This window comes from Micrococcus sp. Mcc28 (assembly GCF_024519775.1).
Taxonomy (GTDB): Bacteria; Actinomycetota; Actinomycetes; order Actinomycetales; family Micrococcaceae; genus Micrococcus; species Micrococcus luteus.
The window spans coordinates 1-111,926 of sequence record NZ_JALJRH010000005.1; the positions used below are offsets into that span (position 1 = coordinate 1).

Consider the following 111,926-nt stretch of genomic DNA (forward strand, 5'->3'; position numbering starts at 1 on the left):
GGACATGTCCCCAGGGTCTCAGCTGACTCGTGCATCTATTCTCAGACACGCCCTAAGGGCTTATCCCAGGAGTCCCTGTTGTTCGGCCCAGCACTTGAATCCTCCTGGGCCGAAGGGAAGCCGGTAATCGCCCATGATGAGATCGTCAGCGAGGCTCTCAACCATGGGAACGGTGAGTTGCTCCTTGCGGATCGCCTCACAGAGCAACCCGAGGGTGCCGGTGCACTCGAGCTTCTCGCGCTTGGCCAGGACGCGGGGCACGTTGTCGTCGATCACGATGCGATACCCGTGCGTCCGACCGAGGGCTAGAACGCCGCATTCGCCCCGGTTCCGACCGCCCGCCACAAGGTGCTCCTCGTATCGGGCGAAGGCCGCGAGGAACTCGAGGTCCTCGCTGCGGTCCACGACGATCCATTCGGCGTCCAAGATCTGCCGGAGATCTGGGTGCTGGTACTGCTGGTCCCTGATCTCCTGCTCCACACTCTCCGGAATCACGGCATGGCCGGCTGTCAGGAACTTGAGCACACCGAGCCATCCTTTCAGGGTGAAATGGCGCAGTGGTCCCGTATCGAAGACGTAGGTCTCCGGAACGGCGGTCACGAGACGTACTCCCAGATCTCCTGTTCCTGACGTGGGGGAAGGTCCGGAAGGTCGTCGTCGTCGAAAGTCCCATCCAAGAGGTCGAGTGTGCGTTCACGCGAGAGCTTCTCGGCCTCGAACAGCGCGATGACGTGCTTCTGGTACACCCGGGGCTGGGTAGTGCCTGCCATCTCGTCAGACGGGTACAGATCGTGGGTGATGATGTCCGTCTGCGTGGTCTGCACAGCGCGGATGTCGTTTGCCGTGGAAGCGTCCACCAATTCCAGGTCGTGGAGTCGGCGGGCCAGGGTCGACATGTCCACCAGGTAGGTGCCGGCGATCTTCACAGCGGCAGTGCGGACATCGCCTGAGTGAGCTGCGGCGGGCCATTCCTGTAAAAGGACAGCTGCTGGCAGGAGAAATGCTCGAGCGAACCGATCGAGGCGACCCTCGATGTCCGGGCCGGTGTGGGCGGTGCGCCAGTCCACCGTGTATTCATCGGCAAGTAGGTAGTGCCCAAGCTCGTGCACGGCGGAGAGGCGGCGTCGCCCGACCTTGGGGGTGGAATTCACCAGGGAGATGCCGCCCTCGGCGAGGAGCACCGTTCCCGCGTCAGCGGCGTCCACGCCGAAGTTGCGGGAGAACAGGAGCAGGCCAGCAGTGGCCAGGTGCGCCTGGAGGTCCTTTACGGGTTCCGTTGCTGTATACCCGACGTGCTCGCGTGCCCGGGCGGCCATGTCGTCGGCCTCGTGAACGGACTTGGGCTGCTCCCAGGGGTCCCGCACGCCGAACCCCTCGATGGGATGCAGGCCGTGCAGGAACTCGACGTCTGCGAGGAGTTCGGCCAGCAGGTGGTCCACGGCCGACTCGGTGGTATCCAACCCCTGGGCGGAACGGTGCGAGACGAGCGCTGGCGCAGGCTCGGTGAAGAACGACTGCATTCGGGTTCCCAGGGCATCGGCGATGGAGGCCAGCTCCAGGGCAGTGACCTTCCGTTGTCCGCCTTCGATCCGGTTGACCATGGTGCGCTCGAGGCCAACGGCGGTAGCTAGGTCCTGCTGGGACATCCCGCGACGCTCCCGCGCGGCACGTACACGGGCACCCAGCGAATGAGGAGTGGTCGGCGACATGTGTGCGATTCTCGCACACATGGCACTGGCGGTGAACCCTCGTCGCATACGCTGATGCGTTCGAGAACAAGCGCCGCGCCGCTCTGCTGGTGATGGCCACCGGCACCGGGAAGACGCGCACTGCCGTCGCCCTGGTGGACCAGATGGCCCGCGCCGGATGGGTCAAGCGCGTGCTCTTCCTCGCGGACCGGCAGGCCCTCGTGAAGCAGGCCGCGGACGCCTTCGTGGAGCACGGCTTCGTCGGCACCACCGTGAACCTGCTGAAGAACCGGCACGGGGAGGGACGCGTCTACGCCTCCACCTACCCCACCATGCTCGGCCTCATCCAGGAGTCCACCGGTCAGGGTGCCCGCTTCGACCCCGGATACTTCGACCTGGTGATCGTGGACGAGGCCCACCGGTCCGTATACGCCAAGTACGGTGAGATCTTCCGCCACTTCGATGCCCTCCTCGTGGGCCTCACCGCCACCCCCAAGGACGAGATCGACCGGAACACCTACGGCCTCTTCGGCCTCGAGCCCGGCGTGCCGACCGATGCCTACACCCTCGACGAGGCCGTGGCGGACGGGTTCTTGGTGCCGCCGCGGGGCGTCTCCGTGGGCACCACCTTCCTGCGTCGCGGCATCCGGTACGACCAGCTTCCCGCCGAGGAGCAGGAGGCCTGGGACGCGCTGGACTGGGGCGAGGACGAGGCGCCCGAGGAGGTTTCGAGCGAGGAAATCAACCGGTTCCTCTTCAATGCGGACACCGTGGACCGCGTGCTCTCCACCCTCATGGAGCACGGCCACAAGGTGGCCGACGGCGAACGGCTCGGCAAGACCATCGTCTTCGCCAAGAACCAACCGCACGCCGAGTTCATCCTGCAGCGGTTCGACGCCCAGTGGCCGGAGCTCGGCGGCCGGTACGCCCAGATCATCACCCACGCCAGCCGCTACCCGGACGCCCTGCTGGACGACTTCAAGACCCCCGGCAAGGCCCCGCACATCGCCATCAGCGTGGACATGCTGGACACGGGGGTGGACGTGCCCGACGTCGTCAACCTCGTGTTCTTCAAGCTCGTCCGCTCCAAGACCAAGTTCTGGCAGATGATCGGCCGCGGCACCCGCCTGCGCCCGGACCTCTACGGGCCGGGGAGGGACAAGGAGGACTTCCTCGTCTTCGACTGGTGCCAGAACCTCGAGTTCTTCAACCAGGACCTCCCGGAGTCCGACGGCTCCACCCAGAAGTCCCTCACCCAGCGGTTGTTCGAGGACCGGCTCGCGCTCGTCGTCGCCCTCGACGCCCTGGACGACGACGCCGGGGCGCCCGCCACCGTCGGGCCGGAGGAACGCGCGGTGCGCGAGCTGCGCCGCACCGCCGCCGAGGAGCTGCAGGCGGCCATCGCCCGCCTGACCCTCGAGAACGTCCTGGCCCGCCCCCTCCGCCGGGAGGTCGAGGAGTTCCAGCGGCCTGAGGCGTGGACGTCCCTGAGCGCCCAGGCCGCCGAACGGGCACGCGCGCTGGCCGGGGTGGTCACCGGGTTGCCGGGGGAGGACGTCGACGCCAAGCGCTTCGACCTGCTCATCGTGCGCCGGCAGCTGGCAGACCTCACCGGGGAGGCCGGCATGTCCGAGCGCATCCGGGCCACGGTGCAGTCCCTCGCGGAGAACCTGCTCTCCAAGGACGCCATCCCCGCCGTCAAGGAACAGATCATCCTCCTCGAGGCCGTGGCCGGGGAGGAATGGTGGGAGGGCGTCACTCTCGGCATGCTCGAGCACGCCCGGAAGAAGCTGCGCGGGCTCGTCCAGTTCATCGAGAAGGTCCGCCGCTCCCGCGTATACACGGACTTCGCGGACACGCTCACGCAGCTTGAGGAGGTCGACGTCGTGCGGCCGACGCCCGGTGTGGACATCGAACGGTTCTGGGCCAAGGTCAGCGAGCCGCTGCGCCGCAACGAGTCCTCGCTGGCGCTGCAGAAGCTGCGCCACGGCAAGCAGCTCACCGAGCAGGACCTGGAGTCGCTCGAACAGCTGCTCCGGAGCATCGGGGCCGAAGACGTGCACCTTGCCGCGGCGAAGTCCGAGGGCGAGGGACAGCTGGGCCTGTTCGTGCGCATGCTAGTGGGGATGGATCGTGCCGCCGCGCAGGGTGTGGTCGCGGACTTCGTCCAGGACCGGACGCTCACCCAGGCGCAGATCCGCTTCCTGGGTCACATGGTGGAGGAGCTGACCGCCAACGGCGTCCTGGACGCCGGCCGGCTGTTCGAGTCCCCCTACACGGACGACGCCCCCGAGGGGCCGTTCGGCCTGTTCGAGGAGGCGCAGGTGTACTCCCTGCGCGAGCGGCTGGACTTCGTCCGGACGTCTGCGATGGTGCCGGGACCAGAAGCGAACGCGGGCGGGGACGAGGCGCGCGGCGTCGTCGCATGACCTGACCGGACGGTGAGCCGAGTCGTGATATCCGCCCTTCTGCGAGCCTCCAGTTTCTACGACTGCTCACATAGTGTTCAGACATGACTCCCGTCACCTGCCCCAGGGCCCCCAAGCGAGGCCATAGGAAAGAGACTGCTCGTGCACGTTGTCCGCACTGTGGCTCTTCCCCAGGTCCGGGCGTTACCCCACCAACAGAGACATTGATCGCTCTGCCCCCAGGGCCGGAGGGTGTCGATAGGCGGACTTCCTCAATGGAATGTGAGCGACGTCGTCGAATCGATGAAGTGCTTCAGTTGGCTGGTGACCTTCTGGTCGCGGAAAGCATTCGGGAAGTCCGTACGCACCTTCTTGATTTTGCCGTAGCCGACGACGAACAGGGGCGTGGACGAGCGCGGAGCCATGCTATCTGCCAGGTACTTGCCGAGGTGGCGAATGCGGTAGATCCAGGCGAATACATCGATGAAGCAGCCGATCGCACCAGGACAGCCCTCACCACGGCAGGTCTTCCTCGACCGGTCGTCGCCTTGGCAATCGCAGCGACAAAGAAGATTGCAGCGGGAGCCGTGGAGGGGATCAATCCGACTGGGCAGATTCGTTTGGCGATCTGGATGCTCATCTCTGTGCTCTGCCCGAGGCCGGAGGTGTGCCCGGCTCAGCCAAAATCAGGCGTGGAGGTTCTTAAAGAAGCTCTGGAAGATGCAGAGTCTGCTTTCTGATCATCACAGAGGCTGAGTGACCCTCAACGCACCTCGCTACCTCAGCGGCGGTGGCGGCCGACGATCGTGTGGATCAGCCGCACCGCGGCCCTCGCGGTGCGGCCCCCGCGCCTGAACGGACCCCCGGCCCGCCTCAGGCCAGCAGCGACGCGTCCGTCCGGTGGCGGCTGACGATCGTGTGGATCAGCCGGGCCGCGGCCTTCGCCGTGCGGCCGTCCACGTCCAGGGCGGGGTTGAGCTCCACGACGTCGGCCAGGGCCAGCTTCCCGGACTGGGTGGCCTCCAGCGCGCACGCGTGGATCACCTCGTACGGCACGCCGAAGCCGGCCGGTGCGCTCACCCCCGGGGCGACGGCGGCCGGCAGCACATCCAGGTCGATCGTCAGGTAGAGCACGTCCACGGCGTTGATGAACGAGCGCACCCAGCGGCGCACGCCGGTGACGTCGGCGGTCTGGGCCTGCTCGTCGGTCACCCACGTGACCCCGCGTTCGCGCGCGGTGTCGAACAGGGCCCGGGTGTTGTTGGCCTCGCTGATGCCCACCACCGCGTAGGAGAGCTGATGCTCCGCCCCCTCGGCGTCGCGCAGCGCCTGCAGGAACGGGGTGCCGGAGCTGGGCCGCGGCGCCTCGCGCAGGTCGAAGTGCGCGTCCAGGTTGAGGATGCCCACGCGGGTGCCCGCACCCACGCGCGTGGAGCCGGTCAGGCCCGTGATCGAGGCGTAGGCGGTCTCGTGTCCGCCGCCGAGCACCACGGCCAGGTCGTGCGCGTTCAGCAGCCCGCTGACCACCGTGCCCAGCTCGGCCTGGCCCGCCTCGAGCTCGCCCGGGGCGTCGTCGTCGCCGCGGTCCACGGACACGTCGCCCGCGTCCACGAGCGCGCCCGTGCCCTCGAGGTACGCGAGCGAGGCGAGCGCGCCGCGCAGCGCCTCCGGGCCGTCCTCGGCTCCCACGCGGCCGTGGTTCCGGCGCACGCCCTCGTCCGAGGCGAAGCCGATGAGCGCCGTGGACCGCGCGCCCGACGTCGGAGCGCCGGCGCCGGGGTCGCGCTGCGGCGTCGTGGGCTCGCCGCGGCCGTCGGCGGGGCGGACGACCTGGTGCCAGCGCAGGTGCTCGGGGGTGTCACCGTCGGTGCGGCCGGTCCAGGCGGGGGAGAGGGACGAGGAGGGGAGCTCGGAGGTCATGGGACCATCCCACGCCATCGACGGGCGGGTGCGCAACGACGGCCGGACGACGCCCGACACGGGGCGTCGCCCGCCTAGCGGTCCAGTTCCTGGCGCCGCGAGCTGATCACGCCGGTGACGAAGCCGGCGAGGTTGAGCCCGCCGTGGAAGCGGGCGTGCTCGATCTTCACGCAGCGGTCCATCACGATCTCCAGGCCCGCGGCCTCGGCCTGACGCGCGGCGTCCTCGTTCCAGATGCCCAGCTGCAGCCACACGGTCCGGGCACCCACGCGGGCGGCGTCCGCCACGACCTCGGGGGCGTCGGAGGACTTGCGGAACACCTCCACGAGGTCCGGGGTGACGGGCAGGTCGTCCAGCGAGGCGTACACGCGGTGGCCGAGGATCTCCTTGCCGGCCGCGGCGAGCACGGGATTCACGAAGTAGACGTCGTACGTGGTCGAGCTCAGCAGGTACGTGGCCACGAAGTACGACGCACGGGCCGGCTTGTCCGAGGCGCCGACGATCGCGATCGAGCGGGTGCGGCGCAGGATCGCCAGGCGCTCGGGGGCGCCGGGGCCGGTCCAGGTGCGCTCGGGGTGGGTGGTGCTCATGGCTCAGGCCTCCTGCTCTGCGGGGACGACGGCGCCGTCGCGGGTGCGGCCGGTGGCCGCGGTCAGGGCCTGGTCCAGGTCCCAGAGGATGTCCTCGACGTCCTCGATGCCCACCGAGATGCGGATCAGGTCCGCCGGGATGCCCGCGGCCACGAGCTGCTCGGCGGTGAGCTGCTGATGGGTCGTCGTGGCGGGGTGCAGCACCAGCGTCTTCGCGTCGCCGATGTTGGCCAGGTGGGAGGCCAGCTGCAGCGCCGAGATGAAGCGCGCCGCCGTCGCGCGCCCGGCCTCCGGACCGGAGGCGCCGTCGTCGGTGTCCGTGGCTGCCGGGGCCACGCCGAAGCTGAACACCGAGCCGACGCCCCGGGGCAGCAGCTGCTGCGCGCGGGCGTGGTGCGGGTGGTCGGGCAGGCCGGCGTAGCGGACCCAGGAGACGCGCGGGTCCTCGTCCAGCCAGGTGGCGACGGCGCGGGCGTTGGCGAGGTGGGCGTCCATGCGCGGGGCCAGCGTCTCGACGCCGAGCAGGAGCTGGAAGGCCGACTGCGGGGCCAGCGACGGGCCGAAGTCGCGCAGCTGCTCCGAGCGGAGCTTGGTGAGGAAGCCGTACTCGCCGAAGTTGCCCCACCAGGAGACGCCGCCGTACGACGGCACGGGCTCGGTCATCGACGGGAACTTGCCGTTGTCCCACGGGAAGCGGCCGGACTCCACCACGACGCCGCCCAGCGTGGTGCCGTGGCCGCCGAGGAACTTCGTGGCCGAGTGGATCACGATGTCCGCGCCGTGCTCGATCGGCCGGATCAGGTAGGGCGGGGTGAGCGTGGCGTCCACCACGAGCGGGATGCCGTGCCGGTGGGCGACGTCGGCCAGACCCGGCAGGTCCACGACGTCACCGGAGGGGTTGGCGACGATCTCCGTGTACACGGCCTTCGTGTTGGGCTGGAGGGCGGCCTCGAAGTCCGCGGCCTCGGCGGAGTCCACGAACGTGGTCTCCACGCCGAACCGGCGCAGGGAGACGTCCAGCTGGGTGATCGTGCCGCCGTAGAGCTTCGAGGACGCCACGATGTGGTCGCCGGCCCCGGCGAGGGCCGCGAAGGTGATGAACTCGGCGGCCATGCCGGACGCCGTCGCGACGGCGCCGATGCCGCCCTCGAGCGTGGCGATGCGCTCCTCGAACGCCGCGACCGTGGGGTTGCCCAGGCGGCTGTAGATGTTGCCGTACTTCTGCAGCGCGAAGAGGTTGGCGGCGTCCTCGGCGGACTCGAACACGAAGGAGCTGGTCTGGTGGATCGGCACCGCGCGGGAGCCGTGGACGGCGTCCGGAACGGCGCCCGCGTGCAGCGCCTGGGTGCGGAAGCCGAACTCGTGGTCAGCCACGGGGGTCCTTTCGATGGAGGCTTCGGGACAGTCCGACCCATTGTCCCGGGCGAGGTGTGCCGGGGGCAGGGTGGGCACGTCGCAGAGCGTCACGCGGCGCCGGCCGGTGGCATGCAACGCGGGTTGAGTTATCACCGGTTACGCGGGCCTGGACCCGTGACAACTCAACCCGCGTTGGTCTGGACCCGTGACAACTCAACCCGCGTCGGGACGGGCGGGGGCGGGTCAGCGCGTGTGGGCGAGCCGACGCCGGACCAGCTCCACGATCCGCCCGAACCCAGCGCGCTGGTCCTCCCAGGTGCAGCGCAGGGTCGTCCATTCCCGCTCGAGGCAGTACGCGTCCCGACGGGCGTCCCTCGCCTGCTGCTGAGCCGTGCGGTGGCCGGCGCCGTCGTACTGGAGGGCCAGGCGCGCCCCCCGGTACCCGAGGTCCACGACGGGCGAGGCCGGGTCGGCCGGGTCGACGGCGACCTGCAGCTCCGGCTCCGGCAGCCCGGCCCGGATCAGCGCGAGCCGGAGGAAGGTCTCGGGCGGGGAGTCGGCCCCGACGCGCACCTCCGCCAGCGCGGCACGTGCGAGACGGACACCCGGCCGGCCACGGCAGCGGGCGAGCACCTCCGACAGCTCGGACACGGTGGCCACGGGGTCCGCCCGGCCCGTCGGCGTCCACGGCGGACGCACCAGGTGGTCGCCGTCCGCGATGAGCCAGTCCACCTCGTGGGGGCGGAGCATCCCGGCGAGGTCGAACCAGGTGCGCGCCGCCGTCGTGACGCGCTGGCCGTCGGGAAGCTCGAGCACGTGGTCGGAGGGCAGTCGCACCCGGTGGCTGACGACGCCGTCCAGGTCGGTCCGGTGCGTGCGCGCGGAGCGGTCGAAGGTCAGGTGCAGTCCGGCGGGCCGCGCGAGGCGGGGCGGCAGCGGCAGTCCGTGCCAGAGGGCGGCAGAGACGTGGGAGACCACCCCGCCCGTGAGGCGGACCAGCGCGGCCGCGCCGTCCGGGGCGCACGGGTCGGGGATGCCCGCGGTGTGCACGCCGCGGCAGATCCGGGCGAGGTCTGCCGCGAGGGTGCGGCGCCACGGCAGGCCGGCGGCGTGCAGCTCGGCCGTCGTGAAGGCGCCCGCGGCGAGGGTGGACGGCAGGGGCGTGCGCGCGGTCATGGGGTGAGCCTGCCGCCCCCGGGCCCTGCGACGGACCGGACCGACGCGCCCTGGGGAGGGCCGCCGTCGTCGTGGTGGCTGTGCAGGAGCGGCCGACCCGCCGGTCATGGTGGCACCGGCGCGACGCGGGTTGAGTTATCACGGGTGCAAGCCGCCTGGACCCGTGATAACTCAACCAGCGTTGCAGGGGGGAGCGGCCGGCCCGTCGGTCACGGCGTGCGGTCCACGGACACCAGCTCCACGTCCTCGAGCCGCCCGCCCCGCACCACCGCGCGCATCAGCGTGCACACCGGCTGCCGTCGCCGGTCCGTGCAGGAGCCGGGGTTGAGCAGCCGCAGGCCCGGGTTCGCGGTCTCCGGGCCGGCCACGGTGTCCCACGGGATGTGGCTGTGCCCGAACACCAGCACGTCCGCGTCCGGGAACGCCGCGGCCATGCGGCGCTCGCGGCCGGCCGCCGGGCCCGTCTCGTGGACCATCGCGATCCGCACCCCGCCGATCTCCACGCGCGCCACCTCGGGCAGCCGCGCCCGCAGCCCCGGCCCGTCGTTGTTGCCCCACACGCCCACCAGCCGGGCGGCCCGCGCGTCGAGGTCGTCGAGCACGTCCTCGGCCACCCAGTCACCGGCGTGGAGCGCGACGTCGGCCCGCGCCACCTCGGCCCACACCTGCGCGGGCAGGGCACGGGCACGCCGCGGGATGTGGGTGTCGGCGATCAGGAGCAGGCGGACGGCGACGTCGTCGGGCACGGTCCGCCTCACCGCGCGGCGAACGCGCCGAGCCAGAGCGCCAGCGGCAGGCCGACGATGAACACGGCCACGAATCCGCGCACCAGCCACCGGCCCGCCGGGGTGGCGAGGTTGACCGTCACACCCACGCCGTAGCCGGGGCGTTTGGCGGGGAATGCAGCCGGGTCCTCGGGGTCGCGCTTGAGCCCCAGGGGCGTCCACACCTCGTCCTCGGCGAGCTCCGCGGCCGTGGGCCGGTACCCGAGCTCCGCCGCGACGCGGTCCGACCAGCGCGTCCACCGCTGCGTTCCGGCCCGCATCGCCGGGAAGATGCCCACCATGAGCACGGTCAGTGTGAGGGGCAGGAGCCACCACGGCATCGTCCACGCCCCGGCGGCGAGCACCTCTACCGTCGACGGGGCCAGCGCCAGGACCATGAGCACGCACAGCCAGCCGATGCCCTCCCGGACCCCGCGGTGCACCCCCGTCTGGCGCACGCGCCGCCACGGGGACAGCCCCGGATCCGTGGGGGTGAGGGCGGTGACCATCGCGGAGACCAGCGCCAGGAAACCCGTCATGCCGAGGCCGATCAGCGGCCCCGCCGCCACCGTGCCGAACGAGGTGTCCTCCCACGCATCCGGCCGCCCGTCGACGCCCCAGTGCGTGGGCACGCGCTCCGGCAGGCCCGGCAGGGCGACGAGGGCCCACCCCAGCAGTGCCAGGCACAGCACGGCCGCGAGCAGGAACGGCAGCCACGGACGCAGCCGGCCACGGCGCAGGGCGGCGCGCTCGGCGGCGGGAACGTCGTCGGGGGTGGGACGGGACGGGTGGGGCATCCACCCAGGCTAGCCTCGGCCCCCGCCCGCCACACCCGGTGACCGGCCCGTCCAGACGGCGGCCGCGCACGCCGCGATCACCAGCAGCATCCCCGCCAGGTCCAGCGGGGTGAGCTCCTGCCCGCGCACGGCCCACGCCGTCAGCGCCGCCGCGATCGGCGACAGGCACGTCAGCAGGGAGAACAGCGCGGTCGGCATGCGGCGCAGCACCTGCAGGTCGATCCCGTACGGCACCGCCGTGGACAGCAGCGCCACGGCCAGCCCCACGCCCAGCACCACGGGAGAGAGCAGGGCCGCCCCCGCCGTCGCGACGCCGACCGGCAGCGCCACGAGGGACCCGGCCGCCGTCGCCAGGGCCAGCCCCTGCACCCCCGGCAGATGGGTCCCCGCGCGCCGCGAGAGCATGATGTACCCCGCCCAGCACGCCGCCGCGGCCAGCGCGAGCGCCACCCCCACCGGGTCCAGCCCCGCCCCGCCGATCCCGCCGCCCGCGCTGAACCCCTCCCGGCCGAGCACCCCGATCCCGGCGAGCGCGAGGGCCGCCCACGCCACCGACCGCCACGACGGCCGCGCCGCCACGGACAGCGCCAGCGGCCCGAGCACCTCGAACGTCACGGCCACGCCCTGCGGGATTCGCGCGAACGCCTCGTAGATGGCCAGGTTCATGCCGGTCATGGCCGCGCCCAGCCCGACGACGGCGGCCCACCCCCGGGGGCCCAGGCCGGCGAGGGCGGCGCGGCTCGGCCGGGTGACGAGCAGCAGCACGGCCGCGGAGAACACCACGCGCAGGGCGACCATGGCGGACGCGCCGACGTCGTCGAACAGCAGGCCCGCCACGGACGCGCCGAGCTGCTGGCTCAGCAGCGAGAGCAGGACGAGCAGGACGAGACGCACGGGCCCAGCCTAGGGGCGCGCCGCGTCACCCCGGCCCCGGCCGGAGCGGGACCGCTGCTGCCGGAGGAGCACCGGGGGGCCCGGTTCCGCTGACCCCGAGGCCGCGGAAAACATCACGCTGACGTGCGCTAATCCGCCTCGTCATGGGAGAGTGGGGGACGCGCGCCCGCGCAGACCCCGCCCCGACCCCAGGAGGCCCGCATGGCCCGGCCCCAGACCGTCCTCACCGTGGTGGCCGCCCGCCGGCTCACCCCGCACCTCGTGCGCCTGACCCTCGGCGGCGAGCAGTTCGACGCCGTCCACGCCCGCTGGGCGGAGAAGGGCGCCACGGACCAGTACGTGAAGCTGCTCTTCGCCGACCCCGCGCTCGGCCTCGAACCCCCGTACGACCTGGACGCCCTCCGCGAGCGTCTCGCCCCGGAGCAGCTGCCGGTCCGCCGCACCTACACGGTGCGCCGCATGGACCCGGCCGCCCGCACCATGGACGTCGACTTCGTGGTCCACGGCGCGGACGACGGCGCCGCCCCCGGGCACGACGGCGGCCTGGCCGGGGCGTGGGCGGCCTCCGAGCCCGTGGGGCAGCAGGTCGCGTTCCTGGGCCCCGGCGGCGCCTACCGACCCGACCCCACCGCTGACTGGCACCTGCTCGCCGGCGACGAGGCCGCGCTGCCGGCGATCGCCGCCGCCCTCGAGGACCTCGCCGCCACGGACGCCGCGGCGGCCGGTGTCGCGCTGATCGAGGTGACCGACGCCCGGGACGAGGTGCCCCTGACCGCGCCGGCCGGCGTCGAGGTGCGCTGGCTGCACCGCGGCGGCCCCTTCACCCCGGAGACGACGCGGTTCGCCGCCGCCGTCGAGGACGCGGCGTGGCGGGAGGGGCGGGTGCACGCGTTCGTGCACGGCGAGCGGGAGCAGGTCAAGCGCGTCCGGGCGTACCTCACGGACGTGCGCGGCGTGGACCGGCGACAGCTGTCGGTGAGCGCGTACTGGGCCTACGGCCGTGCCGAGGATGTGTTCCAGGCGGAGAAGCAGACCCCGGTGGGGCAGATCTTCGAGGACGGCGCCACCGGCGGCTGACCCGCACAGGTTCTGCACAGCCGAAGTTCCGTCGCCCCTCGGGGCATGACGGGCCAGGGGTGACGTGAGACGGTCGAGGGGTCATCGTCCGGCGGTGCCCGGCCGCCGGCACGTCCGCACCTCTGTGAAGGAGTCCCCATGAAGACGCCCGCACGCCTCGCCGTCGGCATGCTCGCCGCCTCCGGTCTGCTGCTCACCGGCTGCGCCTCCGACCCGACGCTGGACGAGAGCTGGCCCGAGATCCGCCAGAAGGTCGTGGACGCCGAGAGCCTGCGCCTGAGGATGGAGGGCACCGCCGCCGACAAGGAGGAGGAGAAGGACGACGCGTCGGCCTCGGCGTCGCCCTCCGTCTCCCTGGGCACGGACGCCATCCAGTCCGCGAACGTGGACCTCGCCGGCGCCACCGACGACTCCCACCTCAAGGGCACCATGAACATGGACATGGGGGCGACCACCATGGACATCGAGGTCCTGCGCCGGGACGCCGACGTGTTCTTCAAGCTCAAGGCCGACGGTGACGACCTGCCCCGGGAGATGGGCATGTTCTCCACCCTCGTGGGCGACCGCTGGATCAAGACGAGCGCCGATCAGGCCGCGCAGATGGACATCTCACTCGAGGAGATCATGTCCGACCTCGAGGAGGACATGCCCGCCGCGGACGCCTTCGACGGCAAGGACCTGAAGGCCGAGGAGGTGGAGCTCGAGGGCAGGAAGTACCTCAAGTACGCGCTGCCCGAGGAGCACCACGCGTTCGGCCGGACGATGCTGGTCGACCCGGAGAGCACGACCCTCTACCGTCTCGAGGACGTGAACTCGGAGGACGAGGACGTGGACGCGAACGCCACCTTCACCGAGTGGAACGCGGTCGAGGCGCCCGAGGCCCCCGCCTCGGAGGACGTCTTCGACCTGGCCGAGCTGCAGGAGCTGGCCGGCTGACCCGCTGCGCGATCCGGGTGGGCCGGCGGGCCGCCACGGCATGATGTCCTGATGGACCGCACCGCCCCCACCCCGCCCGCGAACGCCCTCGCCCCGGACCTGCCGGAGGACATCGCCCGGGAGGCGATCGCCTTCCGCCGCCTCCTCCACGGACATCCGGAGCTGGACCTGCACCTGCCCCGCACCCAGGCCGCCGTCCTCGAGCGGCTCGAGGCCCTGCGCGCTGAGGCGGGGGAGGATGCCGCCACCGGCCGCCCCGCGCTGGAGACGAGCGTGGGCCGGGCGCTGAGCTCCGTCGTCGTGGTGTTGCGCGGCGGGGCCCCGCTGCCGGAGGGGGCCCGGCGGCCGGTCGTGCTGCTGCGGGGGGACATGGACGCCCTGCCCGTCACGGAGGAGACCGGGCTGGAGTACGCCCCCTCCGTGCCGGGCACCATGCACGCCTGCGGCCACGACCTGCACACCGCCGGCCTCTACGGCGCGCTGGCGTGGCTGGTGCGCCGTCGCGGGGAGCTCACCGCCGACGTGGTGGCCATGTTCCAGCCCGGGGAGGAGACCGGCGGCGGCGCCCTGCACATGATCCAGGAGGGGCTGCTGGAGGCGGCCGGGCGACCGGTGAACGCCGCCTACGCGATCCATGTCTCCTCGGGCACGTACCCGCGCGGCGTCCTGCTCAGCCGCCCGGGGGCGATCCAGGCCGGCTGCGACGACCTGGTGGTGACGGTGCACGGTCGAGGCGGGCACGGCTCGGTGCCGCACCTGGCCCAGGATCCGGTGCCCGTGGCCGCCGAGATGGTGCTGGCGCTGCAGTCCGTGGTCACCCGGCAGTTCGACGCCTTCGACCCGGTGGTCGCGACCGTCGGGCACCTGAGCGCGGGCACGGCGGCCAACATCATCCCGGACAGCGCCACCCTCGCCCTCACCCTGCGGACCTTCTCCGCGGACGCCCGCGCCCGGCTGCGCGCGGCCGTGGAGTGCCTGGTGCACGGGATCGCCGCGGCGCACGGCATGAGCGCGCAGGTCCGGACGGACTGCGCGTTCCCGGTGACGGCCAACGATCCGGACGCGGTGGCCTTCGTCCGCGGGGTCGTGGAGGACCTGTACGGGGCCGACGCCTACCGGGAGCTGCCCGAGCCCGAGCCCAGCAGCGAGGACTTCTCCGAGGTCCTCCAGCGGGTGCCCGGGGCCTACGTCCTGCTCGGGGCGGTCCCGGAGGGCGTGGCCCCGGACGAGGCCCCGGTCAACCACTCCCCGCAGGCCGTGTTCGACGACGCCGTGGTGCCGCGGGCCGCTCAGGTGCTGGCCGAGCTGGCGCTGCGGACGGCGCCGGTGCCGGCGTCCTGAGCGCGGCGGCCGGCCTGGAGCACCTCGGCGATCTGCCCGACGCACGGCTCGTTCTGCAGGCTCGTGGTGTCCCCGAGCGCGGTGCCCTGGTGCAGCTGCGTCAGCACCCGCCGCATGATCTTGCCCGAACGGGTCTTGGGCACGTCGGGGACGAAGACCACCTCGGCGGGCTTGGCCACCGGCCCGATCACCCGCCCCACGTGCCGCCGCAGCTCCTCGGCGCGGTCGGCGGCGGAGGCGCCGGGGCCGTCATCGCCGGCCAGCCAGCTCTCGTGCGCCACCACGAAGGCGACGGCGGCGTGCCCGGTGGTCTCGTGCGGCACGGGGCACACCCCCGCCTCGATCACCTCCGGGTGCGCCACGAGGGCGGACTCGATCTCGATGGTGCTCAGCCGGTGCCCGGAGATGTTGATGACGTCGTCCACGCGCCCGAGGATCCAGACGTCGCCGTCCTCGTCCCGCTTGGCGCCGTCGCCGGCGAGGAACCAGCCCGCCTCGCCCTGGTCCGCGTAGTCCTCCCAGTACGAGTGGAAGTAGCGGGCCGGGTTCCGCCACACGGTCCGGGCCATCGCCGGCGAAGTGCGGGTGACCACGATCCGGCCCTGCAGGCCCTCGGGCGTGGGGGCGCCGTCGTCGTCGACCACGGCCACGTCCACCCCCGGCAGGGGCCGGGAGCCGCAGCCCGGCTTGAAGGCCGTGTCCGTGGGGCGGGGGGAGAGCACGGTGGCGCCCGTCTCGGACTGCCACCACGTGTCCACCATCGGCAGGTCCGGGGTGTCCCGGCCGATCTGGGTGCGGGCCCACGTCCAGGCCTCCGGGTTCACGGACTCGCCCACGGTCCCGATCAGACGGATCGAGGACAGGTCCGGACCGCCGTCCGCGTGCGCCGGGATCCCGTCCGGATGCCAGCCCTTGAGCGAGCGGATCAGGGTGGGCGCCGTGTAGTAGCTCGTCACCCGGTAGCGCTCGATCACCTCGAAGTGCCGGCCCGGGTGCGGGGCGTTCGGCACGCCCTCGTAGATCACCTGCGTGACCCCGTTCGAGAGCGGACCGTAGATCTCGTAGGTGTGCGCGGTGACCCAGGCCAGGTCCGCGGTGCACCAGTGGACGTCGTCGTCGCGCCGTGCCGGGTCCGGGTGGGAGAACAGGAAGTCGTGTGTCCACGAGGCCGCGGCGAGGTACCCGCCGGAGGTGTGCACGAGCCCCTTGGGCTGTCCCGTGGTGCCGGAGGTGTACATGATGAACAGCGGGTGCTCCGCGTCGAAGGCGCGCGGGGTGTGGGTGTCCGGCTGGCGGTCCACGACGTCGTGCCACCACAGGTCCCGGCCCTCGGTCCACGGGATGTCCCGGTGGCCCGTGCGGTCCAGGACGAGGACGTGCTCGATCGCGTTGTCCCCGGACACGGCCTCGTCCGCGTTGGCCTTCACGGGGACGGCGGCGCCGCGGCGGAACTGGCCGTCGGTGGTGACGAGCAGCTTGGCGCCCGTGTCCTCGACGCGGAACCGCAGCGCCTCCGCCGAGAACCCACCGAACACGAGCGAGTGCACGGCGCCGATCCGCGCGCACGCCAGCGTGATGACGATCGTCTCGACGAGCACGGGCAGGTACACGACGACGCGGTCGCCCGCCTCGATGCCCAGCTCCTCGAGGGCGTTCGCGGCCTGGGCGACCTCGCGCTGCAGCTGTGCGTAGGTGACGGCGCGGCGGTCGCCGGGCTCGCCCTCGAAGTACAGGGCGACCTTCTCCCCGCGCCCCGCCGCCACGTGCCGGTCCACGCAGTTCACGGCCACGTTCAGGGTGCCGTCCTCGTACCAGCGGATCTCCGGGCCGCGCTCGGCGGCCGGGTCCGGGGCGGTGAGGGAGCGCGTCCGGGTGAAGGGCCGCTCCCAGCTCAGACGTCGGCCGGCCGCCTCCCAGAACGCGAGCCGGTCCGCCTCGGCCACCGGACGGCCGTCGCCGCGCCCGCCGTGCAGCCGGTCCGCCGGGCGGCCGGGGTGGACGTCCGGGTCGGCGGCGCCGACGAGCGCCTGCGGGAGGGGGCCGGGCAGCGTCGCGAGGGCCGCGGCGGGCACGCCGTCGTTCGGTCCGCGGACGGCCCCGGAGGCGCCCTCCTCGGCCGGGTCGGTGCGGGCGGGGTCCTCGGTGGGCGTCATGGGCGGCGGTTCCTCCTGGTCGGCGGGTCCGACCAGGCTAGGGACGCCGACGACGGCGCCGCGCCCGCCGTCGTCATCGGTGGTCATGCTCGGCCCGCCGGGCCCCCGCGGGCGTCCGGCGCGGGCCAGGGCGACGGCGGCCGGTGTGGATCCCGTCCCACGGCCGGGGCGCCCCGGCCGCCGGGCCGCCCGCGCGTGTCAGAGTAGGTCCATGACCACCTACGCCACCCTCGCCGCCCGGTACGCCGACGCCTTCGACTCCGTCGCCCACGGCGAGCGGGCCCGCGAGGCGGGCCGGCACCTGCCGTTCGCCGCCCTCGGGGAGCTGCAGGCCGCCGGGTTCGGCAAGGTCGGCGTCCCCGTGGACGCGGGCGGCGAGGGCGGCGGCAGCGAGACCGTGCTGCGCCTGCTCATGGACCTGGCCGCCCGGGATGTGAACACCGCGCACGTCTGGCGCTCCCACCTCGTGTTCATCGCCACGGCCATGGACCAGGCGCCCGCCCGCCGGGACCGGTGGCTGCGGCACATCGTTGCGGGGGACTGGGCCGGCTCCGCCCTGGCCGAACGCGCCGGCGGGGCCGCGCCGGGCCGCGCCGCCACCCTGGCCAGCCGGGACGAGGGCGGCACCTGGGTCGTGCGGGGGCAGAAGTACTACGCAACCGGCTCGGCCTTCGCGACGTGGACCGCCGCGACCGTGGGCATCGAGGGGGCGGACCTCGTCTCCCGCCGGAATTCCAAGCGGGCCGGGGGCGCGGTCCGCGAGCCGGACCGGGCCGTCGCCATCGTGCGCGTGCGTCAGCCGCGCGTGGGCATCAAGGACGACTGGGACGGCTTCGGTCAGCGCCTGACCGCCACCGGGTCCGTGGTGCTCGATGACGCCGCGGCCGAGGAGCTGCTCGAGGTGCCGCGGCAGGACGGGCCCGTGCCCGTGCTCATGGAGGCGACCCTGCTGGCGCTGCAGGCCGGGATCGGCCGTGCGGCGCTCACGGAGGGCACGCAGCTGCTGCGGAAGCGGCGCCGCACCTTCAACACCGGCACGGCCGCGCTGCCCAAGGACGACCCCCAGCTCCTCGAGATCATGGGGCAGCTGGCCGGGCGGCAGGCCGCGGCCGAGCTGATGGTGCGCGAGATCGGGCGGCTGCTCGACGAGGGGCAGGACGGCGCCGACGGGGCCGACCCGGTGGAGGCCGACGTCGCGGCGGCGTCCGCCGAGGCGATGGCGGCCGCGTACCGGGCCCAGGCCGTGGTGCCGGAGGCCGTCCTCGAGGTGTGCACCCGCATCTTCGACACGCTCGGCGCGTCGGCGACGTCGGCCGCGCTGCGGCTCGACCGGCACTGGCGCAACGCCCGCACCCTCGCCACCCACGACCCGGCGGCGTTCAAGGTGCGCATGGCCGGCGACTGGCTCGTGAACGGCACCCCGCCGACCGCCTACACGTCGGCCGGCGAGGTCCCCGAGGGGGACTGACCGGGCAGCGGGGCGGCCGGACGTGCGGGGCTCAGGCCCAGCGGCGCAGGGCCCGGCGCTCCAGCAGGCCGAGCAGCCAGTCGGTGAGCTTGCCGAGCACGGCGAGCAGGATGATCGCCAGGATCAGGCGGTCCGTGCGTCCGTTGTTCTGCGAGTCGGTGAGCAGGAAGCCCAGGCCCATCGAGGAGGCGATCAGCTCCGCGGCCACGAGGAACAGCCAGGCCTGGGCCAGGGCCAGCCGCAGGCCGGAGAACACGGCCGGCACCACGGCGGGCAGCTGCACCGTCCGCAGCAGGGACAGCCCGTGGTAGCCGAAGGCCCGTCCGGCCTCCACCAGGTGCGGGTCCACGTGGCGCAGGGCCGCGTAGACGGTGGTGAACACCGGGAAGAACGCGCCGATCGCGATGAGGGTGACCTTGGACTCCTCGCCGATCTGCATCCAGAGGATCAGCAGCGGCACCCAGGCCAGCGAGGGCACCGCGCGCAGCGCCCCGATCAGCGGGGCGAACAGCGCGTCCGCCCACCGGGACAGCCCGAGCGCGGACCCCACGGCCAGCCCGAGCGCGGCGCCGAGCAGGAAGCCCAGCAGCACGCGCTGGGTGGAGATCCCCACGTGCAGCCACAGGTCGCCCCGCTCCAGCAGGTTGACGCCGGCGCTCAGCACCGCCCCGGGCGAGGGCAGCTGCACCGCGGAGAGCAGCCCGGCGGCCGTCACCGCCCACCACAGCACCAGGAGGACGGCGGGCACGGCCAGCCCCACCACCGCCCGGGCGCCGGGCCGCTCCAGCAGCCGAGACCGGTGCCGCCGGCGCGCCCCCGTGTCGCCGTCGTCGTGACCCGACCGCTCGCGTGCCTCGGGGTCCGTCGTCGCGGCGGGGGTGGTCGGGGCGGTGCTCATCGGATGGCCTCCTCGGCGAAACGGGTGTCCAGGATGCTCGCCAGGGCGGCGTCCACCTGGTGCTGGTAGTCGACGGACCCGGTGTCGACCAGGATCCGTCCGACCCCCGTCAGGGCGTCGAGCAGCTCCTGGCCCGGCACGGGGCTGACGTCCGCGTTGGTGCGTTCGAGGATCACGGTGCGGGCGACGTCGGGAGAGATCTTCGCGGCCTCGGCCAGGATCCCGACGGTCTCGTCCGGGTGCTCGAGCGCCCAGGCGCGGGCGCGTTCGTACGTGTCCAGGACGGTCTGGGCGGTCTCCGGGTCCTCCTCGAGGAAGGACTCCGTGGCGTTGAGGACGGAGAACGTGTTCAGGGCGAGGTCCCGGTACAGGAAGCGGGCGCCCTCGGCCTCGGCCTTGGCCATGATCGGGTCGAGCCCGGACCACGCGGCCACCGATCCGCCGGCGAGGGCGGCGCGGCCGTCGGCGTGCTGCAGGTTCTGGATCTCGACGTCGGCCGGGTCCACCCCGGCGGCCTCGAGCGCCTGCACGGCGAAGAAGTACGGGTCCGTCCCGCGCGTGGCGGCCACCGTGCGGCCCGCGAGCTGGGCGACGTCCGTGATGTCCGAGCCGGGCGGGACCATGAGCGCGGACCACTCCGGTCGCGAGGCGACGCCCACGATGCGCGTGGGGGCTCCGTTGGCCCGGTTCAGCAGCGCGGCCGAGCCGGCCGTCGACCCGATGTCCACGGAGTTCGAGCGCAGGAGTTCGTTGGCCTTGTTGGAGCCGGCGGAGAACACCCAGTTCACCCGGACGCCGCGGGGCGCGAGCGTCTCCTCCAGCCATCTCTGGTGGCGGATCACGAGGGAGAGCGGGTTGTAGGTGGCGTAGTCGATGCTCAGCGTGTCCGGACCGTTCACCGGCCCGGCCGTCGCCTCACCCTGCAGGACGCATCCGCTCAGGCCCAGGGGCAGGGACGCGGCCAGCAGGCCGAGCGCCGTGCGGCGGGTCAGGCGGGCGGAGCCGGCGCCGCTCATCGGGCGTGGCTCTCGACGCCGAGGCCCTCGAGGAGCTCGGAGCGCAACTGGGCCAGGCGGGCGTCCGCGCGGTCGCGGGGACGGGCCCCCGGCACGTCCACGATCCGCCTCACGGTCGCTCCGGGGCGGGCCGCGCCGTCGGGCGCGGGGACGTCACGGGCGAGCAGCAGCACGCGGTCGGCGAGCTGCAGGGCCTCCTCCACGTCATGGGTGATGAGCAGGACGGTGGTGCCGGTGGCGGCGTGCACGTCCAGCAGCAGGTCCTGCATCTTCAGGCGGGTCAGGGCGTCGAGGGCGCCGAAGGGCTCGTCGAGCAGCAGCACGCCGGGGCGGCGGGCCAGGGCGCGGGCGAGCGAGGCCCGCTGGGCCATGCCGCCGGAGACCTCCCGGGGGCGGTGCTCCGCGAAGGGCGCGAGGCCCACGAGCTCGAGCAGCTCCTGCACGCGGGCCCGGCCCGCGGCGCGGTCCAGCCCCCGGGGCAGGCCGAGTTCCACGTTGCGGCGCAGGGTGCGCCAGGGCAGCAGGCGCGGCTCCTGGAAGCCGACGGCGGTGCGCTCGTCGTAGGGGCGCACGGGCGAGCCGTCGATCAGCAGCTCTCCGTCGAAGTCCGGGTCCAGGCCGGCCACGGCGCGCAGCAGCGTGGACTTGCCGCAGCCGGAGGCGCCGATCACGGCGAGCACCTCGCCGGGCGCCACGGTCAGGTCCACGTCGCGCAGGACGACGCGTGGTCCGTCCGCGGTGGGGAACGTGCGCCCGACGCCGCGGAAGACGACGTCGAGGCTGTGGCGGTCCTCGTCCCGGACCGGGGTGGAGGCGGTGGCACGGGAAGGCGCGTGCACGCTCATGGAGGGCTCCCATCGTCGCTTCGTCGTCGGTGTCGGACGGATACGGATGCCAGTAGACCACCGCGGGCCCGGTCGGCCGCGCGGTCGCCCGGCCGCCGGCGCCGGAGGGTCACACGGGCGTCACACCGGGGGCGCCGCCGGGCCCGGGCTGGGCCAGCGCCGAGCCAGACGTTTCGGTCGTCTCCGCAGGGTGGAGGCAGCAGATTCCTCTGGCTCAGCGCTGGGGCGCCGTTGAGTCGCCGCAGGGCCGCCGCCCGCGGACGTGTCCTCCGTCACGGTCGGGGCATGTCACGAACCGGGCGCCGGACGCGTGGCCGGGCCCGGCGGGGCCGTCATGAACCCCTGGGCCGGACCGGCTTCCACCGCCGGCCGCGTCAGCGTTGCATGGTGCGGAACCGTCGCCCGCCCGGCCGCGCCCCTGCGACCGGGCGGCCCTGGAAAGGAGACCCATGAGCACCGTCGAGAACGCCGGGGCCGGAGCACCCACCCGCCCGGATGAGCACCGCGAGATCCTCTTCAACGCATTCGACATGAACTGCGTCGCCCACCAGTCCCCGGGGCTCTGGCGTCACCCCGACGACCACGCCCGCGACTACAACACCCTGGGCTACTGGACGCACCTGGCGCAGACGCTGGAGAAGGGCCTGTTCGACGGCCTGTTCATCGCCGACGTCCTCGGCCCGTACTCCGTGTACGGCGGCACCTCCGAGGCCGCCATCAAGACCGGCGCGCAGACCCCCGTGAACGACCCGTTCCTGCTCGTCTCCGCGATGGCCGCGGTCACCGAGCACCTCGGCTTCGGCGTCACCGCCGGCACCGCCTACGAGCACCCCTACCCGTTCGCCCGCCGCCTCGCCACGCTCGACCACCTCACGGGCGGCCGCGTGGGCTGGAACGTGGTCACCGGCTACCTGCCCTCCGCCGCCCAGAACATGGGCCAGGACGACCAGATGGAGCACGACGAGCGCTACGAGCACGCCGACGAGTACCTCGACGTCGTCTACAAGCTCCTCGAGGGCTCGTGGGAGGACGACGCCGTCGTCTACGACAAGGAGTCCGGCGTGTTCGCGGACCCGGCCAAGGTCCACGACATCGCCCACGAGGGCCGGTACTTCACCGTGCCCGGCCACGCCGTCACCGAGCCGTCCGTGCAGCGCACCCCCGTGATCTACCAGGCCGGCGCCTCGACGCGCGGCCGCGCCTTCGCCGGCAAGCACGCCGAGGCCGTGTTCATCAACTCCCCCACGAAGGAGCTGGCGGCCGCCACCGTGAAGAAGATCCGCCAGGCCCTGGTGGACGCCGGCCGTGACCCGTACGACGTGAAGATCTTCGCGATGCAGACGATCGTCACCGGGGCCACCGACGAGGACGCGCGGGCCAAGTACGACGACCTGGCGCAGTACGTGGACCCGCTGGGCGGCCTCGTGCTCATGTCCGGCTGGATGGGCATCGACCTGTCCCAGTACGACCTGGACGAGCCGATCGGGGACGTGAAGTCGAACGCCATCCAGTCCGCCGTGGAGACCTTCCAGAAGGCCTCCGGCACGGATGAGGAGTGGACCGTGCGCAAGCTCGCCGAATGGGTGGGCATCGGCGGCTTCGGCCCCGTGATCGTGGGCGGCGGCGAGTCCGCGGCCCGTCAGCTCGTCGAGTGGGCCGACGAGACCGACGTGGACGGCTTCAACCTCGCCTACCACATCACCCCGGGCGCCTTCGAGGACGTCGTGGAGTTCGTGGTGCCGGCGCTGCAGAAGCTCGGCCGCTACAAGACCGCGTACACGGACGGCACGCTGCGCCACAAGCTCTTCGGCCGCGGCGACCACCTGCCGCAGAACCACCACGGCGCATCCTTCGCCCTGCGCCGCCGGTAGGGTGACGCCAATGGCCGCGGCGCCCTGCCTCGGCCGGCAGCAGCCCCAGGAGGAGAACATGCAGCGCAGACGTGCCGTCCGCGCGGCCGGGCTCGGCGTCGTGGGCGCCCTGGCCTTGGCCGGGTGCGCATCCGAGCCGCAGTCGGCGGGGGAGGCCTGGCATCAGGCCCGCACCCAGTTGGACGAGGCCGAGACCGTCCGACTCGAGACCGCCTACACCACCGGCCGTCAGGGCCCGCAGTCGGTCCGCTGGGACATCGCCGGCCGGCTCGACGGCGGCGACGCCGAGTCGAAGGGCGTCATGCAGGTCGGCCGGGACTCACACATCACCATGGAGTCCCGCCAGGTCGGCGAGGATGTGTTCGTCCGGGTCGACGTGGACGGCTCCGACGTCCCGGACGACGTCCAGGTGATGTACTCCGACCCGCAGTGGCGCCGTGTCCCGGCCGGTGAGGGGCAGGAGCCGCCCCTGAAGTCCCTCCTCGACCAGGTGGGCTTCCCCGCGGCGGACGCCCTCGACGGCGCCCAGGTGCGCGCCGAGGAGGTCGACTGGGACGGCGGCACGGCCTACCGCTATGCCGTGCCCGAGGAGGTCGCCGACGCGGCGATGGCCGAGGGCGACGCCACCCGGGTGCACTCCTTCACGGTGGACGACGACGGCGAGCTGGTCGCGCTCACCGTCGACGACGGCCGGGCCACCCAGCAGTACGCCCTGAGCGACTGGAACCAGATCGAGCCGGCCGAGGCGCCGGAGGAGGTGGCCGAGTGAGGCAGCGCCAGACCCAGACCCGCCGCACCCGACGCGGCCTGTCCCTCGCCGCCCTCGGGGCGGCCGCCCTGCTGCTGACCGGCTGCGCCTCGGGCGACGACGCCCCCGGCGCCTGGGACCGTGCCCGCACCCAGCTCGAGGAGGCCGACTCCGTCCGCATGGTCACCGAGCTGCGGTCCGAGGCCCCGAGCAACGGGCGCGCGGTCCCGGACTCGGTGGACATCTCCGGTCCCGTGGACGGCTCGTCCATGCGGTACGTGTCCGTGTACCAGGACGACGGCCTGATCACCCGAGACGAGTCCCGGATCGTGGACGGCACCGCGTACTCCCGGTTCACGGTGGAGCGCGCCGGCACGAGCGGTGAGGACCGCCCCGCCTATGTGGAGCGCTGGACCGCCACCCCGTACGAGAGCGATCCCAGCGCCACCGGCATGGGCGCGATGGTGAGCTCGCTGCTGGGCTCCCTGCCGGAGTCGGGCGGCCTGGACGACGTCGAGGCGGACGCGGACGGCATCCGCCGCAGCGGTCAGGATGCGATCCGCTACGTGCTGGACGAGCCCGTCTCGGGCCCGCAGGAGGGCGTGGAGCTGACCGCGTTCACGGTGTCCAAGGAGGACGGCCGCCTGCTCACCGTGGAGACCGAGTCCGCCGGCACGAAGGCGGTGGTGACCCTCTCCGAGATGGGCGGGGTGGATCCGGTGCAGGCCCCGCCGGCCGACGAGGTCCTGAAGCAGGACGGCTGACCCGGCCCACGGCGACGGCGGCCCGCCTCCCCTCGGGGAGGCGGGCCGCCGTGTCTGCGCGGGTCAGCGCGTCAGCGGACCCTCGTCACCCAGCGGGGTGGACGGGTCCGAGATGGTGTCCGGCTCGGCACCGTGGCGGGCCGCCGAGGTGATGTTGTCGTTGTTGGACTCGGTCACGCGATCTTCGCGGACGTCGTTCTTCTTGTCGTTGCCCTGCATGGCATCCTCCACCTTCGTCGTGGCCTTCTGCACCGGATCGGACTTCTTCACCTCAGCGAACTTCTGCTGGGCGGTCTCCTGGACCTGGCCGACCTTCTCCTGGGTCTTGGGGTCGTTCCAGAGCTTCTGGGCGTTCTGGGTCATCTTCTCGAGGTTCTTGCGGCCCTCGGCGGAGCCGAGCAGGTAGCCGAGTGCGGCGCCGAGGCCCAGGGTGATGAGGCGCATGGGTGGTCTCCTTCATGTGTCGGGACCGCGCCGACCCTCTTGGACGGGCCGGGCGGCGCGCTGGCGCGCTGTCCTGGGATCACTCTGGTCATCGGAGCCCGCCGCGTCAACGACTGAGGCGCACGGCCACGACGATGGCGAGCACCACTCCCGTGCCCGCGACGACGGCCGAGCCCGAGAGCACGGCGTCTCCCGCGTGCGTCGGGACGGGGTCGTTCTCGCCGGTGAGGAGGGCCTCTTCCCGGTCGAGCCCCTCGACGGCGCCCAGGCCGCGGGGCGGGGAGGCTCGCGGGAGGGGTGTGTACACGATGAATCCACGGGGCGGGCCTGGGAGGCACATCCGCCCCAGGGGCGGACCTTCTTCAATTCTGACGAGCCCCCGAAACACGACGAGCCCCACTGCGCAGGGCTCGTGATCGGAGGGGGAGGAAAATCCTCTGCAACGGATCGGTCGCGGCGTCGGTAGTCCTGGTGTGAGCGCATTCGGCGCCTCGCCCCGCAGGACCCTCGACGAACAGGAACGACACCATGCGCAAGTCCCTCCCGGCCGCCGTCACCACCGCCCTCGGCATCGCCGTCCTCGCCCCCCTGTCCGCCGCCGCCATGGACGCCCCGTCCGGCGCCGAGCTCTCCGTGCTGCACGCCGTGCCCGCGACCCCCGTGGACGTCTACGTCAACGGTGCCCTCACCCTGGACGACTTCGAGCCCGGCGACCTCGCCGGTCCCCTGGAGCTCGCCGCCGGCGACTACGAGGTCGCCATCACCGCCGCGGACGCCATGGATGACTCCGCCCCGATCCTCGGTCCCGTCACCCTCACCCTCGCCGACGGCGGCGACTACACCGCCGCCGCCCACCTCGACGCCGCCGGCACGCCCACGGTGACCGCGTTCGAGAACGACACGAGCGCCGTCGCCGCCGGCGAGGGCCGCCTCACCGTGCGTCACATCGCCGCCGCCCCGGCCGTGGACGTCTGGGCCGGCGAGGACGTCGTCGTGCCCGGCCTGGAGAACCCGGACGAGGCCTCCCTCGAGGTGCCCGCCGGCACCGTCTCCGCCGCCGTGTCCGTGGCCGGCACCACCGACCCCGTGATCGGCCCCGCCGACGTCGAGGTCAAGGACGGCGTCACCACGATCGCCTACGCCTGGGGCTCCGCCGCCGACGGCACCCTCGCGCTGGCCACCCAGGAGGTCGCCGCCGACCACAGCGCGCCGGGCTCCGTCCCCGCGGGCATCGACGTCGCCCCCGCCCAGGACTCCACCGGGATGCTGGCCGCCGTCGGCGCCGGTGCGGCCGCCCTGGTCGCCGGCGCCGTCCTCATGGCCCGCCGCCGGGCGGCCCGTGCGTGATGAGTCCTGCGGGCGGGGTCCCTCCCGCCCGGAGATGGGGACCGTCGGCCGTGTGCCGGCGGTCCTCGCCCTCGCCGCCGTCGTCCTCACCGGCTGCGCGCCGTCGGCGGCGGTCTCCTCCCTCCCGTCCGAGCAGGGGCGAGGCTCCGTCGTCGCGATGACGCCGGGTCCCGCGGAGGGAACGGGAACTCCACCGGCCGCAACCCCCTCCGCGGCTCCGGTCGTCCCCGGGCGGACGCCGTCGTCGGGGATCGCCGTCCGGCGCGCCACCCAGAGCCCATCGGACGACGCCAGGATCCCCGTGCGCGTGGACTATCCGGCCATCGGGGCCACGCTGAGCGTGGTCTCGGTCGGGGTCACGGAGGACGGGGCAATGGAGTTGCCCGACGACAGCTCCGTCGGCGGCTGGTACCGCCACGGCTCGGCCCCCGGGGATCCTGAGGGGACGGCGGTGATCGCCTCCCATTCGGGTTCACCGCGCAATCCCGTGGGGGCCCTCTACGGGCTGCGGCAGGCCGCGGTCGGCGACGAGGTCACCGTCACGGATGCGGCGGGGACCGCCCGGCGCTATCGGGTGGCCTCCACCCAGAGTCTGGGGAAGGGTGAGCTGGACCTGTCCCCGTACTTCCGCCGGGACGGCGCCGCCGAGCTCGTCCTCATCACCTGCGGCGGCCGCCGGGCTCGTCATCGGCGGCGGGGCCGTGGGTGTCGCCCTGGGCGGCGGCCCCTGGCAGGGCGGGGTCCCGGAGGCCGGGAAGCCCGCGACGACGTCGCCCGCGCCGCCGACGCGCGGGACGGACGCTCCCGGCCAGGGGGGTGAGCCGGGCGGCGGCGACGACCTCATCGGCACCGCCGTCATGGCGTCCGTGACCACCGACGGATCGCCGGCCCGCGCGGAGATGACGCGTGCCGCCGACGGGGAGATGCACCTGGCCGTGCATGTGCCCCAGGTGCCCGCCCCCGAGGACGGCTACCTGGAGGTCTGGATCCGCGACGAGGCCGCCAGCCGCATGATCTCGCTGGGCACGGTGACCCGCCAGGACACGACACTGACCGTCCCGGAGGGCGTCGACCTGGCGTCCTACCCCGTGCTGGACGTCTCGCATGAGCACTTCGACGGCGACCCGTCCCACTCGACGCTCTCCCTGTGGGTCGGTGAGATGCACCGGACCACCTGACGAGCCCTGAAATACGACGAGCCCTGCGCAGTGGGGCCTATCGGTACTGGATAGGCACCACTGCGCAGGGCTCGTCGCTTCTGTCCCAGGCTCAGCCGAAGTGCTTCGGCAGGGTGGCCTCCCAGGCCTCGCGCAGCTCCGCGATCGGCAGGGTGAAGGCGTCCTGGACCTCGAGGGCCGCGGAGTCGGCGTCCACCACGCCGATGCGCACGGCCGCGTAGCCGCGGGCCGTGGTCATGTCCGTGAACCGGACCTCCTCGGTGCGGGGCACGGCCACGACGGCGCGCGCCTGCGTCTCGGAGAACAGTGCGGTGAACAGGTCCACGCCGTCGCGGCGCAGCACCTCGTCCAGCACCACGCGGGCGCCCACGCCGAAGCGCAGCACCATCTCGGACAGGGTGGCCGCGAGGCCGCCGCCGGAGAGGTCGTGGGCGGCGTCGATCATGCCGTCCCGGGACATGTTGACCAGCAGCTCGCCGAGCAGGCGCTCCTTCTTCAGGTCGACCTTCGGGGGCAGGCCGCCGAGGTGGCCGCGCAGGCGCGCGAACTCGGAGCCGTCCAGCTCGTCCGCGGTCTCGCCGAGCAGGTAGATCGCCTGGCCGTCGGCGTCCGGGGCGAAGCCAGACGGGGTGCGGCGCAGGACGTCGTCGAGCTGGCCGAGCACCGCCACCGTGGGGGTGGGGTGGATCGGGGTGCTGCCCGTCTGGTTGTACAGGGACACGTTGCCGCCGGTCACCGGGATGCCGAGGGTCTGGCAGCCGTCCGCCAGGCCGCGCACGGCCTCCGCGAACTGCCACATCACGTCCGGGTCCTCGGGGGAGCCGAAGTTCAGGCAGTCGGAGACGGCCAGGGGCACGGCCCCGGCGGTGGTGACGTTGCGGTACGCCTCGGCCAGGGAGGCCTGCGCGCCCGTGTACGGGTCCAGGTAGGTGAACCGGTCGTTGCAGTCCGTGGCCAGGGCCACGCCCATGCCGGTCTCCTCGTCCACGCGCACCACGCCCGCGTCGTCCGGGGCAGCCAGGGCGGTGTTGCCGCGGACGTAGCGGTCGTACTGACGGGTGATCCAGGAGGTGTCCGCCAGGTTCGGGGAGCTCATCAGCTCCACGACGGCGGCGCGCAGCTCCTCGCCCGTGGCGGGCAGGTGCTGACCGGCCTCGGAGGAGCGGAACGTGTCCGCCTGGAGCTCGTCCTGCCAGGCCGGACGCGCGTACGGGCGCTCGTAGACCGGGCCGTCGTGGGCCACGGTGCGCGGGTCCACGTCGACGATGACCTCGCCGTCCCAGGTGATGATCAGGCGGCCGTCACCGGTGACCTCGCCCAGCCACGAGTACTCGACGTCCCACGTGGCCATGACGGCCTCGAACGCGGCGACGTTCTCCGGCGTCACCACGGCCATCATGCGCTCCTGCGACTCGGACATGAGGATCTCGCCCGGGGTCAGCGTGGAGTCGCGCAGCAGCACGTCCGTCAGCTCCACGCGCATGCCGCCCTCGCCGTTGGAGGCGAGCTCGGAGGTGGCGCAGGAGATGCCGGCGGCGCCGAGGTCCTGGATGCCCTCGACGAGGGAGTCGCGGAACAGCTCGAGACAGCACTCGATGAGCACCTTCTCGGAGAAGGGGTCGCCGACCTGCACCGAGGGGCGCTTGGCGGGCTTGCCGTCGCCGTCGAAGGACTCTGAGGCCAGCACGGAGGCGCCGCCGATGCCGTCACCGCCGGTGCGGGCACCGAACAGGACCACCTTGTTGCCCACGCCGGAGGCGTTGGCCAGGCGCAGGTCCTCGTGCTTGAGCACGCCCACGGCGAGGGCGTTGACGAGCGGGTTGCCCTGGTAGATCGGGTCGAAGCGGGTCTCGCCGCCGATGTTCGGCAGGCCCAGGGAGTTGCCGTAGCCGCCGATGCCGGCCACCACGCCGTGGAACACGCGGGCGGTGTCCGGGTGGTCGATCGCGCCGAAGCGCAGCGGGTCCATCACGGCCACCGGGCGGGCGCCCATGGAGATGATGTCGCGCACGATGCCGCCGATGCCCGTGGCCGCGCCCTGGTAGGGCTCCACGTAGGAGGGCGAGTTGTGGGACTCGACCTTGAACGTCACGGCCCAGCCGTCACCGAGGTCGGTCACGCCGGCGTTCTCGCCGATGCCCACCATCATGTGCTGCTTCATCTCGTCGGTGAGCTTGTCGCCGAACTGGCGCAGGTGCACCTTAGAGGACTTGTACGAGCAGTGCTCGGACCACATGACCGAGTACATGGCCAGCTCGGCCGCGGTGGGGCGGCGGCCGAGGATCTTCTTGATCTCGGCGTACTCGTTCTCCTTCAGGCCCAGCTCGGCCCAGGGCTGCTCGACGTCCGGCGTCGCCTGGGCGTCCGCGACCGTCTCGATGTTGAACTGCTGGCTCATGCATGGCCTCCACGGCTGGCGAGGGTGGTCAGGACGGAGGTGAAGAAGCCGAGGCCGTCCACGCCGGAGCGGGGGCCGGCGGCGGTGTCCGGGCCGAAGCCCGTCTCCACGGCGTGCTCCGGGTGCGGCATCAGACCGACGACGTTGCCGGCCGGGTTCGCGATGCCCGCGATGTCCCGGCGCGAGCCGTTCGGGTTCCAGCCCTGATAGCGGAACACCACGCGGCCCTCGGCCTCGAGGGCGTCGAGGGTCGTCTCGTCCGCCACGTACTGGCCGTCCTGGTTCTTCAGGGGCACGGTGATGGTCTGGCCCTGCTCGAAGTCGCGGGTCCACACGGTGTCCGTGCTCTCCACGACCAGCTCCTGGTCGCGGCAGATGAAGTGCAGGTGGTCGTTCTTGACCATCGAGCCCGGCAGCAGGTGCGACTCGGTGAGGATCTGGAAGCCGTTGCAGATGCCGAGCACCGGCAGGCCGTCCGCGTCGCCCTCGGGGCCGCCGGCCGCCGTCGCCACCGCGTCCATCATGGGGGCGAAGCGGGCGATCGCGCCGGCGCGCAGGTAGTCGCCGTAGGAGAAGCCGCCCGGGATCACGACGGCGTCCACGCCGGCGAGCGTCCGCTGCGGGTCCGCGTCGGCGTGCCACAGGGAGACGGGCTCGGCGCCGGCGAGGCGGACGGCGCGCAGCGCGTCCACGTCGTCCAGGGTGCCGGGGAAGGTGATGACGCCGATGCGCGCGCCGCTGAGCGGCGTCGTCGGCGTCGAGTAGTCGCCGATGAGGGGGAGCTCGGTCATCGGGCGCCCTCGGCCTCGTCCAGGACGGCCACGTTCACGACGTCCTCGATGACGGGGTTGGACAGCATCTCCTCGGCGGCCGTGCGGGCCTGAGCGAGGATCTCGTCGGTGACCTTGCCCTCCACGGTGAGCTCGAAGCGCTTGCCCTGGCGGACCTGGCTGAACTCGGTGAAGCCGAGGCGGGGCAGGGCCCCGTTGATCGCCTTGCCCTGCGGATCGAGGATCTCGGGCTTGGGCATGACGTCGACGACGATGATGGGCATGAACACGCTCCTGGGTGCGGGACGATGCCGCGGAGCAGGACGGTGTAGATGCCGTCTCACGCCCGGCCCTGGGCGCTCCGCGTGCTTGCCCGCCCAGTCTACTCGGCCGCCCGGACGCGGGATCGTGGGTGTGATGGGGGCGGCACGCGGCAGCCGGCCCGGCGTAGCCTGGCGGCATGAGACCTCAGCAGACCCGTGTGTCCCCGCTCGGCCGACGCCGGCCGATCAGCCCGCTCGGCCCCGCGCTGCTCGCCGCGGCGGCCGGCGTCGTGCTGACGGGAGTGCGCCGCATCACGGCCCGGTCCGCCCGGCGTCGCGCGACCGGGCGCCCGCGCCGGTGAGCCGTCCCGAGCCCTGCCCCTGCGGGTCCGGAGCCGGGCTCGCGGCGTGCTGCGGTCGCCTGCACGCGCGTTTCGCCCAGGACGGCGCCCTGACCGCGCCCACCGCCGAGGCGCTCATGCGCTCCCGGTACACGGCGTTCGCGCGGCTGGGCGAGGCCGGGACGGCAGAGGCGCGGGCGATGGCCGACTATCTCGCCGCGACCTGGGTTCCCGAGCACCGGCCCACCGCGGCCGAGCTGCTGCCGACCGAGGGGGAACAGGCGCCGCGGTTCACCCGCCTGGCGGTGCTGGACGTGCGGGACGGCGGGCCGTTCCAGGACGCCGGGACCGTGGAGTTCGTGGCCGTCGGCACGGGGGCCGAGGGGCGGTTCCGACTCCATGAGGTCAGCCGGTTCCGCCGTGAGGACGGGATCTGGCGCTACGTTAACGGCGACGTGCGCTGAGGCCGGGGCGGCGCGTCGGCCGGCGGTGACGCGTCAGAAGGCGGAGAAGATCCCGGCGCCCACGCTGAGGACCAGGCCCAGGATGGCGATCCACGCCACCAGGGTGACGATCGGGCGGGGGCGACGCGGGGCGTCGTCGTGCCAGTCCACGCCCTCCAGCTCCGGAGGGGTGCGCAGCTCTCGATCCATGGCCCCAGCCTCTCACGCCCCACGCCGCCCCGGGCTCAACGCGGGTTGACTTGTCACGGGTGCTGGGCGCCCGGACCCGCGACAACTCAACCCGCGTTGCCGTCCGGGGTGAACAGGTCCTCGATCCGCCGCCCGAACACGGCCGCGAGGCGGAAGGCGAGGGGGAGCGAGGGGTCGTAGCGGCCCTTCTCGAGGGAGATGACGGTCTGCCGGGAGACGCCGAGCTCGTCGGCGAGCCGCTGCTGCGACCAGCCGAGGCGGGCACGCTCGTCGGGGATGGTGTTCTCCACGGCTCAGCCCCGGCGCTTCTGGAGCGCGTAGCGGACGGCCACCGAGGCGCCCGCGAAGAGGAGCAGCCCGGCGCCCACGAGCGGCAGGTCGGCCTGCCATCCGGTCATGGCAATGACGAACGTGCCCAGGCCCAGCACCACGAGCAGGTCGCCGAACGCGGCGGACTGCGCCTTCTCGAGCCACCGGCCCTCGATGGTCTCCTCGGTGTCTCGGATGGCCCCGCGGACGGTGGTGCGGTCCACGAGGAACAGCCAGGCGAGGGTGATGCCGACCGGGAGCGCCGACGCCGCCATGACCGTCCCCATGACCGCCGGGAAGCGGGGATCGGCGTCGCCCTGGCTCGAGGCCAGAGCGAAGGCCACAGTCCCGATCAGCAGGGCGACGACGACGCCGGCCACGAGGCTGACGACGATCAGTCGCCCGGATCCGCCGCCCAGACGGGAGGAGCGGCCCCAGCGGGAGCGGGTGTCCCGGCGCGGGTCGGTGGTGGCGGTGCCGGCGTGCTCCGCCGCGGCGCCCTGCCTGTCCGCTGCGGCGGCGGTGTGGCGGGGGTGGTTCGCGGTCATGGGGCCCTCCTGTGGTCGATGCCCTGGGCCGGTGGCCCGGCCCGCCTCGGAGGCCCTGGGGGCGTCCGACCGGACGTTGTGAAGCAAGCTTGACAGTCAAGTGACCTTGTCGTCAAGGGAACTTGACGCCGGGGCCTGCACGAACTCCTCCCACGTCATGGGCGGGGTCAGCCCGAGCCAGGCCGGTTCGAGACGGAACCCGAGGGCCGTGTTCATCCGCAGGGACGCCGCGGTTCTCGTGCTCGGCCGCCGCGACGTGGCCACGGTAGGGCGCCAGGTCGGCGTCGTCGTCGAGGTGGAGACAGTTGACGTCGTCGATCGAGGCCCCGGCGTCGACGCCACCCCTCCGGCTGCCCATCGCGGGTTGAGTTGTCGGGGGTGTGGGGCGGGGGCACCCGCGACAACCCAACCAGCGGTGCAGGGCCGCCCCGGGCGCGACGACGGCCCGGCGTCTCCGCGGGGGAGTCGCCGGGCCGTCGGGGGCGAGCCGGGTTCCGGGTGCCCGGGCCGTCAGTCCTCCAGGAAGGCCTCGACGTCCGGGGTCACCGCGCGGGAGTCGATCAGCTGACGCTCGATCGCGTCGTGGGTGATCCGGTTGGCCTCGCGCACGGCGTCGGTGCGCATCGAGATCTTGATGTCGCCCTTGTGCGTCGGGGTCCCGGCCACCTGGACCGGCTGGGTCTCGAGCGGCAGCGGGACGGCGTCGCACAGCGACTTCTCGGCCGGCTGGGCGCCGGTCAGGAAGTAGTCACGGATGGGCGCGTCCACGCACTCGGTGCGGTACGGGAACAGGCCGTGGGTGCCCTCGTTGTCCACGGAGATCAGGGACGTGTTGCGCAGCACGCCGGCGGCGCGGTGGCCGCCCTCGTACGGGGTCGCCGCGTCCAGCTCGGACTGCACGATCACGGTGTTCGGGGCGCCCTTGCCACCGGGCTGGGCGGGCATGGAGGTCTGGGCGGGCCAGTACATGCACTCCGACGGGCCCATCAGCACACCGATCCACGGGGCCTTGCGGCCGAGGTCGTCCACCCACGAGGTCCAGTATCCCTGCGAGGTGTTCCACTGGCCGTCCTGGCAGCGGATCGCCGAGAACGCGCCCTCGAAGGTGACGGCGTCACCGGCCTGGGTGGCGGCGACGAGCTGCTCGCGCTCGCCCACGGTCTCCAGGCCGCGGGCGGCGAAGCGGTCGAAGGAGTCGCGCTCCTCGGCCGGCAGCGACGCACGGGCCTCGGCCAGGATGCGCTCGATCTGGGTGCGCTGCCCCGCGGGGTCCGTGGCCGCGGCCTCGGACTCCATGATGCGGATGTAGGCGGCGATGACGGACCCGGCGTCGAGGTACTGGGACGTGTCGTACATGGCCGGCAGCAGGAACGAGCCGGCGACGATCATGCCGAGCTGGGTGCGGGTGCCGCCCACGTCCTCCCAGCGCTCCCGGATCTGCATCGGGTCGTCCCCGAGGTCGAAGATCTCGTCGTGCCGGGCCACGTAGGGGAGCATCGCGTCCTGGAACTGGCGGTCGCGGGAGCGCGGCTGCAGGTCCCAGGTGGTCTGGAGCCCGTCGCGGGAGATGTCCACGGCGGAGTCCAGCAGGAACCGGTGCGTGTGCTGGGGGAAGACGCGCTGGTACCAGCTGCCCAGCCAGGTGCCGTACGAGTAGCCGATGTAGGAGGTCTTCTCCTCGCCCAGGACGGCGCGGATGAAGTCCATGTCGTACACGGTCTGCTCGGTGGTGATGTACGGGGTGAGCTCGTTCTCGAGGCACGCGTCGACCTGGGCCTTCGTGTCCTGCCACACGTCGTGCTCGGGGTTCGGCGTGTAGGTGCACTCCAGGGCGGTGGACTGGCCCACGCCGCGGGGGTCGAAGCCGATGAAGTCGTACTGCTCGGCGAGCTCCGGGGCGCGCTCGGCCATGGCGGGCCCCCAGGGCAGGCCGGAGCCGCCCGGGCCGCCGGGGTTGACCAGCGCGATGCCCTGGCGCTCCGGGTTGCCCTTCGAGGTCTCGGTCTTGGCCACGCGCAGGGTGATGGTGTGGCCGTCCTCGGGGTTCTTCCAGTCGCGGGGCACCGTGACGTCGGCGCACGCGGTGCCGGGGATCGCGCTGAACCGGGCGTTGAGGCTCTCGCTGCCGAAGTCGCAGGCCTCCCAGTCCAGCGTCTGGCCCACGAGGTGCGGCGCGAGCGCGGCGGCGTCGTTGACCTTGTTGCCCCGCGTGGCGGAGAGGTCGTTGGAGCGGGCCTGACCCTGCGATGCGGACCCGTTGCCGTTGCCGTTGCCGGGCGCGGAGAGCGCGGGGGCGGCGGCCGCGACGGCGAGCGAGACGGCCGCGACGGCGGCGGCGAGCGTGGTGCGGCGGCGAGCTGGAACGGTTCTGGTCACGTCAGGTCCTCGAGTCGTTCGGTGCGGAGAGGGCCGGGGCGGTCACCGGATGACGCGAGTGATGCGCCTCACAGCCTGTAGAGCGGCCATCCTAATCATGGACGTGCGCTGGAAGTCCACTCGGCGTCCGGCCCGGTCCCGGGGGCCGCCCCCGCGGCTGCGTCCAGCACCGCCAGCAGCCGCACCCGCAGCGACTGGCCCCGCGCGGCGAACTCGCGCTGTCGCCGCGCGTACTCGGCACGCCCGGCCGGCTCCTCGATCCGCACGGCCGCGTAGCCGCCGCGCCCGTCGGCGAGGTCGTCCACTCCGGTCAGGTCGTACGGCGAGGCCTCCATGTCCAGCCGGCGGATGTCCCACGCGAGGTCGAAGCAGTCCGCGAGCAGGTCCGAGTCGACCACCGGCACCAGCTTGTACGCCCACTTGTACAGGTCCATCCCCGCGTGCAGGCAGCCGGGCTGCTCCATCTCCCGCATCCCGGCGCGCGTGGGCAGGACGCCGTCGTCGCCCTCGTTGCGGTCGCGCGCCTCGGGTGCGAAGAACCGGAACGCGTCGAAGTGCGTGCACCGGATCCGCGAGCCCTCCACCACCGCGTCCGTCCCCCCGGCCCCGAGCCGCAGCGGCAGCTGGGAGTGCCGCACCCCGTGCACGTCCGAGCGGTACGCCATCGCCCACTCGTGCAGCCCGAAGCAGCCCAGGCGTGGCGCCCGCTCCGCCGTGCGCGCGAGCAGGTCCCGCGTGAACGCCACCCCCGACGCGCGGTCGGCCAGCACCGCCGCCGCGTCCACCAGCCAGCCGCCCACCGGGCGGCCGTCGACGACGGCGCCTGCTACCTCGCCGGCCTCGACGCGCCGGTAGTGCTTCCACTCGCCCCGGGGGGTCGTGCCCAGCTCGGCCGCCTCGGCGCGGGCCGCGGCGCCGTCGTCGTCCGCGAGGAGGACCCCCGGCCCGGGGTGCCAGCGCTGCAGTGCGGCGGGGGAGTGCGTGTAGTAGCCGAAGAGGAAGTCCTGCACCGGGTGCTTCTGGCCGCGCATCCGCAGGGCCACCAGCGGGTCCGTGCGTCGGGCGATGCGCTCGCGGTGTGCCCGCGCGTGGGCCCGCCACACGTCGGCGGGCAGGGTGACGACGGCGGTAGGCGGGGGCGCGGGGGCGGTGCGTGGCTCGGGCATGACCCCACCATCCTCCCCCGTGGCGCCCCTCATGAGCGAGCGGCTCCGCGACGCCGACGCGGGGAGTGTGCTCCGGCGGCCCCAATTCGACGGTCCTGGACGTTGCCTGGCAAAGATCTGGTCAAACGCCCTACCGGACGGTAGATTGCACATGTCTCGCTGTGGCGCTCATCACATGGGCGTCGATCTCCCCGTCCCCCGGCGCCATCCCCGCCGGCGTGCCACGGGTGAGAGCTGGGCGGACCTTGATGAGAAAGGCGGAGGCAATGCCTCAGAACCCCACCCCTGCCCGGCGCCGTCGGGCCCTGGCCGCGGCCGTCGCCGGCGCGAGCCTCGTGGCCGCTCCCGCGCTCGCGGTGTCGGCCACCGCCGTCGAACTGCCCGACGGCAGCACCGTCTCCAGCCCGCAGGGCGAGGTGCAGGTCCAGCAGCAGTTCGAGGACGGCCGCTACTTCGTGGTCCTGAAGGACCAGCCGTCGGTGACCGCCCCCGAGGCCGGCGCCGTTCCGGGCGCCGCCCCGAAGGCGAAGTTCGACCCCTCGCACCCGCGCGTGAAGAACTACGAGGCCAAGCTCCAGCGCCAGCAGGCGAAGGTCGCGAAGACCCACGGCGCCAAGGCCGAGATCTCCTTCCAGCGCGCCGTGAACGCGTTCGTCGCCGAGCTGACCGCCGAGGAGGCCCAGGCGATCGCGAAGGACCCGGCCGTGCTCGGCGTCGCACCGGACGAGCAGGTGGCCCCGGACTACAGCTCCACCGAATTCCTCGGCCTGCCCGGCAAGAAGGGCACCTGGAAGTCCGTGTACGGCAAGGCCGAGAACGCGGGCAAGGGCGTGGTGGTCGGCGTCATCGACTCCGGCATCCACCCGGACAACCCGTTCATCGACGGTCAGCCCGTCCAGCCGCTCAAGGGCAAGGCCAAGGTCGGCGTGCCGTACCGCACCGCGGACGGCCAGATCGCCGTGCTCAAGGCGGACGGCACCACCGCCACGGCCGAGTGCGAGACCGGCCCGGACTTCCCGGCGTCGTCGTGCGACTCCAAGCTGATCGGCGCCTACGCCTTCTCCGACGACTTCGAGCGCTTCGTCCCGGTGGACGAGCGGGCCCCGGAGGAGCGCATCTCCCCGCTGGGCGTGTTCTCCCACGGCACCCACGTGGCCACCACCATCCTCGGCAACACCGGGGTGGAGCAGACCATCGACGGCGACTCCTTCGGCGAGGGCGCGGGCGTGGCCCCGGCCGCCCACCTGATCTCCTACAAGATCTGCTGGGAGGACACCGACCCGGACACCGGCGGCTGCTACACCTCCGCCTCCGTGGCCGCCGTCGAGCAGGCCATCGAGAACAACGTGGACGTGCTGAACTACTCGATCTCCGGCTCCAACACCTCGATCGTGGACCCGGTGGCCATGGCCTTCAAGTCCGCCGCCGAGGCCGGCATCTTCGTGGCCGCCTCCGGCGGCAACTCCGGCCCCGGCCCGAACACCGTGAACCACGGCTCCCCGTGGCTGACCACCGTGGCCGCGGAGACGTTCTCCAACGAGCTCACCGCCACCGTGCAGTTCTCCGACGGCACGCAGCTCCGGGGCGCCTCCTCGGCCCGCACCGGCGTGGGCCCGGCCGAGGTCATCCACGCGTCCGAGGTCGCCGCCGGCGACGCCGAGGCCGCGCGTCTCTGCCTGCCCGGCGGGCTCACCGAGGAGGCCGCCGACAAGATCGTGCTCTGCGAGCGCGGCGGGAACGCCCGCACCGAGAAGTCGCAGGTGGTGGAGGAGGCCGGCGGCGTCGGCATGATCCTCGTGAACACCCCGTCCGGCTCGCTGGACGCGGACATCCACGCGGTGCCGACCGTGCACATGAACGACAACGGCGTGATCGAGAAGGTGAAGTCCTCCGACCTCACCGCCACGATCGTCCCGGGCGACACCACCGGCCTGCCGGAGGACCCGCTGCCCCAGATCGCCGGCTTCTCCTCCCGCGGCCCGGCCAACGCCGTGAACCAGGAGCTCCTGAAGCCCGACCTCGCCGCCCCCGGCGTGAACGTGATCGCCGGCGTCTCCCCGCTGGACCCCGACTACCACGGCAACACGTTCGGCCTGATGTCCGGCACGTCCATGGCCTCGCCGAACCTGGCCGGCATGGCCACGCTGCTGATCGGCAAGTACCCGGCCTGGTCCCCGATGGCCGTGAAGTCCGCCCTCATGACCACCGCCGGCGACGTGTACAACGCCGACGGCACCGTGAACACGGACAACTTCGCCACGGGTGCCGGCTCCGCCGATCCGGCCGCCGCCGCCCGTCCGGGCCTGGTCTACGACTCCGGCAAGGAGCAGTGGGACGCGCTGCTGCGCGGCGACATCGCCGGCCGTGACGTGAACGTCCCGTCCCTGGCGATCCCCGACGTCGTCGGCTCGGCCACCGTGACCCGCACCGTGACCGCCCTGGAGAACGGCCGCTGGCGGTTCTCTGCGAACGTGCCCGGCTTCGAGGTGACCGCCTCCCCGGCCGTGCTGGACCTGAAGGCCGGCCAGTCCGCCGACGTCGAGCTGACCGTCACCCGCACCGACGCCGCGGTGAACACCTGGACCCACGGCTCCATGTCCTGGACCACCGCCAAGGGCAAGGCCGTCCCGGAGGTGACCTCCCCGGTCACCGTCAAGGCGAAGTCCGCGACCGTCACCTCCGCCGGCGAGGGCTCCGGCGCCACCGGCTCCGCCGACGTGGAGATCACCCCCGGCGTGACCGGTGAGCTGACCCCGCAGGTCCTGGGCCTGGGCAAGGTGGACTCCACCGTGGCCGCCGCCATCGCGAGCAACTCGCTCGAGTCCAGCGCACTGGCCGTGTCCACGGTGACCGTGGAGGAGGGCACCAAGTCCCTGGTGGCCTCGATCAACGCGGGCGCCGCCGGCGCCGACTGGGACCTGTACGTGATCACCCCCGAGGGCAAGCAGCTCTCCCGGGCGACCGCGGACGAGTCCGAGACGCTGACGATCGTGAACCCCACCCCGGGCGCCTATACCGTGGTCGGCCACCTGTACGCGGCCAACGGCGGCAAGGACACCGGCACCCTCGAGACGCTGAAGCTGCGCGAGGACGCGGGCAACCTGACCGTCTCCCCGAACCCGGTGCCCGTGACCTCGGGCAAGGCCACCGAGGCGACCCTCTCCTGGTCGGGCCTGACCTCGGGCACCTGGAAGGGCCTCGTCACCTGGGACGCGGGCATCACGACCGACGTGACCGTCCAGGTCCCGTGACCGCCGACCCCCTCCGTCCTCGCTGACGGAACGGGAGGAACCGCCCGCACGACGCCGGCCCCGCACCTTCACGCTGAAGGTGCGGGGCCGGCGTCGTGGTGGGTGGGGGAGGGTGGAAGCACCCCGGCCCCCTCGCTTTCGAACGTGGGATAGGCCCTATCTCACGTTCGAAAGCGTCCATTCGCCCCATTTCACGTTCGAAAGTCGCCCGGGCGGTGGGGCAGCGGCGGATGCGGCGTCAGCGGCCGGTGCCGCCGTAGACCGTGGCCTCCTCCTCGGCGTCGAGGCCGAAGGCGGCGTGCACGGCGCGGACGGCGTCGTCGAGCTTGCTCTCGGCGGTGACCACGGAGATGCCGATCTCCGAGGTGGAGATGAGGTCCACGTTCACGCCGGCGTCGGCGAGGGCCTTGAAGAAGGTGGCGGAGACGCCCGGGTTGGAGCGCATGCCCGCGCCGATCAGCGAGAGCTTGCCGATCTCCGGGTCCGAGACGATGTCCTGGAAGCCGATCCGGTCCTGGGCGGCGCGCAGGGCGGCCATGGCGTCCTTGCCCTCCACGATCGGCAGGGTGAAGGAGATGTCCGTGCGGCCCGAGCCCTCGCGGGAGATGTTCTGCACGATCATGTCGATGTTCACGTTGGACACGGCGATCACGCGGAAGATCTCGGCGGCCTTGCCGGGCACGTCGGGGACGCCGACGATCGTGACCTTGCCCTCGGAGCGGTCGTGGGCGACGCCGGAGACGATGGGCTGTTCCATGGGAGCGCCTTCCTGAAGGGTGATGGTGTCGTTCGGGTCGGGCATGATCCAGGTGCCCTCGTGGTCGGAGAAGGAGGAGCGCACGTGCAGCGGCACGCCGAAGCGGCGCGCGTACTCCACGGAGCGCAGGTGCAGCACCTTGGATCCGGAGGCCGCCATCTCGAGGGTCTCCTCGGAGGAGAGCTCGGTGAGCTTGCGGGCGGTCGGCACGACGCGCGGGTCGGCCGAGTAGACGCCGTCCACGTCCGTGTAGATCTCGCACACGTCCGCGCCGAGCGCGGCGGCGAGGGCGACGGCCGTGGTGTCCGAGCCGCCGCGGCCCATGGTGGTGATGTCCTTGGACTCGGGGCTCATGCCCTGGAACCCGGCCACGATGGCCACGCGGCCGGCGTCGAGGGCCTCCTGCACGCGGTGGGGGTTGACCTTGACGATCCGGGCCCGGCCGTACGAGGTGTCCGTCAGCATGCCGGCCTGGGAGCCGGTGTAGGAGCGGGCCTCGACGCCCTCGGCGTGGATCGCCATCGCCAGCAGGGACATGGAGATGCGCTCGCCGGCCGAGAGCAGGATGTCCATCTCGCGTGCGGGCGCGTCCTGCGTGAGCTCGGCGGCGAGGTCGAGCAGCTCGTCCGTGGTGTCGCCCATGGCCGAGACAACGACGCACACGCGGTTCCCGGCCCGGACCGTGTCCGCGACGCGGCGGGCCACGCGCTGGATGCCGGCGGCGTCGGCCACGGAGGAGCCGCCGAACTTCTGGACGATGAGACTCATGGGTCGCTCCGGACAGGGTCGAGGGTCGGTTCGGGCCAAGTCTAGGGGCGCGCACCCGCGCGGGTCCGCCAGGTGAACCCCTGTTCCGGATGCTGGACCCGGCGCCCGTGGCCGGCCAGGACGACGGCGCCCGCGGCCCCGCCTGCGACCCCGGTCGGGCTGGGATCGGCGCCGGGATCATCCCCCGGGTGGATCCGCGTCCATGCACGGCCCGGCAAGGATGGGGCCATGACCGCTCCAGCACCCCCGCCCGCCTCACCCGTCCTGGGGGCGGCCGCCCACGACGGGATCGTGGCCCACGGCCTCGCCCGCTCGTTCGGCGCCGTCCATGCGGTGCGGGACGTCTCCCTCACCGTGCCCGCCGGCTCCGTGACGGCCCTCGTCGGCCCGAACGGCTCGGGCAAGACCACGCTCCTGCTGATCCTGGCCACCCTGCTGCGCCCGGACGCCGGCGCCGTGTCCGTGGCCGGGGTGGACGCGGTGCGCGAGCCCGTCGAGGCCCGGCGGCGGCTCGGCTGGATGCCCGACACCCTGGGCGTGTGGGAGGAGCTGACCTGCCACGACATCCTCGCCAGCCTGGGCCGGCTCTACGGCATGGGGAAGGCGGAGGCGTCGGCGCGCGCGGACGAGCAGCTCGCGTGGGTCGAGCTCACGGAGTTCGCCCACCGGCCCGCCCGCGTGCTCTCCCGCGGCCAGCAGCAGCGCCTGTCCCTGGCTCGGGCCACCGTGCACCGGCCCTCCGTCCTGCTCCTGGACGAACCCGCCAACGGCCTCGACCCGGCCGCCCGCATCCGGCTGCGGGACGACCTGCGCGCCATGGCCGCAACCGGCACCGCCGTGCTCGTCTCCTCCCACGTGCTCGCCGAGCTCGAGGAGATGTCCGATCGCGCCGTGTTCCTCCATGAGGGCGCCACGGTGGCCACCCAGGAGTTCCGCGCCGCCGACGACCTCGCCCGCCCCTACCGGATCGCAGGGCCCGACCCGTCGGCCCGGGACACCCTTATCCGCGCCCTTAAGACCCGCGGCCTCGCCGTCACCGCAGCCACCGGCGCCGGCGCGGGCCAGCGCCGGGACGGCGTCGTGGTGCAGCTGCGGGGTGAGGCCGCCGCGGCCGCGCTGCTCGCAGACCTCGTGCGCGAGGGTGTGCTCGTCAGCCACTTCGCCCCGGAGGGCTCCCGCCTCGAGAACGCCTACCTGGGCCTCCATCTGGAGGGCCCCCGCACCGAAGGAGACCGGCCGTGAGCACCGCCGTCGCGACCTCGATCCACGACCGCCGCCCGCCGGAGCCGCAGCCGGGGGGACGCCTCGGCGCGGCCCAGGCCGTGGCCACCGTGGTGGGCATGGAACTGCGTCAGCGGCTGCGCTCGCGCGGCTGGTACGTGCTGTTGGGCGTCTTCTTCGTGGTGGTGGGGGCGGTGACCCTCGGCGCCCTCGGGCTGCGAAGCCTGGGCATGGCGGGGATGGAGGCGTCCGGCCTGGAGCCGGAGCTGGCGGAGCAGCAGATGCGCGCCCTGGGGCGGACGCTCTTCGACGGCGTCCTGCTCTTCGTCCTCACCCTCTCGCTGTTGGTCTCACCCGCCCTGGCGGCGAACGCGATCTCGGGCGACCGTGCCGGCGGCACCCTGGCCATCACCCAGGTCACCCTGCTGCGGACCGGGCACCTGATGGCGGGCAAGTGGCTGGCGGCGTGGATCGCCTCCGCCGCGTTCCTTGCGGCCGCGCTGCCGTGGCTCGCGGTCGCGGCCGTGGTGGGGCGCGTGTCCCCGTGGGCCGTGCTGGTGGGGCTCGTGATGATCCTCGTGGAGTTCGGCATGATCGCGGGGATCGGCGTGGCCGTCTCGGCGATCGCCGGGCGCACGCTGTTCGCCGTCGTGGTGACGTACCTGATCGTGGCGGCGCTGACGATCGGCACCCTGGTGGCCTTCGGGCTGTCCCTGCAGTTCCTGCAGACCGAGGTGCGGGCCAACGAGGCCGACTACGGCTCCACGACGGCGGAGCCGTTCACCGAGGCGGAGCTCGAGAAGATGACCCCGGAGGAGGCCGAGCAGGCCTGGGCCGAGTGGGAGGCGGCGCACCCGGAGCTGTACGACGGGATCGCCGACCGGTGCGTCGGCCCGGTGACCACCCGGACGATCCCCGACCCGCGGCGCAGCGGATGGCTGCTCGCGGCGAACCCGTACGCCGTGCTCGCGGATGCCTCCCCCTGGGAGGGCGGGCTCCTCGAGGACGGGACCCGGGCGGAACCCGGGCCGCTCAACCTGCTGTCCGTGGGGCTGCGCTGGACCCAGCGAGACCCCGTCCGGGACGTCGAGTGCCTCGACGGCGAGCTGCGCGGTCTCGACAGCACCGGCGTGCCGGATCGGCAGGGCACCTGGCCGGTGTGGCCGCTCGGCCTGGCGATGCAGGGTGTGCTGGTGGCCGGGCTGGGCTGGTGGGGCCACCGTCGCCTGGACACCCCGGCCGGGCGGCTGCCCGCCGGCACGCGCGTGGCCTGAGCCGGGCCGGCGTCGGGCGGGGCCTGCTCGACACCGGCCGGTGTCAGCCGCTGATCAGGCGACGTCCCTCGAAGGCACGGCCGAGGGTGACCTCGTCCGCGTACTCGAGGTCCCCGCCGACGGGCAGACCGGAGGCCAGGCGCGTGACGCGGATGCCCGTGGCGCCGAGGAGCCGGCCGAGGTAGGTGGCCGTGGCCTCGCCCTCGAGGTTGGGATCCGTGGCGAGGATGACCTCCTGCACGGCCTCGTCCTGCAGCCGGGTGAGCAGCTCGCGGACGTGGAGCTGCTCGGGGCCGATGCCGGCGATCGGATTGATGGCCCCGCCGAGCACGTGGTAGCGGCCCTGGAAGGCGCGGGTGCGTTCCATGGCCATGACGTCCTGCGACTCCTCGACCACGCAGATCTGGGAGCGGTCCCGGCGTTCATCCCGGCAGAGCGAGCACACCTCGTCCTCGGAGACGTTGAAGCAGACCGAGCACAGCCGCACCCTGTCCTTGACCGTGCGGATGGCGTCCGCGAGCCGCAGCATGTCCTCCCGATCCGCCTCCAGCATGTGGAAGGCGATGCGCTGGGCGGACTTCGGCCCGATGCCCGGCAGGCGGCCGAGCTCGTCGATCAGGTCCTGCACCGCGCCCTGGTACATCCGTCTCCCTCGTCCGATGGTGCGTCTCGTGGGGCGTGCGCCCCGACGCGGCGCCGTGGTCCGGCGCCGCGTCCATCATGCCCGCGGCCCCGGACGGCGTACGGGCGCGTTCGCCTCAGGCGTCGTTGGGGCGTTCCTCGAGCAGACGGCCGCCGAGCACCCGTTCGACGACGACCCGGCCCACGAGGCCCGAGTCCTCGAGCGGGACGTCGTCGTCGCTGGCGACCTCGTCCTCCCACCCCACCCCGGACGTCGCCAGGGCGGCGGGGCCGGTGTCGGCGGGCCGGGTCAGGCCGCGGCCCTGGGCGGCCTCGCGGGCGGCGCGGATGGCCGCGGCCCGCGCGTCCAACGACGGCGGCGCCGAGGCTCCCCCGGCAGGCTCGACGTCGGCGGGGCGCGCCCCGAGCGAGGCCGCGCTCGGCCGGCCCCCGGCGGGGGAGCCCGGCGAGGCGTCCGGGGCGGGGCCACCGGGAGCGCCGGGGCCGCCGCCCGTCCCGCCGCCGCCGCTCGAGCCCGCGTTCACCGGAGGCTCGAGGGGCCCACCGGCCCGCAGCCGCTCCATGAGCCGCGGGTACATGCTCGCCGGATGGCCCGAACCCGGGAAGTCCGCCCCGCCCGGGCCGGCAGCCGCACGCGGCGTGGCGTCCGCGTCGTCGGCGGGCACGCCCGGATCGGGGGTCTCGTCGGCCGTGGGCGCGCCCGTGGGGCGCCGCTGCTCGTCCGAGGACGGGCCGGCGCCCGAGGCGGCCGGGTGGAGATCGCGTCGCTCCGTGGCCGCTGCGTCGTCATCCGGGGCGGGTGACGGCGTGGCAGGCCGGGCGGAGTCACCGTCCGCGGCCGCGCCCGCGCCGTCGTCGAAGCCGGCGGGACGGGTCGCGCCGAAGCGCTTCGCGAACTCGGCGCGCAGCTCCGCCTCCGGACGGGCGAACACGGGGATCGAGTGCTCCTCCTCGCGGACCAGCGGCCCCGGGTCGTAGGCCCGACGGACCTCCTCGGCGCTCGGCTCGCTCTCGCCGGGGGTCGGGGCGTCGGGCTGGACCGGGGAGTCCTGGCCGGCGTCCGGCGCGGCGCCGCCGGGGGCCGGTGCGGCCTGCGGCGGCGCGCCCCAGTCCTCGACCGACGGCACGGGGCCGTCCCAGCCGGCGGCGCCGACGGGCCGCTCCTCGGCGTCGCGGGCCGGCGGGGTCCAGCCCTCGGGGCCGTCCGAGTCGTCCTGCTCCGCGTCCGGGTCGAACGCGGGCAGCGAGTCCCACGGGTCCTCCTCGGGCGGGGGAGCGTCGTCCCAGGCGGGCGGCTCCTCATCCGGGCCGCCCCAGCCGTCCGCCGGCGGGGCGGGGGCGGGCGTCGTCGACGACGTCGGCGCCGGCCCCCAGGAGGTGGCGGGAGCCGCGGGCGTCCAGGCGGGGGACGGCTCCGGCGTCTGACGCTGCTGCGTGGCCCGGGGCGGAACGGCCGGCGGCGCCGGATCGTCCTCCGCGGTGGAGGGTGCGGCGGAGCGCGGCGGGGTGGGGCGGGAGGACTCCGGCTCGCGCGGGGCCTGCCCCGGTGCCGGAGCGGGCCGGTTCGGCTGCGCCGTCGGTCGGTCGGGCCGGCCCTGCTGCGGGGCCGGACGCTCAGGCCGGTCCGTCCGCGCCGGGCCGGCCGGGCGAGCGCTGGACTGTGCGCGGGCGTCCCCGGTCGGCGCGTCCCCACCGAGGATCAGGTCGAGCCGCGGGCGGATGCCGAGCACCTGGTGGACGGCCTCGCCGAGCACGCGGTCGCCGCCCCGGCCGAGCAGCGACTGGCGGGGCCCGTCCTGCTGGAAGCCGATCGTCAGCAACGAGCCGTCGTAGCCCGCGACGCTCGCGTTGTCCTTCACCAGCATCCACACCAGGCGTGAGGCGTCCTCGAGGGCCGTGAGGATGTCCGGCCAGGCCCGGCGGATCATCTCCACCTGGCTCGCCGCCGGGGCGGGCGTGGGGCCCGACGGCGCGGCCGTCTCCTCCGGCCCGTGGGCGGGGGCCGGCGCGGCACCGGTGCGCTCCTGGGCCTGGGACCGGCCCTCGGGCTCGGGCCGGCCCTCAGGCTCGGGGCGGCTCCCGGCCTCCGGGCGGCGCGTGTCCCCGGAACGGGCCCCGACCTCAGCCGGTTCGGGCCGCTTGGGCTGCGGCGCCTGCTGCGGACGCTCGGACCCCGTGGCCCCGGCGGCGGCGTCCCCCTCCGGCGCCTCTGCCGCGGACTGCGGGGCAGGCGGCGTCCAGCGCTCCGGCGGGGCGGTGGACGCGGTCGGCGCGGGCTCCTCCGGCCGCCGCATGGCGGCCCGGGCGAGCGCGGCACCGGTCAGAGTGCTGGAGCCCTCCGCGTTCTCGGCCGATCCGCCGCCGTCCGCGGCGGGCGTGCCGGACCGGGCCGGCGTCGTCGTGCCCTCGGAGGCGCCGTCCTCGATGGGCGCGGCGCCACCGAGCTCGAGGCGCCGTTCGAGGGCCTCGAGGCGGGCGGCCAGGCCGCGGTGCGTCTCGTCCGAGGCGGGCAGCAGCAGGCGCGCCATGAGCAGCTCGAGGTGCAGGCGGGGACTGGTGGCCCCCACCATGTCCGTCAGCGCGAGGTTGGTGATGTCCGCGAGGCGGGAGAGCTCCGCGCGGGAGAGCTGCGCGGCCTGCGCGGAGAGACGCCGCACCTGGTCCTCCGGCATGCCGTGCAGGATCGCCCCGGCCTCCTCCGGCAGGGCACGCGCGATCACGAGGTCGCGGAAGCGGTCCAGCAGGTCCTCGACGAAGCGGCGCGGGTCCTGGCCGGACTGCACCACGCGGTCCACCACGCGGAACACGGTGGGGGTGTCGTCCGCGGCGACGGCGTCGATCACGTCGTCCAGCAGGGCTTCCGGGGTGAAGCCGAGCAGGCTCACCGCGAGCTCGTAGGAGACCTGGCCCTCCTGGGCACCCGCGATCAGCTGGTCCAGCACGGAGAGCGTGTCACGCACCGAGCCCGTGCCGGCGCGCACCACGAGCGGCAGCACGCCCTTCTCCACGGACACGCCCTCCTCCGCGCACAGCTGCTCGAGGTAGGCGATGAGCGGCTCCGGCGGCACGAGCCGGAACGGGTAGTGATGGGTGCGGGAGCGGATGGTCCCGATGACCTTCTCCGGCTCCGTGGTGGCGAAGATGAACTTCAGGTGCTCCGGCGGCTCCTCCACGATCTTGAGCAGCGCGTTGAAGCCCGCCGCGGTGACCATGTGCGCCTCGTCGATGATGAGGATCTTGTAGCGGTCCCGGACCGGGGCGAACGTGGCCCGCTCGCGCAGGCCGCGGGCGTCCTCCACACCGCCGTGCGAGGCCGCGTCGATCTCCAGCACGTCCAGCGAGCCCGGCCCGCCGGTGGCCAGGTCCCGGCACGAGTCGCACTCGCCGCACGGCGTGGGCGTGGGGCCCTGGGCGCAGTTCAGGCAGCGCGCGAGGATGCGGGCGGACGTGGTCTTGCCGCAGCCGCGCGGGCCGGAGAAGAGGTAGGCGTGGTTCACGCGGTCCTTCGCCAGTGCGGTGCGCAGCGGCACCGTGACATGGTCCTGCCCGATCACGTCCTCGAAACGGTCCGGGCGGTAGCGGCGGTACAGGGCGGTGCTCACCCTCGAAAGCCTATCCGGCGGGCGGACGGGCTAAGGAAGCCGGGGAATGCGCCCACCCGCCGGCCCGTTCCCTGGCCCATGACCACCACGCACATGCACACCGACGCCGAGGACACGATCCACCCCACGCAGCCGGCCCCGGACGCGGGACCGCTGAGTCAGGCCGAGATCGACCGCCTCTTCGCGGACCGCCACACGACGCAGCTCTTCTCGGACGAGCCCGTCGACCTCGCGCTGATCGAGCGGGCCTACGCGGACCTCCGCTGGGCGCCGACCGCCATGAACAACCAGCCGCTGCGGCTCGACGTCGTGGACAGCCCCGAGGCCCGTGCCCGCCTGACTCCGCTCATGATCGAGTTCAACCGGGAGAAGACGGAGCGCGCCCCGCTCACGCTGATCGCCTCCTACGACCTCGACTGGCACCGCCACATGGGCCACCTCGCCCCGTTCCGGGAGGGCTTCGAGGAGGACGCCGAGGGCAAGCCGGGCATGCGCGAGGGGATGGGCCGCACGAACGCGCTCATCCAGGTGGGCTACCTGCTCGTGGCCCTGCGCGCCCACGGGCTCGAGGTCGGCCCCATGGCCGGGTTCGACGCCGCCGCCGTGGACGCCGAGTTCCATGCGGACCGTGCCTGGAAGTCCCTCCTGGTGATCAACGTGGGCCACGCCGCCGCAGACGACGAGAAGGCGCAGCAGCCCCGCCAGGGCCGCCTCGACTTCGACCAGGCCGCCCAGGTCCTCTGACCGGGGCCGGGCCTGCGGCGGACCAGGGCGCCGGCCCGTTCAGAGCCCGGTGAACACCCACGGATCACGCGGCAGGGCGGCCGGGTCGAACGCGGGCACGGCGGCCGCCAGCGGTCCCGCGGGCAGGCCGAGGGACTCCAGCAGCCGGTCCCGCACCCGCTCGGGGGTCCACGCCGGGTCCTGCGCGGAGAGGTCCTCGAGGGTCACGGCGCCGTCCCGCTTGGCCAGCCGCCGCCCCTCCGTGTTCAGCACGAGCGGCACGTGCAGGTACTCCACCGCGGGCGTCGGCTCCCCGCGCGCGGCGCACAGCGCCTCGGCCAGCCAGCGCTGGCGCGGGGCCGAGTCGAGCAGGTCGTCGCCGCGGACCACCTGGTCCACGTCCTGCGCCAGGTCGTCCACGACGACGGCCAGGTTGTACGCGTACGCCCCGTCGTTCCGGCGCAGCACCAGGTCGTCGACCAGGCCCGTGACCTCGCCGTGCAGCACGTCCACGGCGGTCGCGCGCGGGATCTCGCCCGCCGGCAGGCCCGCGACCTTCGCCACGTCGATCCGCAGGGCGGCGGGGCGCACCCGCCGTCGCTCGGCCCGCTCGGCCTCGGTCAGGCCGCGGCAGGTGCCCGGATAGAAGCCGGGCGGACGCAGCGGCACGGCGCCGCCGGAGGCGGGGGCGCCGTCGTCGGGTCGCGGGTGCGGGGCCGACGTCGCCTCGGCGATGTCCTTGCGCGAGCAGAAGCACTCGTAGACCGCGTCCGCGCCGTGCGCGGCTCGCAGGGCGGCCACGGCGGCGTCGTACAGGGCGGTGCGTTCGGACTGGCGCACCGGCTCGGCGTCCCAATCCAGCCCGACGGCGGCCAGGTCCGCCCGCTGGTCGGCCTCGGCCCCGGAGCGCACGCGGTCCAGGTCCTCGACCCGCAGCAGGAAGGCACGGTCCGTGGCGCGCGCCGCGAGCCACGCGACGAGCGCGGTGCGCAGGTTGCCCAGGTGCAGGCTTCCCGTGGGGGAGGGGGCGTAGCGTCCGGCGGGCATGGGATCTCCTGGGGGAAAGTGAAGACCCCTCACGCACCTGCCAGAGCCCACCTACCCTTGCTACCTTCCGGTCCTGGGGGAGTTCAGCGAGATGACACCACGTGAGGGGCCGCCGACGACTCTACCAGGGTGGCGGCGGGCGGAGCGATTCGGGGCACGGCGAGCCCCGGGCCGGGCCCGCGCCTCCCGCGGGGGATTGGCGCGGCCCAGGACGATCTGGTTATGATGGAGATTGCCCTCGCGCGGTCCGCCGCAGGAGGGCGCACCAAGGAGGATTCGCCTAGCGGCCTATGGCGCACGCCTGGAACGCGTGTTGGGTTAACAGCCCTCGGGGGTTCAAATCCCCCATCCTCCGCGGGCAAGCCCCGGGACCCCAGTGGTTCCGGGGCTTTTCGCATGTCCGGGGCCGCTGTCGTCGCGGGCCGCGCGCCCGGATTCCCGATCCGCCACGCTGGATGCGAGACGCGGGTCACATTTGCGCGTATCCTTCTCCCCAGTCGTCCGGGACCGCCGGCGGCCGCCGCTCGGAGCTCGCACCGCACCGGCCATCCCCACCCCGATCTGGAGACCCCATGTCCTTCGCAGATCTCATCACCGCCGTGAACGACGTCATCTGGTCCCCGGCCCTGATCTGGCTCTGCCTGATCGTCGGCCTCTACTTCACCATCCGGACCATGTTCCTGCAGTTCGTGAACATCCCGGACATGGTGAAGCAGCTCCGCGAGGGCCAGGACTCCGCGGACGGCACCTCGTCCCTCCAGTCCCTCATGATGTCGCTCGCCGGCCGCGTCGGCATGGGCAACATCGGCGGCGTCGCCACAGCCATCGCGTTCGGCGGCCCCGGTGCCGTGTTCTGGATGTGGGTCATGGCCCTGCTCGGCGCCGCCACGTCCTTCATCGAGTCCACGCTCGGCCAGATCTACAAGGAGCGCGACCCGGACACCGGCGAGTACCGCGGCGGCCCGGCGTACTACTTCGAGAAGGCCTACAAGCACACGGCCGCCGCCCCCGCGTTCAAGGTGTACGCCATCCTGTTCGCCGTCGTCACCGTCTTCGCCACCAGCTACTTCCTGCCGGGCGTGCAGGCCAACGGCGTGGCCGCGGCCGTGGGCGAGGCGTGGGCCGTGCCCGCCTGGGTCGTGGCCCTGGCCATGGTCATCCTGCTGGCCTTCATCGTCCTGGGCGGCGTGAAGCGCATCGCGACGTTCGCCGTCTACGTGGTGCCCGTGATGGCCGTGCTGTACATCATCCTCGCGCTGATCGTGCTGTTCCTGAACTTCGACCAGATCCCCGAGGTCTTCGGCTCCATCTTCGCCAGCGCGTTCGGCGTGCACGCCGTGTTCGGCGCGATCCTCGGCCTCGCCATCCAGTGGGGCGTGAAGCGCGGCGTCTACTCCAACGAGGCCGGCCAGGGCACGGGCCCGCACGCCGCCGCGGCCGCCGAGGTCTCGCACCCGGCAAAGCAGGGCTTCGTGCAGGCGTTCGCCGTGTACATCGACACGCTCTTCGTCTGCTCGGCCACCGCGTTCATCATCATCTCCACGGGCGCCTACCGGGTGTACTCGGACGGGTCCGGCTCCGGCCTGCTGTTCGAGGGCATCGTCTCGCCGACGGCCTCCGAGGGCCCGGCCTTCGTCCAGACCGGCTTCGACGCCATGTTCTCCGGCTTCGGCCCCACGTTCGTGGCCGTGGCGCTGGCGTTCTTCGCCTTCACCACGATCGTGGCGTACTACTACATGGCCGAGGTCAACATCGTGTTCCTCACGCGCAACCTGCGCAACGGCATGGTCCGCCGCGTCGCGCTGCGCTTCCTGCAGGCCCTGATCCTCGTGTCGGTGGCCTACGGCGCCGTCGCCACCACGGGTGCGGCCTGGGGCCTCGGCGACATCGGCGTGGGCTCCATGGCCTGGCTGAACATCCTCGGCATCCTGGTGCTGCAGGGCCCGGCCCTCAAGGCCCTCAAGGACTACCGCGCACAGAAGCGCCAGGGTCTCGACCCGCAGTTCGACCCGCGCCCGCTCGGCATCCGCAACGCGGACTTCTGGGAGCACCGCGCCGACGGCCTGATCACCCAGGGCGTCGCCGGCACGGCCGAGCACCCGATCGTCGCCGAGGGCGGCGCCCACCGCGCCTGACCTACCGGCGGGGCTGGGCTCTCCCCGCCCCACCACGACGACGGCCCGGACGCCGCCAGCGTCCGGGGCGTCGTCGTGCGCGGCAGGTCAGAAGAGCTGGCGCAGGTTCGCCTTGGCGAGGTCGAGCAGCTTGGTGCCCTTGCCGTCGAGGACGGTGCGCATGGCGTAGAGCGCGAACCCCTTGGCCTGCTCGAACTCGATGCTCGGCGGGATCGTCAGCTCCTGACGCTCGGTCTTGACCACCAGCAGCGCCGGCCCGTCGTGGGCGAGGAACTCGCGCATCACCGCGGGCAGGTCCGTCGTGTGGTCCGCGCGGAAGCCCTTGATGCCGACCGCCTCCGCGATCGCCGCGAAGTCCGGGTTCTCCAGGCCCGTCCCATAGGGGACGAACCCGGCGGCCATCATCTCGAGCTCCACGAAGTTCAGCGAGTCGTTGTCGAACACGAGCGTCTTCACGGGCAGGCCGTTCTGCACGAACGACATCAGCTCGCCGAGCATCATGGCCAGCCCGCCGTCGCCGGCCATCGCCACCACCTGGCGGGTGGGGTCGACCGCCTGGGCGCCGACCGCCTGGGTGACCGCGTTGGCCATGGAGCCGTGGGACAGGGAGCCGATGATCCGGCGGCGCCCGTTCATCGTCAGGTACCGGGAGGCCCAGATCACGGGGGAGCCGACGTCGGGCAGGAACACCACGTCGTCGTCGGCCAGCTCGTCGAGGAGGCGGGCCACGTACTGCGGGTGCACGCGTCCGCGTCCCGGGGAGGCCAGCTGATCGAGGTCCTTGCGGGTCTTGGCGTAGTGCTTGAGCGCCTTGTCCAGGAACGCCGACGACGAGTTCCCGCGCAGCAGCGGCAGCAGAGCCTGGGCCGTCTCCTTCACACCGCCCACGAGCGGCACGTCCACGGCCACCCGTCGGCCGATCTGCTCGCCGCGCACGTCCACCTGGATGACCGTGGCGTCCTCGGGGTAGAACTGCCGGTACGGCAGGGAGGAGCCGAGGATCAGCAGCGTCTCGGCCTCCTTGAGCGCGTGGTAGCCGGAGGCGAAGCCGAGCAGGCCGGTCAAGCCGACGTCATACGGGTTGTCGTACTCGATCCGGTCCTTGCCGCGCAGAGCGTGGACGATCGGGGCCTGCAGGCGCTCCGCCAGGGCCACGACCTCGTCGTGGGCGCCGGCCGCACCTGCGCCGGCCAGGATGGTGATCCGCTTGGACGAGTCCAGGGCCTCGGCGGCCTCGCGCAGCACGGAGTCCGCCGGGATGACGCGGGACGGCGTGTGACGGATCACCTCGGGCTTCGCGGAGAGCTCGGTGAGGGCCACGTCGCCCGGGATCACGAGCACGGCCACGCCCCGCTGCTCGACGGCGGCCCGCATCGCGGTGCGCAGCATGCGGGGCATCTGGTCCGCCGAGGAGACGTGCTCCACGTAGACGGAGCACTCGCGGAACAGGTCCTGCGGGTGGGTCTCCTGGAAGTAGCCCGAGCCGATCTCCTCCGACGGGATGTGCGCGGCGATCGCGAGCACCGGGGTGCGGGAGCGCTGGGCGTCGAACAGGCCGTTGATCAGGTGGAGGTTGCCCGGACCGCACGAGCCCACGCAGACCGCGAGCTCGTCCGTGAGCTGGGACTCGGCGGAGGCGGCGAAGGCCGCGGTCTCCTCGTGCCGGGTGTGCACCCACTGGATGCCGCCGTGGGAGCGCAGGGCCTCGGTCAGCCCGTTGAGGGAGTCCCCGGGCACGCCGTACATGCGGCGCACGCCCGAGGCGTGGAGGGTCTCGACGATGTTCTGGGCGACGGTGGCCACGGTGGAACCTCTCTCTGGTCGGGAGGCGCCCGGGCCGGTTCGGCAGGGGCGCGGCATTCCCTTCCACGCTAGGGGTCGAGGTCCAGGCCCGGGGAGGGTCGGCCGTCCGCAGAGGGGGCGTCCGGCCTGGTCAGCGCAGCAGGTCGCGCTCCACCCAGCGCAGCAGGGACTCGCCCGCCCGCTCGTGGACGTCGTCGGCGTCGCCGATGCCGCGTTCGGCGAGGATCGCCGCCGTCACCACGCCGTAGGGCTTCTCGGGGACGCCGTCGGCGGGCCGCACGTCCATGTGCTCCACGGCGAGTCCGCGCTCGTGCAGCCGGTCGGCCATGGCGTAGTCGCTGCGCGAGTCGCCCGCGGTGAGCCAGCGTTCGGGCACCGGGGTGCCCGCCTCCGCCAGCAGGTCGAAGCAGCGCTCGACGCCCAGGTCCTTGCCGGAGGAGCGGTGCTCGACGTCCACCGAGATCACCGAGGGGGCCACGCGCACCTCCTCGGCGAGTCCGCGCTCGGCGAGCAGATCCTCGACGCCCGCGGCGACGTCGTCGCGCACTCGCTCGTACTCCGTCTGGTCGGCGCCGACCGTCTTCTCGAGGGAGACCATGGCCAGCTTGGTGCGGTCGGTGAACTGCAGGTCCCCGGCGCGCTCATCGTTGAGGGCCCAGATCGCGTCACGGGTGTCCGCGTCGATGGCCATGTCCGGGTCGGTGCGGAGCCAGTCCGGGGCGGTGCCGTCCACGGTGACGTCGGGCAGGTCCCCGGAGGGCACCGCGGAGAACGGGAACCACACGGCGCCCTTCTCGCAGATCGCGTGGAAGGGAGCGTCGTCCGGGAGGCCCGCGTCCCGCAGCGGGGCGATCACGCTGTGCAGGAGGAAGTCCGTGGAGCGGCCCGTGTTGAAGCCGACCGGCACCCCGCGCCTCGCGAGGCGGACGAGCACGTCGATGATCCCCTCCGGCACGGTCCGGGTCTCGGTGGAGGCCACGGGGGCGTCCACGTCCAGCAGGAGTCCTATCGGGGAGGAAGTGCGCATGCCCCCACCCTAGGCCGCGGTGGCCCGTGCCCGCGATGGGCCCGGCGGCTACGCTGACCCTGAGACCCGCCCCGCCCGGGGCACACCCCCGACGATCACCCCACGGGAGCACCCATGAGCACCGCCACCGACCTCGGCCCGTCCCGCAGCCCCTTCGGCCCCGACGCCGCGGCGCGCGTCCCCAGCTCGGGGACGGGGCTGTCCTCGACGGGCGGCCGGGTGGCCATGCTCGTGGTCGTGATCCTCGCGGTCGTGGCCGCGTTCCTGGGCTCCGGCGTCGTCGGCGGCCTGACCCCCGTGGCCGAGGCCGCGGGCGGCTGGCTCGGCCCGGACGCCACCTGGGTGTCCCCGGCGACCCCCGCGTTCGGCATCTGGTCCGTGATCTACGCGGGGCTGCTGGCGTACGCCGTGTGGCAGTTCCTCGCCTCGGCCCAGTCCGCCCGTCACGACCGCCTGCGACCGTGGATCCTGGTCTCGGTGCTGCTCAACGCCGCGTGGATCTGGACGGTGCAGGCCGGGCTGCTGGGGCTGAGCGTCGTGGTGATCGCGTTGCTGCTGGCATGCCTGGCGTGGATCCTGGTGCTCCTCGAATCCGTCCGCGCGCACAGCTGGGGGGAGCGGATCCTCCTGGACGGGGTGCAGGGCCTGCATCTGGGCTGGGTCTCGATCGCCGCCGTGGCGAACCTGGCCGCGTGGCTGGCCTCGACCGGCGTCGTCGGCGATCCGGGGCAGTCGTCCCTCTGGGCGAAGGTGATGCTCGTGGTGGCCGTGCTGATCGGTGCGTTCACGGCCGTGTACAACGGCGGCCGCCCGGCTCCGGCGTTCGCGCTCGCGTGGGGTCTGGTGTGGATCGGCGTCGGCCGCGCGGACGGCACGGGGCTGCTCTCGGGCAGCCTCGCCCTCCTGGCGTGGGGCGGCGCGGCGATCGTCCTGCTGTGCTGGCTGGCCGCGCTGCTGCTCTCCCGCCGGTCCGCGACGGGCGAGGCCCGCGACCTCGTCCTCGACGCCCTCGACGGCGGCGGCGACCCCGTCGACGGTCGCCGCTGACCCCCGTCGTCGTCGACGGAACGGGGGACGATGCTGTTGTGACGTGCAGCAACCCCTGTGCCTCCCACATGCGATGATGTGGTGATCCGAAGGCCCCGCCTCACGGCGGGGCCTTCGTCGTGTCGTCATCGATCCTCGAGGAGTCCCCATGCCCCCACGCCTCCGCGGGCGCGCCAGTCTGGCCGCCATCGCGCTGTCCGCCCTGCTGCTGACCGGCTGCACTCCCTCCGAGCCGGCCGAGGCCGGCGCCCCCTCCACCGGTGACGGCGGCGCCCCCTCCGCACAGCCCGTCGTGGCCCAGCCCTCGAGCACGCTCGAAGCCGGTGATCCCGCGACCGTCGTCCGCGTGGTCGACGGCGACACCATCGTGGTGCGCAGAGACGGGCAGGAGGAGACGGTCCGGCTGCTGAACATCGACACCCCGGAGACGAAGCATCCGAACAAGGCCGTGCAGTGCCTGGGACCGGAGGCCACGGAGGCGCTCGAGACGCTCCTGCGCCCCGGCGACGACGTGGTGCTGCGCTACGACCTGGAGCGCACGGACAAGTACGGTCGCACGCTGGCCGGGGTCTTCGAAGACGAGGTGCTCGTGAACGCGGAGATCGCCCGGCTGGGCCTTGGCGTGCCGGTGGTCTTCGATCCCAACCGCCGCTTCTACCCGGAGGTCCTGGCGGCCTGGAATGAGGCCGCGGGGGAGCAGGCCGGCCTGCACCAACCGGACCTCGCGTGCTCCCTGCCGGTCATCACGGACGCCGCGGCCGCGGCCGCGGAGCCCGACGAGACCCTGATCGGGGAGCTCGCCACGGTGCTCGCCCTTGTCGCCGCCGGCGAGCAGCCGTGGATGGAGGCCCACTACAGGGACGAGCTGGACCGCGTGCAGCGCGTCGTGGACGACCACCGCCGGCGCGCTGACGAGGCGGCCGAGCAGGCGCGCGAGGCGGAGCGGCAGGCCGACCAGAAGGCCGCCGCGGAGCGCAAGGCCGCGGCGGAGCGGGCTGCGGCCGAGGAGGCCCGGGCGGCCGAGGCTGCGCGGGAGGCTGAAGAAGCGCGGGTGGCTGAGGCTGCGCGGGAGGCCGAGGAACAGTCCGCGGCGGAAGCGGCGGCTGCTGAGGCCCGCGCGGCGGAAGCGGCGGCTGCTGAGGCCCGCGCTGCGGAGGAGGCGGCTGCTGAGGCTGCCGAGTCGCGTGCCGAGGAGACGGAGGTGAGCAACTGGGCCGACACGTCGTCCAGCGGCTCCGGCTCGAACTCGAACAAGGCGCCCAACCGCTGCTACGACCCGGGTGGCGAGACGTTCGAGTACTGCAGCGACGAGGAGTCGTCGTCGGACTCCACCGTCGAGGCGGCCATGTCCGGCGACACGGGTTCGGTGGCCGGGTCGGGCGGGGTGTGCCCGGACGGGTACCCCGTGAAGGCGAACGACAACTCGGGCATCTACCACGTGCCCGGCCAGCAGCACTACGGCAAGACCAACGCGCGCAACTGCTACGCCTCCGCCGCCGCGGCGCAGGCCGCCGGCTACCGCGCTGCCAAGCGCTGACAGCCTGCGGGGTGACCCCCGCCGCCCATGCGATGATGTGGTGATCCGAAGGCCCCGTCTCACGGCGGGGCCTTCGTCGTGTCCCCGTCCCTTCCCCTCCAGGATCCTCGTGCCCCTTGCCCGTCTGCGCGCGGCGCTCCCCGCGGCCGCACTGTCCCTGCTCCTGCTCACCGGCTGCACCGCCACCGACGACGGCGTCACCCCGGCGAGCGATGCCGACACCTCCGCGTCGGTCAGCACGATGCCGATCACGTCCACCCCCTCCGTCGACGCGGCTGCGACGAGCCGTGTCGCACATGCCGCGGAGGGCTCGCGCGCCGCCGAGGCCTCCCGCAGTGCTGGACCGACGGCGCCCGCCGCCCCGGCCGACGTCGAGGGCGACGTGGTCACGGTCGAGTCGATCTCGGACGGCGACACGCTCCGCGTGACACTCGGCGAGGTGTCCACGCGGGTGCGCCTGCTCAACATCGACACCCCCGAGACCCGCCACCCCTCGAAGCCGGTCGAGTGCATGGGACCGGAGGCGACGGCGGCGCTGAAGTCGATGATCAGCCCCGGCGACACGGTGGTGCTGCGGTACGACCGCCGGCTCTACGACCGCTACGACCGCCTCCTCGCCGGCGTGTACGCCGACGGCGTCCTGGTCAACGCCGAGATGGCCCGCCTGGGGTACGGCGAGCCGGCGGTCTTCGACGGCAACGACCGTTTCCTGCCCGAGGTCGAGGCGGCGTGGGAGGAGGCCCGGGCGAACGGCGTCGGCAGGTTCTCCGGGGAGTGCGGCACCGCGGCCGAGCCCATCCCGGAGGCGGCCCCGGCCCCCGCCCCGGAGGCGGCCCCGGCCCCCGCGGCCGGCGACGCGGGGCCGGTGAGCGGAGCCGACTCCGTGTGCCCGGACTCCCACCCGGTCAAGGCCAACGACAACTCGGGCATCTACCACGTACCCGGTCAGCAGCACTACGGCAAGACCAACGCGCGCCACTGCTACGCCTCCGCCTCCGCGGCCCAGGCGGACGGCTACCGCGCGGCCCGGCGCTGAGGGCCCCGCGCACGACGACGGCCGCCCACCTCGCCAGGTGAGCGGCCGTCGTTGTCGGTGCAGAACGTGCGCTCGGCGCCGCGCCGGGTGCGGTCAGCGGCCCTCGTGGACCGCCCGCAGCTCGTAGCCGCGCTCCTCCACGGTCGTCTGCTTCTCGGCGCGCTTCTCCACCCCGGCCACGTCCTTCGGGGGCAGCTGCACCCGAGCCTCGGCGGGCAGGCCGGCTTCGAGCTGGCGGGCACGCTCCACCTCGGCGTCGACCTCCAGGCCGAGCAGCAGCACGATGTTGAAGATCCACAGGGCGAACAGCAGCGCCATGATCGTGCCGATCGCGCCGTACGCCGAGTAGCCGGCGAACTGCGTGAAGTACACGGACAGGGCCACCGCGGCCAGCACCATGCCCACCAGCGCCACGATGTTGCCGGGGCCGAAGAGGTGGAAGCGCGGCTTCTGGACGTTCGGGGTGGTGTAGTACAGGGTCGCGATCAGCACCAGCAGGATCAGGACGACGACGGGCCACTTCACCCACGCCCACACCGGCAGGAACGTGTCCGAGAGGAAGTTCACCACGCCGGTCATGCCGAGCGGGCCGGCGATCGGCTGGAGGAAGCCGTCCACGAGCGAGCGGTTCAGCGCCAGCGAGAGCAGCACGACCACGATGCCCACGATCAGGATGAGCGTGGTGAGCAGGTTGCTCAGCGTCAGCTTCACCAGGCCGCGGCCCTCCTCGTAGCCGTACACCGTGTTGGCCGAGCGGTTGAACGCCTTCACGTACGCAGAGGCGGACCACAGGGCGGTCGCGATGCCGATGATGAGGGCGATGATCCCGCCGCCTGAACCGGCCGAGTCGCTCATGGTGGTCACCAGGTTCGTGACGAGCGGCTGGTAGTCGCTCGGGACCAGGCCGGTCAGCTGCCCCAGCAGATCGTCGATGGCCCCGCGGTTGGAGGCGAGCACGAGGGACAGGATGGAGAACACGGCCAGCAGCGAGGGGGCCAGCGAGAGCACCAGGTAGTAGGTGAGCTTCGCGGCCAGGTCGGTGCCGCCGTCGTTGCCGAACTCCTTGAGCGCGCGCGTGAGCGCGTACTTCCAGCCGGCGCCGTCGAGCTTCACGCCCTTGAGCCTCTCGGCACGCTGGTCGGGATCGATCTTCGCGGCCTCCAGGGTCGCGTCCACAGGATGAATGGCCACGTCGGTCCTCTCGCGCTCGGGGCAGGGTGGGGATCGGGCCCAACGGTAGCGGACGGGTGCCCCGTCCGTCCCGACCGGAGCGGCGCTGGACTGCGGATCCGGGCGATCAGCACTCGATGACGTTCACAGCCAGGCCGCCGCGCGAGGTCTCCTTGTACTTGGACTTCATGTCCGCGCCGGTGTCGCGCATGGTCGTGATGGCCTGGTCCAGGGTCACCCGGTGCGAGCCGTCCCCGAGCAGCGCCAGCCGGGCCGCGTTGATGGCCTTCACGGACGCGATCGCGTTGCGTTCGATGCACGGCACCTGGACGAGACCGCCCACGGGGTCGCACGTCAGCCCGAGGTTGTGCTCGATCCCGATCTCGGCCGCGTTCTCCACCTGGTCCACGGTGCCGCCGAGCACGGCGCACAGCGCGCCCGCCGCCATGGAGCAGGCCGAGCCGACCTCGCCCTGGCAGCCGACCTCGGCGCCGGAGATGGAGGCGTTGCGCTTGTACAGGATGCCGATCGCCGCCGCGGTGAGCAGGAACTCGACCACCTTGTCGTCCCGCTCCTGCTGCGTGGCGTCCTCGGGAAGCACGAAGCGCATGTAGTAGAGCATGACGGCCGGGATGATGCCCGCGGCGCCGTTCGTGGGCGCGGTGACGATGCGCCCGCCCGAGGCGTTCTCCTCGTTCACCGCGAGCGCGAAGAGGTTGACCCACTCCATGGCCCACATGGGGTCGGTGCGGTCGGTGGTCTGCAGCAGGTGCTCCCGCAGCGCGGGGGCCCGACGGCGGACCTGCAGTCCGCCGGGCAGGATCGGCTCGGTGCGGGACACGCCGTTGTGGACGCATTCCTCCATGACGGCCCAGATGGCCAGCAGCCGGGTGCGCAGCTCGTCGAGGTCGTGCCGGGTGGCCTCGTTGGCGAGCATGAGCTCCGCGATGCTCAGGCCCGCCTCGTGGCAGCGGGCGGCCAGCTCGGCGCCCGTGGAGAAGGGGTACGGCTCGCCGGTGTCGCCGTCGTCGCTGCGGTTGACGTCCCTGGTGGCGTCGAGCTCGGCCTCGAGCTCGTCCGAGGTGACCACGAAGCCGCCGCCCACGGAGTAGTAGTCGCGGGTGTGAAGCTGTTCGCCGGCGTCGTCGTAGGCGGTCAGACGCATGCCGTTCGGATGCCCGGGCAGGGACTCGCGCATGTGCAGCGTCAGGTCGCCCTGCCGGTCGAAGGCGATCTCGTGGCGCCCGTCCAGGGGCAGCCGGCCGCCCGTGACGATCTCCTCCACGAGCCCGGTGCAGGCGTCCGGGTCGATGGTCTCGGGGTCCTGGCCGGCCAGGCCGAGTAGCACCGCGGTGTCCGAGCCGTGGCCCACGCCGGTGGCCGCCAGCGAGCCGAACAGCTCGGCGTGCACGCGGGCGGTGCGCTCGAGGACGCCGTGCTGGCCCATGCTGTCCGTGAAGCGGCGGGCAGCGCGCATGGGCCCCACGGTGTGGGACGAGGACGGGCCGATGCCGATCGAGAACAGGTCGAGGACGCTGAGCGCCATGCAGTGCTCCTAGGGTGCGAGCGGGACGCGCGGCGGCCGGGGGTGGGGGCCGGACGCGCGGAGCCGGGAGATCCAGTGCAGACCAGACTAGGGGCACGGGGCCCTGCAGGCCATGGGGTCGCGGCTCGCGGTCCGCGCTGCTCTCCGGCCCGTCACCCACCGCACGGCCCGGAGCCGGGAGCGCTCAGAGGATGTTGTCCTTGGACTCCTCCACCTGCGCGGCCGCGCGGAACGCCGTCAGGTCACGCAGATACTCGTCCGCGTGGGGAAACACGGGCCCCTGCCCGGCCACGAGCATGACCCCCTCGAGGGGCTCGAACCGGGAGCGGCCCGCGTGGATGTCCTCGCCGGCGTCGACCAGGGTGCGCAGCTGCCACCATGTGGGGGCCATCAGGTTGACCTCGCCGGCCCGGAAGCGGCGCAGCAGCTCGGCGGGGGACGCCCAGCCGTGGCTGGCCGCCTCGGAGGACATCCGCTCGGGGGACTGGCCCTGCGGCAGGTGGACGGCGAAGAAGAACGTGTCGTAGCGGCGCGGGCCCCCGTGCGGGGTGATCCACCGGGACCACGGCACGAGCGCGCCGGCGTCGGGGCGCAGCCCCTCGCGGTCGAGCAGCTCCCCGAAGTCCACCTCGTGGCGCTCGACGGCGTCGCGCAGCTCGTCGGGGAACGCGGCCACCCGGGCCGGGTCCACGGGAGTCCCGGTGACGGCGTCCCGGGCCAGGAGCACTCCGGTCTCCTCGAACGTCTCGCGGACGGCGGCGGCCAGCACGCGGCCGGCGCCGTCGGCGGGGTCGAGTTCCGCGAGGGTGCCGTGGGCGTCCGCGGGCTCGTGCGGCAGCCCCAGGCGCCGGCCCCAGTCGGCCAGATCCGTGCCCTCCCACAGCCTGTCCGGCAGGTCGTCCGCGGGGTCCACGCGGCCGCCGGGGAAGGCCGTGGCGTGGGCGCTGAAGGCCATGGTCCCGGCGCGGCGGACGGTGAACACCGAGGTCTCGCCGCCGGCCCCGGGCCGGACCAGCACGAGGGAGGAGGCGGGCGCCGCCGGGACCCGGGGCCGGTCCTCGGCGGCCGGCGGCTCGGCGGGCGGGGCGGCGGGGCTCACGGTGCCTCCTCGGTTCGGGCGATCATGGTCCGGACGCACGGGCCGACGACGGCGGCCCCGGCCGCTCCCGCGCGCGGGTCATGCGGCCCGGACGTGCGCGGACCCGTAGTCTGTAGCGTAAGTCACCGTGCTCGGGGCGGAGGCCCCGGGGCGAGACCGCGACCCAAGGAGGAGAGGCCGTGAAGATCCTGGTGCTGGCCAAGCAGGTGCCGGACACGTGGCAGGAGCGTGAGCTGAGCCTGGAGACCGGCTGGGTGGTGCGCGACGGCGCGGCCGAGCCCGTGCCGGACGAGATCAGCGAGCGCGTCATGGAGGTCGCCCTGGGCTGGCGGGACGCCGGCGCGGACATCGAGGTCGTGGCCCTGACGGTGGGCCCCGAGGACTCCTCGAAGACCCTGCGCAAGATGCTGGCCATGGGCGCGGACTCCGCCGTGCAGATCACCGACGACGCGCTCGTCGGCTCGGACGCCGTGGAGACGGCCCGTGTGATCGCCGCGGCCGTCGAGAAGGAGGGCGCCGACCTCGTGCTCGCCGGCACGGTGTCCACGGACGGCGGCACCGGCGTGGTGCCGGCCATGGTCGCCGAGCTCCTGGACCGGCCCTACCTGCCGCACGCCGAGGCCCCCGAGCTGACCGACGGCGAGCTGACCGGCACCGTGGCGACCTCGGACGCGGACGTGCGCGCCGCCGTCGCCCTGCCCGCCGTGGCGGGCCTGACGGAGAAGACCGCGGAGCCGCGGTTCCCGAACTTCAAGAACATCATGGCGGCCAAGAAGAAGCCGCTCACCGTGCTGTCCCTGGCCGACCTCGGCATCGCTGCGGGCCCGGCCGAGGCCGCCTACCGCTCCGTGATGGTCTCGGCGGACACGCGTCCCGAGCGCGCCGCGGGCGAGAAGATCACCGACGACGGCACCGCCGCCGAGCGGCTGGTGGAGTTCCTCGCGGGTCGGGGGCTCGTGTGAGCGCGAACGTGGAGGAGACCGAGATGACGACGCAGACCGACGCCGCGAACAGCGGTCAGACCGTGCTGGTGCACGCCGAGATCGGCGCGGACGGCGCGCTCCGCCCGGTCGTGGCCGAGCTGCTCGGCGCCGCGGCCACCGTGGGCGTGCCCGAGGCCGTCCTCGTGACCGGCGCGGAGGGCAGGGACGCCGCCGTCGCCCGTCTGGGGGAGTACGGCGCCACGCGCGTCCACGTCCTCGTGGCCGACGACGCCGCCACCACCCTCGGCGACGCCGCCGTGCAGGCCCTCGCCGCCGCGACCGCCCGCACCGCGCCCGTGGCCGTGCTGCTCTCCGGCAGCCCCGAGTCCCGCGCGGTGGCCGGCCGCCTGTCCGTCCGCGCCCGCGGCCCCGTGTGTGCGGATGCCGTGGGGCTGCGCTGGGCCGACGACGAGGTCATCGCCCGCCACTCCGTGTTCGGCGGCGACTACCTCAGCGAGTCCACCGGCGAGGGCGGCCCCCGGATCATCACCGTGCGCCCCGGCGCCGTCGCGGACCGGGCCCCGGCCGTCGAGGCGCCCGAGGTCGTGGAGCTGGCCGCCGCCGAGCTGGGCCCGGTGACCGCCGGCGCCCGGGTGCTCGAGGTGAACGCCCGCACGCAGAACTCCGCCCGTCCGCCGTTGCGCGGCGCCAAGACCGTCGTCGCCGGCGGACGCGGCGTGGGCTCCGAGGAGGGCTTCGCGATCGTCGAGCAGCTCGCCGACGAGCTCGGCGCCGCCGTGGGCGCCTCGCGTGCCGCCGTCGACTCCGGCTACACCGCGGCCGAGCGCCAGGTGGGCCAGACCGGCGTGATCGTGTCCCCGAACCTGTACATCGCCCTCGGCATCTCCGGCGCCATCCAGCACCTGGCCGGCATGAAGACCGCCAAGACCATCGTGGCGATCGACAAGAACGAGGACGCCGAGATCTTCGAGCACGCCGACTTCGGCGTGGTCGGGGACATCTTCCAGGTGGTCCCGCAGGTCATCGAGCAGCTGCGCACCCGCCGCGGCTGAACCGGTGCGGGCGCGGTCCGCTGCGGACCGCGCCCCTCGGACGAGGAGAAGCATGCCCAAGCAGCGAATGGCCGGCTACGTCCCCCTGAAGGGCGCCCCGGCCGAGACCGAGCCCGCCCCCGCCCCGGCGCAGGACACCACGACGGCGGCCCCCGCCTCGGCCGCGGCCGCCGTCCCGGTGGCGCCGACCGCGCCGACGTCGGGCCTCACGCCCCTGTCCGCGCGACGCCGCATGGCCGGGTACGTCCCGTTCGCCCGCGAGGCCGAGTGGCTCGGCGGCGCCCCCGCCCCGGCCGCGGGATCGATCCCGGCCGCCGCCCCGGCGCGGTCCGTCGCGCCCGAGCCGATCGCCGCCTCGGCGTCCCCGACGCGGGCCCCCGCACCCGCGGAGACCGAGCCCGTCGTGCCGGACGTGGCGGCCGTCGTCGCCTCCGCGACCGGTGCGCCGGCCGCGGCCGGGGTGGGCGCTCCCGTGGAGTCCGACCTCGTGCCGCTCGCGAAGCGGCGACGCATGGCCGGGTACGTGCCGTTCGCCCGGGAGGGGGAGTGGTTCACCGAGCTCGCCGCCGTGGGCGGCCCCACCGCGCCGGAGATGGTGGCGCAGGAGGTCGTCGCCGAGCCGGCCACCGCCGAGCCCGCCGCCGCGGAGCCGGCCCGGCCGGTCGCCGTCGAGCCGGCCGATGCGGAACCGGCCGTCGCCGCCCCCGTGGCCGCGGCGTCGGCCGCGGAGCCGGCCCCCACCGCGCCGGACACCCGTTCGGCCCCGCCGGCCTCCACCGCGCAGCCGCCCCGGGCCGCCCCCGGGGCCGCCACCGGCACGCCCGCTCGAGCCGCGGAGACGGACGCCGCCGAGTCCGCCGCCCCGTCCCGTCTGCGCGAGGCGCTGCCGGCGGTGGCCGGCGTCGTGGTGCTGGCGCTGCTCGCGGTGCTGGCCGGACGCTGGCTGCGGAGCCTCGACCCGGTGGCGGACTTCATCGCGACCTACGACGGGCACCCGGTCCTACCGGAGGGCACCCCCGAGGGGATGCCCTGGTGGATGGGCTGGCAGCACTTCCTGAACATGTTCCTGATGGTGCTGATCATCCGGACGGGCCTGCAGATCCGTCACGAGACGCGGCCGCCGGCCAACTTCACGCCGACGAAGGACGGCCTGTTCTCCGCGCGGGGCAACACCCCGAAGAAGTTCTCGCTCACCATCTGGATGCACCAGGCCCTCGACGCGCTGTGGCTGCTCAACGGCGTGATCTTCGTGGTGCTGCTGATCGTCACCGGCCACTGGGCGCGGATCGTGCCCACGGACCCGCATGTGTTCCAGCACGCCCTGTCCGCCGGCATCCAGTACCTGTCCCTGGACTGGCCCACCGAGAACGGCTGGGTGCACTACAACGCGCTGCAGATGCTCTCCTACGCGCTGGTGGTGTTCGTGGCCGCCCCGCTCGCCGCCCTCACGGGCTGGCGCATGTCCTCGTGGTTCCCCACGGAGGCCACGGGACTGAACAAGGCGTTCCCCATGGAGGTGGCCCGCAAGGTGCACTTCCCGGTGATGGTCTTCTTCGTGGCGTTCATCCTGGTGCACGTGTTCCTCGTGGCCTTCACGGGCCTGCTGACGAACCTGAACCACATGTACACCTCGCGCGGCGGTGCCACCGACGCGTGGGGCCTCGTGGTGTTCCTCGTGAGCGTGGCGGTCACCGCCGCCGCCTGGTTCTTCCTGAAGCCCGCCTTCACGGCCCCCGTGGCCTCCCGGTTCGGCACCGTGGGCCGCTGAGCCGGCCCCACGACGACGGCCCCTCCTCCCGGGACTTTCGAACGTGATGTCGGGGGAATGAGCGCTTTCGAACGTGGGATAGGCCCTATCTCACGTTCGAAAGCGCTCGGGTGCTCGGGCGTGTGGGGCGTCAGCTCCGGGCGGCGCGGAAGGTGACCTGCACCTGGACCATCGGCTTGTCGGCCACGGGGTCGCCGTCGGCGCCGACCGGCACGAGGTCCACGTCCACGAGGCGCAGGGACCGGCCGGCGTGCCGCACCCGCGTGAGGGCGACCATCTCGCCGTGACCCGGGCGCACGAACACCACGCGCACGGCCTGGACGTCGTAGCGCTCGCGGTCCGGCATGGCCGCCTGCGCGGCGGTGACCGCCCGCAGCGTCATGGCCCCGCCGTGGACGGCGCCCGACGGGTTGGCCAGCTCCGGCTTCGGGGCGAAGCGCACGCCCGCCGTGGCCGCGGCGGCGACGGCGGGGCGCACGTCCGGAGCGGCCGTCGGCAGTGACTCGGGGCGGGCGGCCAGCAGCCCCGGCATGGGCACACGGGTCTCGGCCCCGCGGGGCAGCCGTCCGGCGGCGACGAACTCGGCCATCCGCTCCGGCGCTCCGGCCGGCACCGACTGGAACCAGCCGGTCGCCTCGACCACGCGACCCCCGTCCGCGTCCTCGAGCCACGCGCGGGCCACGCCGCCGCCGGCATCCCAGGCCAGCGGGCGGGTCCAGCACTCCAGCAGCGGACCGTCCTCGTCCCCGGCCGTGACGGCCGCCGCGTCGAAGGCGGGCAGCGGGCGGAGCACGTTGACCTGCAGCTCGGTGGTGACCACGGTCTCGATGTCCCGGGCCGCGTGGTGCACGGCCACCGCCGTGGCGTTGTCCATGATCACGGTGGCCGCCGCGCCGGTGGGCCGGCCGTCCAGGTCGAGGCACCACGGGCCGACCTCGAACGCGGCCGGGTTGAGGGCACCGTCCCGCTCGGTCATCAGCGCGTGGCGGCGGATGCCGAACAGCTGTTCCGTGCGGCCGGAGGCGTGGGAGCGGGGGCCGGTGGGCGAGTCCGCGGTGGGGCTGGTGGTGGTCTGCACGGGGAGCACGCTAGCCCACGGCCCGGTGGCGACACGGCAAATCATTGGATGTCCTATTATCATGGTGACGACAGTCACACCCTGTCGCCGCCAGCGGTGTCACCCCCGCCCCACCCCGTCGTGGACCGCCCGCGCGGCCGGACCGAGCCCCAGGAGGACGAACCCATGTTCCCCATCACCGATGACCAGAAAGCCCTGGTCGACGCCGTCCGCGACTTCGCCGAGCAGCGCGTCGCCCCGCACGCCCTCGACTGGGACGCCGAGAAGCACTTCCCGGTGGACGTCCTCGCCGAGGCCGGCGAGCTCGGCCTGGGCGGCATCTACGTGGGGGAGGAGCACGGCGGCACCGGCCTGGAGCGCACGGACGCGATCCTGATCTTCGAGGAGCTCGCCAAGGCGGACCCGGCCTTCGCCGCCTACATCTCCATCCACAACATGGTCGCCTGGATGATCGACTCCTTCGGCAGCGACGAGCAGCGCGCCCGCTGGATCCCCGACCTCGTGGGCATGGCGCACCTGGCCAGCTACTGCCTCACCGAGCCCGGCGCCGGCTCGGACGCGGCCGCGCTGAAGACCCGCGCCGTCCGCGACGGCGACCACTACGTCCTCAACGGCGTCAAGCAGTTCATCTCCGGCGCCGGCGCGTCCGACTGCTACGTGGTGATGTGCCGCACCGCGGACACGGGCGCCCGGGGGATCTCCGCCGTCGTGGTCCACAAGGACACCCCCGGCCTGTCCTTCGGCCCCAACGAGAAGAAGATGGGCTGGCACACCCAGCCCACGCGCCAGGTGATCTTCGAGGACGTCCGCGTGCCCGTGGCCGACCGCCTCGGCGAGGAGGGCGACGGCTTCCGCATCGCCATGAAGGGCCTCAACGGCGGCCGCCTGAACATCGGCGCCTGCTCCATCGGCGGCGGCCTGGCCGCCCTGGACAAGGCCACCCGCTACCTCAAGGAGCGCAGCGCGTTCGGCGAGCCGCTCGCCACCAAGCAGGCCCTCGTCTTCGAGCTGGCGGACATGTCCGTGAAGCTGGAGACCGCCCACACGATGCTCATGCGCGCCGCGGACGCCCTGGACCGCAACGACCCGGACACCGTGCGCCTGTGCGCCATGGCCAAGCTCGTGGCCACCGAGTCCGGCTACGAGGCCGCCGACACCGCCCTGCAGCTGCACGGCGGCTACGGCTACCTGCACGAGTACGGCGTGGAGAAGCTCGTCCGGGACCTGCGCGTGCACCGGATCCTCGAGGGTTCCAACGAGATCATGCGCATGATCGTGGGTCGCGGCCTGATCGGCTGAGACCGGGGGGCCCGCCCGGTCGCCCCCCACAGCACGGCGCCCCGCGGTCACCACACGTGACCACGGGGCGCCGTCCGTCGGGGCGGGCTCAGCCGAGCTGCAGCGGGTCCACCCCGGGCACGGGCTCGAAGTGCCCGGCCACGTCCTCGGCCGAGACGTCCTCGAGTCGGGCCGGACTCCACGTCGGATCCTTGTCCTTGTCCACGAGCAGCGCGCGGATGCCCTCGGCCATGTCCGGCCCGCGCATCAGGTGGGTGCCGATCGTGAACTCCTGACGCAGCGCGTCGGCCACGGTCAGGTCCGCCCCGCGCGCGGCCAGCCGGCGCTGGGCCTCGTGGGCCACGGCGACGGCGGTCGGGGACTTGGTGCGGATGGCCTCGGCGGCCTGCCCCGCGGCCTCGGCATGCTCCCCGCCCGCGGCGGCGCGCTCGTCCAGGGCGGCGAGGACCTCGGCGGCCGACTCCCGGCCGTAGGCGTCCTCGATCCACTCCCGGCCGGCCACCAGCGCGGACGCGGGCCGTGCGTCCTCGGCCACCGCGAACCGGGCCAGCACCTCGTCGGCGGCGGCGAAGGCGGCCTCGTCGCGCCCGCCCGCGTCCGCGGCCGAGCCGAGGGCGCCGAACGCCGCGGCGAGGGCCTGCTCGAGCTCGTCCAGCCGGGCGGACTCCACGAAGACGTCCGCCAGACCCAGGGCCACCGCGTCGGAACCGGAGGCGTGCGCCGAGGTCGCGGCCAGGTGCCGGCCCGCCTGGAAGGGTGCGCGGGCGAGGTGGAAGGAGCCGCCGACGTCGGGGGTGAACCCGATCGCCGTCTCGGGCATGCCGGCGCGGGTCCGCTCGGTGGCCACGCGATGCGAGCCGTGCGCGGACACGCCCATGCCGCCACCCAGGACGATGCCGTCCATGAAGGCCACGTACGGCTTGGGGTAGGTGGCGATGCGCTCGTTCATCGCGTACTCGTCGCGGAAGAACTGCTCGGCCTCCGCGAACCGCCCGGCCAGGAGGGAGGAGCGCAGGGAGACGACGTCACCGCCGGCGCACAGTCCCTTCTCCCCGGCGCCGCGGATCAGCACGCCGCGCACGGCGGGGTCCGCGGCCCAGTCGGTCAGGACCGCGTCGATCGCCCGGACCATGTCCTGCGTCAGCGCGTTCAGGGCGCGCGGACGGTTCAGCGTGATGCGGCCGAGGCCCTCGCGGACCTCGAGGAGCACCTCGTCCGCCGCGCCGTCCCGTGCGGCCGCGGGGGCCGTCGTCGCCGTGGTCTGCGCGTCGCTCATCGGTGCTGCCACCCCGCCTCGCGCTTGGCCGCGAACGCGTCCATGCCCTCCTTCTGGTCCGCCGTGGCGAACGCGGCGTGGAACACGCGGCGCTCGAAGGCGATGCCCTGGGCGAGGGTGGTCTCGAACGCGGCGTTGACGGCCTCCTTGGCCATCCAGGAGGCCGGCTTGGACTTGGACGCGATGGTCGCGGCCACCTCCAGCGCCTCCTCGAGGGCCTTCTCGTCGGCCACCACGCGGGAGACGAGCCCGATGCGCTCGGCCTCCTCCGCCCCGATCATGCGGCCGGTGAGGATCATGTCCATGGCCTTCGCCTTGCCCACGGCGCGGGTCAGGCGCTGGGAGCCGCCCATGCCGGGGATGACGCCGAGGTTGATCTCGGGCTGGCCGAACTTCGCGCCCTCGCCGGCCACGAGCACATCGGCCATCATGGCCAGCTCGCAGCCGCCCCCGAGGGCGTAGCCGGTCACGCACGCCACGATGGGGGTGCGGGCGCGGGTGAGCCCGTCCCAGCCGGCGAACCAGTCGGCCGCGTACATCTCGGAGAACTCCTTGGTGGCCATCTCCTTGATGTCCGCGCCGGCGGCGAACGCCTTGGGGGAGCCGGAGAGCAGGATCGCCCCGATCTCCGGGTCGGTGTCCAGCTCCTGCACCGCCGCGACGACGGCGCGCATCGTCGCCTCGTTCAGCGCGTTCAGGGCCTTCGGCCGGTTCAGGCGGATGTGGCCGACCCGGCCCTGCCGCTCGACGACGATCGGCGACTCGGCGCCGTCCGGGGTGGTCTGCTCGCTCATGCCTCGCTCCTGTCCGTGTGTGATGCTCGGATGTCCTCGATGATGCCGGAAAAGTCGCGGGCGGCGCCTTCTCCGGCGGCGTACTCGGCGTACTTGGCCTGCGCGAGGCGGCCCAGGTCGGCCGCCACGCCCTGCTCGTCCAGGGCCGCGAGCGCGAGCCCGAGGTCCTTGGCCATCAGGGCGCCGGCGAAGCCGGGCTGGAAGTCCCGGTTCGCGGGGGAGCCGGGGACGGGGCCGGGCACCGGGCAGTTGGTGGTCAGGGACCAGCACTGCCCGGAGGCCTTGCTCATCACGTCGTACAGGGCCTGGTGCCGCAGGCCCAGGCGCTCGCCCAGGACGAAGGCCTCGGCGACGGCGATCTGCGTGACCCCCAGCACCATGTTGTTGCAGATCTTCGCGGCCTGGCCCAGGCCGGCGGCCCCGCAGTGCACGATCCGCGCGCCCATGACCTCGAGCAGCGGCAGCACCTCGGCGTACACCTCGTCCGAGGCGCCCACCATGAAGGCGAGGGTGCCGGCCTCGGCGCCCACCTGGCCGCCCGAGACCGGCGCGTCGGCCGCCCGCATGCCCGCCGCCTCCGCCGCCGCGGCCGCCTCGCGGGCCTCGGCGACATCGATGGTCGAGCAGTCCAGGAACACGGTGCCGGGCCGGGCGGCGGCGAGCAGGCCGCCGTCGCCGTCCTCACCCCGGTAGACGTCCAGCACCAGGCGTCCGTGGGGGAGCATGGTCAGCACGACGTCGGCCTCCGCGGCCGCCGCGGCCGTGTCCGTGACGGTCTCGACGCCGGCCGCACGGGCCTTCTCGAGGGCCTCGGGGACGAGGTCGAAGCCGAGCACGCGGTGGCCCGCGGCGGCGAGGTTGGCGGCCATGGGGCCGCCCATGTGGCCGAGGCCGAGGAACAGAACGGTGGTCATGGGGTCCTCCTGGTCGGGACGGGCTGCGGGGCGGTCAGGAGCCGGCCGGCATCACGAAGCTGGCGCCCTCGCGCACGCCGGAGGGCCAGCGCGTGGTGACGGTCTTCGTCTTGGTGTAGAACTTCAGCCCGTCCGTGCCGTGCTGGTTCAGGTCGCCGAAGCCGGAGGCCTTCCAGCCGCCGAAGGTGTAGTAGGCGATCGGCACGGGGATCGGCACGTTCACGCCGACCATGCCGGTGTCCACGCGGTTGGAGAAGTCGCGGGCGGCGTCGCCGTCGCGGGTGAAGATGGCCACGCCGTTGCCGAACTCGTGCTCGTTTACGAGCGTGAGCGCCTCCTCGTAGTCCTTCGCGCGGACCACGGAGAGCACCGGGCCGAAGATCTCCTCGCGGTAGATGCTCATCTCCGGGGTCACGCGGTCGAATAGGGTGGCGCCCACGTAGAAGCCGTCCTCGTGGCCCTCGACGACGACGCCCCGGCCGTCCTCCACCAGTTCGGCGCCCGCCTCGACGCCGGCCGCGATGTAGCCCTCGATGCGCTCCTTCGCGTCCCTCGAGACGACGGGGCCGAAGTCCGAGGACGCGTCGAGCGACGGGCCGACCGTGAGGTCCTCCATGCGCTCGCGGAGCAGCGCGATCAGGCGGTCGGCGGTCTCCTCGCCGACCGGGACGGCCACGGAGATCGCCATGCAGCGCTCGCCGGCGGAGCCGAAGGCGGCGCCGACCAGGGCGTCGGCGGCCATCTCGAGGTCCGCGTCCGGCATGATCACGGCGTGGTTCTTGGCCCCGCCGAAGCACTGGGCGCGCTTGCCCATGCGGGCGGCGTGCGCGTAGATGGACTGCGCGATCGGGGTGGAGCCGACGAACCCGACGGCCTTGACGCGCGGGTCCTCGATGAGCGCGTCCACGGCGGTCTTGTCGCCGTGCACCACGTTGAGGGCGCCGGCGGGCATGCCGGCCTCGAGGGCCAGCTCGGCCAGGCGCACCGGCACGGAGGGGTCGCGCTCGGAGGGCTTGAGGACGAAGGCGTTGCCCGCCGCCAGGGCGATGCCGGCCTTCCACAGCGGGATCATCGCCGGGAAGTTGAAGGGCGTGATGCCCACGGCCACGCCGAGCGGCTGGCGGATGGAGTGCACGTCGATGCCGGTGCCCGCGTCGGCGGTGAACTCACCCTTGAGCAGGTGCGGGGCGCCCGCGGCGAACTCCACGACCTCGATGCCGCGCTGGATGTCGCCCTTGGCGTCCGGGACGGTCTTGCCGTGCTCCTGGGCGAGCACGGTGGCCAGCTCGTCCATGTTCTCGTTGATCAGGTCGACCCAGCGCAGCAGGATGCGGCCGCGGCGCTGCGGATTCAGCGTCGACCACGCGGCGAAGCCCTCCTCGGCGGAGGCCAGGGCGGCGTCGATCTCCTCGGCGGAGGCCAGCGGCACGCGGCCCGCCACGCTGCCCGTGGCCGGGTGGTAGACGTCGCTGTGCCGGCCGGAGGCGCCCTCGCGCCGCTCGCCGTGCACGAAGTGGGGGATCACGGGGGCGGTCTCGGTGGGCGCGGTCTTCTCGGACATGGGGGCTCCTCGCGGGTCCAGGCGGAAGGGCGGACGTCGTTCGGCGCCGCCCACGACGGGCGTGGCGGGCCCGGCCGTGCATGTGATCTGGGTTACTCATCCGCTAATCTAGGATGAGAACGTAGGACATGCAACTATCGAACTCGGGGGGTATCCCGAGGAGGAAGGGAGGGTCCGTCCATGGACCTGTCGAACCAGAGCGCGATCGTCACCGGCGGGGCCTCGGGCCTCGGCCACGCCACCGCCCGCCGCCTGGCGGACGCGGGCGCCGCCGTCGTGGTGGTGGACCTGCCGGACCGCGAGGGCGAGACCGTCCGCGCGGACGCCGTGGCCGCCCTCGGCCCCCATGCGCGCTTCGTGACGGGCGACGTCACCGCCGAGGACACCGCCCGGGAGGCCGTGGCCGCCGCGCTGGAGGCCGGGCCGCTGCGGGTGCTGGTCAACTGCGCCGGCGTGGCGACGCCGGGCAAGCTCGTGGGTCGCGACGGGCCGCTGTCCGCCGAGGTGCTGAGCCGGGTCCTGGCGATCAACACGGTCGGCACCGTGTCGATGATGGCCCAGGCCGCCGCCGCGATGAGGACGCAGGAGCCGCTCGGCGAGGACCGCGGCGTCATCGTGAACACCGCGTCCGTGGCGGCCTACGACGGGCAGATCGGCCAGATCGCGTACTCCGCCTCCAAGGGCGCCGTGGTCGCGCTGACCCTGCCCGCGGCCCGCGAGCTCGCCTCCTCCCAGATCCGCGTGGTCACGATCGCCCCCGGCCTCATGGAGACGCCCATGATGGCCGGCCTGCCCGAGGCCGCCCGCGAGGCGCTGTGCACCAAGACCCCGCATCCGGCCCGCCTCGGCCGGCCCGAGGACTACGCGCTGCTCGTCGAGCAGATCGTGTCCAACCCGTTCCTGAACGGCGAGGTCATCCGGCTCGACGGCGCCGTGCGCCTCGAGCCCCGCTGAGCCGGGCGGCTGCGGAGAGCGTCAGGAGGAGGTGTGCTCCGCCGTCGCGGGCGCGCCGGCGTCGAGGCCGTCGACCTGGAAGTCGCCGGCCTCGGCGCGGAACCGGCCGAGGACGTCGATGAGGGTGTCCACGTCCGCCGGATCGAAGCCGGAACGGCCGAAGACCTCGGCGTTGAGCGTCTCCGTGGCGGCGACGGCGACGCGCCGGCCCTCGTCCGTGAGGGCGAGCACGAGCGCGCGGCGGTCCGACTCGTGGGGGGTGCGCTCCACCAGCCCGGCGGCCTCGAGCCGGTCCACCGCATTGGTCACCGAGGTGGGGTGGACCTGCAGGAGCGCGGACGCCTTGGACATCCGCATCCGCTTCTCGCGCGAGAAGTTCAGCAGCGCCAGGAGCTCGTACCGCGCGAAGGTGAGACCGTAGGGCTTGAGCGCGGCCTGCGTCCGACCCAGCAGGATCTGCTGGGCCCGCATGATCGAGGTGATGGCGGCCATCGGGCGGGCCACGTCACCCCATCCGTGACGCTCCCAGTTCCGGGCGGCCTCCCGGATGGGGTCCTGGGCGAGGGGTGGCTTCTTCATGGCGCTCCAGACTAGCGGCGCACCGGGGGGCCCCCGCCACCGCCGGACGAGGACGGGGCGGCGGCGGGGAACGGCCCGGTCAGCGCTGCAGGTCCAGGTCCTCCTCGTGGAACTCGGTGCCGTAGCCGTCCGGGGCGGCGCCCGTCTGGGCGCGCTCGACCTCGGCCTTGCGCAGCTCCACGCGGCGGATCTTGCCCGAGATGGTCTTCGGCAGCTCGAGGAACTCGATGCGCCGGATGCGCTTGTACGGGGGCAGCTGGGTGAGCGTGAACTGCAGGATCGCCCGGGCGGTCTCCGCGGTGGGCTCGTGGCCCGGGGCGAGGGTGACGAAGGCCTTCGGCACGGCCAGTCGCAGCTCGTCCGGGGTGGGGACGATCGCGCCCTCCATCACGGCCGGGTGCTTGACCAGCACCGACTCCAGCTCGAACGGGGACACCTTGTAGTCCGAGGACTTGAAGACGTCGTCCGCGCGGCCCACATAGGTCAGCACGCCGTTCCCGTCGCGGCGGGCGATGTCGCCGGTGTGGAACACGCCGTCGCGGAACACCTCGTCCGTCTTCTCCTGGTTGCCGTAGTAGGACTTCAGCAGGCCCACCGGACGCGGGTCCAGGCGCAGGCAGATCTCGCCCTCCTCGGCCTCCTGGCCCGTGAGCGGGTCGAGCAGGGTGACGTCCATGCCGGGCAGCGGGCGGCCCATCGAGCCGATGACGACCTTCTGGCCGGGGGTGTTGGCGATCTGCAGGGTGGTCTCGGTCATCCCGAAGCCGTCGCGGATCGTGGTGCCCCACGCCCTGTGCACCTGGTCGATCACCTCGGCGTTGAGCGGCTCGCCCGCGGAGATGGTCTTGGTCGGCGGGGTCGTCAGCTGCGCCAGGTCCGCCTTGATGAGCATGCGCCACACGGTGGGCGGGGCGCAGAAGCTCGTGACGCCGTAGCGCTCCATGTTGGCCATCAGGGCCGCGGGGTCGAACTTGCGGGCGTTGTGCACGAAGATCGTGGCCTCCGCGATCCACGGGGCGAAGAAGTTGGACCACGCGTGCTTGGCCCAGCCCGGGGAGGCCACGTTGAGGTGCACGTCGCCCGGCTCCAGACCGATCCAGTAGAGCGTCGTGAGGTGGCCGACCGGGTACGAGGTGTGGGTGTGCTCCACGAGCTTCGGCTTCGAGGTGGTGCCCGAGGTGAAGTAGAAGAGCAGCGTCTCGTCCGCGGGGGTCGGCTCGGCCGGGGTCAGCTCCGGGGCGGCGTCGTCGGCGTCGTCGTAGGAGAGCACGGTGTGGCCGGCGACCTCGGGGGCGCGGCGCGCCGGGCCCTCCGCGAAGACGCCCGGCACGTGCACCAGGTGCAGGTCCTCGCCGACGCCGGCGAACTTCGCCAGGTCCTCGGCGCCGGCCACGGCCCACGCGGCGCCGGCGCGCGTCACGCGGTCCTCGAGGTCCCCGGAGGTCATCTGTGTGGTGGTGGGCACCATGACCACCCGCAGCTTGATGCAGGCGAGCATGAACTCCCACAGCTCCACCTGGTTGTTCAGCATGAGGATGAGGCGGTCGCCGCGGCGCAGGCCCTGCGCGGAGAGCCAGTTCGCCACCCGGTTGGAGGCCGCGGAGAGCTCGGCGAAGGTGCGTTCGGTGCTGCGACCGTCGTCCTCGGCGATGATCAGCGCCGGCACGTCCGCGCGGGCCGGGTCCTGGGCCAGGCGGTCGAACCAGTCGAAGCCGAAGTTGAAGTGCTCGAAGCGGGGCCACTCGAACTCGGTGCGGGCGCGCTCGTAGTCGGTCTGGCACTCGACCAGCAGGTCGCGGGCCGCGCGGAACACCTCCGTCGGCGACGGGGCGGCGACGGCGGTGGGGTCCTGGACGGTCATGGGTCCCTCCTCGGGGTGGCTGCTGAACGGATCCTTGGCGGGGGGCCTGTGATCTGGAACACTACTGGCAAACCTGAATAGTTGGAAGTCCTACAGTCGGATTCGCGGCGAAATCGCCCGCCGTCGTCGGACCGCCCCCGAAGGAGAGCCATGACCGCCCTCGCCGACCGCCCCGTCCCCGCCTCCGGCGCGCCCGCCGTCACCCCCGGCCTGCCCCACGTGGACCTGCTGCGCCTGCGGGACCGCCTCGAGCCGGCCGAGCGTGCCCGGCTCGACGCGATCGAGGACCACCTCCAGACCCGCGTGCGGCCGCACCTGACCCGGTACTGGGACGCCGAGGAGTTCGCGTTCGACCTGCTGCCGGGCCTGGCCGAGCTGGGTCTGGGGCGCCTCGTCCTGGACGGCTCGTCCTCGCTGTTCCAGCAGCTCGTGCACGCGGAGATCGCCCGCGTGGACCTGTCCCTGTCCGCCCTCGTGGGCATCCACAACGAGCTCAACCTCGGCATGATCGCCGGCCTGGGCTCGGAGCGCCAGAAGGCCACGTGGCAGGGGCGCCTCGAGTCCTTCGACGCCCTGGGCGCGTTCTGCCTCACCGAGCCGGACCACGGCTCGGACATCGCCGGCGGCCTCGCCACCACCGCCACCCGCGACGGCGACGAGTGGGTCATCCGCGGCGCCAAGCGCTGGATCGGGGCCGGCACGATCGCCGGCGTCGCGCTCGTCTGGGCGCGCGACACCGCCGACGGCGAGATCAAGGGCTTCGTGGTGCCCACCGACACCCCCGGCTACGAGGCCACCAAGATCAGCGGGAAGATGGGCCTGCGGATCATGCAGAACGCGGACATCACCCTGGACGTGCGCCTGCCCGCGGACGCGATCCTGCCCGGCGCCACCACCTTCGCCGCCACCCGCGCCCTGCTGCGCGACTCGCGCATGTGGGTCGGCTGGCAGGGCGTCGGCGCGCAGATGGGCGTGCTGGACGTGCTGCGCTCCTACGCGCTGCGGCGGAAGCAGTTCGGCCGCCCGCTGGCCGCGTTCCAGCTGATCCAGGCCCAGATCGCCGAGGTCGCCGGCAACCTGGCCGCCTCCGCCGGGATGATGCTCCAGGTGGACGCCCTGCGGCAGGAGGGGCGGATGGAGATGATGCACGCGGCGATGGCCAAGGCCACCTCGACCCGGCTGGCCCGGTCCTCGGCGGCGCTCGCCCGCGACGCCCTCGGCGGCAACGGCCTGCTCACGGAGCACGAGATCGCCAAGATCATGGGGGACGTGGAGGCCATCTACTCCTATGAGGGCTCCTACGGCATGAACACCCTGATCGTGGGGCGGGCCCTCACCGGCGTCTCGGCCTTCGTGTGAGCCACGCGTCCTGCAGGTCCTGGACCAGGGGGCGGTGGGCGATGAGCAGCAGCACGCCGGCCACCGGGATGACCACCTCGAAGCCCAGCCAGAGGTAGCCGGCCGCGCCCGCCGTCCCGCCCAGGAAGAACAGGGCCACGGGCAGCGCCAGCAGTCCCACGCGCCGCGGCTGTCCGACGACGGGGGCCGTCGGCAGGATGACGGGAGGCGCCGTCGTCGACGCCTCCCGTCATCGTGCCCGGGCTCAGTAGCTGGAGTAGCCGTCCTCCGACAGGGTGTGCTTCTCGTCGCCGGTGATGGCGGGGTTGAACACCGAGATCAGGTGCATGTCCTCAGTGCCGCCGCGCAGGTCGTGCGGCTCGTGGTCCGGCAGCACGTAGATGACGCCCGGCGTGATCTCGTGGACGGTGCCGTCCGGCTCCACCACGGAGCCGTTGCCCGCGATGCAGTAGCAGGCCTCCTGGTGGTGGCGGTACTGGAGCTTCGAGGACGATCCGGCGCGCACGATCGTGTGGGCCACGGCGAAGCCCATCTCGTCCTTCGCGGTGAGGAGGCGTTCGGAGGTGCCTCCGCCCCACTCGACCTTCTCGACGTCGTTCCGGCTGCGGGTGTACATGGGTGGATCGCTCCCTCGGTCGGCTCCGGGGCGGAGGAACACGGCCCGCCCGTCCCCGCCACGGTAGACACGGGCGCGTGGGGTGACTCAACCCCTCCCGGGCGCCCGTTTCCTGAACGAAAGCGCTTCGACACGCCGCCGTTTCATCAACGAAAGACCTCGACACGCCCCGTCTCGACCCCTCCCGGCGGCCCTGTGACGCGGCCTACACGTGTGGGATACTGACGGCACGCCGCATGCCCCGCGCGGGAGAGCGTCGGCGCGCGTCCTGCCCCGGCCGGCCGCGTGAGCAGGCCGCCGAAGGAGCAAACCCTCCCCGGGAATCTCTCAGGCATCCGTACCGCGTGGGGTCAGGCGCTCTGGAAAGCGTCTCACTCCGCCGCGCCCGCGTCCGGACCGAGACCACCGACGGTGCAAGCCGCCCACCCGGGCGTCGGAAACTCTCAGGTCCATGACAGAGCGGGGAGGAGCAGACCCACGCCGTGACCACGGCAGGATCCCCCCGGAGGTACCCCGTGACCAGCCCCCAGACCACCGAGAGCACGACCGCGCTGCCCCACGAGCGCGTCGAGCCCAAGGACACCGCCTCGGCCCCCTTCGTGGCCCGCCACATCGGCCCGCGCCCCGCGGACGTCGAGCACATGCTGCAGACCCTGGGCTACGACTCGCTCGAGGCCCTCGTGGACACCGCCGTCCCCGCCGGCATCCGCCAGCCGAAGCCCCTCGAGCTGCCCGCCCCGCTGACCGAGTCCGCGGTCCTGGAGCAGCTGCGCGAGATCGCCGGCCGCAACGTCATGAAGACCCAGATGATCGGGCAGGGCTTCTCGGACACCGTCACCCCGGGCGTCATCCTCCGCAAGGTGCTGGAGAACCCGGCCTGGTACACGGCCTACACGCCGTACCAGCCGGAGATCTCCCAGGGCCGCCTCGAAGCCCTCCTGAACTACCAGACGATGGTCCAGGACCTCACCGGCCTGGACATCGCCAACGCCTCTCTGCTGGACGAGGCCTCCGCCGCCGCCGAGGCCGTGCTCCTCATGCACCGCGCCAACCGTCGCAGGACCGACGGCGTCACCCTCCTCGACGCGGACCTCTTCCCGCAGACCCTCTCCGTGGTGCGCCTGCGTGCCGAGGCCGTGGGCATCGACGTGCGCGTGGCCGACCTCTCCGCAGGCATCCCCCAGGACGTCCGCGCCGAGGTCGAGGAGAAGGGCCTGTGCGGCGTCGTGCTGCAGCAGCCCGGCGACTCCGGCCGCATCCACGACCACGCCGCCGTCATCGCGCAGGCCAAGGAGGCCGGCGCCCTCGTGACCGTCGCGGCGGACATCCTCTCCCTCGCCCTGATCACCCCGCCCGGGGAGCAGGGCGCGGACATCGCCGTCGGCTCCACGCAGCGCTTCGGCGTGCCCCTGTTCTTCGGCGGCCCCCACGCCGCCTACATGGCCGTGAAGGAGGGCCTGCAGCGCAGCATGCCGGGCCGCCTCGTGGGCGTCTCCCACGACGACGCCGGCAAGCCCGCCTACCGCCTCGCCCTCCAGACGCGCGAACAGCACATCCGGCGCGAGAAGGCCACCTCCAACATCTGCACCGCCCAGGCGCTGCTCGCGATCGTCGCCTCGATGTACGCCGTCTACCACGGCCCCCAGGGCATCGCCCGCATCGCGCGCCACGCCCACGCCCAGGCCGTCCGCCTGGCGGAGGCGCTGCGGGCCGGCGGCGTCGAGGTCGCCGAGGAGCACTTCTTCGACACGATCACCGTCCGCGTGCCCGGCCGGGCTGAGCAGGTCCTGAAGGCCGCCGAGGAGAACGGCGTGAACCTGCGCCTGGTGGACGCGGACACCCTGCGGATCGCGGCCGATGAGACCACCGTCGACGCCGACCTCGTGGCCGTCCTGACGGCGTTCGGCCTGGACGCGGGCTCCCTGCCGGCCTCCGCGCACGAGGGCGCCGTGGCCACCCCGGCCGTGCCGGAGGCGCTACGCCGCTCCTCCGCGTTCATGACGCACCCGGTGTTCAACACCCACCACTCGGAGACGAAGATGCTGCGCTACCTGCGCCGCCTCTCCGGCTACGACCTGGCGCTGGACCGGACCATGATCCCGCTGGGCTCGTGCACCATGAAGCTCAACGCCACCGCGGAGATGGAGGCCATCTCCTGGCCCGAGTTCTGCTCCATCCACCCGTTCGCGCCCGACCACCAGACCGAGGGCTGGCGGTTCCTGATCGAGGACCTCGAGGCCAAGCTCGCCGAGATCACCGGCTACGCGGGCGTCTCGGTGGCCCCGAACGCCGGCTCGCAGGGCGAGTTCGCGGGCCTGTGGGCCATCCGCCAGTACCACCTGGCCCGCGGTGAGGGTGAGCGGGACATCTGCCTGATCCCGGCCTCCGCCCACGGCACCAACGCGGCCTCAGCCGTGCTGGCGGGGCTGAAGGTCGTCGTCGTCGCCACCGCCGACGACGGCACGATCGACGCCGCCGACCTGGACGCCAAGATCGCGGCGAACGAGGGCCGCATCGCGGCCATCATGATCACCTACCCCTCCACGCACGGCGTCTACGACGCCGACGTCAAGGAGGTCTGCGCCACGGTGCACGCCGCGGGAGGCCAGGTGTACATCGACGGCGCCAACCTCAACGCGCTCGTGGGCCTGGCCCAGCCGGGCGAGTTCGGCGGAGACGTCTCCCACCTGAACCTGCACAAGACGTTCTGCATCCCGCACGGCGGCGGGGGCCCGGGCGTGGGCCCCGTGGCGGTGGGCGAGCACCTGGTGCCGTACCTGCCCTCCCGCGAGGCCCTGATGACCGCGGCCCCGCACGGCTCGGCCGGCGTGCTGCCCATCTCCTGGGCCTACATCCACCTGATGGGCGCCGAGGGTCTGCGCTCCGCCACCGCGCACGCGCTGCTGGGCGCCAACTACATCTCCCGCCGCCTCGCGCCCCTCTACCCGACGCTGTACACGGGCAACGACGGCCTCGTGGCGCACGAGTGCATCCTCGACCTGCGCGAGCTCACGGCCCGCACGGGCGTGACCGCCGAGGACGTCTGCAAGCGCCTCATCGACTACGGGTTCCACGCCCCGACCCTGGCGTTCCCCGTGGCCGGCACGCTCATGGTGGAGCCCACCGAGTCCGAGGACCTCGAGGAGATCGAGCGGTTCATCGAGGCCATGGAGGCCATCCACGCCGAGATCACCGCCGTCACCCCGGAGACCGTGGCGGACTCCGTCCTGCGCCGCGCCCCGCACACCCTCAACGTCCTGATGGCCGACGAGTGGGATCGCCCCTACTCGCGCGCCCAGGCGGGCACGCCGGTGCCGGGCCTGCGTCTGGACAAGTACCTGCCGCCGGTGGGCCGCATCGACGGCGCCTACGGCGATCGCAACCTCGTGTGCTCGTGCCCGCCGCCCGAGGCGTTCGAGGGCGCCGTGGCCGACACCGCCGACGAGGACTGAGAGGATCACCCCCATGAGCGATTCGACGCGCAACTCCCCGCTGCACCCGGTCCACGAGGCCGCGGGCGCCACGTTCACGGACTTCGGCGGCTGGAACATGCCCCTGAAGTACGGCTCCGAGCTGGCCGAGCACAAGGCCGTGCGCACCTCCGCAGGCCTGTTCGACCTCTCCCACATGGGCGAGATCCGGGTCACCGGCCCGGAGGCCGGGGCCATGCTGGACCACGCCCTCTCGAGCGTGCTCTCCACGTTGAAGCCCGGCCGCGCCAAGTACGCCCTGTGCCTGACGGACGCCGGCACCATCCTCGACGACACGATCGTCTACCGGATGGACGACGGCGAGGCCGGCTCCGAGCCCGACTACCTGGTGGTGCCCAACGCTGGCAACATCGCCGCGGTCCACACCGCCCTGAACCAGCGGGCGTCGGGCTGGGACGCCGTCGTCGAGGACGAGTCCTCGACCACCGCCCTCGTGGCCGTGCAGGGCCCGCAGGCCGAGAGGATCCTCGCCCGGGCCATGCCGGAGGCCGCGGCGCAGCTGGCCGAGCTGAAGTACTACGGCCACCTGACCCTGACCGTGCCCACGGACGCCGGTGACGTCATCGCCGTCGTCGCCCGCACCGGCTACACCGGTGAGGACGGCTTCGAGCTGTTCCTGCCCGCCGCCTCCACCGCCGAGGCCGGCGACCGCGGCTCCGCCGTGTGGAACACGATGCTCTCGGCCGCGGACGAGGCGGGCGTGGAGCTGACGCTGTGCGGGCTCGCCTCGCGGGACTCGCTGCGCCTCGAGGCGGGCATGCCGCTCTACGGCAACGAGCTGGACACCGGGCACCAGCCGCACGCCTCTGGCGTCGGCTTCGCGGTGCCCGCGAGCAAGGAGGCCGACTTCGTCGGACGATCCGCGCTGGTCGGCAGGGACGACGTCGAGGAGGTCCTCGTGGGGCTGCAGGGCGCGGGTCGGCGTGCCGCCCGGCACGGTTACGCCGTGCTGGACGAGTCCGGCGAGCGGGTGGGCGAGGTGACCTCGGGCGCCCCCAGCCCGACCCTCGGACACCCCATCGCCCTGGCCCGTGTCCGCCGCGACGTGGCCGCCGAGGGCACGTCCCTGCAGGTGGACCTGCGCGGCCGCGGCGAGCCGTTCACCGTGGTGGCCACGCCGTTCTACCGCCGGGAGCGCTGAGCCCGACGCAGCCGTCCCTCGGCCCGCCGCTCGGCGGTCCCGGGGCCCTTCGCTAGACTCGGGCTCCGGGCCGTCGTCGCGGCCCCCCGTCCCGCCGTCCACCTGCAGGAAGTCCGCATGACTCACGTCGCCGCCCGTGCCCGGGTCCCCCTGAAGGGGCTGCTGGTCTTCCTCGCCGTCGCCGCCGTCCTGCTCCTGCTGGGCATCGTCACCGTCCTCCGCGGCGTGGCCGCCGACGCCGCCCGCGTGGACATCGTCACCGTGCTGGACGGCAACACCGTGGTGGTGAACCAAGGCGGCACCGAGCGGACCGTGGTCCTCGCCGGCGTCACGAGCGCGGGCCGCAACCCCGAGGGCCTCAAGGTCGGCCCCAACCTCTGCATGGGGGAGGAGTCCTACGCCTGGCTGCGTGATCGGCTCCCGCAGGGGGCGACCGCGAGCATGACCACCTCGGACGAGGGCGCGCCCGAGGGGATGGAGAGCGCGGTCATCTCGATCGGCGGCGGCACCGTCAACGTGGCCATGGCGGAGGCCGGCATGGCCGCCCCCACGGAGGTCGCCGTCGGCAAGCGCCTGGCGGAGGAGATCGCCCAGGCCAATCAGGAGGCCGTGGGTCGCGGCGTGGGGCTCTACGACATCGAGGAGCCCTGCACGTACCAGAACCGGCTCTACGAGGCCCAGTTCGCCCTGGAGCAGATCCCGGAGGACGCGGAGGCGTCCCTGACGAAGATCGACGAGCGAGCGGTGGAGTACGCGGCCGGCCTGGACCAGGTGCGCCTGGTGCAGCAGGAGATCCGGGCCCTCGACCCGGAGAACGGCACGTTCGCCGACCTCGCCTACGGGCCGGCCAAGGAGTCGCTCCTGGCCGAGGCGGACCCGGTGGTGGAGCACGGGATGCAAGTCCTGAAGGACCTCAACACGCGGCGCAACGAGATCGCGGCCCGTGGCTGACCCCGCCGCGCTCAGTCCAGGGCGAGGGTGACGAGCCCGAGCTGGGCCGCCCGGATGATCAGCTGGACGCGGTCGCGGACCTCCAGCTTGGCCATGATCCGCGTGAGGTTGGCCTTGACCGTGGACTCGGAGACGAAGAGGTTCGCGGCGATCTCCGGGTTCGACTGACCCCTGGCCAGCAGCCGCAGCACGCCCAGCTCCCGCTCGGTGAGGTCGGAGCCGTCGGGGCTGCCGGGCTGCACCGAGGTGGGGCCCACCGTCGGCCGGTCCCGCTCGATCGAGGCGAGCAGCTTGGTCGCCACGGCGGGGGAGAGCACGGACTCGCCGCGATGGACGGCCTGAATGGCGCCCAGGATGGCCGGCGGCTCCGCGTCCTTGAGGAGGTAGCCGCCCGCTCCGGCGCGCAGGGCCGGCACGAGGTAGTCCTCGGACGTGAACGTGGTGATCGCCAGGACCCGGATCGCGGGGTGGGTGTCCTTGATCCGGCGTGTGGCCTCCACCCCGTCCATCAGGGGCATCTGCATGTCCATCAGGACCACGTCCGGCTCGATGGCGGCGCACGCCTCCACGGCTTCGACGCCGTTGGCGACCACACCCACGCAGGTCATGCCGGGGGCAGAGTCGACGAGCACGCGGAGCGCGCCGCTCATGAGCGGCTGGTCGTCGGCGATCAGGATGCGCAGCTCTTCGGACACGCAGGTCAGCGTAACCGGTGCTGTGGCGCATGCCACCTTGTCGGCGTCGGGGCGAGGCCGGGGTGCCCGCCGGCCGTCATCTGCGCCATGCCGCGGCGCGGCCTGTGCGCGGCGTGCACCATTTGTGACGGGCGTCATACATACTGGGGCCATGAAGACTCGCGCTCTCCTCGCTTCCGCTCTCCTTCTCGCCTCCACCCTCGTCGGCGCTCCGGCCGCCGCCGCCTCGGCGGCCTCGGCCGAGGACGACGTCGTCACGACCCTGGGCCTCGGCAAAGGCACTGCGGAGTGGACGTGCCGCCACTTCGGCATCTGGTGCGACTGACCCCGGGGCGGTCCGCCCCCGATGCCTGATTCGAGCCCATCGACCCCCTCCGTCCGGAGCGGCGCGCCCTCCCGGGCGCGCCGCTCTTCGGCGTGGCGTCAGGCGCGCAGCCTGCGGTGGCGCGCGTTCTGGGCCGCGGCGCCGCTGAGCCGCGTCTATCTCGCCTTCGGGTCGGCGTTCCTGCTCGCCTCGACCGCGTCCGACATCGGTCTGTTCGGCCCGGGCCACGGCGTCATCCCGGTCCTGGACGGGATCGCCATCGCGTCGGCGACCAGCGCCTTCCTCGCCCAGTGGTGGCGCAGCACGGTGGGCTTCGCCCTGCTCCTGCCCGGGGCCGTCGCGACCGTCGTCGGCGGTTCCGAGGTGCTCTTCGCCGTCGTCGCGCCCGTGGTCCTCGGGGCCGTCGCGGCGACCGCCCGTTCCTGGGGGTTCGTCGTCACGGCCGCCGTCCTGGCGCTGACCTGGGGCGTCGCCCAGCCGTTCGCGGTGGGTCAGGCGAACGCGACGTGGTTCATCCTGCTGCTCATGTCCATGGGCCTCGGCGGCGGGCTCTTCATCCGCGAGAGCCTGACCCGGCGGGAGCGGGATCGCCGCCGGGTGTTCGAGGCGGAGGAACGGGCCCGGCTGGCTGCCGAGGCCGAGCGTCGCTCCCTGGCCCGCGACCTGCACGACGTGGTCGCGCACAACCTCACGATCATCTCGATGCAGGCCCGGACGGCACGCTACCTCGGCACCCCGGAGGCGGCTCAGAGCGTGCTGGACGTGGTGGGGGACTCCGCGAAGGACGCGCTGCGGGACCTGCGGCGCATGCTCTCCGTCCTCCAGGAGGACGGGATCGTGGACCCGAGCGGTGAGCCGGGCGCCGCGGGGGACGCGGACGGCGCGACGTCCGCGGATCCGGTCCTGTCCGTGGCCCGCCTGGCCGAGGAGCTGCGCAGTCTCGGAATGACGGTGGAGACGGACGTCCGCTGCGACCAGAACGCGATGCCGATCTCCGTGCGGTCCACCCTGCACCGGGTGCTCCAGGAGGCCACCACGAACGTCGCCAAGCACGCCGGCGAGGGCGCGCGCGTGCGCATCGAACTCCGCGACGCGGGGTCGGACGTGGTGCTCGCGGTGGAGAACACCGTCGCCGAGCGGTCCGGCCCGCCGCAGTGGAACTCCTCCGGTGTGGGCCTGAACTCCATGCGGGATCGCGTGGCCACCTTCGGCGGCGCGATCGAGGCCGGGCCGGGGGGCTGGGGGTGGCGGGTGCGCGCGGTGCTCCCCCGGTCCGTCTGACTGAGGCCGGCGCCGGCACCGTCATGGACCACGTCCATGTGAGCTGCCTCACATCATCGCCCGAAAGTCTGCACCATCCGCCACTGTCGGGGGCGCCGTCGTCCCTCCTAGAGTGGGTCATGCCCCATTGAGACGGTGCACAGTGCGAATCACGAGCCGGGATACATGCCTGAGGGGATGCGGGCCCCGGACGCGGTTCCGAGAAGGACGATGGCCATCCGGCCATCGTCCTTTCTCGTTGCGGGCGTGCTCAGGCCGGCTCGGTGCGCGACGGCTCCGGGGTGACCGTGCGGACGAGGGGACGGGCCGCCGTCCGGCCCAGGGCCATGAGCACGGCGGCCGGGAATCCGATCACCGGGATGAGCATCGGCAGGATGCCCGCCGCGCCCTGCGTGAGCACCACCAGGCCGTAGAGCATGCCGATCAGCGCGTACGCCAGCACGTGGACCCACTGGTTGAGCACGTGCCGGAACGCCCAGTTCACGAGCAGGCACAGCGGCAGCCCCACCACCAGCCCGGCGACCCCGACCACCGTCAGCAGCGGTGTCAGGCTGCCGAAGGCCTGCAGGCCCGGGACCACGGCCAGGACCGCCACCACGGCGGCCATCACGAGGTTGGGCAGCAGCCAGGCCACGAGGAACCCGTTCAGTCCCATGCGCAGCTGCGGGCAGGGGCCGGAACGGGCCGCGCGGCGACGGGCACGGGCGGCGGACGCGACCGGGGCGGGGGTGGTCATGGCGGGAACTCTCCGGGAGGGGGATCGACGACGTCGGGCGGGTCCCCACTGTAGTGGGCCGGGCTGGACGGGCCCCGGGAGAGTTCCCGGTCAGGCGCGCCGGTCGCCGTCCACGTGGAAGGTCAGGTCCTCGACGCCGGGGAAGGACTCGATCTCCTGGAACGCGTCCCAGGCGTCGCTGTCCGCCTCGGCGTCCGCGGGCAGGGTCACCGTCAGGGCGCCGATCTCCCCGTCGATCACCTGCAGGCGCAGCTCGAGCTCGTGTCCTCCGGCGGATCCGGAGGCGAAGCGGCCGCGGACGGGCCAGACGCAGTCGTTCGGCACCGCGCGCCGGACGTCGTCGTCGGTCTGGACGACGAGCGGCACCCAGTCCGGGACCTCGCCGGCTTCACGGATGGCCTCGGCCACCGAGGTGACGGTGCGCGCGTGCGGCAGCTGGGAGCGCAGCGCCTCAGCCCCGGGCAGGTCCCGGCCCTCGGCCAGCGCCGGGTCGAGCAGGGTCTCGAGCAGCACGCGCACCTCGACCGGCAGCTCGGCGGTGGCCTCGGGCTCGACCTCGTCGACCGCGTCCTCGTCCAGGCCGGCGGGGCCGGTGACGGCGAGTTCGACGGCGTCGCGGCGGGTCCGGCGGGCGTCCTCGTTGGCCAGCAGCATCGCCAGGGAGGCCGCTGCGGCCAGCGCGACGCGCGGGGCGGGGACGCCGACCCGCTGGAGCCCGCGCACCACGGCGCCGTCGATCCGGTCGTTCAGGCCGGCGGCACGCAGCGCGACCGCCGCGACCGCGCCGCCGACGGCCAGTCCGCCGAGCCCGCGCAGGGCACGTGCGGCGGGGGAGGGGGCCACCTCGCCCTCGGCGATCGCGGCGGTGTGGAGGGCGCCGGCGGTCTCGGCCGCGAGGAACGTGCCGCTGACGGCGGCCTCGAGCTCTGCGAGGGCCCGACGCTCGCGCCCTCGGCGGGCGTGCGGATCCAGCAGGGTGAGCCCGCCGACCGCGGCCGCCGCCGCCAGCCCGTAGAGCCGGCCGCCCGGGGCGAGGGCGCGCTGGCGCAACGCGGGGAAGACGGCCTCCGCGTCGTCGACGGGAACGGACGACGCCGAGTGGTGGACCTCGCCGGGGACGGAAGGGGCGGGGGAGGGGAGCTTCATGCCCCCAGTGTGGCGCACCGCCCGGCTCAGGACGAGTCAGCGGCCCACGTGCGCGCTCACGCGGAGCGCAGGCCGCCCTGCCACAGGGCGGCGAACGGCGTGCGGCCCTCCACCGCCTGCGCGATGCCGGCTCCCACGAACTCCTTGGCGCGGCGCGCGGCCTCGAGCGTGGTGGCACCCTTGGCCAACTCGGCGGTGACGGCCGCGGCGAGCGAGCAGCCCGCACCAGAGACGCCGGACTGGCCGATCTTCGGGGCGGAGAGCACCTCCACGGTGTCCCCGTCCACGAACACGTCCACGGCGTCCGGGCCGGGCAGGTGCATCCCGCCCTTGGCCAGGACGGCCGCGCCGGAGATCTCGTGGATGCGCCGAGCGGCCGCCGTCAGGTCCTCGACCGAGCGCACGGTCATGCCGGAGAGCTGCTCCGTCTCGAAGTGGTTCGGGGTGGTGAAGGTGGCCAGCGGCAGCAGCTCGGCCTTGAGCGCCTGGTCCGTGTCCAGGGCGTGGCCCGGCTCCTGGCCCTTGCAGATGAGCACGGGGTCCAGGACCACGTGGTCCCACTCGGCGCGGCGCAGGGCCGCGGCCGAGGTGCGGATGACCTCCGGGGAGCCCTGCATGCCCAGCTTCACGGTGCGCAGCCGCTCCGGGTAGTCACCCTGGATGGCGTCGAGCTGCTGCTGGAGGATCTCGGTGGGCACGGGGAAGAAGCGGTGGTTCCAGTCGTCCTCCGGGTCGAAGGAGACGATGCAGGTCAGCGCCACGATGCCGAAGACGCCGAGTTCCTGGAACGTCTTGAGGTCGGCCTGGGCGCCGGCGCCGCCGGTGGCCTCGGACCCGGCGATGGTCAGGGCGAGCGCGGGGGCGGAGGCGGAGTGCTGGGGGGAGTGAGCGGTCTGGGGCATGCGCCCATGGTAGGACCGACCCCGGACGGGAAGCGCCCGACGGCCGGCGGTGTTCACCGGGGAACGAGGGTCCTCGGACCCGGAGCGTCCGCCCGGGCGCCCCGAGCGACCCGCGAAGGAAGGGGACGGACGTGCTCGAGTTCCTCACCGGCACGGGCCTGGCCACCTCGGCCGGGCTCAACGCCTACATCCCCCTGCTCGCCCTGGGTCTGCTGGACCGGTTCACGGGGCTCGTCGACCTGCCCGCGGGCTGGACGTGGCTGTCCGCCGACGCCTCCCTCTGGCTCCTCGGCGTCCTGCTCGCGCTCGAGCTCGTCGCGGACAAGATCCCCGGGGTGGACGCGGTCAACGACGCCGTCCAGACGGTCGTGGGAGCCGACACGGTCACGGTGGGGGCCGCCGCGCCCGTGCTCTCGGCGGCCGAGGACGTCTCGGCGGCCGGCCTCGTCGCGGCCGCGCTGTTCCTGCCGGTGCTGGTCGCCGTGCTGGTGGTCGCCGTCGTCGTGGGCCTGTGGCTGCTGGCCCGGCGGTTCCGCGACCGGCGGACGCGAGGCCGTGCCGCGGCCGTCCCGGGTGGGCCAGAATGGACGGCATGATCCTCATCAACCTGAAGTTCACCGTCCAGCCCGAGCGTGCCGACGAGTGGATGGACGCCGTCGCGAAGTACACCGCGGACGTGCGCTCCGAGCCCGGCAACCTGTTCTTCGAGTGGTACCGCCCGGTGGAAGGCGGCCCGAACGAGTACTTCCTGCTCGAGGGGTTCACGGACGAGGGTGCGCAGGCCCACGTCGCGTCCCCGCACTTCCAGGAGGGCCTGGACGCGATGCGCCCGCTGCTGGCGAGCACGCCCCAGATCATCTCCGAGCAGGTCGGTGCGGAGGGCTTCGGCCCGATGGGCGAGCTGCAGATCGACTGAGCCCGCCCCCGGCCGGAGGAGGCGACGGCGCCCGCGTCACGAGCGTGACGCAGGGCGCCGTCCCTGTATCCGGGGTCACACCCTGGCTACGGTGAGCGCATGAGCGCCGAGCAGAACAGCATCCAGACCCCCGGCTACCGCGCCGCCCACGTCCCCGCCGGCCAGGATCTCGGTCACCGCTGGTCCACCCGCGAGGCCGATCACGACGATCCGGCGGACCGCCGCGCCGTCCGCCAGATCGCCGAACTCGCCTTCGCGTCCACGGCCGAGGCCGACCTCGTCGAGGAGCTCGCCGGCGGCGCGGAGGGCTGGCTGCCCCAGTACTCCCTCGTGGCCATGACGGCCGCGATCCCCGGCACGGACCTGCAGTCGGACCCGATGGGCTACGGCACCCTGGTCCGGGCCCACATCGACGACGCCGAAGTGCTCGCCCTCGCCCCTCACGGCGTCCTGCCCGAGCATCAGGGCGAGGGCGCCGGCACCGCGCTCGTCAACGCCCTGCTGCAGAAGGCGCAGGCCGACGGCGAGGAGGTCGTGGTGGTCTACGGCTGGCCCGAGTACTACGCGAAGTTCGGCTTCCACCGGGCCTCCGAGCACGGCGTGCACGCGGCCTTCGCCCGGCAGCCCGAGGCGCTGCAGGTCCTCACGCTCCAGGACGGGGCCGAGGTGCCGGCCGGCGAGTTCCGCTACCCGCCCGCGTTCGGGGCGGAGAACGCGCAGGTCGCCGGCCGCTGAGGGCGGGGCGTCAGCCCACGAGTCGGCGCACGGCGGCGAGCGTCCGTTCGGCCTCGGCCGGCTCGGCCGTGAGCCGCGCGATGACCTCCGCGAGGTCCGCGCGCAGGCCGGCCTCGGCGTCGTCGGCCGGGGCGTGGAGCCACGCCCGCAGGGCGCGGTTGTGGACGGCCACCACGGCCGCCGCCAGCCCGACGGCGACCCCGCCGCGCGCGGGCGTGTCCGGCAGGGCCGTGGCGAGCCAGCCGGAGAACAGCTCCGTGTAGCGGTGCGAGGTGAGCAGCTCGCGCGTGCGCAGCGACTGGGAGCCGCGCAGCAGGCGGGAGCGCGCCCGGGCCCGGTCCGGATCGGCGGTGTGATGCCGGAAGACCTGGAGGACCGCCTCCTCCAGGGCCTCCCGCACGCCGAGGGAGGTGCCGCGCAGGAAGTCGTCCAGGCGGGCGAGCAGCGCCGCGTGGTCGGCGAAGACCACCTCCTCCTTCCCTCCGAGGTGGCGGAAGAAGCTGGCCCGGCTCATGCCGGCCTGGCGGGCAAGCTGGTCGGCCGTGACGGCGTCGTAGCCCTCGCGGTCCAGGAGGTGGATCAGGGCGGTGAGAGTGTCCTCGGCGGGCGTCGTCATGCGGGCCATGGTGCCACGGGCGCGGCACAGGAGTGAGACTGCGTCTGATTCTGTGAGATGGCGTGTCAGTCGGTGTAGGGTGATGACAGACACACCCATCTCTCCGACCCCGCCCGGGAGGCCACCATGACCGAGACCCTGCCCACCGTCGAGCCCGAGTACGACGTCGCCACGCCGCTGGACACCGACTTCTACCTCGCGCTCGCGGACGTCTCCGACGCCGAGAAGGACGTGTGGCGTCGGGCCCGCGCCTTCGCGCTCGAGCCGGACGTGCTGCCCCGGATCCGGGAGGCGTGGGACCGCCACGAGTACCCGCTCGACCTCGTGGCCCGCCTGGGCCAGGCCGACCTGCTGCGCGACGGCGTCCCCGTGGACGGGCTGCCCGACGTCTCCCGCGTTGCAGCGGGCCTGGCCATGATGGAGCTCTCGCGCCTGGACGGCTCGATCGCCACGATGACGGGCGTGCAGGGCGGTCTGGCCATGCGCTCGATCCAGCTGTGCGGCAGCGAGGAGCAGCGTGCCGAGCACCTGCCGGCCATGGCGCGCGGCGAGCTCTACGGCGCCTTCGCGCTCACGGAGCCGACCCACGGCTCCGACTCCGTCTCGCTGGAGACCCGCGCCGAGCGCGTCGACGGCGGCTGGCGGCTGCACGGGCACAAGAAGTGGATCGGCAACGGGGCCGCCGGCGGCGTGACCGTGGTGTGGGCGCGCAGCGCCGAGGACGAGAAGGTCCGCGGGTTCATCGTGCGCCAGGAGTCCGAGGGCTACACGGCCGAGGTCATCAAGGGCAAGGTCGCGCTGCGGGCCATCGACCAGGCCCACATCACCCTCGACGGCGTGTTCGTGCCCGACGCCGACGTCCTGCCCGAGGCCCGCTCCTTCAAGGACACCTCCCGCGTCCTCTTCGCCACGCGCGTGGGGGTCGCGTGGTCCGCCCTCGGGAAGGCCGTGGGCTGCTACGAGGCGGCGGTGCACTACGCGGGGCAGCGCGTCCAGTTCGGCCGGCCGCTGGCCGCCGCTCAGAGCGTGCAGACCCGCCTGGCCGAGATGCTCTCCCAGCTCACCCAGGTGCAGCTGCTCGTGCTGCGTGCGACCCGGCTCGAGGACGAGGGGCGGCTCACCGGGCCGATGGCGTCCCTGGCCAAGTACTCGGCGACGCGCGCCGCGCGGTCCATCGCCGCGAACGCGCGCGACCTGCTCGGCGGCAACGGCATCCTCATCCAGAACGAGGTGGCCCGCCACTTCGCGGACATCGAGGCGATCCACACCTACGAGGGCACCGAGACCGTGCAGGGGCTGATCCTCGGCCGCGAGATCACGGGGGTCGGCGCGTTCGTGTGAGATGCCGAGAGCGGGGGGCGGCGTGAGCCAGAGATTTCTGCTGGTACGCACGCCCCCCTGCCGCCGATTCGTCTGGCTCGGCGGCCGATTCGTCTGGCTCACGCAGGCAGAGGGAGCCGCAGGTGGGCGGCGAGGTCGCGCAGCAGGGCGGCGCGGCCGCGCTGAGTGAAGACGCTGGCGGCCACGCGCAGCACGATCCACCCCTCGGCCTGCATCCGGCGGTCGCGCTCGATGTCACGGCGCCACTGCTGCGGGTCCGTCCGGTGATGATCGCCCTCGTATTGCACGCAGACGCGGGCCTCCCGTCACACCAGGTCCGGCCGGACGGTGGACCCGTCGCTCAGCATCAGCAGCGGATTCACCTCCGGCTCCGGCACACCCGCGTCGGTCAGCGCCAGTCGCAGGAGCGTCTCGGCCCTCGAATCCGCGCCGTCCCTGAGCAGCGGCAGGGCCGCCCGCAGGGTCCGCGTCCCTCGCCTCCTGCGCGCCCGGAGCACCTCCGCCTCCAGATCACGCACGGTGCACCATGGATGCTCGCCGGGGCGACGCCGGCCCGCCGGGCCGTCAGCCCGTTGCAGCAGGCTGTCCCCGGCGGCGACGACGTCGGCCAACGGCAGACCCAGCTGCGCCAGCGCCGCCCAGGTGGCGGCCGGCGTCGTGATCCGCACCCCGGCACGCACCAGCACGGGGTCCTGCGGGTGCAGCTCATGCCCGACGACGCCGCTGCGGCGCGGCGCCCCGCCTTCGGCCCGCGTGCGCGCCAGATGGATGGGGCCGCGCTCCCACTGCCGCGGCAGCCACATCCCCCAGAGGCGAGCGGCGGTGGCGTGGGTGGCCGCGGTGCCGGGGTTCGTCCGCTGGAGGGCGCGGACGACGTCGGCCAGTGAGGGCTGACCCCCGGCGGTGTGCCGCAGCCCGTGGTGCGGGGCGTCGAACCGGGGGCCGCGCAGCTGCGAGGCCGTCAGACCCGCCTGCAGCCCCGCGGCGACCGGGAAGACGGGGCTGGGGGCGGCGTCGTGGTGCGGAGGAGGGGCGACCATGCCGCCAGCCTCCCCTTCCGTGGGAGGGCCCGGCGCCGCGGCCGCGAGGGCTGTGGAGGGCGAGCCGGGCCGGCGGCCCTGTGCAGGAGCAGCAGAATCGTCTGGCTCACGTCTTCCACGCGTCCGGGCGGCGCTGAGCCAGACGAATCGGTCGTGACAGCCCCCTCAGAACAGCAGAAACGTCTGGCTCGCGCCGTCGCAGCGTGCCGGCGCACCCAGCACCGCTCAGCCCTTCGGGGCGTAGTACCGGCCGAGGGTCTCGGCCTTGAGCTCCGCGAGCGTGCCGTCCTGCATGGCCGCGCGGATCCGGTCCACGAGGGAGACCGTGAACCGCTCGTTGTGGATGGAGAGGAGCGTGTGCGCCACCATCTCCTTCGCCTTGAACAGGTGCCGCAGGTACGCGCGGGAGTAGTGGGCGCACGTGTAGCAGTCGCACTCGGGGTCCAGCGGCCCGAAGTCGCGGCGGTACTTCGCCCCGGGCAGGTTGTAGCGCCCGTCGCGGGTGTAGAACGCGCCGGTGCGGGCCACCCGGGTGGGGGAGACGCAGTCGAAGGTGTCGGCGCCGTTCTCGGCGGCGGTGAACAGGTCATCGGGTTCGGAGATGCCCAGCAGGTGGCGCGGCTTGTCCTCGGGCAGCTCCTGCGCGCACCATCCCACGATGGTCCCGAGGTTCTCCTTCTCCAGGGCCCCGCCGACGCCGTAGCCGTCGAAGCCGGACGCCACGCCGTCGAGCTCCCCCGCGGCCGGGAACTCGGCCCGCATCGCCGCGAGGTCGCGGCAGGCCTTGCGGCGCAGGTCCTCGTACTGGGCGCCCTGGATCACGCCGAACAGCGCCTGGTACGGCCGCGCCGCGCGGACCCCGGTGAGGCGGGCGTGCTCGTCGAGGCAGCGCTGGGCCCAGCGGCGGGTGCGCTCGAGCGCCTCCTCCTGGTAGCCGCGGGAGTTGTGCAGGGTGGTCAGCTCGTCGAAGGCGAACATGATGTCCGCGCCGAGGTTGTGCTGGATGCCCACGGACACCTCGGGGGTGAACCGGTGTCGGTCCCCGGTCAGGTGGGACTTGAACCAGACGCCGTCGTCGTCGACGTTGGCCAGGCGCTCCTTGCCGGGGGCGACGGCGTCGTCGGCGCCCTGCCCCTCGGGCGCGCCGGGGCCCTTCATGTCGATGACCTTCTTGAATCCCGAGCCCAGGGACATCACCTGGAAGCCGCCGGAGTCCGTGAAGGTGGGGCCGGGCCAGTTCATGAACGCGCCGAGGCCGCCGGCCTCGTCGAGGAGGTCGTCCCCGGGCTGCAGGTACAGGTGGTAGGCGTTGGCCAGGAGGGCCTGCGCGCCGAGCTCGGCCATCGACTCCGGCAGCACCGCCTTGACCGTGGCCTGTGTGGCCACCGGGATGAACGCCGGGGTCTGGATCCGCCCGTGCGGGGTGGTGATGACGCCCGTGCGGCCCAGCGGGGCGCCGTCGTGCCCGGGGGTCTCCAGGCGGTGGGTCACCTCGAAGCCGAAGTGGTCCGGGTGCGCGGGAACGGCGGGGGGCTGCGGGGTGTCGGGCATGGGATCCAGGGTAGTGGGGGCGTCCAAGCGGGGAGGCGGGGTGGAGCGGCGTGGTCCCGAACGGGATGTCCCTGTCGGGAGTCCTCAGAGGCGAGTACACTGGACATCACGGGACGCGCTTCGGCGTCTTCCGTCCAACCGGACCCCCGCCTTCGAGCGGGGGTTTCGTGTGTCTGCGTTCAAGGGGTCCAGACGTAAGAGTGCTGACGGATCTTGTTCAGCGATCGGCCGATGGCGTTCATTCGGCGAACGGCATCGCGGTGGCGCTCAGTGACATGGCGGCGGCGCTGCTCGAAGTACGTCAGGACGTCCACGGCCTGCAGCAGGCGGCTCTGGTTCGAAGGGCCGAAGTACATCGTGTCCAACAGGTGGTCGAGTGCTCCGTCGGAGAGGCCCTGGACCGAGGCGGCTCGCATGCGTCAGTAGGTCAGACGGCTGTCATCGCGGAGGTGGTGGTCATCGGCGATCACCAGGAGGCCGTCCGCACGCAGGGACGTCCTCCGGTGCACGCGGTTCAAGAGCTGAGCGGACACCACGATGTGCGGTTTGGCGTCTTCCCATCCAGGCCGCTGACGCAGCCTGTCGACGTCGACACCCTGGAAGCCGAACCACGGGGTGTGCGCGGCGATGAGTTCGACGGCGCGTTGGCTGGCCCATGCGCGGACGCCGACGGGGGCGGCAGTCCAGTCGTCCTTGCCGTTAAACACCGCAGGCCATGGAACTCGAGCTGCTCCGGCACCGCCTGCGGGTGGTCGGCTCGGAGCTGTGCATGGAGCTGGTCCAGGTCCCTTGCCTGCCTGTCCCTCAATCAGTCGCTTCAGACTCTTTCCCACTTGTCGCTGAGAGCCGACCCTGGTGGTCGCGGGACCAGCGGTCGCCAGCGGCGTCGGTGAAGGTGAAGGCGGTCACCCGGAACCGTTCGGCGTTGGTCAGCGGCCGGGGGACCACGTCCAGTTCATCCGCCTGGACGCCGTAGCCCCACTCGTTCTTGCTCAGTTCGAAGTAGGTGCGTCCTGGAGGCAGCATGGCGGCGGTGAGATCGGGAACGGGATACTTCGACGCCACCGTGGCCCGTGCCCCGTAGACCGGGACCTGGGAGGAGTTCTCCACGGCGAGGAACCAGCGCCGCGTGGGTGGGGCGCCGAACTCGTCATTGATCCGGGCGGCGACGCACATCCACGCGGCGACCTGGCGTGCCTGTTCCTGCTTTTCGCGCAGGTCCTGCCGCTCGTCGCGGCCCTTCTCGATCTGGCGCAACCGCCACGACTCCACGGCGGACCATGCCGCGGCCAGGAGCGCCAACACGGAGACCACGAGGGCGATGACGTTCGCAGCGTCCATCAGAACATCTCCTCCTGCGCAGTGGAGAAGTCCCGCTTGATCGTCTTGGGAACCTTCCGTTCGGCCGGGGTCGGTTCGGGGAGTTCGTTCGCCGGGATCAGGTCTCCGGCGAGGATCTCGTCCAAGAGGTCTGCCTGGTCACCGCCCAGTGACACGGTCTCGGTCAGCACTCGGAGCAGATCGAGCAGCTCGTCGTTCCACTCGTCTGCCCACTCAGTGGGGCGGATACGGTCCAGCGGGGTGGCCGCCTTGCCGGCGGCGCGGCCGATGCCGGTGGCCGTCCTGGCGCCGAGCCACTTGTCCAGGATGTTCATGCCGGACACGGTGAAGGCCCTGACCTCCGGGCTCACGCCGGTGACGACGCCGTCCCCCACCGTCAGACGCTGGGTGGCAGGGTCGTAGGACACGGCCCGCGGGGAGGCAGGCAAGGCCGTCACGGGGGCTTCCCAACCCAGGCCAGGAATGCGGGGTACGCGGCCGGCGGGGCGGTCTACACCAGTGAACCGCTCCCCGTAGGTCTGCAGCCACAGCAGACGTTCACCCAGCTCCACGGCACGGGCGAACAGGGCCGGGTCGACCGTCAGCGGCACGTGGACGGGGCTGCCCTCCAGGGCTTCGTCGAACCGCTGGACGTAGGCGTCATGGCCGGCGATGCCCATGACGTAGGCGGCCAGGTCTTCCGGCGTGACCTCTCGGCCGTAGCGCTCCCCCAGCAGCGGGAGCAGCCCGCCGGTGACGTTGGGCTGGGCGGCTTCAGCGTCCCGGTAGAGCGGAATGACGTCCTTGCCACCACGGTTGTTGTAGTAGTGCAGATCCGGCACCGCCGTCGCCACGGTCACGGCGGGGCCACCGCTGATGCGGGCTGTCCTAGGGGAGACAAAGAACAGCTGGCGGTCCGACAGCGCTTGCCAGAGTGCGGGGCTGTCCGTCTTCGCCAACCGGGGGTCGTCGAAGGTCCACTGGCGGTCGAAGGAGCGCCACGCCACCCGTGTGATCGGCCGGTGCTCAGCGTCGGCGGGCAGCGCCGCCAAGGGGGTCAGGCCGCTCACGGCGGTGTGGATGGTGCGCCCAGAGTGGCCCGTCACATACTTCTCCGCACGGGCGTCCGCGGACGGGTCAGCCAACAGCTCTCGCCACCGCCGTTGCAAGGTGTCCTGATCCGGGGCCACGGGCCAGGCGCGGTTGTACTTGATCCCGGGCTGCTGCCAGGGGAAGAGGTCCGCCAGGGCGGGCATCGCCGCCCAGTCCTCCCCGCCGCTGGCCGGTGCCAAGGGGTCGCCCGCCCCACCGGGCAGGCGCTCCCATGTGCCGTCGTCGGGATCCAACCGGGCCACCTCGTCCAGGGCCGCGAACTTCTCCGCGCGCGTGCCCCGGAAGCGCCGGTAGTACACGGACGCTTCCCGGGCGGCCTTGCCGGTGCGCACCAGAGTCACGATCGCCACCGGGGTCTGGATGTCGAAGACGTTCTCCTCCTGGCGTGCCCCGCGGCCCTCGCCGCCAAGGTCCATCACCCAGATCTCACTGGCCGTCCGACGGGCCAGATCGCGCAGACCCACAAAGGCCGGGCCGGTCAGCCACGAGGACGCCGTGATGAAGGAGATGATCGCCTGGTCCCCGGGGTCCTGCTGGAACGCCTTCCAGATGGCCCACCGCCAGAAATACACGTACAGGTTGTACAGCGAGGCCTGGGCGGAGAAGATCACTCCCTGCTCCTGGGCGGGGCCGATCACGTCGTCGAACAGCGCGTCCTCGCCGTCCCCGTGCTCCACCCAGCCGCCGGTGCCGGAGGTCACCCGGTCATAGGGCGGGTTGCCGATGGCCACGGTGATGCGCCGGTCCCGCTTGATCTGGCGGGCCGCCTCGGCGGCCTCGGCGAGGACCCGCGCGTCGCCGAATAGCCCCGCCTCCATGCCCGCCGAGGGGTCCTCCAGGGTGTCCGTCAGGTACACGCCGATCTCCTCCGCCTGGAAGGCGTGACCCTGCGCCTCAGCGAGCCGCTGGCCGATGCGCAGGTGCGCCACCGAGTATGGGCCGGGCAGCAGCTCGAAGGCCAGCAGGTTCTTCGTGAGGTTCTTGGCCACCTGGGCCACCCCCGCCGGGCCGCGTTCCTCCCGGGCTGCTGCCTCCGCGCGGTCGATGACCGCCAGCGGGTAGGTGCCGGAGCCCGTCGCGGGGTCCAGCGTCACCACCGAGGGGGCACCGAAGCCCAGGGTCTGACCGAAACGTTCCCGCAGCAGCGCGTCCACCACGCGCACCTGGCACTGCACCACACTGATCGGCGTGTAGTAGACACCCGCCCGGTTACGGGCGGCCGGGTCGTAGCGCTGGAGGAAGTCCTCGTAGAACCACAGCCACGGCTCACCACGGGAGTCCGTGGAGCGCTCGATGGCGGCCACGTCCATGCTGGACACCAGCCGCATGATGGCCCCGACCTCCGGGGCGATGTACTCCATGAGCGCCGGGATGCCGATGATCGGTCCGAGGGACGCCGCCAGCACGTTGCGGTGGGCCGTCTCCAGGGCGTGCTTGGCCTCCTCGAGCGTCACCACGCCGTCGGCGTTCCGGTCCGCTTGGCCGGAGAGACCGGCGATGGCCATGGAGTAGGCCACCACCTGGGCGACGTCGCCGGCGAACTGGGCGTCCGTGGTCGTGTGGTGCACCGTGTGGTCCCAGGCCGCCTTCGCCTCCCGCACCGAGCGGTAGTTGTTGGACAGGCCTTCCTGGAGGCGCTCTCGAAGGAAGCGGGCCAGCGGGGCCAGGCGGTCCGCGAGCTGGCTCACCCGGGTGATCGGCCGGGGCTGGGCCAGGGTGAACTGTTCCAGGACGGTGCGCAGGCGGTCCGCGTCCCAGCCTGCGACGCCGTCGACGGGCAGGAACGCGGTGTCCACAGGGGAGCCGGAGACATAGAGGGCGATCTCGTCTCCGTTCGAGACGAGCAGCGCGTCCAGCTGGGAGAGCAGGTCCCACTGGCCCTTCTCCCGGCCGCGCCACTTCTCTCCGATGACCGTGTGGCCGGGTGCCTTGAGTTCCACCCATCCGCAGGGGCGACCGTCGATCAGGGCGGCGAAGTCCGGGCGCACGCCGTCGAGCTGGGCCTCTCGCAGCAGGCTGAGGTCCCCAAGCCCGGTGACGGAGGAGAACGCGCGCAGGAACTCGGAGACCGGGACCGTCAGCTGCGCCTCCGGCTCGGCGGAGACCCCGCTCGTGGAGGCGAGCCGCGCGTCACGGGCGTACGTCTCAGCGAGCTGGGCGAGGGGTGCGTCGATCATGTGTCCTGCCTTGCAGTGAAGAGGGTGGCGCGAGTCACTCTATCCAGACGGGGCGTGTTCGACTGGGCCGACACCGCGGAGGCCGGCCTCGCCCCGCTCGTGGCGAGAAATCTGGTCGGGCTCGTCGGCGCCCTCGTCCTCCTCCCCGTCAGGCGCCGGGACACGCCCTCGGTCCGGCAGCCGGACCAGACCGCCCCGGCTCAGCCCAGCACCACCCGCGCCACCGCGCTCGCCACCACCAGGTCCTGCCAGGGCATGCCGGTGGTGACGAACAGGGCGGGCGCGCCCTCCCGACGACGCGCGGTCCCGGCCACGAGCTCGGCCAGCGTCACCGTGTCCTCGATCCCGGCCAGCGCGCCGGAGTCGATCGCGAGGGTCACGTCCCCGGCCTCGCGGGCGGCCGAGTCCCGCGACTCCACCGCCACGGTCGCGCGGCGGGCCAGGGCGTCGTCGGTCTCGCGGGCGTCCGTGGTGTGCGAGCCCATCGCCACGACCGTCGCGTGCTCCGGCACGAGCGTCCCGTCGAACAGCGGGGCCGTCGCGGCCGTGCACGTCACCACGACGTCCGCCTCCGCCACGGCCTCCGGGCCCGCGGCGCGCGCGGTCACGCCCAGCTCCGCTTCGACGCGCGCGGCCAGGGCGGCGGCCCGGTCGGCGTCGCGGCCCACCACGGACACCCGCTCCAGCCCGAACACGTCCTGGAACGTGAGCGCGTGCTCCCACGCCTGCACGCCCGTGCCGACCACGACCAGGTGCCGGGGCGCGGTGTCCGCGAGCAGCCGCACCCCGAGCGCGGACACCGCGGAGGTGCGCAGGCCCGTCAGCTCGACGCCGTCCAGCACGGCCCGCGGTGCCTGGCCGGGGGTGCCCGGGGCGCCGAACAGCACGTAGACGCCCTGGATGACGGGCAGTCCGCGCTCGGGGTTGTCCGGCGTGAGGGTGAGCAGCTTGGTGCCGACCTCGGTCCCGCGCGTCGAGGGCATCTGCAGCAGCTGCCCGGCGGCGGTGGACACGCGGGTGCGGGGGGCGTCGGCCTCCGGGTCCAGGCCCGCGGCGAGGGCCGCCTCCAGCGCGTCGACGGCGGCGCGCGGGCTCAGGGCGGCGCGCACGGCGGGGCCGTCGATCCAGGGCAGGGAAGCGGTGGCGCGGTGCGTGTCCATGCGGCCACGCTACGGGGTGGGCCGGGCGGCTCAGCCGAACAGCGTGCGGAAGTTCGCCAGGATCCGGCGGGGGTGCTCGGGGTCGACGGCGGCCAGCCCCGCCACCGTGGGCTCGTACTCGCCCGGGGCGAAGTACCCGTGCTCGCGGTAGATCTCAAGGCGCTCGAGGATACCGGCCTGGTCCAGCTCCGGGTGGAACTGGGTGGCGTACTGGCGGGTGCCGAGCCGGAACATCTGCACGGGACAGTCGGCGCCCGCGGCGAGCAGCACCGCGCCGGGCGGGAGCGCGCTCATCGCCTCCTTGTGGCCGACGTACGCCGCGAACGTGCGCGGCACCCCGGCCAGCAACGGATCCGCGGCACCCTCGTCGGTGAGCGTGACCTCGACGGGCGCGGCCGATTCGCCGTACGCGTTGTCCACGACCCCGCCGGCGTGCCGGCCCAGTGTGCCGACGCCGTAACAGCAGCCGAGGAACGGCAGGTCGCGGCGCCGGACGACGTCGAGCATCCGGCCCAGCTCCGCCTCCACGGCGCGCTGCACGGGGGACTTGGTCTCCTCGGGATCGGTGCCCGTGAACGGACTGCCGGGCAGGATCACGGCGACGACGTCCGCGAGCTCCGCCTCCCAGTCCACGCCGTGCGTGGCCACGTCCGGGCGCTGCACGACGCGGTCGAGGGGCAGCACCCGCAGCCGGCCCTCCGGATAGCCACCCAGTCGCTGGACGGCCTCGACCTCGGCAGCCGCGGCGTCGTCTTCGGGGCGCGTCTGGACGAGGAGGAACGGCCGCGGATGCGGGCTCGGGACGGCGCCGGTCGGGGTGGTCATCTCGGCAGACTAGCGCGGCATCGGGCCGGGAGGGCGCGGCGGCGTCGTGGGGCGTCGTCGGGGGCGGGCCGCGGTCAGCGGTCGGCCCAGGGGCGGGCGTCGGAGGCCCACGGCAGGGGACGGACGCGCTCCTCGGGCAGCGGGTCCGTGGCCAGCCGGCCGTAGCGGTGCACGTCGAGCCGTCGCCCGCCCGCGCGGAGGCGGCCGCGCTGCGTGCCTTCGTGTCGGAGCCCGGCGGCCCGGGCGACGGCCCCCGCCGTCGGGCTGTCCGCCCGGTGGGCCAGTTCGATCCGCTCGAGGCCTCCCTCGGCCAGTTCGGCGTCCGCCACGGTGGTCGCCGCACGCGACATGATCGCGTCCCCGCGCCAGCCCTGATGCAGCCAGGCGGTGAGCGCGCCGGTGCCGTGCGCCTCGTCGCGCACGACGGCGACCAGGCCGATCAGCGTGTCCGTCCCGCGCTCCACCACGGCGACGGCGTCCGTCCCCTCCGCCTGGACCAGTCCGTCGACGTAGGCGCGGGCCGAGGCCTCGTCGGTGACCTCCCCGGGGTCGGCCATGCCGACGGTGCCCGCGTGGAAGGCCGCCAGGACGGCGGGCGCGTCCGTGGAGCGGAGGGGGCGGAGCTGAGCGGGTGCGGAGCCGGTCATGTCGGGAGCATGGCCCCGACAGGGGCTGGAAAGTGAGGTGCGCCACACGAGCCGCACCCCGGAGGGCGGGTCACCGGGGACGGGGCCGGCTCTCGACGCCCGTCCCGCGGCTGGGCCTCACCGGCGCGTGGCTGCCTTCGCCTCGAGCTCGTCGGCGAGGGTGCGCAGCGTGCCGAGCTCCCGGGCGATCCGGGAATCCAGGTCGGCGTCCGTGAGCGTCTCCGAGCCGCCGCGGGCACGCAGGTAGAGCAGCTGGCCGAACCGGGCCCGGCGCCACTGATACTCGGCCTCGGCGTCGCGGGCCTGCAGGGCGCGGGAGATCTCCCGGTCGTAGAGCGGCGGCTCGTTGAGCTGACGCTGGCGCACTTCGAGCACGCGGGACGCCCGGCCCGGCTCGGAGGGGACCTCGTCCGCCTCGAGCAGGCGCCGACCGAGGTTGGCGGCGGCGATGTGCTCGCCCTCCTCGCGCAGGATCAGCGACGCCAGGGACAGCGCGGCTTGGATGGACTTCCACCGCCCCACGGCCCCGTCCCACGGCAGGTTCGTCAGCAGGCCCAGGGTGGCGAGCGTGCCCTCGGTGTCCTCGTGCAGCAGGTAGAGCCGCTCGGCCATGCCGAACACGTCCTCCAGCTGGGAGCCGGAGCGCAGGTTCAACCCGTGGGAGAGCCGGGCCGCGGTGGCGGTCAGCTCGGTGTCGTCGAGGTGGCGCTTGCCGACGGCGACGATCCGCTCCTCGGGGGACCCCGCGTCCACGGGGGAGAAGGTGGTGTCCGGGACGGCCCTGCGCTCCTCCGGGCGGTCCGTGCGGACCCGGATCACGGAGCCGTGGGCGATCTTGACCTCCCGGCCGCCCTCGAGGGTGGCGATCACGAGCGCGGGGGTGCCGAAGTCGTCCCGCATCACCCGGGTCGAGGCCACGGGCGGGGCGGGCTCGCCGCGGCGGGTCAGGAAGCTGTCCCCGGGCTGCACGTCCTGGGACTTCAGATGGCGGAGATAGCCGCCGACGACCGGTGCCATGCTCAGCGCCCCCATCCCACGTGGGCGAGGGCCTGGCGCACCAGGTCCCCGCGGCCACCGATGAACTCGGCCTGGATGTCCTCGCCGAGGGCCTCCTCGGGGGTGAGCCAGGTCAGCTCGAGCGCGTTCTGGCGCGGCTGGCACTCACCCGTCACCGGCACCACGTACACCAGGGCCACGGCGTGCTGGCGGTCGTCCGTCAGCCCGGTCTCGGACGGCGCCGGGAAGTACTCGGCGACGGTGCAGGGGACCACCGACGGCGGCAGCTGCGGGAACGCGAGCGGGCCGAGGTCCTTCTCCAGGTGGCGCATCAGCGCGGCGCGGATGGTCTCCCGGTACTGGACGCGGCCGGAGACGAACGTCCGCTGGAACGTGCCGGTCTCGTCCGCCACGTAGAGCAGGCCGATCTCGGTGACGTAGCCGAGGGAGTCCAGCCGCACCGGGATGGCCTCCACATACACCATGGGCAGCCGGCGCCGGGCCTCGTAGAGGTCCTCGTCGGACAGCCAGCCCGGATTCGGGTCGGGGGTGCGCACGCTCATGGTTCTGTTCTACCGGAGTTCCGCGCCGGGGGCACACCGGGTCCCGCGTGTTCCGCTCACCACTTGGCTCGGAAGTACTGCCGGGCCATCGGCACCTGCTCCGAGGGGACGTCGAGCGCGAGGGCGGCCGCGGTCGGCCAGTTCGGGTTCGCCAGGGCGGCGCGACCCACACAGACGGCGTCGGCGCGGTCCTCGTCCACCACGGCCGCGACCTCCTCGGCGCCGGTCAGCGAGCCGACGGCGGACACCACGATCCCCTCGGTGCCCTCCTTCACGGCGGTGGCCAGCGGCACCTGATAGCCCGGGCCCTGAGGGCCCTCGTAGGTGTCCCCGATGCCCGCGGAGGACAGGTCGAACCAGTGCACCTGCCCCTGCAGCTCCTGCGCCAGGCGGACGGTCTCCTCGATGCTCCAGCCGCCCTCGACCCAGTCCGAGCCGGAGATGCGGATGCCGAGGACCTTGTCCGCGGGCCACACCTCGCGCACGGCCGCCACGACCTCCTTGAGGAAGCGGGTGCGGCCCTCGAAGTCCCCGCCGTACTCGTCGGTCCGGGTGTTGGTCAGCGGCGAGAGGAACTGGTGGATGAGGTAGCCGTGGGCGGCGTGCAGCTGCACGGCGCCGAAGCCGGCACGGTCGGCGCGCTCGGCGGCGTCGGCGAAGGCCTGGACGGTCTCCCGGATCTCGTCCACCCGCATCGCGTGGGTGCGGATCTCCATGGAGTTGGTGGCCACGCCGGAGGGGGAGAGGGTCTCCCAGGAGTCGGGGCCCTCGAGGATCGGCTGCCCGGCGGGCGCGCCCGGGTGCATGGGGACGGTCGAGGCCTTGGCGCCGGCGTGGCCGAGCTGGATGGCGGGCAGGGCGCCCTGGGAGGCGATGAACTCGGCGATCGGCGCCCACGCGTCCCGCTGCTCGTCGTTCCACAGGCCGGTGTCCCACGCGGAGATGCGTCCCTCGGGGGTGACGGCGGTGGCCTCGGCCACCACGATCCCGAAGCCGCCGGCCGCGCGGGCGCCCAGGTGCTGGAAGTGCCAGCCGTGGGGGACGCCGTCGCGCGCCTCGCACGAGTACTGGCACATCGGCGGCAGGATCAGGCGGTTGCGCACGCGCACGCCGTTGATCTCGATCGGTTCGAAGATCGCGGGCACGGCGGGGGCGTCGGTCTGCGGGGTGGCGGTCTGAGTCATGCACCCCACCCTACGAGCGGGTCCGGACACGGGAGGGCTCGCGTCCGCCGCGGGCGGAAGGGCGGGCCGGCCCGCGCGACGAGAGAAGTCGTCACCGCTGCTGCGTCCACCCCTACCCTGGGCCCATGCCCTCCTACCGCGCCCGCCTGCAGATCGGCGACCTCCTGCCCGGCCACCGACCCGAAGAGGTCATGGACCTGGCCGAGGCCGCCGTCCAGGCCACGCACGTGCTCGCGGCCAAGGACATCGAGGTCGTCGCGCGCGTCCCGCGGATCGTGCTGCGCTTCACGGTGCCCGGCTCGCACCGGGCCGGCGAGGACGCCGAGGCCGCCGAGGTGGCGCGGCGGATGGCGGAGGCGGTGTCCGGCGTCGCCGTGACGGGCCGGCTGGACGTGCTCCGGCGCGACGGCGGCCGGTGGGTCCCGGTGCCCGCTGGGCTCGGGCGCTGAACGGGGCCGGGCTCAGGCGCCGGCCGGGTGCGGCCGGCGGGCGGCGTCGCGCTCGATCTGGCGGGCCCAGGAGCGGCGCACGGCCGCGGCGGTGACCAGCAGCAGCGCCCCGAAGGCGGCCGCGAGACCCACCCACACGCTCTGCTGCGCCCCGAGCGGGCTGGGCAGCAGGCGGGGCAGGGCGAGGCAGAGCAGGGTCCAGGCCATGCCCAGGGCCACACCCATGCGGCCGCGCCCCCCGAGCACGAGGCGCAGGGCCGCCAGCAGCAGGGCCACCAGCACCAGCAGGGCGAGCAGCTCGGTCGGGAACCAGTCGACGTGCACACCCCAGGCGTGGAGGGCGGCGCCCACCGCGGTGGGTGCGCCGGCGAGGAGGGTGCCCAGCAGCACGCCGAGCGCGCCGTCCTCGGCCACCCGTGCGACGCGGCGGGCCGCCGGGCGGGCGCCGAGCCGCCGGGCCACACGGAGCATGAGGACCAGGGCGAGCAGCCACGGGACGACGTCGAAGCCCCCGGGGGCCAGGACGGCCAGGGGGAACCACAGCGCCAGCGCCAGCAGGGTCCCCGCGACCGCGCCTCGGATGCGGCGGTGCCGCGGCGACGCGCCCTGGCCCGGCCCCCACTGCCGGAGCACGTACATCCCGGTCAGCAGCCACAGCACCGGCCAGATCGCCGGGTGCAGCGGGGACAGCCCGAACACGCTCGCGTCGGGGCCGTGTCGGCCGTCGGCGGTGAGCGGGTAGGCGCCGGCGTCGAGCGCGGCGAGCCCCGGGACGCGGCCGGCCAGACCGAGGCCCCACGCGCCGGAGAGCACGAACAGCGCCCACACGACGGTCAGCAGCGCCTGGCCGCGTCGGTCCGCAGCGGTCGGTGAGCCGGCCGGCTCCTCGGGCGGAGCGGGGGTGTAGCCGGGGGTCAGGGGCAGGGCGCCCGTGACCGGCCCCGCCGGGGAGTGGGCGATGGCCTCGGCCCGGACGGCCTGCGCCTTCGTGGAGAGTCGCTGCCGCCGCCGCCACTCGGGCAGGGCCACCCGGGCTCGGGCGAACAGCTCCTCATCGGTGAGCCGCTCCTCCGGGTCGGACAGCAGCGGCCGGTCGGCGGCGGCCGGGAAGACCTCGGGGCCCTCGAGCTCGCGCGCGGCCCGGGCGAGCGCGCGGGACTCCCGCTCCTCGTGCTCGCGGCGGCGGCGGGCGGCGTCCTCCGCCGCGCGGCGCTCGGCCTCCCGGGCGCGGTCCTCGAGGAGCCGGGCCTGGGCGAGGGCGCGTTCGGCGTGCAGCACGGTGTGGGCGCGGACGCGTGCGGCCTGGCGACGACGTCGCTCGGCCTCGCGGCGGGCGGCCTCCTCCGCCTCGCGACGGCGCCGCTCGGCCTCCTCGGCCCGACGGCGCCGCTCGGCCTCGACGCGTTCGGCCTCGAGGCGACGGCGTTCGGCCTCGGCCGCCTGCCGACGGCGCTCCGCCTCCGCCTCCGCCTCGAGCCGCAGCCGCTCCCGCTCGGCGAGCGCGGCCTCCTCGCGGGCCCGCCGCTCCGCCTGCACGCGGGCGCGCTCGGCGGCGACCTCCGCCTCCCGGCGGCGCCGTTCCTCCCGCTCCCGGCGGCGGGCCTCCGCCTCGGCGGCGGCACGTGCCTTCTCCTCGGCCGCCACCCGACGGCGCCGCTCGGCTTCACGCCGACGGCGCTGCTTCTCCTCCTCGCGGCGGCGGCGGGCCACCCGCGCGGCCTGGGCCCGGCGGGCCTCCTCGTCGAGGCGGGCCCGCCGGCGCTCCTCGGCCGCAGTGCGGCGACGTGCGGCCTCCGCGGCCTTCTCCGGGTCCCGCCCCGGGGCGGGGAGGATGCGCTCGACCGTGCCGACGAGCGGATCGGCGAAACGGGCGAGGTCCGGGCTGCCGAGGCGGTCCAGGATCTCGCTGAGGTCCCGGCGTGGGCGCTGTTCGGCGGGAGCGCCCGGAGTGCGCAGGCGGTCCATGGCGCGGTGCACGTCCGCGCGGCGGTCCTCGCGCACGCGGCGCTCGGCGGCGGTCTCGGGTCGGCCCGAGCGCAGGGCGCGCTCGTGACGGCGCAGATCGCGGCGGGAGATCTCCCCGGGCGCGGCCAGGGCGCGGCGGGGGCGCGCGGCGGGGGCACGCGTCGCGTCGTCGTCGGGACGGGGCGCCGAGGCGCCCCGAAGGCGCTCGAGGGCGGCGCGGGACTCGGAGGACGCGTCCTGCATGCTCACCCCTTCCGGCCCCGGCGACGGTGGGCCATGATCCCCGCGATCATCAACCCTGCAAGGGTACCGAACACCATGCCGACCACCGCGGACGCCCACCACGGCAGGCCGGTGGCCCGGCCGGTGATCCAGCCGAGCCCCACCATGGACCCGGACCACGCGAGCGAGCCCGCCCCGGACAGCCACAGGAACACGGGCCAGCGGATCCCGCCGATCCCGGCCGCCGCCATGGACGCCGTCCGCCCGCCCGAGACGAACCGCAGCACGGACAGCCCCGCCAGGCTGCCCGCCGGGCCCACCCGCACCAGCAGGCTCCGGATCCCCCGGTGGATCCGACGCCACCACGCCCAGCGGTCCAGGCGGTCGGCGAGGCCGTGGCGGAACAGCGCGTAGAGGCCGACGTCCCCGGCCCAGCAGCCCAGCCACGCCGCCAGCACCGCGGCCACGGGGGAGACCCGGCCCTCGGCTACGAGCGCCCCCGAGCCGATGACCACCACCTCCGACGGGACGGGCGGGATCGGGGCGTCCAGGGCCACGAGCAGCGCGGTGAGCGGGTGGAACCACGCTCCGAGCGCGTCCATCAGGGCGGCCGGGTCCCCGCCCGTCACCGCGGTCGCTCCTGCAGCTCGGCGGGGGAGGTGAACTCCCGCTCCTCGCCCGTCACCGGGTCCGTGAAGCGCAGCGACCGGGAGAGCAGCTGCAGGGGCCGTGCGACGTCGTCCGGGGCGAGGTCGAGCAGGTCCGGGTAGAACGGGTCGAACGCGATGCCCAGGCCCAGGGCGGCCAGGTGGATGCGCAGCTGGTGGGTGCGCCCCGTGCGCGGGGTGAGCCGCAGGTGCGCCACCCGCCGGCCGGCCAGCGTCCCGGCGGAGACGCCGACGCCCAGCAGCTCCACGCGGGACTCCGCGTTCGCCCCGGCGTGGGGCCGGTTCGAGCGCCGGGTCCGGACGGGGGCGCCCGCGCGCCGCCCGGAGGCCGCCGCGGGGATCTCCTCCACCACGGAGCGCAGGACCCCCTTGTCCTTGCGGATCCGGCTGCGCACCGTCAGCGGGAACCGCCCCAGGATGGGGTCGGTAGGGGCGCCGGGGCCGCGGGCGCCGTCGTCGGGGGCGTCCGGCAGGAGCGCCACGGCCTCGTAGGTCTTGGCCACGGCACGCCGCTCGAAGAGCAGGTGGTAGGCGCCGCGGGTGGCCGGGTTCGCGGAGAACATCACGACGCCGGCCGTCGCCCGGTCGAGCCGGTGCAGGGGCACGAGGTCATCGAGGCCGAGCTCGTTGCGCAGCCGCACCAGCGCGGTCTCCTGGACGAAGCGGCCGCCCGGGGTGGTGGGCAGGAAGTGCGGCTTGTGGATGACCACGAGGTGCTCGTCGCGGTGCAGGAGCGTGTGCGTCACGGGCAGCGGGGCCTCGTCGGGGACGTCCCGGTAGTACCAGAGGTCGTCGTGCACGCCGAGCGGCGTCGCCGGCGTCAGTGCGGTGCCGTCCGCCGCCACGACCTCGCCGCGGGCGAAGCGCGCGCGGATGCCGTCCGGGTCCACGTGACCGAACCGGTGGAGCACGTAGTCCTGCGCGGTGGGCCAGCCGGCGGCGGGCAGGCGCAGGCGCGTGGCGTTGACGCCGTTGCGCGGGGGGAGGGGAGAGGGGACGGCCACGGGTCCATCCTCCCAGCCCGGCGCGGCTGCGTCCGACCGGCGCCGCTCAGTCCGACCGGCCGGGCCGGCCGGAGCCGGTGGTCTCGTCCTCGGCCGGGCCGCGGTCCTGCGGGGTGAGCACCACGACCTCCTCGGCCGGCGCGGCGCGCCCCGTCACCTCGTGCGCCGGGACCGCCCCGCCGACGTCGACCACCACGGTGTCCAGCACCGCGCCCGCGGGGACCTCGCAGTCGCCGAGCAGGAGGCTGCCGCGCACCGTGGCGCCGGCCGCCACGACCACCCCGGGGCCGACCACGCTGTCCGAGACCTCGCCCTCGATCCGGCACCCCGGGCTGAGCAGCGAGCCGGAGACGCGGGCGTCCGGGGCCACCCACGCCGGCGGCGCCTGGTGGGGGTTGGTGATCAGCGGCCAGCCCTCGGCGGCGAGGTCCAGGCCGGTGCCGTCGAGGATCTCCCGGTGGGCGCGGACGTACGCGTCCAGGGTGCCGATGTCCCGCCAGTACCCGACGAGGCGGTGCTCCCGCACGCGTCCCCGCGCCACGAACGCCGGGATGATGCTCTCCCCGTAGTCGCCGAGGGAGGAGCCCACGGGGTCGCCGTCCTCATTGGTCTCGCCCTCGTCCTTGGTGGCCGCCTCGTCCTCGCCCGCCACGAGGTCGCCGACCACCTCGGAGAGCGCGGCGACGTCGAACACGAACACCTCGGTGGCCACGAGTGTGCCCGCCGGGTCCTCCGGCTTGTAGGCGTAGTCGGTCACGGCGCCGTCGTCGTCCACCTGCACGACGCCGAAGCGCGCGGGGTCCTCGTCCGTCTCGGCGGTGACCACGGTGAGCTCGGCGCCGGAGCGGGCGTGCTCGGCCAGCACGGGGCGCAGGTCCAGCTGGTACAGGTGGTCCGCGGAGAGCACCACGACGGTCTCGGCGCCGAACTGCTCCAGCAGCGGCAGCTGCTGGGCGATCGCGTGGCCGTTGCCGCGGGCGAAGCCCTCCTCGGCGCGGCCCTGCGCGGGAGGCAGGAGCCGCAGGCCGTGGCGGGTGCCGTCGAGATCCCACGGCCGGCCGCCGGCCAGGTGCTGGTTGAGCGTGAAGGGGCGGTACTGCTCCACGACCCACACGTCCCGCAGGCGCGAGTGGGCCAGGTTGGACAGGACGACGTCGATCAGCCGGTACTGGCCCGCCAGCGGCACCATCGGCTTGGCGCGGGCCGCGGTGAGCGGCATGAGGCGGCCGCCGGTGCCGCCGGCCAGCACGAGCGCGACGACGGCGCCCTCCGGGTCCTTGGGGAACGGGTCGGCCATGGCTCCTCCTCGGGTCGGGGCGGGTTCAGCGTAGGGAGCGGGGAGGACACGCGGCCACCGTTCGGGCGCGTCCGGGTCAGCGCTGGCAGTGCGGACACCACCACAGCCGCCGCGCGTCGTCCTCGGGGGAGCCGTAGTCCTCCTGGCGGACGGGGCCGCGGCAGCGCAGGCACGGGGTGCGGTCGTGCCCGTAGACCCAGTACGACGGCGTCCCCCCGCCACGCGCGCCGGGCGTCCGGCCGGGTGCCGTGTCGGGTGACGGACCGGCCGGGACCAGCACCTCGACCCCGAAGGGTCGCGCCGGGTTCGGACGCACGCCCGTGGTCCGGCGCCGGGCGCCCGCGGCGGGGGCGGCGGGCGGGACGTTGGCGCGCAGCAGGTCCCGGGCGAGCAGCACGAGTCCGGCGACGTCCTCGACCTCGCCGATCGGCCGGTGCGGGTCGATGCCGGCCAGCAGGAGGGTCTCGCAGCGGTAGATGTTGCCGATCCCGGAGACGAGCCGCTGGTCGAGCAGGGCCAGGCCGACCGGCCGCTCGGGCCGGGCCGTGAGCCGCCGCATGCCCTCGGCGAGCAGCGCGGCGCCGTCGTCGGGCGTGTCCCAGGCCGGGTCCAGCAGGTCGGGGCCGAGGTGGCCGAGGACGGCGGCCTCGTCGGCGGTGGGCACGAGGGTGAGCAGGCCCAGCTGGGCGCCGAGCACGCGGTGCTCCGCCGTCTCCAGCACCGCCCGCACCTGCCAGGCGGGGGCACCCCACCGCGCGTCGAGGGCGGAGACGAGCCAGCGCCCCTCCATCTTCAGGTGCGAGATCAGGGTGAGCGGCCGGGCCCCGGGGCGGGCCGCGGGCGGGGTCAGCCGCATCAGCAGGTACTTGGCGCGCGGCAGGACCTCGGCCACCGTCCAGCCGGTCAGGTCCGCGGTGGCGTGGCGGGGCACGCGCAGATCCGCGTGCGTCAGGGGCCGGCCCTCGAGCACGGGGCGGAGCCGATGCGCGACGCGGACGAGGGAGTCGCCTTCAGGCACGGGCCGTCACCGGCTCAGGCCGCGTTGAGCTGCCAGGTCACGCCGAAGCGGTCCCCGACCCACGCGAAGCGGCGGGAGAAGCCGTAGTCGTCGGGCGGCATGCAGTCACGGCCACCGCCGGCGAGGAGCGCGTCGTGGACCGCGTCCACCGCGGTGGCGTCCGGCAGCTCGACGAACAGGCTGATGGCCGGGGTGAATGTGAACCCGT

General features: G+C 73.6%; 102 protein-coding genes, 1 tRNA gene, 1 other RNA gene, 2 pseudogenes and 1 riboswitch (1 of these 107 running past the window's edge). Of the genes and pseudogenes, 40 read left to right on the plus strand and 66 right to left on the minus strand.

Annotation, left to right across the window (positions count from 1 at the left end; genetic code table 11):
- Positions 1-60 precede the first annotated feature (60 nt).
- Together NR073_RS03495 and NR073_RS03500 are read right to left on the minus strand one after the other, a co-directional pair.
- On the minus strand, positions 61-600 hold the full coding sequence (locus tag NR073_RS03495) for a hypothetical protein (protein WP_003038432.1): 540 nt from the start codon (positions 598-600) through the stop codon (positions 61-63).
- Positions 597-1,757, minus strand: coding sequence for an XRE family transcriptional regulator (locus tag NR073_RS03500; RefSeq protein ID WP_306274405.1), 1,161 nt, complete (start codon positions 1,755-1,757; stop codon positions 597-599). The genes NR073_RS03495 and NR073_RS03500 overlap by 4 nt, the downstream gene beginning before the upstream one ends.
- 14 nt (positions 1,758-1,771) lie before the next feature.
- Here NR073_RS03500 and NR073_RS03505 point away from each other — a divergent pair.
- The 3 genes and pseudogenes from NR073_RS03505 to NR073_RS03515 form a co-directional block, all read left to right on the plus strand.
- Positions 1,772-2,806: pseudogene (locus NR073_RS03505) on the plus strand (DEAD/DEAH box helicase family protein); the annotation flags it as partial.
- Positions 2,795-4,117: a type I restriction-modification enzyme R subunit C-terminal domain-containing protein gene (locus NR073_RS11330; RefSeq protein ID WP_327036633.1), complete on the plus strand. Its 1,323-nt coding sequence runs from the start codon at positions 2,795-2,797 to the stop codon at positions 4,115-4,117. The pseudogene NR073_RS03505 and the gene NR073_RS11330, both read left to right, overlap by 12 nt.
- 254 nt (positions 4,118-4,371) lie before the next feature.
- Positions 4,372-4,836 (plus strand): hypothetical protein, encoded by a 465-nt coding sequence (locus NR073_RS03515; protein WP_141844099.1) that lies wholly within the window; start codon positions 4,372-4,374, stop codon positions 4,834-4,836.
- Between the two features lie 133 nt (positions 4,837-4,969).
- Here the strand turns inward: NR073_RS03515 and hutG are convergent, their stop codons facing one another.
- The 7 genes from hutG to NR073_RS03550 all read right to left on the minus strand — a co-directional run bounded on the left by hutG (position 4,970) and on the right by NR073_RS03550 (position 11,593).
- Positions 4,970-6,016 carry a formimidoylglutamase gene (gene hutG / locus NR073_RS03520; protein ID WP_036384388.1) on the minus strand — a complete coding sequence of 349 codons (1,047 nt, stop codon included), beginning with the start codon at positions 6,014-6,016 and terminating at the stop codon, positions 4,970-4,972.
- Between the two features lie 74 nt (positions 6,017-6,090).
- The gene (locus tag NR073_RS03525) at positions 6,091-6,606 is read right to left on the minus strand and encodes a CoA-binding protein (RefSeq protein ID WP_002857647.1); all 516 of its coding nucleotides are present in this window, start codon (positions 6,604-6,606) and stop codon (positions 6,091-6,093) included.
- A gap of 3 nt (positions 6,607-6,609) precedes the next feature.
- Positions 6,610-7,980 carry an O-acetylhomoserine aminocarboxypropyltransferase/cysteine synthase family protein gene (locus tag NR073_RS03530; protein ID WP_256748607.1) on the minus strand — a complete coding sequence of 457 codons (1,371 nt, stop codon included), beginning with the start codon at positions 7,978-7,980 and terminating at the stop codon, positions 6,610-6,612.
- Positions 7,981-8,205: 225 nt separating this feature from the next.
- Entirely contained in the window at positions 8,206-9,138 is a 933-nt protein-coding gene (locus NR073_RS03535) for a hypothetical protein (protein WP_256748608.1), read from the minus strand.
- 209 nt (positions 9,139-9,347) lie between these two features.
- On the minus strand, positions 9,348-9,884 hold the full coding sequence (locus tag NR073_RS03540) for a metallophosphoesterase (protein WP_256748609.1): 537 nt from the start codon (positions 9,882-9,884) through the stop codon (positions 9,348-9,350).
- An 8-nt stretch (positions 9,885-9,892) separates the two neighbouring features.
- Positions 9,893-10,699 (minus strand): DUF1648 domain-containing protein, encoded by an 807-nt coding sequence (locus NR073_RS03545; protein ID WP_182488611.1) that lies wholly within the window; start codon positions 10,697-10,699, stop codon positions 9,893-9,895.
- Positions 10,700-10,708: 9 nt separating this feature from the next.
- Positions 10,709-11,593 carry an EamA family transporter gene (locus tag NR073_RS03550; protein ID WP_256748610.1) on the minus strand — a complete coding sequence of 295 codons (885 nt, stop codon included), beginning with the start codon at positions 11,591-11,593 and terminating at the stop codon, positions 10,709-10,711.
- Between the two features lie 201 nt (positions 11,594-11,794).
- Between NR073_RS03550 and NR073_RS03555 the strand changes: the two genes are divergently transcribed.
- From NR073_RS03555 to NR073_RS03565, 3 genes are all read left to right on the plus strand, one after another.
- Positions 11,795-12,670, plus strand: a complete 876-nt coding sequence (locus NR073_RS03555; RefSeq protein WP_036384064.1) for a siderophore-interacting protein — start codon at positions 11,795-11,797, stop codon at positions 12,668-12,670.
- Between the two features lie 138 nt (positions 12,671-12,808).
- Positions 12,809-13,606, plus strand: coding sequence for a hypothetical protein (locus NR073_RS03560; protein WP_036384067.1), 798 nt, complete (start codon positions 12,809-12,811; stop codon positions 13,604-13,606).
- A 51-nt stretch (positions 13,607-13,657) separates the two neighbouring features.
- A complete protein-coding gene (locus NR073_RS03565; protein ID WP_182488608.1) occupies positions 13,658-14,947 on the plus strand; it encodes a M20 family metallopeptidase in 1,290 nt (429 codons plus the stop codon).
- On the opposite strand, the gene acs is transcribed toward NR073_RS03565, so the two are convergent.
- Complete coding sequence (acs, locus tag NR073_RS03570) at positions 14,896-17,100, minus strand: acetate--CoA ligase (protein ID WP_256748652.1); 2,205 nt, start codon at positions 17,098-17,100, stop codon at positions 14,896-14,898. The genes NR073_RS03565 and acs overlap by 52 nt on opposite strands.
- A 211-nt stretch (positions 17,101-17,311) precedes the next feature.
- Here acs and NR073_RS03575 point away from each other — a divergent pair, with 211 nt between their 5' ends.
- A complete protein-coding gene (locus NR073_RS03575) occupies positions 17,312-18,568 on the plus strand; it encodes an acyl-CoA dehydrogenase (RefSeq protein ID WP_256748611.1) in 1,257 nt (418 codons plus the stop codon).
- A gap of 31 nt (positions 18,569-18,599) precedes the next feature.
- Here the strand turns inward: NR073_RS03575 and NR073_RS03580 are convergent, their stop codons facing one another.
- The 3 genes from NR073_RS03580 to NR073_RS03590 are packed head-to-tail and all read right to left on the minus strand — an operon-like array spanning position 18,600 to position 21,327.
- Complete coding sequence (locus NR073_RS03580) at positions 18,600-19,466, minus strand: ABC transporter permease (protein WP_036317100.1); 867 nt, start codon at positions 19,464-19,466, stop codon at positions 18,600-18,602.
- A complete protein-coding gene (locus NR073_RS03585; protein WP_256748612.1) occupies positions 19,463-20,482 on the minus strand; it encodes an aliphatic sulfonate ABC transporter substrate-binding protein in 1,020 nt (339 codons plus the stop codon). The genes NR073_RS03580 and NR073_RS03585 overlap by 4 nt, the downstream gene beginning before the upstream one ends.
- Positions 20,479-21,327 carry an ABC transporter ATP-binding protein gene (locus NR073_RS03590; RefSeq protein ID WP_141843491.1) on the minus strand — a complete coding sequence of 283 codons (849 nt, stop codon included), beginning with the start codon at positions 21,325-21,327 and terminating at the stop codon, positions 20,479-20,481. Before NR073_RS03590 ends, NR073_RS03585 begins: the two co-directional genes overlap by 4 nt.
- Positions 21,328-21,776: 449 nt before the next feature.
- Between NR073_RS03590 and NR073_RS03595 the strand changes: the two genes are divergently transcribed.
- The 3 genes from NR073_RS03595 to NR073_RS03605 are packed head-to-tail and all read left to right on the plus strand — an operon-like array spanning position 21,777 to position 24,710.
- A complete protein-coding gene (locus tag NR073_RS03595; protein ID WP_141843489.1) occupies positions 21,777-23,198 on the plus strand; it encodes an LLM class flavin-dependent oxidoreductase in 1,422 nt (473 codons plus the stop codon).
- A 58-nt stretch (positions 23,199-23,256) separates the two neighbouring features.
- Positions 23,257-23,967: a Tat (twin-arginine translocation) pathway signal sequence gene (locus NR073_RS03600; RefSeq protein ID WP_255502741.1), complete on the plus strand. Its 711-nt coding sequence runs from the start codon at positions 23,257-23,259 to the stop codon at positions 23,965-23,967.
- Positions 23,964-24,710: a hypothetical protein gene (locus NR073_RS03605; RefSeq protein ID WP_049147412.1), complete on the plus strand. Its 747-nt coding sequence runs from the start codon at positions 23,964-23,966 to the stop codon at positions 24,708-24,710. The genes NR073_RS03600 and NR073_RS03605 overlap by 4 nt, the downstream gene beginning before the upstream one ends.
- A gap of 63 nt (positions 24,711-24,773) precedes the next feature.
- On the opposite strand, the gene NR073_RS03610 is transcribed toward NR073_RS03605, so the two are convergent.
- Positions 24,774-25,154, minus strand: coding sequence for a YtxH domain-containing protein (locus NR073_RS03610; protein ID WP_044658681.1), 381 nt, complete (start codon positions 25,152-25,154; stop codon positions 24,774-24,776).
- Between the two features lie 106 nt (positions 25,155-25,260).
- Positions 25,261-25,461 (minus strand): hypothetical protein, encoded by a 201-nt coding sequence (locus NR073_RS03615; RefSeq protein WP_036384100.1) that lies wholly within the window; start codon positions 25,459-25,461, stop codon positions 25,261-25,263.
- 221 nt (positions 25,462-25,682) lie between these two features.
- Here NR073_RS03615 and NR073_RS03620 point away from each other — a divergent pair, with 221 nt between their 5' ends.
- The 3 genes and pseudogenes from NR073_RS03620 to NR073_RS03625 all read left to right on the plus strand — a co-directional run bounded on the left by NR073_RS03620 (position 25,683) and on the right by NR073_RS03625 (position 27,679).
- Positions 25,683-26,501 (plus strand): DUF4397 domain-containing protein, encoded by an 819-nt coding sequence (locus NR073_RS03620; protein ID WP_049148008.1) that lies wholly within the window; start codon positions 25,683-25,685, stop codon positions 26,499-26,501.
- 157 nt (positions 26,502-26,658) lie between these two features.
- Positions 26,659-27,168: pseudogene (locus tag NR073_RS11335) on the plus strand (class F sortase); the annotation flags it as partial.
- Positions 27,104-27,679: an anti-sigma factor domain-containing protein gene (locus NR073_RS03625; RefSeq protein ID WP_181743490.1), complete on the plus strand. Its 576-nt coding sequence runs from the start codon at positions 27,104-27,106 to the stop codon at positions 27,677-27,679. The pseudogene NR073_RS11335 and the gene NR073_RS03625, both read left to right, overlap by 65 nt.
- Before the next feature lie 91 nt (positions 27,680-27,770).
- On the opposite strand, the gene purL is transcribed toward NR073_RS03625, so the two are convergent.
- The 3 genes from purL to purS are packed head-to-tail and all read right to left on the minus strand — an operon-like array spanning position 27,771 to position 31,131.
- Positions 27,771-30,077, minus strand: coding sequence for a phosphoribosylformylglycinamidine synthase subunit PurL (gene purL, locus NR073_RS03630; RefSeq protein WP_256748613.1), 2,307 nt, complete (start codon positions 30,075-30,077; stop codon positions 27,771-27,773).
- Positions 30,074-30,868: a phosphoribosylformylglycinamidine synthase subunit PurQ gene (gene purQ, locus NR073_RS03635; RefSeq protein ID WP_070708867.1), complete on the minus strand. Its 795-nt coding sequence runs from the start codon at positions 30,866-30,868 to the stop codon at positions 30,074-30,076. Before purQ ends, purL begins: the two co-directional genes overlap by 4 nt.
- A complete protein-coding gene (purS, locus tag NR073_RS03640) occupies positions 30,865-31,131 on the minus strand; it encodes a phosphoribosylformylglycinamidine synthase subunit PurS (protein WP_069941507.1) in 267 nt (88 codons plus the stop codon). Before purS ends, purQ begins: the two co-directional genes overlap by 4 nt.
- 176 nt (positions 31,132-31,307) lie before the next feature.
- Here purS and NR073_RS03645 point away from each other — a divergent pair, with 176 nt between their 5' ends.
- Both NR073_RS03645 and NR073_RS03650 read left to right on the plus strand, forming a co-directional pair.
- The gene (locus NR073_RS03645; RefSeq protein ID WP_155643109.1) at positions 31,308-31,472 is read left to right on the plus strand and encodes a hypothetical protein; all 165 of its coding nucleotides are present in this window, start codon (positions 31,308-31,310) and stop codon (positions 31,470-31,472) included.
- The gene (locus NR073_RS03650) at positions 31,469-31,915 is read left to right on the plus strand and encodes a YchJ family protein (protein WP_049148014.1); all 447 of its coding nucleotides are present in this window, start codon (positions 31,469-31,471) and stop codon (positions 31,913-31,915) included. Before NR073_RS03645 ends, NR073_RS03650 begins: the two co-directional genes overlap by 4 nt.
- Positions 31,916-31,948: 33 nt before the next feature.
- Here the strand turns inward: NR073_RS03650 and NR073_RS03655 are convergent, their stop codons facing one another.
- The 5 genes from NR073_RS03655 to NR073_RS03675 all read right to left on the minus strand — a co-directional run bounded on the left by NR073_RS03655 (position 31,949) and on the right by NR073_RS03675 (position 36,503).
- Entirely contained in the window at positions 31,949-32,104 is a 156-nt protein-coding gene (locus NR073_RS03655) for a hypothetical protein (protein WP_010079551.1), read from the minus strand.
- A gap of 86 nt (positions 32,105-32,190) precedes the next feature.
- Positions 32,191-32,394 carry a helix-turn-helix transcriptional regulator gene (locus NR073_RS03660; RefSeq protein WP_002856639.1) on the minus strand — a complete coding sequence of 68 codons (204 nt, stop codon included), beginning with the start codon at positions 32,392-32,394 and terminating at the stop codon, positions 32,191-32,193.
- A 3-nt stretch (positions 32,395-32,397) separates the two neighbouring features.
- Positions 32,398-32,961 (minus strand): hypothetical protein, encoded by a 564-nt coding sequence (locus NR073_RS03665; RefSeq protein WP_256748614.1) that lies wholly within the window; start codon positions 32,959-32,961, stop codon positions 32,398-32,400.
- A 510-nt stretch (positions 32,962-33,471) separates the two neighbouring features.
- Positions 33,472-35,337, minus strand: a complete 1,866-nt coding sequence (locus tag NR073_RS03670) for an alpha/beta hydrolase (RefSeq protein ID WP_044658688.1) — start codon at positions 35,335-35,337, stop codon at positions 33,472-33,474.
- A 95-nt stretch (positions 35,338-35,432) separates the two neighbouring features.
- On the minus strand, positions 35,433-36,503 hold the full coding sequence (locus tag NR073_RS03675) for a hypothetical protein (RefSeq protein WP_036315423.1): 1,071 nt from the start codon (positions 36,501-36,503) through the stop codon (positions 35,433-35,435).
- Between the two features lie 266 nt (positions 36,504-36,769).
- Here NR073_RS03675 and NR073_RS03680 point away from each other — a divergent pair, with 266 nt between their 5' ends.
- Positions 36,770-39,754, plus strand: a complete 2,985-nt coding sequence (locus tag NR073_RS03680; protein WP_256748615.1) for a S8 family serine peptidase — start codon at positions 36,770-36,772, stop codon at positions 39,752-39,754.
- Positions 39,755-39,992: 238 nt separating this feature from the next.
- Here NR073_RS03680 and NR073_RS03685 read toward each other — a convergent pair whose 3' ends face one another.
- The gene (locus tag NR073_RS03685; RefSeq protein WP_144826241.1) at positions 39,993-41,279 is read right to left on the minus strand and encodes an aspartate kinase; all 1,287 of its coding nucleotides are present in this window, start codon (positions 41,277-41,279) and stop codon (positions 39,993-39,995) included.
- Positions 41,280-41,507: 228 nt separating this feature from the next.
- Between NR073_RS03685 and NR073_RS03690 the strand changes: the two genes are divergently transcribed.
- Both NR073_RS03690 and NR073_RS03695 read left to right on the plus strand, forming a co-directional pair.
- Positions 41,508-42,521 (plus strand): ABC transporter ATP-binding protein, encoded by a 1,014-nt coding sequence (locus NR073_RS03690; protein ID WP_144826239.1) that lies wholly within the window; start codon positions 41,508-41,510, stop codon positions 42,519-42,521.
- Complete coding sequence (locus tag NR073_RS03695) at positions 42,518-43,774, plus strand: ABC transporter permease (RefSeq protein ID WP_256748616.1); 1,257 nt, start codon at positions 42,518-42,520, stop codon at positions 43,772-43,774. The genes NR073_RS03690 and NR073_RS03695 overlap by 4 nt, the downstream gene beginning before the upstream one ends.
- Before the next feature lie 43 nt (positions 43,775-43,817).
- Here NR073_RS03695 and recR read toward each other — a convergent pair whose 3' ends face one another.
- Together recR and NR073_RS03705 are read right to left on the minus strand one after the other, a co-directional pair.
- A complete protein-coding gene (recR, locus tag NR073_RS03700) occupies positions 43,818-44,417 on the minus strand; it encodes a recombination mediator RecR (RefSeq protein ID WP_002856659.1) in 600 nt (199 codons plus the stop codon).
- 115 nt (positions 44,418-44,532) lie between these two features.
- Positions 44,533-48,018, minus strand: coding sequence for a DNA polymerase III subunit gamma and tau (locus NR073_RS03705; RefSeq protein WP_256748617.1), 3,486 nt, complete (start codon positions 48,016-48,018; stop codon positions 44,533-44,535).
- A 78-nt stretch (positions 48,019-48,096) separates the two neighbouring features.
- On the opposite strand from NR073_RS03705, the gene NR073_RS03710 reads away from it, so the two are divergent.
- A complete protein-coding gene (locus NR073_RS03710; RefSeq protein ID WP_141844109.1) occupies positions 48,097-48,762 on the plus strand; it encodes a malonic semialdehyde reductase in 666 nt (221 codons plus the stop codon).
- A gap of 39 nt (positions 48,763-48,801) precedes the next feature.
- Here the strand turns inward: NR073_RS03710 and gluQRS are convergent, their stop codons facing one another.
- Both gluQRS and ffs read right to left on the minus strand, forming a co-directional pair.
- Positions 48,802-49,788 carry a tRNA glutamyl-Q(34) synthetase GluQRS gene (gluQRS, locus tag NR073_RS03715; protein ID WP_141844107.1) on the minus strand — a complete coding sequence of 329 codons (987 nt, stop codon included), beginning with the start codon at positions 49,786-49,788 and terminating at the stop codon, positions 48,802-48,804.
- A 17-nt stretch (positions 49,789-49,805) separates the two neighbouring features.
- Positions 49,806-49,902, minus strand: an RNA gene (ffs, locus tag NR073_RS03720) — signal recognition particle sRNA small type.
- 155 nt (positions 49,903-50,057) lie between these two features.
- On the opposite strand from ffs, the gene NR073_RS03725 reads away from it, so the two are divergent.
- A tRNA-Ser gene (locus NR073_RS03725) sits at positions 50,058-50,143 on the plus strand.
- Between the two features lie 217 nt (positions 50,144-50,360).
- A complete protein-coding gene (locus NR073_RS03730; RefSeq protein WP_060973436.1) occupies positions 50,361-51,923 on the plus strand; it encodes a sodium:alanine symporter family protein in 1,563 nt (520 codons plus the stop codon).
- A gap of 87 nt (positions 51,924-52,010) precedes the next feature.
- Here the strand turns inward: NR073_RS03730 and poxB are convergent, their stop codons facing one another.
- Positions 52,011-53,726 carry a ubiquinone-dependent pyruvate dehydrogenase gene (poxB, locus tag NR073_RS03735; protein ID WP_256748618.1) on the minus strand — a complete coding sequence of 572 codons (1,716 nt, stop codon included), beginning with the start codon at positions 53,724-53,726 and terminating at the stop codon, positions 52,011-52,013.
- 130 nt (positions 53,727-53,856) lie between these two features.
- The gene (locus tag NR073_RS03740) at positions 53,857-54,753 is read right to left on the minus strand and encodes a haloacid dehalogenase (protein ID WP_141844103.1); all 897 of its coding nucleotides are present in this window, start codon (positions 54,751-54,753) and stop codon (positions 53,857-53,859) included.
- 114 nt (positions 54,754-54,867) lie between these two features.
- On the opposite strand from NR073_RS03740, the gene NR073_RS03745 reads away from it, so the two are divergent.
- The 3 genes from NR073_RS03745 (at position 54,868) to NR073_RS03755 (ending at position 58,373) form a co-directional block, all read left to right on the plus strand.
- The gene (locus NR073_RS03745; RefSeq protein ID WP_049146691.1) at positions 54,868-55,800 is read left to right on the plus strand and encodes a TspO/MBR family protein; all 933 of its coding nucleotides are present in this window, start codon (positions 54,868-54,870) and stop codon (positions 55,798-55,800) included.
- Between the two features lie 148 nt (positions 55,801-55,948).
- Positions 55,949-57,337, plus strand: coding sequence for a thermonuclease family protein (locus NR073_RS03750; RefSeq protein WP_256748619.1), 1,389 nt, complete (start codon positions 55,949-55,951; stop codon positions 57,335-57,337).
- A 109-nt stretch (positions 57,338-57,446) separates the two neighbouring features.
- Positions 57,447-58,373, plus strand: a complete 927-nt coding sequence (locus NR073_RS03755; RefSeq protein WP_256748620.1) for a thermonuclease family protein — start codon at positions 57,447-57,449, stop codon at positions 58,371-58,373.
- Between the two features lie 93 nt (positions 58,374-58,466).
- On the opposite strand, the gene NR073_RS03760 is transcribed toward NR073_RS03755, so the two are convergent.
- The 3 genes from NR073_RS03760 to NR073_RS03770 form a co-directional block, all read right to left on the minus strand.
- On the minus strand, positions 58,467-59,564 hold the full coding sequence (locus NR073_RS03760; protein ID WP_235281211.1) for a YihY/virulence factor BrkB family protein: 1,098 nt from the start codon (positions 59,562-59,564) through the stop codon (positions 58,467-58,469).
- Between the two features lie 106 nt (positions 59,565-59,670).
- The gene (locus NR073_RS03765) at positions 59,671-61,089 is read right to left on the minus strand and encodes an L-serine ammonia-lyase (protein ID WP_256748621.1); all 1,419 of its coding nucleotides are present in this window, start codon (positions 61,087-61,089) and stop codon (positions 59,671-59,673) included.
- A 184-nt stretch (positions 61,090-61,273) separates the two neighbouring features.
- Entirely contained in the window at positions 61,274-62,188 is a 915-nt protein-coding gene (locus NR073_RS03770) for an NUDIX hydrolase (RefSeq protein ID WP_256748622.1), read from the minus strand.
- Positions 62,189-62,367: 179 nt separating this feature from the next.
- Here NR073_RS03770 and NR073_RS03775 point away from each other — a divergent pair, with 179 nt between their 5' ends.
- Genes NR073_RS03775 through NR073_RS03785 form a run of 3 tightly spaced genes read left to right on the plus strand, consistent with a single transcriptional unit; the run spans position 62,368 to position 65,952 of the window.
- Entirely contained in the window at positions 62,368-63,150 is a 783-nt protein-coding gene (locus NR073_RS03775; protein WP_256748623.1) for an electron transfer flavoprotein subunit beta/FixA family protein, read from the plus strand.
- A complete protein-coding gene (locus NR073_RS03780; RefSeq protein WP_141843799.1) occupies positions 63,147-64,184 on the plus strand; it encodes an electron transfer flavoprotein subunit alpha/FixB family protein in 1,038 nt (345 codons plus the stop codon). Before NR073_RS03775 ends, NR073_RS03780 begins: the two co-directional genes overlap by 4 nt.
- Positions 64,185-64,236: 52 nt before the next feature.
- On the plus strand, positions 64,237-65,952 hold the full coding sequence (locus tag NR073_RS03785) for a cytochrome b/b6 domain-containing protein (RefSeq protein ID WP_256748624.1): 1,716 nt from the start codon (positions 64,237-64,239) through the stop codon (positions 65,950-65,952).
- 130 nt (positions 65,953-66,082) lie between these two features.
- Here NR073_RS03785 and NR073_RS03790 read toward each other — a convergent pair whose 3' ends face one another.
- A complete protein-coding gene (locus NR073_RS03790) occupies positions 66,083-67,030 on the minus strand; it encodes a PaaI family thioesterase (RefSeq protein WP_036334826.1) in 948 nt (315 codons plus the stop codon).
- A gap of 165 nt (positions 67,031-67,195) precedes the next feature.
- On the opposite strand from NR073_RS03790, the gene NR073_RS03795 reads away from it, so the two are divergent.
- The gene (locus NR073_RS03795; RefSeq protein WP_002856679.1) at positions 67,196-68,329 is read left to right on the plus strand and encodes an acyl-CoA dehydrogenase family protein; all 1,134 of its coding nucleotides are present in this window, start codon (positions 67,196-67,198) and stop codon (positions 68,327-68,329) included.
- An 88-nt stretch (positions 68,330-68,417) separates the two neighbouring features.
- Here NR073_RS03795 and NR073_RS03800 read toward each other — a convergent pair whose 3' ends face one another.
- The 4 genes from NR073_RS03800 to NR073_RS03815 are packed head-to-tail and all read right to left on the minus strand — an operon-like array spanning position 68,418 to position 72,874.
- Positions 68,418-69,605 carry an enoyl-CoA hydratase/isomerase family protein gene (locus NR073_RS03800; RefSeq protein ID WP_256748625.1) on the minus strand — a complete coding sequence of 396 codons (1,188 nt, stop codon included), beginning with the start codon at positions 69,603-69,605 and terminating at the stop codon, positions 68,418-68,420.
- Entirely contained in the window at positions 69,602-70,399 is a 798-nt protein-coding gene (locus NR073_RS03805) for an enoyl-CoA hydratase (RefSeq protein WP_145032490.1), read from the minus strand. Before NR073_RS03805 ends, NR073_RS03800 begins: the two co-directional genes overlap by 4 nt.
- Positions 70,396-71,313: a 3-hydroxyisobutyrate dehydrogenase gene (gene mmsB / locus NR073_RS03810; protein ID WP_049161272.1), complete on the minus strand. Its 918-nt coding sequence runs from the start codon at positions 71,311-71,313 to the stop codon at positions 70,396-70,398. Before mmsB ends, NR073_RS03805 begins: the two co-directional genes overlap by 4 nt.
- 34 nt (positions 71,314-71,347) lie before the next feature.
- Positions 71,348-72,874: a CoA-acylating methylmalonate-semialdehyde dehydrogenase gene (locus NR073_RS03815; RefSeq protein WP_145032487.1), complete on the minus strand. Its 1,527-nt coding sequence runs from the start codon at positions 72,872-72,874 to the stop codon at positions 71,348-71,350.
- Positions 72,875-73,054: 180 nt separating this feature from the next.
- Between NR073_RS03815 and NR073_RS03820 the strand changes: the two genes are divergently transcribed.
- Positions 73,055-73,828 carry an SDR family NAD(P)-dependent oxidoreductase gene (locus NR073_RS03820; RefSeq protein WP_256748626.1) on the plus strand — a complete coding sequence of 258 codons (774 nt, stop codon included), beginning with the start codon at positions 73,055-73,057 and terminating at the stop codon, positions 73,826-73,828.
- A gap of 21 nt (positions 73,829-73,849) precedes the next feature.
- On the opposite strand, the gene NR073_RS03825 is transcribed toward NR073_RS03820, so the two are convergent.
- Positions 73,850-74,407, minus strand: coding sequence for a MarR family winged helix-turn-helix transcriptional regulator (locus NR073_RS03825; protein WP_002856685.1), 558 nt, complete (start codon positions 74,405-74,407; stop codon positions 73,850-73,852).
- A gap of 79 nt (positions 74,408-74,486) precedes the next feature.
- On the minus strand, positions 74,487-76,268 hold the full coding sequence (locus NR073_RS03830) for an AMP-binding protein (RefSeq protein WP_256748627.1): 1,782 nt from the start codon (positions 76,266-76,268) through the stop codon (positions 74,487-74,489).
- A 150-nt stretch (positions 76,269-76,418) separates the two neighbouring features.
- Between NR073_RS03830 and NR073_RS03835 the strand changes: the two genes are divergently transcribed.
- Positions 76,419-77,627, plus strand: a complete 1,209-nt coding sequence (locus NR073_RS03835; RefSeq protein ID WP_256748628.1) for an acyl-CoA dehydrogenase family protein — start codon at positions 76,419-76,421, stop codon at positions 77,625-77,627.
- Here the strand turns inward: NR073_RS03835 and NR073_RS03840 are convergent.
- Together NR073_RS03840 and NR073_RS03845 are read right to left on the minus strand one after the other, a co-directional pair.
- Positions 77,602-77,787 (minus strand): hypothetical protein, encoded by a 186-nt coding sequence (locus NR073_RS03840; protein WP_256748629.1) that lies wholly within the window; start codon positions 77,785-77,787, stop codon positions 77,602-77,604. The genes NR073_RS03835 and NR073_RS03840 overlap by 26 nt on opposite strands.
- An 84-nt stretch (positions 77,788-77,871) precedes the next feature.
- Positions 77,872-78,243: an ectoine synthase gene (locus tag NR073_RS03845; RefSeq protein WP_002856688.1), complete on the minus strand. Its 372-nt coding sequence runs from the start codon at positions 78,241-78,243 to the stop codon at positions 77,872-77,874.
- Positions 78,244-78,479: 236 nt separating this feature from the next.
- Positions 78,480-78,596: riboswitch (glycine riboswitch) on the plus strand.
- A 162-nt stretch (positions 78,597-78,758) separates the two neighbouring features.
- On the opposite strand from NR073_RS03845, the gene gcvP reads away from it, so the two are divergent.
- The 3 genes from gcvP (at position 78,759) to NR073_RS03860 (ending at position 83,826) form a co-directional block, all read left to right on the plus strand.
- Positions 78,759-81,695 (plus strand): aminomethyl-transferring glycine dehydrogenase, encoded by a 2,937-nt coding sequence (gene gcvP, locus NR073_RS03850; RefSeq protein WP_060974195.1) that lies wholly within the window; start codon positions 78,759-78,761, stop codon positions 81,693-81,695.
- Between the two features lie 13 nt (positions 81,696-81,708).
- Positions 81,709-82,875: a glycine cleavage system aminomethyltransferase GcvT gene (gene gcvT / locus NR073_RS03855; RefSeq protein ID WP_044659070.1), complete on the plus strand. Its 1,167-nt coding sequence runs from the start codon at positions 81,709-81,711 to the stop codon at positions 82,873-82,875.
- A 117-nt stretch (positions 82,876-82,992) separates the two neighbouring features.
- On the plus strand, positions 82,993-83,826 hold the full coding sequence (locus NR073_RS03860; protein ID WP_002856692.1) for a thermonuclease family protein: 834 nt from the start codon (positions 82,993-82,995) through the stop codon (positions 83,824-83,826).
- Between the two features lie 11 nt (positions 83,827-83,837).
- Here the strand turns inward: NR073_RS03860 and NR073_RS03865 are convergent, their stop codons facing one another.
- Positions 83,838-84,521: a response regulator transcription factor gene (locus tag NR073_RS03865; RefSeq protein ID WP_002856693.1), complete on the minus strand. Its 684-nt coding sequence runs from the start codon at positions 84,519-84,521 to the stop codon at positions 83,838-83,840.
- A 151-nt stretch (positions 84,522-84,672) separates the two neighbouring features.
- Between NR073_RS03865 and NR073_RS03870 the strand changes: the two genes are divergently transcribed.
- Both NR073_RS03870 and NR073_RS03875 read left to right on the plus strand, forming a co-directional pair.
- Positions 84,673-84,846 (plus strand): hypothetical protein, encoded by a 174-nt coding sequence (locus tag NR073_RS03870; protein WP_002856694.1) that lies wholly within the window; start codon positions 84,673-84,675, stop codon positions 84,844-84,846.
- Between the two features lie 21 nt (positions 84,847-84,867).
- Positions 84,868-86,127: a sensor histidine kinase gene (locus NR073_RS03875; RefSeq protein ID WP_044659069.1), complete on the plus strand. Its 1,260-nt coding sequence runs from the start codon at positions 84,868-84,870 to the stop codon at positions 86,125-86,127.
- A gap of 250 nt (positions 86,128-86,377) precedes the next feature.
- On the opposite strand, the gene NR073_RS03880 is transcribed toward NR073_RS03875, so the two are convergent.
- The 3 genes from NR073_RS03880 to NR073_RS03890 all read right to left on the minus strand — a co-directional run bounded on the left by NR073_RS03880 (position 86,378) and on the right by NR073_RS03890 (position 88,911).
- A complete protein-coding gene (locus NR073_RS03880) occupies positions 86,378-86,863 on the minus strand; it encodes a hypothetical protein (protein ID WP_044659068.1) in 486 nt (161 codons plus the stop codon).
- A 90-nt stretch (positions 86,864-86,953) separates the two neighbouring features.
- Positions 86,954-88,009, minus strand: a complete 1,056-nt coding sequence (locus NR073_RS03885) for a hypothetical protein (protein WP_256748630.1) — start codon at positions 88,007-88,009, stop codon at positions 86,954-86,956.
- 56 nt (positions 88,010-88,065) lie between these two features.
- Positions 88,066-88,911 (minus strand): hydroxymethylpyrimidine/phosphomethylpyrimidine kinase, encoded by an 846-nt coding sequence (locus tag NR073_RS03890; RefSeq protein WP_036341136.1) that lies wholly within the window; start codon positions 88,909-88,911, stop codon positions 88,066-88,068.
- A gap of 131 nt (positions 88,912-89,042) precedes the next feature.
- Between NR073_RS03890 and NR073_RS03895 the strand changes: the two genes are divergently transcribed.
- The 3 genes from NR073_RS03895 (at position 89,043) to NR073_RS03905 (ending at position 90,562) form a co-directional block, all read left to right on the plus strand.
- Entirely contained in the window at positions 89,043-89,507 is a 465-nt protein-coding gene (locus NR073_RS03895; RefSeq protein ID WP_256748631.1) for a DUF4126 domain-containing protein, read from the plus strand.
- Entirely contained in the window at positions 89,504-89,827 is a 324-nt protein-coding gene (locus NR073_RS03900) for a putative quinol monooxygenase (protein ID WP_010079505.1), read from the plus strand. Before NR073_RS03895 ends, NR073_RS03900 begins: the two co-directional genes overlap by 4 nt.
- A 99-nt stretch (positions 89,828-89,926) precedes the next feature.
- Complete coding sequence (locus tag NR073_RS03905; RefSeq protein ID WP_044659065.1) at positions 89,927-90,562, plus strand: GNAT family N-acetyltransferase; 636 nt, start codon at positions 89,927-89,929, stop codon at positions 90,560-90,562.
- A 10-nt stretch (positions 90,563-90,572) separates the two neighbouring features.
- Here the strand turns inward: NR073_RS03905 and NR073_RS03910 are convergent, their stop codons facing one another.
- Positions 90,573-91,178, minus strand: a complete 606-nt coding sequence (locus NR073_RS03910; protein ID WP_256748632.1) for a TetR/AcrR family transcriptional regulator — start codon at positions 91,176-91,178, stop codon at positions 90,573-90,575.
- A 126-nt stretch (positions 91,179-91,304) separates the two neighbouring features.
- Here NR073_RS03910 and NR073_RS03915 point away from each other — a divergent pair, with 126 nt between their 5' ends.
- Complete coding sequence (locus NR073_RS03915; RefSeq protein WP_256748633.1) at positions 91,305-92,519, plus strand: acyl-CoA dehydrogenase family protein; 1,215 nt, start codon at positions 91,305-91,307, stop codon at positions 92,517-92,519.
- Positions 92,520-92,617: 98 nt separating this feature from the next.
- Here NR073_RS03915 and NR073_RS03920 read toward each other — a convergent pair whose 3' ends face one another.
- The 13 genes from NR073_RS03920 to NR073_RS03980 form a co-directional block, all read right to left on the minus strand.
- Entirely contained in the window at positions 92,618-92,806 is a 189-nt protein-coding gene (locus NR073_RS03920; RefSeq protein ID WP_256748634.1) for a hypothetical protein, read from the minus strand.
- A gap of 18 nt (positions 92,807-92,824) precedes the next feature.
- On the minus strand, positions 92,825-93,559 hold the full coding sequence (locus NR073_RS03925) for a hypothetical protein (protein ID WP_256748635.1): 735 nt from the start codon (positions 93,557-93,559) through the stop codon (positions 92,825-92,827).
- 225 nt (positions 93,560-93,784) lie between these two features.
- Positions 93,785-95,110 (minus strand): tRNA guanosine(34) transglycosylase Tgt, encoded by a 1,326-nt coding sequence (tgt, locus tag NR073_RS03930; RefSeq protein WP_256748636.1) that lies wholly within the window; start codon positions 95,108-95,110, stop codon positions 93,785-93,787.
- A gap of 179 nt (positions 95,111-95,289) precedes the next feature.
- Positions 95,290-95,526: a DUF3800 domain-containing protein gene (locus NR073_RS03935; RefSeq protein ID WP_140917663.1), complete on the minus strand. Its 237-nt coding sequence runs from the start codon at positions 95,524-95,526 to the stop codon at positions 95,290-95,292.
- Positions 95,527-95,529: 3 nt separating this feature from the next.
- Positions 95,530-95,817, minus strand: a complete 288-nt coding sequence (locus NR073_RS03940) for a hypothetical protein (protein WP_140917662.1) — start codon at positions 95,815-95,817, stop codon at positions 95,530-95,532.
- 97 nt (positions 95,818-95,914) lie between these two features.
- Positions 95,915-96,451: a hypothetical protein gene (locus NR073_RS03945; protein WP_036316098.1), complete on the minus strand. Its 537-nt coding sequence runs from the start codon at positions 96,449-96,451 to the stop codon at positions 95,915-95,917.
- On the minus strand, positions 96,451-99,720 hold the full coding sequence (locus NR073_RS03950; protein WP_256748637.1) for a type ISP restriction/modification enzyme: 3,270 nt from the start codon (positions 99,718-99,720) through the stop codon (positions 96,451-96,453). Before NR073_RS03950 ends, NR073_RS03945 begins: the two co-directional genes overlap by 1 nt.
- Positions 99,721-99,920: 200 nt before the next feature.
- Complete coding sequence (locus NR073_RS03955) at positions 99,921-100,880, minus strand: ornithine cyclodeaminase family protein (protein WP_256748638.1); 960 nt, start codon at positions 100,878-100,880, stop codon at positions 99,921-99,923.
- 30 nt (positions 100,881-100,910) lie between these two features.
- A complete protein-coding gene (locus tag NR073_RS03960; protein ID WP_256748639.1) occupies positions 100,911-101,705 on the minus strand; it encodes a glutamine amidotransferase in 795 nt (264 codons plus the stop codon).
- Positions 101,706-101,779: 74 nt separating this feature from the next.
- Positions 101,780-102,352, minus strand: coding sequence for a GNAT family N-acetyltransferase (locus tag NR073_RS03965; RefSeq protein ID WP_129043165.1), 573 nt, complete (start codon positions 102,350-102,352; stop codon positions 101,780-101,782).
- Positions 102,353-102,469: 117 nt separating this feature from the next.
- Positions 102,470-103,369, minus strand: a complete 900-nt coding sequence (locus tag NR073_RS03970) for a DUF6707 family protein (RefSeq protein WP_225348910.1) — start codon at positions 103,367-103,369, stop codon at positions 102,470-102,472.
- Between the two features lie 2 nt (positions 103,370-103,371).
- On the minus strand, positions 103,372-103,911 hold the full coding sequence (locus NR073_RS03975; RefSeq protein ID WP_036316089.1) for an NUDIX hydrolase family protein: 540 nt from the start codon (positions 103,909-103,911) through the stop codon (positions 103,372-103,374).
- A gap of 56 nt (positions 103,912-103,967) precedes the next feature.
- Positions 103,968-105,095, minus strand: a complete 1,128-nt coding sequence (locus NR073_RS03980) for an NADH:flavin oxidoreductase/NADH oxidase (protein WP_036339859.1) — start codon at positions 105,093-105,095, stop codon at positions 103,968-103,970.
- Positions 105,096-105,220: 125 nt separating this feature from the next.
- Between NR073_RS03980 and NR073_RS03985 the strand changes: the two genes are divergently transcribed.
- A complete protein-coding gene (locus NR073_RS03985; RefSeq protein ID WP_036339857.1) occupies positions 105,221-105,544 on the plus strand; it encodes a hypothetical protein in 324 nt (107 codons plus the stop codon).
- A gap of 12 nt (positions 105,545-105,556) precedes the next feature.
- Here NR073_RS03985 and NR073_RS03990 read toward each other — a convergent pair whose 3' ends face one another.
- From NR073_RS03990 to NR073_RS04015, 6 genes are all read right to left on the minus strand, one after another.
- The gene (locus NR073_RS03990) at positions 105,557-107,752 is read right to left on the minus strand and encodes a hypothetical protein (protein WP_256748640.1); all 2,196 of its coding nucleotides are present in this window, start codon (positions 107,750-107,752) and stop codon (positions 105,557-105,559) included.
- Positions 107,753-107,754: 2 nt separating this feature from the next.
- Positions 107,755-108,360, minus strand: a complete 606-nt coding sequence (locus NR073_RS03995) for a DedA family protein (protein ID WP_060973942.1) — start codon at positions 108,358-108,360, stop codon at positions 107,755-107,757.
- Positions 108,357-109,403 carry a pseudouridine synthase gene (locus tag NR073_RS04000; protein ID WP_060973943.1) on the minus strand — a complete coding sequence of 349 codons (1,047 nt, stop codon included), beginning with the start codon at positions 109,401-109,403 and terminating at the stop codon, positions 108,357-108,359. The genes NR073_RS03995 and NR073_RS04000 overlap by 4 nt, the downstream gene beginning before the upstream one ends.
- A 46-nt stretch (positions 109,404-109,449) precedes the next feature.
- Positions 109,450-110,700: a glucose-1-phosphate adenylyltransferase family protein gene (locus NR073_RS04005; RefSeq protein ID WP_060973944.1), complete on the minus strand. Its 1,251-nt coding sequence runs from the start codon at positions 110,698-110,700 to the stop codon at positions 109,450-109,452.
- Positions 110,701-110,776: 76 nt separating this feature from the next.
- A complete protein-coding gene (locus NR073_RS11340) occupies positions 110,777-111,718 on the minus strand; it encodes a DNA-formamidopyrimidine glycosylase family protein (RefSeq protein ID WP_041102847.1) in 942 nt (313 codons plus the stop codon).
- A 14-nt stretch (positions 111,719-111,732) separates the two neighbouring features.
- Positions 111,733-111,926, minus strand: the final stretch of a protein-coding gene (locus NR073_RS04015; protein WP_061867523.1) for a VOC family protein. It continues 319 nt past the right edge of the window; the window shows 194 of its 513 coding nt (coding positions 320-513); its start codon lies off the right edge, out of view; it ends in the stop codon at positions 111,733-111,735.

What these genes read in the sequence shown, in the direction of transcription:
- NR073_RS03500 (WP_306274405.1), bottom strand. Translation starts at nt 1,757, where the DNA reads ATGCGACGAGGGTTCACCGCCAGTGCCATGTGTGCGAGAATCGCACAC.
- NR073_RS11330 (WP_327036633.1), top strand. Translation starts at nt 2,795, where the DNA reads ATGATCGGCCGCGGCACCCGCCTGCGCCCGGACCTCTACGGGCCGGGG.
- NR073_RS03515 (WP_141844099.1), top strand. Translation starts at nt 4,372, where the DNA reads ATGGAATGTGAGCGACGTCGTCGAATCGATGAAGTGCTTCAGTTGGCT.
- hutG (WP_036384388.1), bottom strand. Translation starts at nt 6,016, where the DNA reads ATGACCTCCGAGCTCCCCTCCTCGTCCCTCTCCCCCGCCTGGACCGGC.
- NR073_RS03525 (WP_002857647.1), bottom strand. Translation starts at nt 6,606, where the DNA reads ATGAGCACCACCCACCCCGAGCGCACCTGGACCGGCCCCGGCGCCCCC.
- NR073_RS03535 (WP_256748608.1), bottom strand. Translation starts at nt 9,138, where the DNA reads ATGACCGCGCGCACGCCCCTGCCGTCCACCCTCGCCGCGGGCGCCTTC.
- NR073_RS03545 (WP_182488611.1), bottom strand. Translation starts at nt 10,699, where the DNA reads ATGCCCCACCCGTCCCGTCCCACCCCCGACGACGTTCCCGCCGCCGAG.
- NR073_RS03555 (WP_036384064.1), top strand. Translation starts at nt 11,795, where the DNA reads ATGGCCCGGCCCCAGACCGTCCTCACCGTGGTGGCCGCCCGCCGGCTC.
- NR073_RS03560 (WP_036384067.1), top strand. Translation starts at nt 12,809, where the DNA reads ATGAAGACGCCCGCACGCCTCGCCGTCGGCATGCTCGCCGCCTCCGGT.
- NR073_RS03565 (WP_182488608.1), top strand. Translation starts at nt 13,658, where the DNA reads ATGGACCGCACCGCCCCCACCCCGCCCGCGAACGCCCTCGCCCCGGAC.
- acs (WP_256748652.1), bottom strand. Translation starts at nt 17,100, where the DNA reads ATGACGCCCACCGAGGACCCCGCCCGCACCGACCCGGCCGAGGAGGGC.
- NR073_RS03575 (WP_256748611.1), top strand. Translation starts at nt 17,312, where the DNA reads ATGACCACCTACGCCACCCTCGCCGCCCGGTACGCCGACGCCTTCGAC.
- NR073_RS03580 (WP_036317100.1), bottom strand. Translation starts at nt 19,466, where the DNA reads ATGAGCACCGCCCCGACCACCCCCGCCGCGACGACGGACCCCGAGGCA.
- NR073_RS03585 (WP_256748612.1), bottom strand. Translation starts at nt 20,482, where the DNA reads ATGAGCGGCGCCGGCTCCGCCCGCCTGACCCGCCGCACGGCGCTCGGC.
- NR073_RS03590 (WP_141843491.1), bottom strand. Translation starts at nt 21,327, where the DNA reads ATGAGCGTGCACGCGCCTTCCCGTGCCACCGCCTCCACCCCGGTCCGG.
- NR073_RS03595 (WP_141843489.1), top strand. Translation starts at nt 21,777, where the DNA reads ATGAGCACCGTCGAGAACGCCGGGGCCGGAGCACCCACCCGCCCGGAT.
- NR073_RS03600 (WP_255502741.1), top strand. Translation starts at nt 23,257, where the DNA reads ATGCAGCGCAGACGTGCCGTCCGCGCGGCCGGGCTCGGCGTCGTGGGC.
- NR073_RS03610 (WP_044658681.1), bottom strand. Translation starts at nt 25,154, where the DNA reads ATGCGCCTCATCACCCTGGGCCTCGGCGCCGCACTCGGCTACCTGCTC.
- NR073_RS03620 (WP_049148008.1), top strand. Translation starts at nt 25,683, where the DNA reads ATGCGCAAGTCCCTCCCGGCCGCCGTCACCACCGCCCTCGGCATCGCC.
- purL (WP_256748613.1), bottom strand. Translation starts at nt 30,077, where the DNA reads ATGAGCCAGCAGTTCAACATCGAGACGGTCGCGGACGCCCAGGCGACG.
- purQ (WP_070708867.1), bottom strand. Translation starts at nt 30,868, where the DNA reads ATGACCGAGCTCCCCCTCATCGGCGACTACTCGACGCCGACGACGCCG.
- purS (WP_069941507.1), bottom strand. Translation starts at nt 31,131, where the DNA reads ATGCCCATCATCGTCGTCGACGTCATGCCCAAGCCCGAGATCCTCGAT.
- NR073_RS03645 (WP_155643109.1), top strand. Translation starts at nt 31,308, where the DNA reads ATGAGACCTCAGCAGACCCGTGTGTCCCCGCTCGGCCGACGCCGGCCG.
- NR073_RS03655 (WP_010079551.1), bottom strand. Translation starts at nt 32,104, where the DNA reads ATGGATCGAGAGCTGCGCACCCCTCCGGAGCTGGAGGGCGTGGACTGG.
- NR073_RS03665 (WP_256748614.1), bottom strand. Translation starts at nt 32,961, where the DNA reads ATGACCGCGAACCACCCCCGCCACACCGCCGCCGCAGCGGACAGGCAG.
- NR073_RS03675 (WP_036315423.1), bottom strand. Translation starts at nt 36,503, where the DNA reads ATGCCCGAGCCACGCACCGCCCCCGCGCCCCCGCCTACCGCCGTCGTC.
- NR073_RS03680 (WP_256748615.1), top strand. Translation starts at nt 36,770, where the DNA reads ATGCCTCAGAACCCCACCCCTGCCCGGCGCCGTCGGGCCCTGGCCGCG.
- NR073_RS03685 (WP_144826241.1), bottom strand. Translation starts at nt 41,279, where the DNA reads ATGAGTCTCATCGTCCAGAAGTTCGGCGGCTCCTCCGTGGCCGACGCC.
- NR073_RS03690 (WP_144826239.1), top strand. Translation starts at nt 41,508, where the DNA reads ATGACCGCTCCAGCACCCCCGCCCGCCTCACCCGTCCTGGGGGCGGCC.
- recR (WP_002856659.1), bottom strand. Translation starts at nt 44,417, where the DNA reads ATGTACCAGGGCGCGGTGCAGGACCTGATCGACGAGCTCGGCCGCCTG.
- NR073_RS03710 (WP_141844109.1), top strand. Translation starts at nt 48,097, where the DNA reads ATGACCACCACGCACATGCACACCGACGCCGAGGACACGATCCACCCC.
- gluQRS (WP_141844107.1), bottom strand. Translation starts at nt 49,788, where the DNA reads ATGCCCGCCGGACGCTACGCCCCCTCCCCCACGGGAAGCCTGCACCTG.
- NR073_RS03730 (WP_060973436.1), top strand. Translation starts at nt 50,361, where the DNA reads ATGTCCTTCGCAGATCTCATCACCGCCGTGAACGACGTCATCTGGTCC.
- NR073_RS03740 (WP_141844103.1), bottom strand. Translation starts at nt 54,753, where the DNA reads ATGCGCACTTCCTCCCCGATAGGACTCCTGCTGGACGTGGACGCCCCC.
- NR073_RS03745 (WP_049146691.1), top strand. Translation starts at nt 54,868, where the DNA reads ATGAGCACCGCCACCGACCTCGGCCCGTCCCGCAGCCCCTTCGGCCCC.
- NR073_RS03750 (WP_256748619.1), top strand. Translation starts at nt 55,949, where the DNA reads ATGCCCCCACGCCTCCGCGGGCGCGCCAGTCTGGCCGCCATCGCGCTG.
- NR073_RS03765 (WP_256748621.1), bottom strand. Translation starts at nt 61,089, where the DNA reads ATGGCGCTCAGCGTCCTCGACCTGTTCTCGATCGGCATCGGCCCGTCC.
- NR073_RS03785 (WP_256748624.1), top strand. Translation starts at nt 64,237, where the DNA reads ATGCCCAAGCAGCGAATGGCCGGCTACGTCCCCCTGAAGGGCGCCCCG.
- NR073_RS03795 (WP_002856679.1), top strand. Translation starts at nt 67,196, where the DNA reads ATGTTCCCCATCACCGATGACCAGAAAGCCCTGGTCGACGCCGTCCGC.
- NR073_RS03800 (WP_256748625.1), bottom strand. Translation starts at nt 69,605, where the DNA reads ATGAGCGACGCGCAGACCACGGCGACGACGGCCCCCGCGGCCGCACGG.
- NR073_RS03805 (WP_145032490.1), bottom strand. Translation starts at nt 70,399, where the DNA reads ATGAGCGAGCAGACCACCCCGGACGGCGCCGAGTCGCCGATCGTCGTC.
- mmsB (WP_049161272.1), bottom strand. Translation starts at nt 71,313, where the DNA reads ATGACCACCGTTCTGTTCCTCGGCCTCGGCCACATGGGCGGCCCCATG.
- NR073_RS03815 (WP_145032487.1), bottom strand. Translation starts at nt 72,874, where the DNA reads ATGTCCGAGAAGACCGCGCCCACCGAGACCGCCCCCGTGATCCCCCAC.
- NR073_RS03820 (WP_256748626.1), top strand. Translation starts at nt 73,055, where the DNA reads ATGGACCTGTCGAACCAGAGCGCGATCGTCACCGGCGGGGCCTCGGGC.
- NR073_RS03825 (WP_002856685.1), bottom strand. Translation starts at nt 74,407, where the DNA reads ATGAAGAAGCCACCCCTCGCCCAGGACCCCATCCGGGAGGCCGCCCGG.
- NR073_RS03830 (WP_256748627.1), bottom strand. Translation starts at nt 76,268, where the DNA reads ATGACCGTCCAGGACCCCACCGCCGTCGCCGCCCCGTCGCCGACGGAG.
- NR073_RS03835 (WP_256748628.1), top strand. Translation starts at nt 76,419, where the DNA reads ATGACCGCCCTCGCCGACCGCCCCGTCCCCGCCTCCGGCGCGCCCGCC.
- NR073_RS03845 (WP_002856688.1), bottom strand. Translation starts at nt 78,243, where the DNA reads ATGTACACCCGCAGCCGGAACGACGTCGAGAAGGTCGAGTGGGGCGGA.
- gcvT (WP_044659070.1), top strand. Translation starts at nt 81,709, where the DNA reads ATGAGCGATTCGACGCGCAACTCCCCGCTGCACCCGGTCCACGAGGCC.
- NR073_RS03860 (WP_002856692.1), top strand. Translation starts at nt 82,993, where the DNA reads ATGACTCACGTCGCCGCCCGTGCCCGGGTCCCCCTGAAGGGGCTGCTG.
- NR073_RS03870 (WP_002856694.1), top strand. Translation starts at nt 84,673, where the DNA reads ATGAAGACTCGCGCTCTCCTCGCTTCCGCTCTCCTTCTCGCCTCCACC.
- NR073_RS03875 (WP_044659069.1), top strand. Translation starts at nt 84,868, where the DNA reads ATGCCTGATTCGAGCCCATCGACCCCCTCCGTCCGGAGCGGCGCGCCC.
- NR073_RS03880 (WP_044659068.1), bottom strand. Translation starts at nt 86,863, where the DNA reads ATGACCACCCCCGCCCCGGTCGCGTCCGCCGCCCGTGCCCGTCGCCGC.
- NR073_RS03885 (WP_256748630.1), bottom strand. Translation starts at nt 88,009, where the DNA reads ATGAAGCTCCCCTCCCCCGCCCCTTCCGTCCCCGGCGAGGTCCACCAC.
- NR073_RS03890 (WP_036341136.1), bottom strand. Translation starts at nt 88,911, where the DNA reads ATGCCCCAGACCGCTCACTCCCCCCAGCACTCCGCCTCCGCCCCCGCG.
- NR073_RS03900 (WP_010079505.1), top strand. Translation starts at nt 89,504, where the DNA reads ATGATCCTCATCAACCTGAAGTTCACCGTCCAGCCCGAGCGTGCCGAC.
- NR073_RS03905 (WP_044659065.1), top strand. Translation starts at nt 89,927, where the DNA reads ATGAGCGCCGAGCAGAACAGCATCCAGACCCCCGGCTACCGCGCCGCC.
- NR073_RS03910 (WP_256748632.1), bottom strand. Translation starts at nt 91,178, where the DNA reads ATGACGACGCCCGCCGAGGACACTCTCACCGCCCTGATCCACCTCCTG.
- NR073_RS03915 (WP_256748633.1), top strand. Translation starts at nt 91,305, where the DNA reads ATGACCGAGACCCTGCCCACCGTCGAGCCCGAGTACGACGTCGCCACG.
- NR073_RS03925 (WP_256748635.1), bottom strand. Translation starts at nt 93,559, where the DNA reads ATGGTCGCCCCTCCTCCGCACCACGACGCCGCCCCCAGCCCCGTCTTC.
- tgt (WP_256748636.1), bottom strand. Translation starts at nt 95,110, where the DNA reads ATGCCCGACACCCCGCAGCCCCCCGCCGTTCCCGCGCACCCGGACCAC.
- NR073_RS03935 (WP_140917663.1), bottom strand. Translation starts at nt 95,526, where the DNA reads ATGCGAGCCGCCTCGGTCCAGGGCCTCTCCGACGGAGCACTCGACCAC.
- NR073_RS03945 (WP_036316098.1), bottom strand. Translation starts at nt 96,451, where the DNA reads ATGGACGCTGCGAACGTCATCGCCCTCGTGGTCTCCGTGTTGGCGCTC.
- NR073_RS03950 (WP_256748637.1), bottom strand. Translation starts at nt 99,720, where the DNA reads ATGATCGACGCACCCCTCGCCCAGCTCGCTGAGACGTACGCCCGTGAC.
- NR073_RS03955 (WP_256748638.1), bottom strand. Translation starts at nt 100,880, where the DNA reads ATGGACACGCACCGCGCCACCGCTTCCCTGCCCTGGATCGACGGCCCC.
- NR073_RS03960 (WP_256748639.1), bottom strand. Translation starts at nt 101,705, where the DNA reads ATGACCACCCCGACCGGCGCCGTCCCGAGCCCGCATCCGCGGCCGTTC.
- NR073_RS03965 (WP_129043165.1), bottom strand. Translation starts at nt 102,352, where the DNA reads ATGACCGGCTCCGCACCCGCTCAGCTCCGCCCCCTCCGCTCCACGGAC.
- NR073_RS03970 (WP_225348910.1), bottom strand. Translation starts at nt 103,369, where the DNA reads ATGGCACCGGTCGTCGGCGGCTATCTCCGCCATCTGAAGTCCCAGGAC.
- NR073_RS03975 (WP_036316089.1), bottom strand. Translation starts at nt 103,911, where the DNA reads ATGAGCGTGCGCACCCCCGACCCGAATCCGGGCTGGCTGTCCGACGAG.
- NR073_RS03980 (WP_036339859.1), bottom strand. Translation starts at nt 105,095, where the DNA reads ATGACTCAGACCGCCACCCCGCAGACCGACGCCCCCGCCGTGCCCGCG.
- NR073_RS03985 (WP_036339857.1), top strand. Translation starts at nt 105,221, where the DNA reads ATGCCCTCCTACCGCGCCCGCCTGCAGATCGGCGACCTCCTGCCCGGC.
- NR073_RS03990 (WP_256748640.1), bottom strand. Translation starts at nt 107,752, where the DNA reads ATGCAGGACGCGTCCTCCGAGTCCCGCGCCGCCCTCGAGCGCCTTCGG.
- NR073_RS04005 (WP_060973944.1), bottom strand. Translation starts at nt 110,700, where the DNA reads ATGGCCGACCCGTTCCCCAAGGACCCGGAGGGCGCCGTCGTCGCGCTC.